The sequence below is a fragment of the Bacillus sp. NPDC077027 genome, from assembly GCF_050269555.1.
Taxonomy (GTDB): Bacteria; Bacillota; Bacilli; order Bacillales; family Bacillaceae; genus Bacillus.
The window spans coordinates 714,727-830,069 of the sequence record NZ_JBNNIO010000002.1 but is presented as its reverse complement, the minus strand read 5'-3'; the positions used below and the strand labels follow the sequence as shown (position 1 = coordinate 830,069).

At 39.3% G+C, this 115,343-nt stretch carries 108 protein-coding genes, 5 pseudogenes and 3 riboswitches (1 of these 116 running past the window's edge); of the genes and pseudogenes, 67 read left to right on the top strand and 46 right to left on the bottom strand.

The features are described 5' to 3' along the window. Positions 1 to 752 precede the first annotated feature (752 nt). A riboswitch (glycine riboswitch) is annotated at positions 753 to 832 on the top strand. A 152-nt stretch (positions 833 to 984) separates the two neighbouring features. Then, positions 985 to 2,331, top strand: coding sequence for an amino acid permease (locus ACQKEZ_RS09745; protein ID WP_427300262.1), 1,347 nt, complete (start codon positions 985 to 987; stop codon positions 2,329 to 2,331). A gap of 139 nt (positions 2,332 to 2,470) precedes the next feature. After that, entirely contained in the window at positions 2,471 to 4,297 is a 1,827-nt protein-coding gene (locus tag ACQKEZ_RS09740; RefSeq protein ID WP_427300260.1) for a hypothetical protein, read from the top strand. Positions 4,298 to 4,357: 60 nt separating this feature from the next. Here ACQKEZ_RS09740 and ACQKEZ_RS09735 read toward each other — a convergent pair whose 3' ends face one another. After that, complete coding sequence (locus tag ACQKEZ_RS09735; RefSeq protein WP_427300259.1) at positions 4,358 to 5,038, bottom strand: DUF3169 family protein; 681 nt, start codon at positions 5,036 to 5,038, stop codon at positions 4,358 to 4,360. After that, positions 5,035 to 5,241 carry a helix-turn-helix transcriptional regulator gene (locus tag ACQKEZ_RS09730; protein ID WP_427300257.1) on the bottom strand — a complete coding sequence of 69 codons (207 nt, stop codon included), beginning with the start codon at positions 5,239 to 5,241 and terminating at the stop codon, positions 5,035 to 5,037. Before ACQKEZ_RS09730 ends, ACQKEZ_RS09735 begins: the two co-directional genes overlap by 4 nt. Before the next feature lie 162 nt (positions 5,242 to 5,403). Here ACQKEZ_RS09730 and ACQKEZ_RS09725 point away from each other — a divergent pair, with 162 nt between their 5' ends. The 4 genes from ACQKEZ_RS09725 (at position 5,404) to ACQKEZ_RS09710 (ending at position 7,499) form a co-directional block, all read left to right on the top strand. Further along, the gene (locus tag ACQKEZ_RS09725) at positions 5,404 to 6,030 is read left to right on the top strand and encodes an NUDIX hydrolase (protein WP_427300255.1); all 627 of its coding nucleotides are present in this window, start codon (positions 5,404 to 5,406) and stop codon (positions 6,028 to 6,030) included. Positions 6,031 to 6,165: 135 nt separating this feature from the next. Continuing rightward, positions 6,166 to 6,723 (top strand): TetR/AcrR family transcriptional regulator, encoded by a 558-nt coding sequence (locus tag ACQKEZ_RS09720; protein WP_427300253.1) that lies wholly within the window; start codon positions 6,166 to 6,168, stop codon positions 6,721 to 6,723. Between the two features lie 13 nt (positions 6,724 to 6,736). Further along, complete coding sequence (locus tag ACQKEZ_RS09715) at positions 6,737 to 7,093, top strand: DMT family transporter (RefSeq protein WP_427300251.1); 357 nt, start codon at positions 6,737 to 6,739, stop codon at positions 7,091 to 7,093. Between the two features lie 19 nt (positions 7,094 to 7,112). Further along, a complete protein-coding gene (locus ACQKEZ_RS09710; RefSeq protein WP_427300249.1) occupies positions 7,113 to 7,499 on the top strand; it encodes a DUF5360 family protein in 387 nt (128 codons plus the stop codon). 80 nt (positions 7,500 to 7,579) lie between these two features. Here the strand turns inward: ACQKEZ_RS09710 and ACQKEZ_RS09705 are convergent, their stop codons facing one another. Continuing rightward, on the bottom strand, positions 7,580 to 8,050 hold the full coding sequence (locus ACQKEZ_RS09705) for a DUF4188 domain-containing protein (RefSeq protein WP_427300247.1): 471 nt from the start codon (positions 8,048 to 8,050) through the stop codon (positions 7,580 to 7,582). A 3-nt stretch (positions 8,051 to 8,053) separates the two neighbouring features. Then, positions 8,054 to 8,608 (bottom strand): PadR family transcriptional regulator, encoded by a 555-nt coding sequence (locus ACQKEZ_RS09700; RefSeq protein WP_427300245.1) that lies wholly within the window; start codon positions 8,606 to 8,608, stop codon positions 8,054 to 8,056. 526 nt (positions 8,609 to 9,134) lie between these two features. Between ACQKEZ_RS09700 and ACQKEZ_RS09695 the strand changes: the two genes are divergently transcribed. From ACQKEZ_RS09695 to ACQKEZ_RS09680, 4 genes are all read left to right on the top strand, one after another. After that, positions 9,135 to 10,025: a hypothetical protein gene (locus ACQKEZ_RS09695; RefSeq protein ID WP_427300243.1), complete on the top strand. Its 891-nt coding sequence runs from the start codon at positions 9,135 to 9,137 to the stop codon at positions 10,023 to 10,025. Positions 10,026 to 10,390: 365 nt separating this feature from the next. After that, positions 10,391 to 12,244 (top strand): beta-glucoside-specific PTS transporter subunit IIABC, encoded by a 1,854-nt coding sequence (locus ACQKEZ_RS09690; protein WP_427300241.1) that lies wholly within the window; start codon positions 10,391 to 10,393, stop codon positions 12,242 to 12,244. A gap of 2 nt (positions 12,245 to 12,246) precedes the next feature. Then, the gene (locus ACQKEZ_RS09685) at positions 12,247 to 13,713 is read left to right on the top strand and encodes a glycoside hydrolase family 1 protein (RefSeq protein ID WP_427300240.1); all 1,467 of its coding nucleotides are present in this window, start codon (positions 12,247 to 12,249) and stop codon (positions 13,711 to 13,713) included. 29 nt (positions 13,714 to 13,742) lie between these two features. After that, positions 13,743 to 14,591: a PRD domain-containing protein gene (locus ACQKEZ_RS09680; protein WP_427300238.1), complete on the top strand. Its 849-nt coding sequence runs from the start codon at positions 13,743 to 13,745 to the stop codon at positions 14,589 to 14,591. A gap of 107 nt (positions 14,592 to 14,698) precedes the next feature. Here ACQKEZ_RS09680 and ACQKEZ_RS09675 read toward each other — a convergent pair whose 3' ends face one another. Beyond that, positions 14,699 to 15,880, bottom strand: a complete 1,182-nt coding sequence (locus ACQKEZ_RS09675; RefSeq protein WP_427300236.1) for a tetratricopeptide repeat protein — start codon at positions 15,878 to 15,880, stop codon at positions 14,699 to 14,701. 430 nt (positions 15,881 to 16,310) lie between these two features. Between ACQKEZ_RS09675 and ACQKEZ_RS09670 the strand changes: the two genes are divergently transcribed. Then, positions 16,311 to 16,523, top strand: a complete 213-nt coding sequence (locus tag ACQKEZ_RS09670; RefSeq protein ID WP_427300234.1) for a hypothetical protein — start codon at positions 16,311 to 16,313, stop codon at positions 16,521 to 16,523. A 29-nt stretch (positions 16,524 to 16,552) separates the two neighbouring features. Here the strand turns inward: ACQKEZ_RS09670 and ACQKEZ_RS09665 are convergent, their stop codons facing one another. From ACQKEZ_RS09665 to ACQKEZ_RS09650, 4 genes are all read right to left on the bottom strand, one after another. Next, positions 16,553 to 17,314, bottom strand: a complete 762-nt coding sequence (locus tag ACQKEZ_RS09665; RefSeq protein ID WP_427300233.1) for an ABC transporter ATP-binding protein — start codon at positions 17,312 to 17,314, stop codon at positions 16,553 to 16,555. A 13-nt stretch (positions 17,315 to 17,327) separates the two neighbouring features. Further along, positions 17,328 to 19,655 (bottom strand): FtsX-like permease family protein, encoded by a 2,328-nt coding sequence (locus tag ACQKEZ_RS09660; protein ID WP_427300231.1) that lies wholly within the window; start codon positions 19,653 to 19,655, stop codon positions 17,328 to 17,330. Beyond that, entirely contained in the window at positions 19,656 to 20,903 is a 1,248-nt protein-coding gene (locus ACQKEZ_RS09655) for an MFS transporter (protein WP_427300229.1), read from the bottom strand. It abuts the gene before it with no gap. A 75-nt stretch (positions 20,904 to 20,978) separates the two neighbouring features. After that, the gene (locus tag ACQKEZ_RS09650; protein ID WP_427300227.1) at positions 20,979 to 21,629 is read right to left on the bottom strand and encodes a TetR/AcrR family transcriptional regulator; all 651 of its coding nucleotides are present in this window, start codon (positions 21,627 to 21,629) and stop codon (positions 20,979 to 20,981) included. A 158-nt stretch (positions 21,630 to 21,787) separates the two neighbouring features. Here ACQKEZ_RS09650 and ACQKEZ_RS09645 point away from each other — a divergent pair. From ACQKEZ_RS09645 to ACQKEZ_RS09630, 4 genes and pseudogenes are all read left to right on the top strand, one after another. Further along, positions 21,788 to 21,922 (top strand): annotated as a pseudogene (locus ACQKEZ_RS09645) (sugar diacid recognition domain-containing protein); the annotation flags it as partial. 130 nt (positions 21,923 to 22,052) lie between these two features. Further along, positions 22,053 to 23,186 carry a glycerate kinase gene (locus tag ACQKEZ_RS09640; RefSeq protein WP_427300225.1) on the top strand — a complete coding sequence of 378 codons (1,134 nt, stop codon included), beginning with the start codon at positions 22,053 to 22,055 and terminating at the stop codon, positions 23,184 to 23,186. Between the two features lie 189 nt (positions 23,187 to 23,375). Continuing rightward, positions 23,376 to 24,281, top strand: a complete 906-nt coding sequence (locus tag ACQKEZ_RS09635) for a M48 family metalloprotease (RefSeq protein ID WP_427300223.1) — start codon at positions 23,376 to 23,378, stop codon at positions 24,279 to 24,281. 69 nt (positions 24,282 to 24,350) lie between these two features. Further along, complete coding sequence (locus ACQKEZ_RS09630) at positions 24,351 to 24,692, top strand: zinc ribbon domain-containing protein YjdM (RefSeq protein WP_427300221.1); 342 nt, start codon at positions 24,351 to 24,353, stop codon at positions 24,690 to 24,692. A gap of 227 nt (positions 24,693 to 24,919) precedes the next feature. Here ACQKEZ_RS09630 and ACQKEZ_RS09625 read toward each other — a convergent pair whose 3' ends face one another. From ACQKEZ_RS09625 to ACQKEZ_RS09610, 4 genes are all read right to left on the bottom strand, one after another. Then, on the bottom strand, positions 24,920 to 25,969 hold the full coding sequence (locus tag ACQKEZ_RS09625) for an NAD(P)/FAD-dependent oxidoreductase (protein WP_427300219.1): 1,050 nt from the start codon (positions 25,967 to 25,969) through the stop codon (positions 24,920 to 24,922). A 34-nt stretch (positions 25,970 to 26,003) separates the two neighbouring features. Then, a complete protein-coding gene (locus ACQKEZ_RS09620) occupies positions 26,004 to 26,984 on the bottom strand; it encodes an ABC transporter substrate-binding protein (protein ID WP_427300217.1) in 981 nt (326 codons plus the stop codon). Positions 26,985 to 27,021: 37 nt separating this feature from the next. Then, the gene (locus tag ACQKEZ_RS09615; protein ID WP_427300215.1) at positions 27,022 to 28,326 is read right to left on the bottom strand and encodes an NtaA/DmoA family FMN-dependent monooxygenase; all 1,305 of its coding nucleotides are present in this window, start codon (positions 28,324 to 28,326) and stop codon (positions 27,022 to 27,024) included. A 273-nt stretch (positions 28,327 to 28,599) separates the two neighbouring features. Continuing rightward, positions 28,600 to 29,247 (bottom strand): helix-turn-helix transcriptional regulator, encoded by a 648-nt coding sequence (locus tag ACQKEZ_RS09610; RefSeq protein ID WP_427300213.1) that lies wholly within the window; start codon positions 29,245 to 29,247, stop codon positions 28,600 to 28,602. 709 nt (positions 29,248 to 29,956) lie between these two features. Here ACQKEZ_RS09610 and ACQKEZ_RS09605 point away from each other — a divergent pair. Genes ACQKEZ_RS09605 through ACQKEZ_RS09595 form a run of 3 tightly spaced genes read left to right on the top strand, consistent with a single transcriptional unit; the run spans position 29,957 to position 32,296 of the window. Next, the gene (locus ACQKEZ_RS09605) at positions 29,957 to 30,886 is read left to right on the top strand and encodes an ABC transporter ATP-binding protein (RefSeq protein ID WP_427300211.1); all 930 of its coding nucleotides are present in this window, start codon (positions 29,957 to 29,959) and stop codon (positions 30,884 to 30,886) included. Further along, on the top strand, positions 30,883 to 31,842 hold the full coding sequence (locus tag ACQKEZ_RS09600) for an ABC transporter permease (protein WP_427300209.1): 960 nt from the start codon (positions 30,883 to 30,885) through the stop codon (positions 31,840 to 31,842). The genes ACQKEZ_RS09605 and ACQKEZ_RS09600 overlap by 4 nt, the downstream gene beginning before the upstream one ends. A gap of 25 nt (positions 31,843 to 31,867) precedes the next feature. Then, positions 31,868 to 32,296 carry a DUF4064 domain-containing protein gene (locus tag ACQKEZ_RS09595; protein ID WP_427300207.1) on the top strand — a complete coding sequence of 143 codons (429 nt, stop codon included), beginning with the start codon at positions 31,868 to 31,870 and terminating at the stop codon, positions 32,294 to 32,296. Positions 32,297 to 32,357: 61 nt separating this feature from the next. Here the strand turns inward: ACQKEZ_RS09595 and ACQKEZ_RS09590 are convergent, their stop codons facing one another. The 13 genes from ACQKEZ_RS09590 to ACQKEZ_RS09530 form a co-directional block, all read right to left on the bottom strand. Further along, positions 32,358 to 33,686, bottom strand: a complete 1,329-nt coding sequence (locus ACQKEZ_RS09590; RefSeq protein WP_427300205.1) for a CitMHS family transporter — start codon at positions 33,684 to 33,686, stop codon at positions 32,358 to 32,360. Between the two features lie 353 nt (positions 33,687 to 34,039). Beyond that, positions 34,040 to 34,336 carry a methyltransferase gene (locus ACQKEZ_RS09585; protein WP_427300203.1) on the bottom strand — a complete coding sequence of 99 codons (297 nt, stop codon included), beginning with the start codon at positions 34,334 to 34,336 and terminating at the stop codon, positions 34,040 to 34,042. Beyond that, on the bottom strand, positions 34,326 to 34,877 hold the full coding sequence (locus ACQKEZ_RS09580; protein ID WP_427300201.1) for a stage II sporulation protein M: 552 nt from the start codon (positions 34,875 to 34,877) through the stop codon (positions 34,326 to 34,328). Before ACQKEZ_RS09580 ends, ACQKEZ_RS09585 begins: the two co-directional genes overlap by 11 nt. Then, positions 34,874 to 35,581 carry an ABC transporter ATP-binding protein gene (locus ACQKEZ_RS09575; RefSeq protein ID WP_427300199.1) on the bottom strand — a complete coding sequence of 236 codons (708 nt, stop codon included), beginning with the start codon at positions 35,579 to 35,581 and terminating at the stop codon, positions 34,874 to 34,876. The genes ACQKEZ_RS09580 and ACQKEZ_RS09575 overlap by 4 nt, the downstream gene beginning before the upstream one ends. Continuing rightward, entirely contained in the window at positions 35,578 to 36,702 is a 1,125-nt protein-coding gene (locus ACQKEZ_RS09570) for a hypothetical protein (RefSeq protein ID WP_427300197.1), read from the bottom strand. Before ACQKEZ_RS09570 ends, ACQKEZ_RS09575 begins: the two co-directional genes overlap by 4 nt. Positions 36,703 to 37,339: 637 nt before the next feature. Then, positions 37,340 to 37,693, bottom strand: coding sequence for an uberolysin/carnocyclin family circular bacteriocin (locus ACQKEZ_RS09565; RefSeq protein WP_427300195.1), 354 nt, complete (start codon positions 37,691 to 37,693; stop codon positions 37,340 to 37,342). A gap of 22 nt (positions 37,694 to 37,715) precedes the next feature. Then, on the bottom strand, positions 37,716 to 38,369 hold the full coding sequence (locus tag ACQKEZ_RS09560; RefSeq protein ID WP_427300193.1) for a YIP1 family protein: 654 nt from the start codon (positions 38,367 to 38,369) through the stop codon (positions 37,716 to 37,718). 177 nt (positions 38,370 to 38,546) lie between these two features. Next, complete coding sequence (locus tag ACQKEZ_RS09555) at positions 38,547 to 40,613, bottom strand: beta-galactosidase (RefSeq protein WP_427300191.1); 2,067 nt, start codon at positions 40,611 to 40,613, stop codon at positions 38,547 to 38,549. A gap of 34 nt (positions 40,614 to 40,647) precedes the next feature. Beyond that, entirely contained in the window at positions 40,648 to 41,859 is a 1,212-nt protein-coding gene (locus tag ACQKEZ_RS09550) for a glycoside hydrolase family 53 protein (protein ID WP_427300189.1), read from the bottom strand. A 10-nt stretch (positions 41,860 to 41,869) separates the two neighbouring features. Next, positions 41,870 to 42,712 carry a sugar ABC transporter permease gene (locus tag ACQKEZ_RS09545; RefSeq protein WP_427300187.1) on the bottom strand — a complete coding sequence of 281 codons (843 nt, stop codon included), beginning with the start codon at positions 42,710 to 42,712 and terminating at the stop codon, positions 41,870 to 41,872. 1 nt (position 42,713) lies between these two features. Continuing rightward, entirely contained in the window at positions 42,714 to 44,021 is a 1,308-nt protein-coding gene (locus tag ACQKEZ_RS09540) for a carbohydrate ABC transporter permease (RefSeq protein WP_427300185.1), read from the bottom strand. A gap of 82 nt (positions 44,022 to 44,103) precedes the next feature. Beyond that, positions 44,104 to 45,369, bottom strand: a complete 1,266-nt coding sequence (locus ACQKEZ_RS09535) for an extracellular solute-binding protein (RefSeq protein ID WP_427300183.1) — start codon at positions 45,367 to 45,369, stop codon at positions 44,104 to 44,106. Positions 45,370 to 45,541: 172 nt separating this feature from the next. Further along, entirely contained in the window at positions 45,542 to 46,537 is a 996-nt protein-coding gene (locus ACQKEZ_RS09530) for a LacI family DNA-binding transcriptional regulator (RefSeq protein ID WP_427300181.1), read from the bottom strand. 171 nt (positions 46,538 to 46,708) lie between these two features. On the opposite strand from ACQKEZ_RS09530, the gene ACQKEZ_RS09525 reads away from it, so the two are divergent. After that, entirely contained in the window at positions 46,709 to 47,596 is an 888-nt protein-coding gene (locus ACQKEZ_RS09525) for a LysR family transcriptional regulator (RefSeq protein ID WP_427300179.1), read from the top strand. 55 nt (positions 47,597 to 47,651) lie between these two features. Here the strand turns inward: ACQKEZ_RS09525 and ACQKEZ_RS09520 are convergent, their stop codons facing one another. The 3 genes and pseudogenes from ACQKEZ_RS09520 to ACQKEZ_RS09510 all read right to left on the bottom strand — a co-directional run. Continuing rightward, the gene (locus ACQKEZ_RS09520; RefSeq protein ID WP_427300177.1) at positions 47,652 to 49,328 is read right to left on the bottom strand and encodes a hypothetical protein; all 1,677 of its coding nucleotides are present in this window, start codon (positions 49,326 to 49,328) and stop codon (positions 47,652 to 47,654) included. Between the two features lie 112 nt (positions 49,329 to 49,440). Continuing rightward, a complete protein-coding gene (locus tag ACQKEZ_RS09515; RefSeq protein WP_427300175.1) occupies positions 49,441 to 49,851 on the bottom strand; it encodes a DUF4275 family protein in 411 nt (136 codons plus the stop codon). A 35-nt stretch (positions 49,852 to 49,886) separates the two neighbouring features. Further along, positions 49,887 to 49,997 (bottom strand): annotated as a pseudogene (locus ACQKEZ_RS09510) (IS1595-like element ISSpps1 family transposase); the annotation flags it as partial. A gap of 274 nt (positions 49,998 to 50,271) precedes the next feature. Between ACQKEZ_RS09510 and ACQKEZ_RS09505 the strand changes: the two are divergent. From ACQKEZ_RS09505 to ACQKEZ_RS09495, 3 genes are all read left to right on the top strand, one after another. Then, positions 50,272 to 51,207, top strand: coding sequence for a nucleoside hydrolase (locus ACQKEZ_RS09505; RefSeq protein ID WP_427300173.1), 936 nt, complete (start codon positions 50,272 to 50,274; stop codon positions 51,205 to 51,207). A 131-nt stretch (positions 51,208 to 51,338) separates the two neighbouring features. Next, entirely contained in the window at positions 51,339 to 52,883 is a 1,545-nt protein-coding gene (gene gntK / locus ACQKEZ_RS09500; protein ID WP_427300171.1) for a gluconokinase, read from the top strand. 186 nt (positions 52,884 to 53,069) lie between these two features. Then, on the top strand, positions 53,070 to 54,149 hold the full coding sequence (locus ACQKEZ_RS09495) for a DNA alkylation repair protein (protein ID WP_427300169.1): 1,080 nt from the start codon (positions 53,070 to 53,072) through the stop codon (positions 54,147 to 54,149). Positions 54,150 to 54,179: 30 nt separating this feature from the next. Here ACQKEZ_RS09495 and ACQKEZ_RS09490 read toward each other — a convergent pair whose 3' ends face one another. Next, complete coding sequence (locus ACQKEZ_RS09490) at positions 54,180 to 55,517, bottom strand: amino acid permease (protein ID WP_427300167.1); 1,338 nt, start codon at positions 55,515 to 55,517, stop codon at positions 54,180 to 54,182. Positions 55,518 to 55,866: 349 nt separating this feature from the next. On the opposite strand from ACQKEZ_RS09490, the pseudogene ACQKEZ_RS09485 reads away from it, so the two are divergent. Then, positions 55,867 to 56,874: pseudogene (locus tag ACQKEZ_RS09485) on the top strand (PAS domain-containing protein); the annotation flags it as partial. 201 nt (positions 56,875 to 57,075) lie between these two features. Next, positions 57,076 to 57,384: pseudogene (locus ACQKEZ_RS09480) on the top strand (methyl-accepting chemotaxis protein); the annotation flags it as partial. Between the two features lie 42 nt (positions 57,385 to 57,426). On the opposite strand, the gene ACQKEZ_RS09475 reads toward ACQKEZ_RS09480, so the two are convergent. Both ACQKEZ_RS09475 and ACQKEZ_RS09470 read right to left on the bottom strand, forming a co-directional pair. Next, the gene (locus ACQKEZ_RS09475) at positions 57,427 to 58,413 is read right to left on the bottom strand and encodes a Gfo/Idh/MocA family protein (RefSeq protein WP_427300165.1); all 987 of its coding nucleotides are present in this window, start codon (positions 58,411 to 58,413) and stop codon (positions 57,427 to 57,429) included. Positions 58,414 to 58,545: 132 nt separating this feature from the next. Continuing rightward, on the bottom strand, positions 58,546 to 58,923 hold the full coding sequence (locus ACQKEZ_RS09470) for a MerR family transcriptional regulator (RefSeq protein WP_427300163.1): 378 nt from the start codon (positions 58,921 to 58,923) through the stop codon (positions 58,546 to 58,548). Between the two features lie 348 nt (positions 58,924 to 59,271). Here ACQKEZ_RS09470 and yidA point away from each other — a divergent pair, with 348 nt between their 5' ends. After that, the gene (yidA, locus tag ACQKEZ_RS09465) at positions 59,272 to 60,084 is read left to right on the top strand and encodes a sugar-phosphatase (protein ID WP_427300161.1); all 813 of its coding nucleotides are present in this window, start codon (positions 59,272 to 59,274) and stop codon (positions 60,082 to 60,084) included. Positions 60,085 to 60,117: 33 nt separating this feature from the next. On the opposite strand, the gene ACQKEZ_RS09460 is transcribed toward yidA, so the two are convergent. Next, a complete protein-coding gene (locus ACQKEZ_RS09460) occupies positions 60,118 to 61,122 on the bottom strand; it encodes a response regulator transcription factor (protein WP_427300159.1) in 1,005 nt (334 codons plus the stop codon). Positions 61,123 to 61,263: 141 nt separating this feature from the next. Between ACQKEZ_RS09460 and ACQKEZ_RS09455 the strand changes: the two genes are divergently transcribed. The 7 genes from ACQKEZ_RS09455 to ACQKEZ_RS09425 all read left to right on the top strand — a co-directional run bounded on the left by ACQKEZ_RS09455 (position 61,264) and on the right by ACQKEZ_RS09425 (position 68,539). Then, the gene (locus tag ACQKEZ_RS09455; protein WP_427300157.1) at positions 61,264 to 61,965 is read left to right on the top strand and encodes a class I SAM-dependent methyltransferase; all 702 of its coding nucleotides are present in this window, start codon (positions 61,264 to 61,266) and stop codon (positions 61,963 to 61,965) included. Beyond that, the gene (locus ACQKEZ_RS09450; RefSeq protein ID WP_427300155.1) at positions 61,965 to 63,083 is read left to right on the top strand and encodes a saccharopine dehydrogenase family protein; all 1,119 of its coding nucleotides are present in this window, start codon (positions 61,965 to 61,967) and stop codon (positions 63,081 to 63,083) included. Before ACQKEZ_RS09455 ends, ACQKEZ_RS09450 begins: the two co-directional genes overlap by 1 nt. Positions 63,084 to 63,219: 136 nt before the next feature. After that, on the top strand, positions 63,220 to 64,095 hold the full coding sequence (locus ACQKEZ_RS09445; RefSeq protein WP_427300153.1) for an aldose 1-epimerase family protein: 876 nt from the start codon (positions 63,220 to 63,222) through the stop codon (positions 64,093 to 64,095). A 60-nt stretch (positions 64,096 to 64,155) separates the two neighbouring features. Beyond that, positions 64,156 to 65,100, top strand: coding sequence for a sugar-binding transcriptional regulator (locus ACQKEZ_RS09440; protein ID WP_427300151.1), 945 nt, complete (start codon positions 64,156 to 64,158; stop codon positions 65,098 to 65,100). 85 nt (positions 65,101 to 65,185) lie between these two features. After that, positions 65,186 to 65,857, top strand: a complete 672-nt coding sequence (gene deoC, locus ACQKEZ_RS09435; protein ID WP_427300149.1) for a deoxyribose-phosphate aldolase — start codon at positions 65,186 to 65,188, stop codon at positions 65,855 to 65,857. A gap of 173 nt (positions 65,858 to 66,030) precedes the next feature. Then, positions 66,031 to 67,212 (top strand): NupC/NupG family nucleoside CNT transporter, encoded by a 1,182-nt coding sequence (locus ACQKEZ_RS09430; RefSeq protein ID WP_427300147.1) that lies wholly within the window; start codon positions 66,031 to 66,033, stop codon positions 67,210 to 67,212. Positions 67,213 to 67,237: 25 nt separating this feature from the next. Continuing rightward, positions 67,238 to 68,539 carry a pyrimidine-nucleoside phosphorylase gene (locus tag ACQKEZ_RS09425; protein WP_427300145.1) on the top strand — a complete coding sequence of 434 codons (1,302 nt, stop codon included), beginning with the start codon at positions 67,238 to 67,240 and terminating at the stop codon, positions 68,537 to 68,539. A 23-nt stretch (positions 68,540 to 68,562) separates the two neighbouring features. On the opposite strand, the gene ACQKEZ_RS09420 is transcribed toward ACQKEZ_RS09425, so the two are convergent. Beyond that, positions 68,563 to 68,886 carry a hypothetical protein gene (locus tag ACQKEZ_RS09420; protein ID WP_427300143.1) on the bottom strand — a complete coding sequence of 108 codons (324 nt, stop codon included), beginning with the start codon at positions 68,884 to 68,886 and terminating at the stop codon, positions 68,563 to 68,565. Between the two features lie 328 nt (positions 68,887 to 69,214). Between ACQKEZ_RS09420 and ACQKEZ_RS09415 the strand changes: the two genes are divergently transcribed. From ACQKEZ_RS09415 to ACQKEZ_RS09390, 6 genes are all read left to right on the top strand, one after another. After that, a complete protein-coding gene (locus ACQKEZ_RS09415; protein ID WP_427300561.1) occupies positions 69,215 to 69,658 on the top strand; it encodes a MarR family transcriptional regulator in 444 nt (147 codons plus the stop codon). Between the two features lie 14 nt (positions 69,659 to 69,672). After that, entirely contained in the window at positions 69,673 to 70,311 is a 639-nt protein-coding gene (locus ACQKEZ_RS09410; RefSeq protein WP_427300141.1) for a nitroreductase family protein, read from the top strand. A gap of 30 nt (positions 70,312 to 70,341) precedes the next feature. Then, positions 70,342 to 70,632: a putative quinol monooxygenase gene (locus ACQKEZ_RS09405; protein ID WP_427300139.1), complete on the top strand. Its 291-nt coding sequence runs from the start codon at positions 70,342 to 70,344 to the stop codon at positions 70,630 to 70,632. A gap of 154 nt (positions 70,633 to 70,786) precedes the next feature. Then, positions 70,787 to 73,168, top strand: coding sequence for an immune inhibitor A domain-containing protein (locus ACQKEZ_RS09400; RefSeq protein WP_427300137.1), 2,382 nt, complete (start codon positions 70,787 to 70,789; stop codon positions 73,166 to 73,168). 221 nt (positions 73,169 to 73,389) lie between these two features. Further along, complete coding sequence (locus ACQKEZ_RS09395; protein ID WP_427300135.1) at positions 73,390 to 73,656, top strand: hypothetical protein; 267 nt, start codon at positions 73,390 to 73,392, stop codon at positions 73,654 to 73,656. Between the two features lie 11 nt (positions 73,657 to 73,667). Beyond that, positions 73,668 to 74,027, top strand: coding sequence for a DUF1304 domain-containing protein (locus tag ACQKEZ_RS09390; protein WP_427300559.1), 360 nt, complete (start codon positions 73,668 to 73,670; stop codon positions 74,025 to 74,027). Positions 74,028 to 74,185: 158 nt separating this feature from the next. Here ACQKEZ_RS09390 and ACQKEZ_RS09385 read toward each other — a convergent pair whose 3' ends face one another. Then, positions 74,186 to 74,350 carry a hypothetical protein gene (locus ACQKEZ_RS09385; protein WP_427300133.1) on the bottom strand — a complete coding sequence of 55 codons (165 nt, stop codon included), beginning with the start codon at positions 74,348 to 74,350 and terminating at the stop codon, positions 74,186 to 74,188. 315 nt (positions 74,351 to 74,665) lie between these two features. Here ACQKEZ_RS09385 and ACQKEZ_RS09380 point away from each other — a divergent pair, with 315 nt between their 5' ends. The 13 genes from ACQKEZ_RS09380 (at position 74,666) to ACQKEZ_RS09320 (ending at position 89,930) form a co-directional block, all read left to right on the top strand. After that, complete coding sequence (locus ACQKEZ_RS09380) at positions 74,666 to 75,319, top strand: type 1 glutamine amidotransferase domain-containing protein (protein ID WP_427300131.1); 654 nt, start codon at positions 74,666 to 74,668, stop codon at positions 75,317 to 75,319. A gap of 828 nt (positions 75,320 to 76,147) precedes the next feature. Then, on the top strand, positions 76,148 to 77,251 hold the full coding sequence (locus tag ACQKEZ_RS09375) for a hypothetical protein (RefSeq protein ID WP_427300557.1): 1,104 nt from the start codon (positions 76,148 to 76,150) through the stop codon (positions 77,249 to 77,251). 56 nt (positions 77,252 to 77,307) lie between these two features. Next, positions 77,308 to 77,412, top strand: a riboswitch (TPP riboswitch). A gap of 87 nt (positions 77,413 to 77,499) precedes the next feature. After that, positions 77,500 to 78,186, top strand: coding sequence for a thiaminase II (tenA, locus tag ACQKEZ_RS09370; protein ID WP_427300129.1), 687 nt, complete (start codon positions 77,500 to 77,502; stop codon positions 78,184 to 78,186). Next, a complete protein-coding gene (locus ACQKEZ_RS09365) occupies positions 78,183 to 78,782 on the top strand; it encodes an ECF transporter S component (RefSeq protein ID WP_427300127.1) in 600 nt (199 codons plus the stop codon). The genes tenA and ACQKEZ_RS09365 overlap by 4 nt, the downstream gene beginning before the upstream one ends. Continuing rightward, positions 78,757 to 80,355 (top strand): ABC transporter ATP-binding protein, encoded by a 1,599-nt coding sequence (locus ACQKEZ_RS09360; protein WP_427300125.1) that lies wholly within the window; start codon positions 78,757 to 78,759, stop codon positions 80,353 to 80,355. The genes ACQKEZ_RS09365 and ACQKEZ_RS09360 overlap by 26 nt, the downstream gene beginning before the upstream one ends. Then, positions 80,345 to 81,079, top strand: a complete 735-nt coding sequence (locus ACQKEZ_RS09355) for an energy-coupling factor transporter transmembrane component T family protein (protein WP_427300123.1) — start codon at positions 80,345 to 80,347, stop codon at positions 81,077 to 81,079. The genes ACQKEZ_RS09360 and ACQKEZ_RS09355 overlap by 11 nt, the downstream gene beginning before the upstream one ends. Positions 81,080 to 81,233: 154 nt before the next feature. After that, positions 81,234 to 82,073, top strand: a complete 840-nt coding sequence (locus tag ACQKEZ_RS09350; protein WP_427300121.1) for a methyl-accepting chemotaxis protein — start codon at positions 81,234 to 81,236, stop codon at positions 82,071 to 82,073. A 196-nt stretch (positions 82,074 to 82,269) separates the two neighbouring features. Further along, positions 82,270 to 83,082: a YwqG family protein gene (locus ACQKEZ_RS09345; RefSeq protein ID WP_427300120.1), complete on the top strand. Its 813-nt coding sequence runs from the start codon at positions 82,270 to 82,272 to the stop codon at positions 83,080 to 83,082. 223 nt (positions 83,083 to 83,305) lie between these two features. Next, a complete protein-coding gene (gene licT / locus ACQKEZ_RS09340; RefSeq protein WP_427300118.1) occupies positions 83,306 to 84,142 on the top strand; it encodes a BglG family transcription antiterminator LicT in 837 nt (278 codons plus the stop codon). Between the two features lie 313 nt (positions 84,143 to 84,455). After that, positions 84,456 to 86,315: a beta-glucoside-specific PTS transporter subunit IIABC gene (locus ACQKEZ_RS09335; protein ID WP_427300117.1), complete on the top strand. Its 1,860-nt coding sequence runs from the start codon at positions 84,456 to 84,458 to the stop codon at positions 86,313 to 86,315. A 22-nt stretch (positions 86,316 to 86,337) separates the two neighbouring features. After that, entirely contained in the window at positions 86,338 to 87,756 is a 1,419-nt protein-coding gene (locus ACQKEZ_RS09330; RefSeq protein WP_427300115.1) for a glycoside hydrolase family 1 protein, read from the top strand. A gap of 390 nt (positions 87,757 to 88,146) precedes the next feature. Beyond that, positions 88,147 to 88,818, top strand: coding sequence for an ATP-binding cassette domain-containing protein (locus ACQKEZ_RS09325; protein ID WP_427300113.1), 672 nt, complete (start codon positions 88,147 to 88,149; stop codon positions 88,816 to 88,818). Next, positions 88,815 to 89,930, top strand: a complete 1,116-nt coding sequence (locus ACQKEZ_RS09320) for a hypothetical protein (RefSeq protein WP_427300112.1) — start codon at positions 88,815 to 88,817, stop codon at positions 89,928 to 89,930. Before ACQKEZ_RS09325 ends, ACQKEZ_RS09320 begins: the two co-directional genes overlap by 4 nt. Before the next feature lie 75 nt (positions 89,931 to 90,005). On the opposite strand, the gene ACQKEZ_RS09315 is transcribed toward ACQKEZ_RS09320, so the two are convergent. From ACQKEZ_RS09315 to ACQKEZ_RS09295, 5 genes are all read right to left on the bottom strand, one after another. Beyond that, entirely contained in the window at positions 90,006 to 91,127 is a 1,122-nt protein-coding gene (locus ACQKEZ_RS09315; RefSeq protein WP_427300110.1) for a 5-methyltetrahydropteroyltriglutamate--homocysteine S-methyltransferase, read from the bottom strand. Between the two features lie 79 nt (positions 91,128 to 91,206). Continuing rightward, positions 91,207 to 91,321, bottom strand: a riboswitch (SAM riboswitch). 81 nt (positions 91,322 to 91,402) lie between these two features. Further along, a complete protein-coding gene (locus ACQKEZ_RS09310; protein ID WP_427300108.1) occupies positions 91,403 to 92,722 on the bottom strand; it encodes a gluconate:H+ symporter in 1,320 nt (439 codons plus the stop codon). 52 nt (positions 92,723 to 92,774) lie between these two features. Continuing rightward, positions 92,775 to 94,199, bottom strand: coding sequence for a four-carbon acid sugar kinase family protein (locus ACQKEZ_RS09305; RefSeq protein WP_427300106.1), 1,425 nt, complete (start codon positions 94,197 to 94,199; stop codon positions 92,775 to 92,777). Between the two features lie 3 nt (positions 94,200 to 94,202). Further along, the gene (garR, locus tag ACQKEZ_RS09300; protein ID WP_427300105.1) at positions 94,203 to 95,099 is read right to left on the bottom strand and encodes a 2-hydroxy-3-oxopropionate reductase; all 897 of its coding nucleotides are present in this window, start codon (positions 95,097 to 95,099) and stop codon (positions 94,203 to 94,205) included. Positions 95,100 to 95,297: 198 nt separating this feature from the next. After that, positions 95,298 to 96,155 carry a MurR/RpiR family transcriptional regulator gene (locus tag ACQKEZ_RS09295; RefSeq protein WP_427300555.1) on the bottom strand — a complete coding sequence of 286 codons (858 nt, stop codon included), beginning with the start codon at positions 96,153 to 96,155 and terminating at the stop codon, positions 95,298 to 95,300. A gap of 169 nt (positions 96,156 to 96,324) precedes the next feature. On the opposite strand from ACQKEZ_RS09295, the gene ACQKEZ_RS09290 reads away from it, so the two are divergent. Further along, entirely contained in the window at positions 96,325 to 97,002 is a 678-nt protein-coding gene (locus ACQKEZ_RS09290) for a DUF3298 domain-containing protein (protein ID WP_427300103.1), read from the top strand. A gap of 131 nt (positions 97,003 to 97,133) precedes the next feature. On the opposite strand, the gene ACQKEZ_RS09285 is transcribed toward ACQKEZ_RS09290, so the two are convergent. Both ACQKEZ_RS09285 and pepT read right to left on the bottom strand, forming a co-directional pair. Next, positions 97,134 to 97,310, bottom strand: coding sequence for a hypothetical protein (locus tag ACQKEZ_RS09285; RefSeq protein ID WP_427300573.1), 177 nt, complete (start codon positions 97,308 to 97,310; stop codon positions 97,134 to 97,136). A 288-nt stretch (positions 97,311 to 97,598) separates the two neighbouring features. After that, positions 97,599 to 98,831, bottom strand: coding sequence for a peptidase T (gene pepT, locus ACQKEZ_RS09280; protein ID WP_427300101.1), 1,233 nt, complete (start codon positions 98,829 to 98,831; stop codon positions 97,599 to 97,601). 252 nt (positions 98,832 to 99,083) lie between these two features. On the opposite strand from pepT, the gene ACQKEZ_RS09275 reads away from it, so the two are divergent. From ACQKEZ_RS09275 to ACQKEZ_RS09255, 5 genes are all read left to right on the top strand, one after another. Then, entirely contained in the window at positions 99,084 to 99,383 is a 300-nt protein-coding gene (locus ACQKEZ_RS09275; protein WP_427300554.1) for a WXG100 family type VII secretion target, read from the top strand. Between the two features lie 29 nt (positions 99,384 to 99,412). Then, positions 99,413 to 100,609 (top strand): DUF6861 domain-containing protein, encoded by a 1,197-nt coding sequence (locus tag ACQKEZ_RS09270; protein ID WP_427300099.1) that lies wholly within the window; start codon positions 99,413 to 99,415, stop codon positions 100,607 to 100,609. Between the two features lie 13 nt (positions 100,610 to 100,622). Then, positions 100,623 to 101,381 (top strand): hypothetical protein, encoded by a 759-nt coding sequence (locus ACQKEZ_RS09265; RefSeq protein WP_427300552.1) that lies wholly within the window; start codon positions 100,623 to 100,625, stop codon positions 101,379 to 101,381. Between the two features lie 24 nt (positions 101,382 to 101,405). Next, positions 101,406 to 101,927, top strand: coding sequence for a YfjD family protein (locus ACQKEZ_RS09260; protein ID WP_427300097.1), 522 nt, complete (start codon positions 101,406 to 101,408; stop codon positions 101,925 to 101,927). Between the two features lie 237 nt (positions 101,928 to 102,164). Continuing rightward, entirely contained in the window at positions 102,165 to 102,632 is a 468-nt protein-coding gene (locus ACQKEZ_RS09255; protein ID WP_427300095.1) for a helix-turn-helix transcriptional regulator, read from the top strand. A gap of 67 nt (positions 102,633 to 102,699) precedes the next feature. Here the strand turns inward: ACQKEZ_RS09255 and ACQKEZ_RS09250 are convergent, their stop codons facing one another. Next, the gene (locus ACQKEZ_RS09250) at positions 102,700 to 103,047 is read right to left on the bottom strand and encodes a helix-turn-helix domain-containing protein (RefSeq protein ID WP_427300093.1); all 348 of its coding nucleotides are present in this window, start codon (positions 103,045 to 103,047) and stop codon (positions 102,700 to 102,702) included. A gap of 205 nt (positions 103,048 to 103,252) precedes the next feature. Between ACQKEZ_RS09250 and ACQKEZ_RS09245 the strand changes: the two genes are divergently transcribed. The 9 genes and pseudogenes from ACQKEZ_RS09245 to ACQKEZ_RS09205 all read left to right on the top strand — a co-directional run bounded on the left by ACQKEZ_RS09245 (position 103,253) and on the right by ACQKEZ_RS09205 (position 111,884). Further along, positions 103,253 to 104,242 carry an asparaginase gene (locus ACQKEZ_RS09245; protein ID WP_427300091.1) on the top strand — a complete coding sequence of 330 codons (990 nt, stop codon included), beginning with the start codon at positions 103,253 to 103,255 and terminating at the stop codon, positions 104,240 to 104,242. 29 nt (positions 104,243 to 104,271) lie between these two features. Continuing rightward, the gene (gene aspA, locus ACQKEZ_RS09240; protein ID WP_427300550.1) at positions 104,272 to 105,693 is read left to right on the top strand and encodes an aspartate ammonia-lyase; all 1,422 of its coding nucleotides are present in this window, start codon (positions 104,272 to 104,274) and stop codon (positions 105,691 to 105,693) included. A gap of 140 nt (positions 105,694 to 105,833) precedes the next feature. Further along, entirely contained in the window at positions 105,834 to 107,240 is a 1,407-nt protein-coding gene (gene nhaC / locus ACQKEZ_RS09235) for a Na+/H+ antiporter NhaC (protein WP_427300089.1), read from the top strand. Between the two features lie 304 nt (positions 107,241 to 107,544). After that, positions 107,545 to 107,970: a YwqH-like family protein gene (locus tag ACQKEZ_RS09230; protein ID WP_427300088.1), complete on the top strand. Its 426-nt coding sequence runs from the start codon at positions 107,545 to 107,547 to the stop codon at positions 107,968 to 107,970. Positions 107,971 to 108,046: 76 nt separating this feature from the next. Further along, on the top strand, positions 108,047 to 108,310 hold the full coding sequence (locus ACQKEZ_RS09225) for a YwqI/YxiC family protein (protein WP_427300086.1): 264 nt from the start codon (positions 108,047 to 108,049) through the stop codon (positions 108,308 to 108,310). Positions 108,311 to 108,502: 192 nt separating this feature from the next. Beyond that, positions 108,503 to 108,691 (top strand): annotated as a pseudogene (locus ACQKEZ_RS09220) (hypothetical protein); the annotation flags it as partial. A 115-nt stretch (positions 108,692 to 108,806) separates the two neighbouring features. Continuing rightward, complete coding sequence (locus tag ACQKEZ_RS09215) at positions 108,807 to 109,658, top strand: pentapeptide repeat-containing protein (RefSeq protein ID WP_427300084.1); 852 nt, start codon at positions 108,807 to 108,809, stop codon at positions 109,656 to 109,658. Positions 109,659 to 110,072: 414 nt separating this feature from the next. Beyond that, on the top strand, positions 110,073 to 110,498 hold the full coding sequence (locus tag ACQKEZ_RS09210) for a YwqH-like family protein (protein WP_427300082.1): 426 nt from the start codon (positions 110,073 to 110,075) through the stop codon (positions 110,496 to 110,498). A 522-nt stretch (positions 110,499 to 111,020) separates the two neighbouring features. Then, positions 111,021 to 111,884 (top strand): polysaccharide deacetylase family protein, encoded by an 864-nt coding sequence (locus ACQKEZ_RS09205; protein WP_427300080.1) that lies wholly within the window; start codon positions 111,021 to 111,023, stop codon positions 111,882 to 111,884. A gap of 506 nt (positions 111,885 to 112,390) precedes the next feature. Here ACQKEZ_RS09205 and ribD read toward each other — a convergent pair. The 3 genes from ribD to ACQKEZ_RS09190 are packed head-to-tail and all read right to left on the bottom strand — an operon-like array spanning position 112,391 to position 115,104. Then, positions 112,391 to 113,482, bottom strand: a complete 1,092-nt coding sequence (gene ribD / locus ACQKEZ_RS09200) for a bifunctional diaminohydroxyphosphoribosylaminopyrimidine deaminase/5-amino-6-(5-phosphoribosylamino)uracil reductase RibD (RefSeq protein WP_427300078.1) — start codon at positions 113,480 to 113,482, stop codon at positions 112,391 to 112,393. Beyond that, the gene (locus tag ACQKEZ_RS09195) at positions 113,469 to 114,230 is read right to left on the bottom strand and encodes a GTP cyclohydrolase II (protein ID WP_427300076.1); all 762 of its coding nucleotides are present in this window, start codon (positions 114,228 to 114,230) and stop codon (positions 113,469 to 113,471) included. The genes ribD and ACQKEZ_RS09195 overlap by 14 nt, the downstream gene beginning before the upstream one ends. Continuing rightward, positions 114,208 to 115,104 carry a VOC family protein gene (locus tag ACQKEZ_RS09190; RefSeq protein WP_427300075.1) on the bottom strand — a complete coding sequence of 299 codons (897 nt, stop codon included), beginning with the start codon at positions 115,102 to 115,104 and terminating at the stop codon, positions 114,208 to 114,210. The genes ACQKEZ_RS09195 and ACQKEZ_RS09190 overlap by 23 nt, the downstream gene beginning before the upstream one ends. 171 nt (positions 115,105 to 115,275) lie before the next feature. Here ACQKEZ_RS09190 and ACQKEZ_RS09185 point away from each other — a divergent pair, with 171 nt between their 5' ends. Further along, positions 115,276 to 115,343 carry the 5' portion of a winged helix-turn-helix transcriptional regulator gene (locus ACQKEZ_RS09185; RefSeq protein WP_427300073.1) on the top strand. 253 nt of this gene lie beyond the right edge of the window, so only the first 68 of its 321 coding nucleotides appear in the window; the start codon lies at positions 115,276 to 115,278; its stop codon lies off the right edge, out of view.

The following is a 115,343-nucleotide window of genomic DNA, read 5'->3' as shown; positions in this document are numbered from 1 at the left end:
ATTTTATGAAAATTTTTATGAAATATGCTGTAATGATTCTGTTTGTAAGTGTATTTTTCTATTATTACAATATGTTTATGCCTAAAAATTTTCTGTATTTTATTGTTGCTTTTCCTATCGGTTTTTTTGCTATTACCATAATTGATAAGTTGTTTAGTGATAAGTGATTTTTGAAATAAGCAAGCTATATGGTTGCTTATTTTTTATGGGGTTAGAAGAAGATATTGTAAGTATTCAAGGTGCTTGTTCTTATATATGATTTTAGCACGCACACAGGGGTGTGTATAAGTGCACTATTGTCATGGGTGTTCTATTACCAAAATTGCCACCACTTTTTTTGTTGTTCTTCAAATTGTTCAAGTCGTTTTAGAATGGCACGATTGAACTCTTTTTTTTGAATGCGATCACGACATTGACATCTTGTAGCGGTATTCCATATGGACAGATTTGATTGATACAAGGTCGCTACAAGTTTGGCTACTTCTTCTAGTGATTTACCACTCAATTTAGAGTGTGTATATATACTCCATAGCGGATAAAATGGACTTATTAACCTATTATCTTTAGCAACCAAAGGTTACACATTGAGCAAAAGGAACGTGCCAATTTATGCCAATCAGTAACGTTCATGAACAATTTCCATTGACACCATCATCATCAAAGAGTAAAATATGAAATTATTCAGAAATAGCAACACCTCGTTCAATAATAAAATACGAAAAGCTATGATTGCTGTGGGTCACACTATAGCAGGAGCAGCTTCTGGAGAGACCGTGGGTATCTGCGGCGCCGAAGGGTTCACAATCTCAGGCAAAAGGACAGAAGAGTACGGAATAATGTATTTGTGATGCAGTAAAACCGCATTGCATATCTTTATTTTGCTATTCTTATGACCATGAGATTGGAGCGCATCCAATCTCTTTTTTTATGGGTTTTTTTTGATGCTCATTATTTCACTATCATGGTTTTTAGGAGGGCATAAGGTTGGCACAGCAAGAGTTAAAGCGAGATTTATCAAATCGGCACGTTCAATTAATTGCCATTGGGGGAACCATCGGCACTGGGTTATTTTTAGGCTCAGGTAAAGCCATTCAATTGGCAGGTCCCTCTATCATTTTGGCTTATCTCATCGTGGGGATGGCAATCTTTTTTGTGATGAGAGCACTTGGAGAATTATTGTTATCAAAAGCAGGCTATCAGTCTTTAACGGACATAGCTGAAGACTATCTTGGGCCTTGGGCATCATTTGTGACAGGGTGGACGTATTGGTTTTGCTGGATAATGACAGCGATGGCGGATGTGATTGCTGTCGGTGTTTATGTACAGTATTGGTTTGATATCCCGCAGTGGATTCCTGCTTTTATTTGTTTACTCATCTTATTAGGCTTTAATTTATTAACAGTCAAGCTTTTTGGGGAGCTTGAGTTTTGGTTCGCTTTGATTAAGGTCATAACAATTCTTTTATTAATTGGGATTGGGATCGTGCTATTAGTCATTGGGTTTAAAACAGATGCGGGCCCTGTGACTGTGACAAACCTGTGGGCACATGGCGGAATTTTTCCAAACGGCATGACTGGCTTCCTGCTGTCATTCCAGATGGTCGTCTTCGCATATGTTGGTGTGGAGTTAGTTGGTGTATCCGCAGCAGAAACGTCGAATCCGCAAAAAAATATTCCATCAGCGATTAATAAAATCCCGTTGAGAATTTTATTCTTCTATGTCGGAGCAATCTTTGTTTTATTATGTATCAATCCGTGGATGGATTTAAGCGCGTCAGAAAGTCCTTTTGTCAAAACGTTTAGCTTAATCGGTATTCCAGTAGCGGCAGGGATCATTAACTTTGTCGTCTTAACATCCGCCGCATCTGCGTGTAATAGTGGCATGTTCTCAACGAGTCGTATTCTCTATAACTTAAGCCATCAGAAGCAGGGACCGAAATCGTTTGGCAGGCTTAACAAACATGCCGTTCCAAGCAATGCTTTATTTGTTTCAACCATTGTCGTTTCTGTTGGGGCTCTTTTAAGCAAGCTAATCCCAGAGCAAGCCTTTGGTATAGTGACGACGATTAGCGCGATTTGTTTTATTTGGGTATGGAGTATTGTGTTGATTTGTCATCTCAAATATAAAAAAACGCGTCCACAGCTCCACGCGACGTCAACTTTTAAAGCGCCATTCACACCATTTGTGAATTATCTAGTCTTGCTGTTGTTCGCGACAATACTAGTGATAATGTTGTTTGCGGAGGCAACACGCCCTGCGTTATTATTGACGCCATTATGGTTTGGGCTGTTGTTTATTCTTTATAGCCGTAGGAGGAAAAGGGCTGTTTAAAGGAAGAGGGTGTCTTCTACCATGTTCATGTTTTCCTTGCTATCAAAACTTTTATTTAATAGAATACAAAAAGAAATTTCTTTATGAAATGAATAAATGTGGAATTTATATAAAAGTTAGATCCAGTGAGGAGGCTTTCATGGGTTTTAAGAATGAATTCAAACGAGAGATGCGTAATTTTAAGAAAGATCTAGAAAAAGAGATTCAAAAGACGTGTTCAGTAGAGTACAAAGGACATCGTATTGAAGTGATCAATGAATTAAAAGAAGAGCAGTTGTTCATTGATGGGGTACTAGTCGATCAGAAGAAACGGAAATCAGTATTCTTACAGCTTGTCCCCTTTTCTAAATTGTCAGGGACATTACATTCTAAAGACGGTGTGAAGCATAAGGTTTCTGTAAAAGTCGGTGGCTTGACACGCTTTACATGTGTGATAAAAGTCGACAATGTGGTTGTTTTAGATGATTCGTCTCATTTAGAATTTCTCCCTTGGGAACACAAAGAAAAAATCGTTCCTTTTATTGAACAGCAAGTTCAGCGTCAAAGTGTCATTGATGATCTACCAGATGATGAATATTTGTATGACGAAGATGATGTACGACTCGTGGCAGGGTTATCCGATCAATTGATGGATGAGGGAACAACACCATTTTATGTGGGTAAGCTGATTAAGTTATTTGAAGCACAGATGCAGAATCCTTCAACTAAAACTAGAAAAGCGACCTATGAGAAGATCATTTTTGACAATATGGCAAGCTATATGGAAGAGTTCATTGAACGCTTCCAGGAACTGAACTGGAATGAATCTCATGTGCAGAAAGAAGCGTTGTGGCTGCTTCATCATGCGGCACATCGCGAGGTTGTTAAGTTTGCGGTGACTGTTCTTGGTTGTACGAATTGCGAGGAGCATCAAGAGCTTTTAATGACAATTGGTCAGCATGATGAATTTACACCATATGTTGTATTTGCGCTAAAAAATGGAACAGAGTATGGAAACGATCATATTTATCAGCTTGCCAAGTCCGTTCATGGATGGGGGAAAATTGAAGCAGTCAGAGCCCTTGAGCCTACTTCACCAGACATTAAGCATTGGCTTCTCACAAATGGCTGTGAAAATTCAGTGATGAACCAATATCTCGCCTATACTTGCGCCATGAAAGGTGAATTAGATGTCGTTTTAGACAATGGTGACATAACAAAGGAGCTGTATGATGGTGCAGCGCTTATTATAGACGCTTTGCTTGATGATGAAGGACCCTGTGAAAATATGGATGATTACCCATATGCAGTCGACGTTCTGACTCGATTTGTGTTCCACGCAACGAAGCATTGTCATACGATTGAAGACGTGTATCCACTTGTGAAAATCCATGCATTTTTACATGAGAATGAGAATGTATGGGAAGAGCGGTTTTCTGATCTGTGGAAGCCATTTCAACGAACTGATTTACAGGAGCGAATTCAATCTATCTTGAAAGATTCCCATTGGGCGGAGCTCTCTTTGGAGACATTAAAAGAAGGGTTTCGGTTTCAAGCGCTTGAAGTTGCACGTTATTATGGGGTAGAAATCACATCGACATTATTTGATTTGTTTGAAAAGAATCCGACCCAAGGTGAAATTTACTTTGCGATCATGAAAGCAAACGAACCTACACATATCAAGCATCTTTGTGCGATTGCAGAGAAGCACCTTTCTTTGACGAATCTTTCAGAGGATGATCAATATTGTCTAGAAATGATTGTGCCAGAGTTGTGTCATGTTGAAGGAACGGGGCTGTCACTCATACAAGCAGCGCTAGCCTCTGGTCAAGGGATCTTACAATATCATGCTATGAACGCACTTGAAGGATGGTCGCCAGATTCGTGGAACAATGATTCAATACTTGCAAACATCAAGCACATAGCTGAGACGACCAAGGATAAGGAAGACCGTCAATTGGCGAAAAAGCTATTAAAACAGCAATAAATATCGCCTGACATTCAAGAAGCACAGTCCAAATAAAAATGGACTGTGCTTTTTCTGATGCTAACGATTCCTAATCCTCAAAATATATTTTGCATTCAATATCGTGAGAATCAAACCAATGATGATAATGGAGAATAGTTGTGAGTGGTTGGAGCCAATCGAATAAAGAGTTAAAATAAACATGGCGCCAATAAGCAGGATGTTCATGCTTTGAAACGTAAAATAAAGTCCCTCTAGCATGACGTGACGTTCTCCTTCATCAGATGTTTCCAGCAGTTTTTTTGAATAATTTACATCTGAAACTTTTGGTAAATGACGTTCAGGGTACACCAAAGTCAGCACTGACCCAGCTACATACGTGCAGATGGTGGCTGTAACAAATAGAATACCAGTGATGACAATCAGCCATATATGTTGCTGTGTGATGACAGCGATACTGATCGCAATGATTGAAAGGAACGTACTGCTATTATTCGCTAGCGTCACATCACTATATTTTTTGTACTGCCATTCATCAAGCGTATCTTCCTCTTCGCCTGATAAGGAGAGTGAAGCCTTTTTCTTCATTTGGGAGACACCAGCAAAGCTCCATATCGTTAAAATGAGGGAGATTCCGCCAATCAAGATGGTCGTTTCAAATGAGATGTGTAAAAATGTTGATTCAAATTCTGCTGCGAGTAAGGCGTAAGCACCCAAAAATCCGAGCGCTGGTCCAGCAAGCATCTTCCAAACCGTTTTCATGTGCATTCATCCTCCTCGAAAATAAAGATTTGTTCAATCGGTTCTTCGAATATGCGTGACAGCTTGACAGCGATAAGCAGTGAAGGCATTAGTTCGCCTCGTTCTATTAAACTAATGGTTTGACGCGAGACTTTTGCACGTTTTGCAAGCTCTGTTTGATTGATGCCGTCACGCGCGCGCAGTTCTTTTAGCCGTGTTTTCATATCATCACCTCGATCATATCTAATTCAATTGTAAAGTATGATATTCATTTTGACTAGTTTATTTGTCAAAATGAGCAGTTTTTTTATCAGAAATGTGATCTTTATGCATCGAGTGAACAGTGTTACGCTTAAACTAATAAAAAATGAGGTAGGAGGAGTATCGTGTTTTTAGATCAATTAAAGAAAGATTTACATAAACAACAGCCCCTTTTTATTGGGCAGGATACGGCATTTCAAGCCGCGGTGCTCGTGCCATTAGTGCAGGTGAAAGGCGAGTGGCACATTCTGTTTGAAGTACGGTCATTTACCATGAGAAAACAGCCCGGTGATATTAGTTTCCCAGGGGGACGAATTGATGGGAACGAAACGCCACTAGATGCGGCTTTAAGGGAAACGTATGAAGAGCTCGGGGTTGATCCAACAACGGTGGAGGTCATCGGACAATTAAGTCCGTACGTAGCATCACCTTCATTTGTCGTCTATCCATATGTAGGCATCATTGATTACGAACAAATCATTCAATCCTACAATAAGGAAGAAGTCGAAGAGCTATTCACCGTGCCATTGAAATGGCTACTAGATTATGAGCCTTATTTGCATGTGGTCTCAGTTCAACCAACACCCGCTGAAGACTTTCCATTTGAAAAAATTATGAACGGTGAGAAGTACAGCTGGGGTACGAGGTCGATAGAAGAATGGTTCTATGATTATCATGGTTACACAATCTGGGGGCTGACTGCACGGATTTTGAAATACTTTATCGGAATGATGAGATCAAAAAACGGATAGGTTGATGAGTGCATTTTCTTCTAAAGAAGAAGATGCTTTTTTATTGTAGAAAAAATATTGCTATTTTGTGAAAAGATTATTATGATACTCATGAAACCATCATAGTTTTTGTGGTACCGAAAAGGAGGTCTTTATTTGAAGACACGTGTGATGAAGGAAGCACTGCTGCTTATTCAACAAAAGGGTTTTACATTCACAATTAGTGAGTTAGCCAAAAATTTAGGGACGAGTAAAAGAACAATTTATGAGCATTTTACTTCAAAGGATCAAATAATTGAATTCATCATTGATCAACTCATTTCACAGATTCAAGAAAAAGAGAACGAAATAATCGAGAATACAGATATTGAGTTACTGGATAAAATGAAGCAAATTCTTTGCTGTACGCCTAATGAATTTAAAATGATGGATATGCGCCTTTTATCTGATCTGAAAAAACACCATTTTCATCAATGGGAAAAATTAGACAATTTCTTAAAAAATGAATGGACAGCTGTTCTAAAATTAATGGAACAAGGAATAAATGAAGGCATTATTCGTCAGGTCAATTTGGACTTATTTATTGAGTTATATTTAGGCGCAATCAATCAAATTTATGATCCAACGTTTTCATCTCAGAATCAATATACATTTGAGGAGAAATTACAAGCAGTGATGGACGTTCTTCTATTTGGAATTGCTCATCGAGAATAAAGGGGAGATGAAAGTGGCATGGGTCTATCTATGTTTGGCAATTTTACTTGAGGTAGCTGGTACAACAAGTATGAAGCTATCTAATGGCTTCACAAAGCTTGTGCCAAGTATTCTATTGATCATTTTTTATCTGGGCAGTCTTTTGTTTCTCACGTTAACGTTAAAAACAATTGAAGTATCAATTGCTTATGCAATTTGGTCAGGTATGGGCATTGTCATTATTGCATGTATTGGTGTTTTTTATTTTAATGAGAGTTTCCACTTACTTAAAATTATTTCTATTATTCTGATTGTGATTGGAGTAGCAACATTGAATTTCACCGTAGACCATGAAAAATCAGAGGATCAGTATATGATGAAAAATGATTGATTCATAGAGGGGGTAGACCATGAAATATTTAAAACCATTTTTCTTAGTAACAGATATCGGGTTTATTATTTATTGGTTGTTCACTTATTTTCATCTAATACCGAAAAGTTGGGCCTTCAAGGATTATGATAACCCGATGATCATAGCTTGGAATTGGTCCTTCTTTCCTTTAGATCTTTTTATTTCAATAACAGGACTTTATAGTCTGTATTTATATCAAAAAAGTAAGAAAGCGTGGAAGACATTTGCATTAATTTCCCTTGTGTTAACTTTCTGTTCTGGATTACAAGCAATTGCTTTCTGGTCTTTTCATATGGACTTTGATATGAGCTGGTGGGCGTTAAATTTGTATTTGCTCATTTACCCATTATTTTTCTTGAAGCTTTTTATACCAAAAGAGTCCTGAAGAAAACAGGAGCTGTGACAAAAGAAAACGGATTTTTGCTGACTTTTGGCACAGCTTTGCATTGCATAACGCTGTCTTCCCTAGCTGAGCCTTTCCCGCGCACTGTGCCTCCCCGCACCAACCACGATATGCTTCTGTGCTTTTCCGATCCCGTACAACGGCATGTTCGCATAAATGGATTCATATGAACCGGCTTTAATTTGATACGTTTCATGATAAATACCAACGGCATCGTTTTTCCCGACTTTTTGATTGAATTCTTTCCAAGCAGTAAGGTGCTTGTCCATTTTTGCATAGGCGAGCAGATCTTCTGTGGAGCGCCAATATTGAATCATGGTTGTGGTTCTTAAGCCAAAATAGTTTTCCATTGCGAGGAAACCGAGTTCCTCTTTGTTCATATAAAGTTCTTTGATCATAGCAGGCATTGCTTTCACAACAGGAAGCCATTTATGAACGGCAAGGCGTTTGTTTATTCGCATCCCAATAATAAAAACGACGATGTCCTCAGAATTGTCTGTCGTATAGCGACCTGGAAAAATGTCTTTTGCCATCTGTTATTCCTCCCTGTTTTTCAATGTGTGAATTGTAGCCTCACACCATTCAATTGCTGATTTTGTTACCCTTTTTCCATAATCTAATGTAAATAGCCAGTAAGTCGCATCATCGTCATTTGAATAAAGATTCATGATGTTTTGTTCAATCATGGTATACGTTTGAAACCGAATATCTAATCGCTGTTGATAATTTTGTAGGAGAGAGATTTTTTTTTCATCAGTCAGATATTGCCCAAAAAACAGTTTGAGCAACACTTCGTTCCGTTCTACTGGCAATTGATCAAGTGGTTGCTCTAGCCAATGCTTCAATGTGTCGATACCTTTTGAAGTGAGATGGTATTCATTTTTATCTGATCTGCCGGATGTCGCTGAAGATATGACTTCTGCTAACCCTTCTTGCACAATGAGCTTCAGCGTCGGATAAATCTGACCATAGCTGACTTTCCAGAAGTGATGAAAGCTCTTATCAATTAGTTGCTTAATGTCATAACCAGACTTACAATCTGTAGTTAAAATACCTAATATCGCATATGTCGTATCATTATATTTCTTCATAGTATCTACCTCCTATCTAAAAGATATATCAATTAGATATATAATACTTCATGACAGAGCAAAGACACAAGAATTTTCAGAAAAAAGATTCATCTACCTAAGATTGACTTTAAGGTGAATTTAAAACAAAATAATTACGATTTGTTAAATGAGGAGCATTTCATATCAAAATCAGATAGCGCTTGTATCAATTTGTCTTTGATCAACGGGCTCGTATATGAAAGCTCCTTTATCATATCTGAAATCATCGTTGCTTCGGATGGTAAAATTGAAATTCTGCTAAACATCTTCAACCAAATGGTTTTAAGTGAAGAGAATATACATAGGTATTTACAATACTTAGCGCCTCTTTATGTGAGAACGGGATAACCTCTAGAAGTTCTTAAAAAGAACTGTATTGTAAATGGACTTGAATCAAATTCCATATATTGATGATATAGGACATGAAAGAACATTATGGTAAACTGGTAATGAAGTACAAAAGATAGATGTTGATCTCTAACATTTTACATTGGAGGAGGTACGTATGAACAAATTAAAAGTTTGGATCGTGGCAATCATTGTGGTGCTACTTGTTGGTGCAGGTGGTTGGACAGCGTATCAAGCAACGGCGCAGAAGAATTCACTGAATCACTCTCATGCGTTTGCGTATAAAACAAAAGATCATCTTTCCTGGTTCAAGGTAACGGAAACGAAAGGAAAAGTAACCGGTCATTTGAATGAAAAGTTTGTGAAAGAAAGTTTTTTGGAACCAGAATTGTTTGAAGATCAATATGACTTATCGGGTAAAGTGATTGAGAGCGGTTACGAATTCCAGGTCAAGCAAGGTAAGGAAAATGTAACATACGAGGTCCGTTTCTCTGGAAAAGACCTATCTGTGAAAAAACAAGGTGAAAAGAAAAGTAAAATATATAAAGCGATTGATCAAAAAAAGCTGACTACTTATCAAAAGGCGATTCAAGATCGATACGATGAACTGGAGTATACAGCTGAGTTTAGACAGGATCAATATAGAAGAAACTTCACTGAGAAATTTAATGCCGCTTATGGCTATATTTATACAGCGCAGGACGGATCATATCAACTATTTTTAACAATTGATGAAGCATTACGTGAAGGTGAATGGTCAGGATCACTTCTGGTGACAACTGTTCCAGGAGTTGACTGTAAACCTTATAAAGAAACGACTTATGAAGCGTTTGGGCTTGCAAATGGCTACACTTTTCATATGTTTACAGATCCTTTAGTAAAAGACATGCAGAAAAGCATAAAAGGCACCGTCGATGCAGAGGCGAAAGTCATTGAAATCCCGTTTTGGAAGAAAGGTGGCATGTTGAAGTTAAAAGTTGTCACGGAAAAACAATATAAAAAGCAAGTTGAAGCATTTAAAAAGCAGGCAGAAGAAAAGAAAAAATAGATGATGAGCCAGGCAGGTGAATGAACTTGTCTGGTTTTTTTATTGATTGCTAGAAATGGTGAATGGCGTCTAATTGAAAGTGGAGACTATACGTTTTTAGTTCCTTTTGAGGAGGTTGACGACCGCTTCCGAAGTGTAATTTAGTTCTTTAGTCCTTTAATTTTCTATTAATTTCGAAAAAAATAAATGTTGACGCTTTCAATAATCCAATATATACTTAAAACAAATCCAATATTGATAAATTAGACATGTGACTGGTCATGCAGGCAGGATCTAAAACCGATAAATTTCTTTGATTTGTCGTTTTAGGTCCTTTTTTTATTGCTTAAATATAGGTCTCGTGTATTAGAAAAGGGGGAGAAACAATGAATTACAAACAAACAGCAAAAGATGTATTACAGCATGTAGGCGGTAAAGAAAATATTGCTCACTTGGAGCATTGCTCGACAAGACTTCGTTTTACATTGAATGATCAAAACAAAGCGAATGTACCGGCACTTGAGAAAACAGAGGGTGTCATCGCAGTACGTATGTCGGGGCAATGTCAGGTTGTCATTGGAAACGATGTCATCGAAGTCTATGAGAAATTGACCGATATTTTGGGAGGAGTACCTTCCGGACAAAATGGATCTTCCAATCAGCCGAAGGAAAAACAAAAAGTGGGGACTGTACTATTAGACTTCATTGTTGGTGTTTTCCAACCGCTTGTTCCAGCCATTGCGGGTGGAGGAATTTTAAAATCGTTTCTTCTCCTATTTTCGTTACTCGGACTAATTGATGCCAAAGGGCAAACGTATCAGATATTAAATATGGTGGGCGATGCGCCACTTTACTTCCTACCATTACTTGTTGCTGTAACAACAGCCAATAAATTAAAAGTAAATCCACTTGTTGCATTATCGGCAGTCGGCGCACTTCTTCTTCCGAATATGACGACTATGCTGACAGAAGGTGCTCAATTATTTTCATTCGATTTGAAAAATATTGCGTATGCTTATCAGGTATTCCCAGCGATTTTATCTGTCCTGTTGTATGCACAGATGGAAAAATTGTTTACCCGTATTTCGCCAAAACCAATTCGTATTTTCTTCGTACCTATGATGTCATTGGTCATTACAGTTCCAATCACATTACTATTACTTGGACCAATTGGTTTTACAGTTGGACAAGGGTTCTCAGCTATCATTCTTGCGATGTTTGATAAAGTGGGCTGGATTGCAGTGGCGATTCTGGCAGCAGTCCTTCCATTTATGGTTGCATCCGGAATGCACAAAGCGATGGTGCCATACGCTGTAACGACAATGGGGAATCTCGGAAAAGAAGCACTCTATTTGCCTGCATCACTAGCACATAACATCGCTGAAAGTGGCGCATGTTTTGCAGTTGCTCTTCGCACAAAAGATAAAGTTCTTCGTTCAACTGCCATTTCAGCGGGGATTTCAGCTTTCTTTGGAATTACCGAACCAGCATTGTACGGGGTGACGTTACAAAATAAACGTGTGCTTGGTAGTGTGATGATCGGTTCTTTCATCGGCGGGATCTTTATTGGACTTGTCGGCATTCAAGCCTTTGTTCTTGTTGGACCTGGTCTTGCAAGTATGTCGATGTTCGTATCTGACGACCTTCCACGTAACTTCATGTTTGCAGTCATTGGTTTTGTTATCTCCTTTGTTGTTGCATTTGTGGCTGCCTTTATTTTAGGAAAAGACCGAAAGAAAGAAGAAACAGAGCAAGGAGCGTTCGCTGAAAAGCTTGGCGGAGATGAGACATTCAAAAGCCCAGTTGTTGGTCAAATGATTTCACTATCTGATGTAGAAGATGAGATATTTTCTTCAAAGGTAATGGGAGAAGGAATTGCCATTATTCCTACAAAGGGTGAACTATATGCACCAGTAGATGGTGAGGTTTCCCTTCTTTTTGAAACAAACCATGCACTCGGTATGAAAACAGCAAACGGAGTAGAAATTCTTTTCCACATCGGTATTGATACCGTTCAGCTAGAGGGCAAGTTCTTTAAACCATTGGTCAAAGCAGGAGATCGAGTCAAAGCAGGAGATCTGCTCATACAATTTGATCTGGAAAAAATCGTCGAAGCAGGTTATGATCCAGTTACACTAGCAGTTATTACGAATACAGATAAATATGATATAAAAGTAACGCAATTAAATGAGGTCAATCGTCAAGATACGTTGATGGTTGTTACACAATTAGGAGGATAATCATGTCATCAACTAAAGGATTTCCAAAAGATTTTTTATGGGGCGGTGCAATTGCCGCAAACCAAGCAGAAGGAGCTTGGAATGTAGATGGAAAGGGCCCATCTGTTGCAGATGTTGCCATGTACCGTGCGAATTTAAGTGTAGAGGATTATGAAGGACACCTTGCTGTTTCTTCTGAAAACATAGATCGTGCAATAAAGGACCCAGACGAGAAAAAGTATCCGAAACGCCGAGGTATCGACTTTTATCATCACTATAAAGAAGATTTGGCTCTCTTTGCAGAAATGGGTTTTAAAACATTACGTGTATCGATTGCATGGAGCCGTATTTTCCCGACGGGAGAAGAAGCTGAGCCGAATGAGAAAGGTCTCCAGTTTTATGAACGCCTGTTTAAAGAAATGAGAAAGCAGAACATTGAACCGATCGTGACGCTATCACATTATGAAATGCCATTAGCACTTAGTGTGAAATACAACGGATGGGTTGAAAGAAAAGTCATTGACCTCTTTGTCAAGTTTGCCAATGTGTGTTTTGAACGCTATAAAGATGATGTGAAATATTGGCTTACCTTTAATGAAATTGACAGTATCCACCGCCATTCTTTCATTACAGCAGGTATTATTCCTGATCGCTGTCCAGAGGGAAAAATAGAAGAAACTGTTTATCAAGCTTTGCATCATCAATTTGTGGCATCTGCTCTTGTAACAGCAGATTGTCATCGCATCATTCCGGGCAGTCAGATGGGATGTATGCTAACGAAGTTGACAACATATCCGAATACTTGTCATCCGAATGATGTGGAACGAGCACTGAAACAAAACCTAGATAACTATTTCTATGCAGATGTTCAAGTGTTTGGGGAATATCCACCATTGACCATGCGCATGCTAGAAAGAAAAAATATCAATATTAAGATGGAAGCTGACGACCTTACCATTTTGAAAGAAAATACAGTAGATTTCATTTCATTTAGTTACTATATGTCCCTGACAGAATCCGCACAGGAAGGTCTAGAGAAAACAGATGGCAATACGATTCTAGGTGTGAAAAATCCATATTTACCTTCAACAGATTGGGGTTGGCAAATCGATCCGGTTGGCTTAAAGATTTCGCTTATTGAATTGTATGATCGCTATCAAAAACCTCTTATCATTGTGGAGAACGGCATGGGTGCGAAAGATGTTGTTGAAAGCGATGGATCTATCCATGACGATTACCGTATTAACTATTTCAAAGAGCATTTCCGTCAAATGAAAGAGGCAATTGAAGAAGGTGTTGACCTCTTTGGGTATGCAAGCTGGGGCTCCATTGATATTATTAGTGCAGGAACCTCTCAAATGTCTAAACGATATGGATTTATCTATGTTGATCAAGATGACGATGGCAACGGAACGTTGAAGCGCTCACGCAAAGATTCTTTCTACTGGTATAAGAAAGTAATTGAGACAAATGGAGAAGTCTTAGATTAAAATACCGCATTCATGAAAAGGTGATGGCGATGTTTAAAATAAAAAAAGTTTTAAACTCGAGTGTGGTACTGGCTGAAGATCAGAACCAACAGGAGATGGTTTTATTCGGCAGGGGCATTGGTTATGGCCAAAAATCTGGGAATATGATTGATGAAAAACAAGCGGATCAAGTGTTTATGTCAGTAGACAATATGAGAGCAAAAGAATTTCTTCAACTATTAGATTCAATGCCACAAGAATTTATTGAATTGACCCAGCAAATTGTTCAGTATGCAGAAGAAAAATTAAAAACAAAACTAAACTCTGGCGTATATTACACATTAATGGATCACTTGAATTTCGCAGTAGAGCGCTATAAAAAGAATATCAACATTACAAATCGAGTCTACTGGGAAATTAAAAACTACTATACGGAAGAGTTTGAGGTAGGGAATTATGCGCTTCAGCTTATCAATGCAACAATAGGAATTCAATTACCGAAAGAGGAAGCGGCAAATATTGCGTTCCACTTAATTAATGCATTAGGTGAAGAGACAGAGTCAAAAGATGGAATGAAATATGCGAAAATGATCGGGAGTATTGTGAACCTTGTCCGTTATACATTAAATATAAAATTGGATCAAGAAAATATCCATTACAGCAGATTTATTACACACGTAAAATTTTTCGTAGAAAGATTTTATGCTGATAAACTGCTAACAGATCAGGAGAATGAATTATTTGAGCAAATTGCTCATTTATATCCGCAAGCAATGGATGTTGCCTTCAAAATCAAGGATTATATCAAACAGATACATGGGACTATTATTCCGAATGATGAACTAACATACTTGGCTGTTCATATCCATCGATTGATTTCTTATCAACAATTAAAATAAATGATCATAAAACCACTTGCCTTTGTGAAAGGCGAGTGGTTTCTTGTTTTTGAAAAGAAGGAGTGTTTTCTATTTATGTTCCAATAGGACGTTCTGTAATGCCAGTGTCATGTTGGTTGAATGGTGTGTATCCCGTATTCCCTATGATGAATGCGACTGCAACAAAAAGACAAATCATCGTTTTTTTCATCAAAATCCCTCCAGTATTTTAAATTTTTTTCGATTTGATGTGCTTCTTTTAAGAATAGATAGGCACTTTTCAAAGATCCAAGTTCTTCGAAATGTTTTGCAGCGAATAGACTTAATTCACGTGCACCTTCTAAGTCTTTTAATTCTTTTAGCATATTAATTTGTTTGAAACAGGCATTTTCTGTCCCGGTTTGATCTTCAGTGAAATATAAGTGATAGAGCAGTTTCATTTTTGTTTCGTAGATGGGGTTATCGTCTGTTGCTTTTTTTCGTTTCATAAGCTCGTAGTAATAGAGAGCTTGCATACGTTCACCGATGGAGAGAAGTTCTTTTATCAGCATAAACATGGAATGAGGGTAATAGCTAGACTCCAAATAATCATCATCACGCAGCGCTTTTTCTAAAGCTTGTATACATTTTTGGGATTCGCCTGCATCTGCATACAGAATACTGATATTATGATAAAGCTGAGCCTTTAGGAAGCAATCGTCTAATGTATAGGCAATGTCTAGCGCTTGTTTATAGTAGCTTTCTGCTTTGTTGAAATCACCAATATCTGTATAATTCGCTCCAGCTATGACAAGAGCAACGGCGAGCCTTCTCTCATACCCGTCATGGCTTTTGAAAATATCAATTGCATTCTGAATATAGTGGAGTGAAATGAGACTCTGGCGTAGGAACATATACAAGTTTGCAATTTTTGTATGAAATTCAGCTACTTCCATCTCATCAGGGATATTTTGCAATTTCTTCTCAGCTACTTTGAACAAACCAATTGCCGCGGCATAATCTTTCGTGTAGGAGGCATAGAGGGCTTTATATAGATAGAAATAATACTCGATTAAGTCGTTTGTTTTTGATGGGTGATCTAACTCAGCTTTGTCATTCGGTGTTTGCCCTCTCGTATCATACAGCATAAGCTTGTATCTGCCTTCAAGTAATGCATAATAGATGAGTACCTCCTGATTTTCCTCCATTTTAGTTAACAAATCCTTCAGTTCTTGATACATCGTTTGCGCTGCACGAACATCATGTTTACGGATCGCAATTCTCCAATCATTTAAACGATTCCCCACCTGCTCGGATGATATGATAGTCATGAAATCTCACCTCTTTTTGGTCCATTCACCTGTTTCAACAAAACTTTAACACAAATTTTGGAAAAATATAATTGTTTCAGAAAGGTGATTGACTAGTGGTAATAAAAAGAGGCCTTAATATCTATCTGTCAGTCATGTCATTGTACAAGTAGGATGGTTGTTTATCAAAAGCAAAGAAGGTCATTTTAGGGGATCAAAAATGAGAATTGAATGTTGATTTTCTCTGTTTTGATGTAATCATAGCGAGTATTTTCTTGAGAAATGTTATTTTTACTTTTCAAAATGTTAGACACTATCAATTGATATATTATTTTCATCAAATCTTCCTTTTTTATAAAAATAAGGGTAAACTACTTCTAACAACTGGATTTTCACCATTTATATTATACTATTTATTGACATCTAATTGTTTTGAAGAAAGGATTTTCACATGAGAAAAAAGAATTATATCACAAAACTACAGTTGGCTATTGTGTTATCAATTGCCCTTGTAATTACAGCATCACTTGTCTTTACAAAGATTTATTTTAACAACAAAGAAATGCAATTTCTTGTTGAATCATGCTATCAAGTCGATGGTAGTCCTCAATTAGAAATAGGATCACTATCACTAGATTATTCATTTGAATGCAAAGCGCAATAAAAACAGGCTAACAAGAGCCTGTTTTTTTGTTAGAATCCTAGTTTTTTCAGCCAGTCGTTCAGCTTTATTTCACGTTCAGCCGCAATGGATGGGTCATTTCTTCCTAAAGATAAATCCTCGATTAGTTCACCATCTCTCATAAACAAAATCCGTTCGGATTGCAAAGCCACGTTAGGGTCATGGGTGACGAGCAAGAGGGTCGTTCCAGCCGAATGAATCTGTGAGAAAATGTTCATCACCTCAGATGTTGCGGATGAGTTGAGGGCGCCTGTTGGTTCATCACCAAAAAGTATCTCTGGTTGATTCATTAAGGCACGGCATATGGACGCCCGTTGGAGCTGTCCACCCGATACTTGTGTGATATAATGATCGGCTACATGCATGATATCTAGTTGTTCCATCAGCATTCTTGCCCGTTTGTTGATATTTTTTCTCGTGTCGCTTTTAGCTAAGTATGAAGCGGCAATAATGTTATCGAACAATGTGAGGTTTTTCAGTAAATGACTTTGCTGAAAGACAAATCCCATTTGTGTTAAGCGCAGAGCAGTCAATTGTTTATCATTTAGCGCTGATAACGATTGCCCTTTATAAGTGACATCACCTTTCGTACAGTTTTCAATGCCGCTTAATTGATAAAGTAAGGACGTCTTTCCGCAACCTGATGGCCCCATAATGGTGACGAATTCGCCTTTTTTAATGGATAGATGAATATTTTGTAGAATCGTCTGTTTGTGCCCTTTTGACGTTTCATATTGAAGGGAAAGCTGTTTTGTTTCTATTAGTTGAGTCATATAGGGTCTCCTTTTATGAAAGAATCTCTCGAATGCTTGATTTCGATGTAAATGTTCGCAAGATAAGCATGATCACGATCAAACTACCAATGAAAAATGACAGCGGATAGACAATTGGTACCCATTGAGGCGTGAGCCATTGAATCTTTGAAGCTCCTAAAGATGCGCCAGCTGTACTCATTAAGGTAGTGCCAACAGTTTCCGCAGCGATTGAGCCAAGAAAAATACCTATGAAAAGTACAAGAATTAAGCTAGTCATATATTGAGTGATTATGTCACGTTGAGAGAAACCTAGTGTTCTTAATAGGTTGATCCGACTGACATCTTTTGCTCTTAGCATGTGTAAAAACATCATCAAAATGAGGCTCGCTGTGCTGAAAGCGGCGATTGCTGAGCCGATAGCGATCTGCTTGACTTGATCAGCTGTACTACCAATGGTTTGATCAATATATGCGTTCATATCTGTTACTTTAATAGGTGATAAAGCTGCTTCATAGGTCAACTTCTTTTCTGATAAATGAACTGTTTGTTTGAACTCGATGTGAACTGTCAGCCAAATGGGATTCGCCTGAAATGGTGATGTCAAAGCCTTTGCCGTTTTCCCGCCATTGGTGACATCCTGATAGATGCCAGTGACCCGCAACTTTTTTTGTAGACCATTACTTGCCAGGACAAGCTCGTCGTTAATGGTTTTGTCGAGTGATGTTGCACTTAGGGCAGATAATGCAATTTCATTTGCCGATTTTGGTGCATTTCCTTGTAAATAAGTAAGGGGGAAGAGAGAGAAATTCCCTGTTTCCAAGTACAGTGTTTCTAAGGTTTTTTCCTTTGTTTGAGCCTGTATGGCTTGTGTCTGATAAACAGCAAATCGTTCCAGATCGCTGTCTTTTATGATGTATTTTTGAATCATTTTTGCTTGTTTCTCAAGACCTTCTGCTTGTCGTAAGTCAATGCGGAGATCGCTTTTCCCAGAACCTAGATATGTGATAAATTCAGGCGATTTTAACGTGTGCCATAGTTGAATCGGTACAAGCATTAAAAATGTACATAGTACCAAAATAAAGGTGGCGATAGCATACATTCGGAATCGAGTGAAAACATCTTTTATACCAAACCATGTGTTGATTGGCAGAATGACACTTCGATGAAGCTTGAACGGTATTTGTCTTTTTTGGTTCACGGAAAGGGCTCCAGCTCGAAGTGCGCCAGCGGCAGAAACTTTCCTAAATTGTCTTAGCATGAGATAACCAAACACAATAACGATGAGGGCAGTCATTAGCGCAATAAAAAATGGAATTAGGTGTTGGCTAATGGAAGGTGCCTTACCCATATATAAGTGGATATTGGCTAAAAAGCGTTCTCCTAATAGCAGTGATAGTAAATAACCCCCTATACAGCCAATGCAGGTGAGAACAGCATATTTACCGAGGTAGAGCTGTTTGATTTGTGACAATGGAATACCGAGCACCTTCAGAATGCCAATGTCTCGATAATCCTCTTCAACTGCTGCTGTGATCGCAAGGCGGAGGCAAAGTCCTGCAATGCTGATAAGGAGCAAGCAGACAAGCAGGAGAATTGCAATGACAATGCCATCTGTCAGGGCATTTAACATACTAAGCAGTGAAAAAGTGACAGCAGGTCCTTGCTGTGGCATTTGTGATGATTGATAGATGGTTTGAAAGGTATCTGCTTGATCAGGATGCTTTAATAAAAATTCAATCAAATACTCTCGTTGATCAAAGGCATTTCCAAGTGCCGCCCAATCCTCATCATGAAGAAGAAAACGTTTTGAGCTGACGAGACTTGGATTCATTTGGGCATCCCGCAAAAATGCCTTGATTTCATAAGAGAAAATCGTATTTCCGCTTTGGATGTCTACTTTTTCACCTACACGTAATCCATATTGCTGTTGAAAATAAATGGGTACAGCTATTTCTCCTTTTGCTAATGTCAGCTTTTTATTTTGATCGTTCAGCAAGAAATCAAAAAAGCGGTTTTGTTTCACAAATAAATGATCCATGACACCAGCCGTCACTTGCTGCTTTCCAAAGGTGAGATTGGTACTGTCTACTGGAATCATGGACACGATCTGATGCTTTTGCACCATCGGTTGTGAGTGTGCAAAGGTTTCAATTTGCTGTTCGTCTAATGTGCCATCATGCATTTGGACAAAATGAGGCGCTTTGGATGCTTGGAGGAGTTCGCTAATGGCACCTGTTAGCTGTGTTGTCATTTGTGCTGCACTTGTAGCTAAAAAAGTTGTGAGGACGATACTCAGTGTGAGTCCAAGTGAAATAAGTCGGTGTCGAGATAGATCGTTTTTGATAAACTGAATCCTCATTTAGACAGGTTCTCCTTCGTTATGCAGAATTTTTTTCGTCATGTATGTCAGGGCACACATCAATGCGCTGACAATGAGAACAGTGACATAAATCTGTGCTGAAAATGCTTCAAAAAGAAAACCGTACATCAATTGACCTAATGGTGCCGCACATTGAGAGACCATGGTCAGAATCGCCATTACTTTGCCAAGTTGTTCGTTTGGCGTTTTCTTTTGTACGTGTGAGACGACAAATATTGAAATCATTGTGAGCAGCATCGCAATCGGTATGCATCCTGTTAAAAACAGGAGGAAGGCAGGGTATGTGCCAAGCTGGAGCATCCAAGCAGATGTAGATAGGGCAACAGGTAAAAGAATAATCGCAATCAATAAAAGCCAGCGATAAAGCGTTCGAATTCGCATCCGTTTTGCCGTATAACCAACTGTGAGTGCACCTGCTATGACGGCAAATTCAATCATACCCATGCCAATGCCATACATCATGTCACTGCTTTTCATCGCCACTCTTAGAATGATTGGACCACCAACGATAAAGAAGGGGGTTAAAATGAAATTAAGCAACGCTGCAAGCAGCATCGCTTTTTTTAAAAATCGTTGCGATGCGACATAAACAAATCCGTTTTTCATATCAGAAACAATGGCACGAACCATTGAGGAATCAGTAGATATAGGTGTGAATGGGATGCGAATCCATAACAACATACATGCAGAGAGGAAAAACACAATAGCACTAGCCCCGATGATGAGGTGCCCGCCAATAACACCGTAAAGAACGCCACCAATGATGGGTGCTAATACGCCTGACAATGCTTGAACACCACTCACAATGCCATTTGCTTGTTCTAACTGATTGGTAGGAACAAGTTGTGGGATACTAGCCATGACAGCTGGTGAGTACATCGTGCCAATGATACCTAGTAAAACCATGACAGCACCAATGATCAAAAGTGAACTACCACCTGCAAATAGCCAAAAGGAAAAAGAAAGTACAATGATCCCACTGATGATGTCAAACACGATCATCAGATTCCGCCTGTTAAACCTGTCTGCCAGAGCACCGGCTAAAGGGGAAAGCAAAAGCGGTACATTTGATAAAGCAAATAGTAGTGCATATAAGTCCACACGTTGAGTCACATCTAACACATATAGAGATAATACAAAGCGAAGCAAAGATGTACCGAATACAGAAATGATTTGTCCAAGCACAAGCAATATAAAATGGGAAGAAAATCGCTTTGAAAAAGTCATGAAGAAAACCACCTTTTTATTTAGACTGACCGTCGGTCTAAAGTATATATGCAGGATCGGTAAAAAAGTGACCAATCACTGCTTATCTGAATCGGTTTGTCCTGTTAATCGTTCAAGCATAAATGAAAAGCTACCCTTTTCAGCATCGAGAGAGGATTCGATGATGTTTACAAAAGCAAGTGCACGTCTCATGCTCTCTTCAGGTGTCCATTGAAACAGACCTTCGTCAAAGATGACCTGTGCAGATGCGAGAAGGAATTCAACGGTTTCCTGAGGGTAATCAGTGTGAAAAATTTGTTCTTTTACGCCTTGGATAATAACATCTGCAAGGACAGGAGTTAGCTGTTGAACTGCTTGGATGAGGCTTTTTTGATGCATTTCTGCATTCGATGGCTGATGAAATTGTTCAATCATTTTTTCTTTGTTGCTACCTTGTTTAGGTGATTGTTCCATTAAAATCCGAAATAGCTTGTTGATGACAGGAATGTCAGGATCAGATGCAATGCGCTTTGCAATTACTACATCAGCTTTGATGATGCGATCAATGATCGCGTCCATGACTTCTTCTTTTGATTTAAAATAATAATAAAAGGTGCCTTTGGCAATCCCGACTTCTTTTAAAATATCGATAATTGTTGTTTGTTGGTATCCTTTTGTGGAAAACAGCGTTTCTGCAGCGTTTAAAATTTCGTTTCTGCGTTCCTCAGGATTTTTTATGGTTCTCATGATACACTCCTCTCCACTTTATAGACTGCCGGTCGGTCTGTATATATTTGATTAAACACCAACATGAACCTCTTTGTCAATGTCAGTTTGACTTGTTTTCAAATCATTTATTGTGCAATTACACTATGGTACATTTGGATAGAGTACTTGTAAGGAGAATGGAACGTGCAATTTTAACGGGTAAACTAGCGCAAGAGATTGTGGAAGGCACAATGAATATATTGAAACGAAACATCAATGTCATGAATGCGGAAGGTGTCATTATTGGTTCTGGTGAACGAGAAAGGGTCGGCCATGTCTTGCTAGAATTGGCAAACAGGAACGGAACCAGTACTATTTTTCTTTTTATCAACAGCTTTTAGATGAAGGAGAATTAGCACAAACATTGGCAGTGTACATAGAAGAAGGCGAGGGACATAATGGATGAAAATAGTCATAGCACCTGATTCATTTAAAGAAAGTCTGTCTGCATTGGAGGCGGCAACTGCGATAGAAGAAGGCTTTCGTTCCATATTCCCAGAAGCGGAATATGTGAAGCTGCCAATGGCAGATGGAGGGGAAGGAACCGTACAATCTCTTGTCGATGCGACAGGAGGTACCATCGTATATCGTTCTGTCACAGGCCCTCTCGGTGAACCAGTTCCAGCGTTTTTTGGAATGCTTGGAGATGGACGGACAGCCGTCATTGAGATGGCTGCTGCTTCGGGATTACACCTTGTTCCAAGAGAAAAGCGTAATCCGCTTCTCACCACGACACGCGGAACAGGAGAATTGATAGCAATGGCACTTGATGAAGGAGCACGTCACCTCATCGTTGGTCTTGGCGGGAGTGCTACAAATGATGGGGGCGTAGGCATGATGCAGGCATTAGGTGCTCGTTTTTTAGACAAAGAGGGGAATGAACTTGATCCAGGAGGCGGGGCTCTTGGCCAATTGGTATCAATTGATGTCTCAGGACTCGACCCAAGACTGAAAGAGATTGAACTGGAAGTGGCTTGTGATGTTGACAATCCATTAACAGGAGAACGAGGCGCATCAGCTATTTTTGGTCCCCAAAAAGGGGCTGATCCAGAAATGGTTCAAGTACTGGATCGACATTTATCCCATTTTGCATCGATTGCTGAAAACCAGCTTGATCTCGCGTTCAGAGATGCAAAAGGAGCTGGAGCTGCTGGAGGCTTGGGGGCAAGCTTACTTGCTTTTTTGAATGCAGATCTAAAAAGGGGAGTCGAGATCGTGCTCAAGGCGGTACAATTTGATCAAAACGTAAAAAATGCAGACCTAGTGATCACTGGAGAAGGACGAATTGACGGACAAACCATCTATGGAAAAACACCAATTGGCGTAGCAAAGGCAGCTAAACGTTATCATATTCCAGTGATTGGTTTAGCTGGATCACTCTCTTTTGACAGTCATGTTGTACACGAACATGGAATTGATGCCCTCTTTAGCATCGTACCAGGTGTGACCACATTACCAGAAGCGTTTGAACAGGCAAGGGACAATATGGAACGCACAGCGAGGAATGTTGCTGTTGCGATGAAAATGATGAATTAGGCAATTAGAAGCTGGTGTGACAGCTTCTTTTTTGTTATTTGAATCATCTGTATAATGACTGGTTTTCCTGAAGGACATTTGTATAAGAAATATTTTTAATAGAAGTTCAGTATTTAAAGTTCCTATATCACCTTTACAACCAGATGAATATGCCAGATAATGTTAATTAAAAGGGAAAGGATGGTAGATTTGGAGGTTAGAAAGTGCAAATTTAATTATGCTTATATCATCTGGTCTATGATAACAATAATCATTGCAATACTTATTTTAAGTAAGGTCATGTCATTACCTATCATGAAGGCAACATTGCTCATTTTCATGTTATTTGGCATCATTTTTCTTTTAAATTATGGTTTGGTAGGAGATTGGCGTAATAGAATTCGTTTAGGTCTTAGAAGGCCTGCGACGTTAGAAGAAAGAAAATATTTAGAGCAAATAAATGATGAAGTGTTTCAAAGAGTAAGAAGTCAATATCTCCACTTGAAAAAAGCCGATCTGTTTTTGATCAATGAAGAATATGTTAATGCTTATGCTTTAGGGTTTCGGACTATTGGTCTTACAATAGGTGCTGTCAGAAATTTATCAAATGAAGAAATCAAAGCTGTAATTGCCCATGAATATGCGCACTTAGCCAATAAAGATACATTACAACTCATTCTATTTAATACAAGTTTCACTATTTTAAGCATCGTTTTATGGCCTATCTACATTATAGCGATTGGGCTCGGTATTATTTTTGCTTTTTTAGAAGGAATGGTAGGTCAATCAAAAGGTTCAATCTCTGTTAGCTTGATGAATGCTTTTATCACCATTTTGAACTGGACGCATCAATCATACTGTCGTATTGGTATTTACTTTGTTAATTTTGGTAGTAGAGATTTTGAATATAGGGCTGATGAAGTCGCAGCAAAAGCAGGTTATGGGAAAGGTTTACTTTCATTTTTTTATAAATTAGAAAAAACGGATAACGATATCCGTAAAGGCTTTTTAACTTTATTGGCTTCTACTCATCCCTATACATCCTATCGAATTGAAAACATTGAGAAATTTTTAGATGTGACCGAAATTAATCATCGAACAATACACCCGTCTTAACAGTCATCATCCTATTCATTTATTATGTGTTATGATAAAGGCGATAATAATTTAACGGAGGAAATGTACATGTCAAACTTACCGAATTGCCCGTCGTGTAGCTCACCCTATACATATGAGGATGGTAGCTCACTCATCTGCCCAGAATGTGCTCATGAGTGGTCACTTGAGGAAGAAAATGCTACGGCGGAGGATCAATTAGTTGTTAAGGATGCGAACGGCAACCTACTAAGTGATGGAGACACTGTTTCTATCATTAAGGACTTAAAGGTAAAAGGTTCATCTTCAGTTTTAAAAATTGGCACAAAAGTAAAAGGAATTCGCCTGATAGAAGGCGATCATAATATTGATTGCAAAATCCCTGGATTTGGCGGAATGAAACTGAAATCTGAATTTGTAAAAAAGATATAGATGAAGAGGAAGAGGCTGTCTGAAAAACAGCCTCTTCTATTTGGCGTTAAGCTTTTATCTTTGATAAGACAAAAATCAGAACAAATCAAGTCTTAAAATCAAGATCAGCCAACAGTTATTTAAATGATAAAGGAATTACACCTGATATTTTCCATGGAGATATGGAAGATATAAAGGTTGGAACTTGCTATTAATTGTCTGAGCCCTGCTCAAATGCGCACTGCTAATTATTTCGTATACAAATGCTTCATTAGCTCCCTGTTTTTTTTAATAAACAAGTCATTGTGCGAAGAAACCATCCCATGCGCGCTGGCATCAGGCATCACATATTGTTTTGCTTGGTTCACCGCATTCGCGGCATCTTGGAACGCCCCCGCAATCAAATGCAATTTTCCTTCATGATGCAAAATATCGCCCGCTGCATAAATGCCCTGGATCGACGTTTCACTCATCGGAGTTCCGGAGATCCAGTAATCCTTCCGTTCCAGCTTAATAGCACTGTTCGCCAGCAATTCTTTGTCTCGTTCGTAGCCATGATTGATAATGACCTCATCTACGCCCAGCTCAAATATGGTCTCTTCCATATTATTTTTCAGCACGACCGTCTCGATCCTCTCATGATCGGCTGCTGCGATTAGCTTTTCAATCGATGTATTAAGCAGGCATTGGACAGAGCTGTTTCCAAGGCGCGATATTTCGGCTTCATGTCCTTTCAGAACATCCTTCCGATAAGTCAAATACACCTGCTTGGCAATCGGCTCCAGTTCATTCGCCCAGTCAATGGCTGAATTACCGCCACCTGAGATCAACACGATCTTCTCTTTAAAGCGTGCAAGAGATTTGACCGTATAATGCAAATTTTTGACCTCGAATCGTTCTGCACCCTCGATATCCAGTTTAATCGGTTTGAGGATTCCTCCTCCAACAGCCAAAATCACGGTCTTGGAGCAATGCGTCTGGTTGGAGGCTGTATGTAGAACATAGTTGCCTGCTTCATCATGGGAAATGGAGGTGACCTTTTCTCCAAGTACAACCTTCGGCTGGAATGTCATTGCTTGGGCGACTAATTGTTCGATCAGTTGCGAGCCTGGAACAGGCGTCAAGCCTCCTATATCCCAGATCATCTTTTCCGGATAAACATGGACCTTCCCGCCAAGGAAGGGCTGGAATTCAATCAGTTTCGTTTTCATTTCACGCAAGCCGCTATAAAAGGCGGCAAACAATCCAGCAGGGCCACCGCCAACAATCGTTACATCATATATTTCCTTGTCATTCATCGTACACTCGCCTCGCTTCTTTTGACTCCATCCATTACTTATCTAGGTGCTGCTGCAAGCTTTCCAAGAACTTGATTCGGCTGTAAGCAGGTCCACCTTCCAGAAGTGGATTAACCACATTGACAAAGACCTGCTTCTCTTTAAATGCTGTCATATTTTGGATAACAGGATTCTTTTTCAGGTCATCAAATGCATTTTGTGCCTCTTGATTTTCATTCGTAGAATATTGTACAAATAAATAATCTGGGTTCATTTCCCCCAACTGTTCGACAGAGATTGCTTCTTGCGTTTTTGCCAAGCTAATCTGTTTAGGGACCTCCAGACCCAACTCGTTATACAAAACCGGATTAAAGTAGACATCCTTCGGGTATACGAAGGCTTGTGCTCCCCGAATTCGGATTGCGGCTACTTTTTTACCTTTAAGCTTCTCTTTTAACGATGCCTTCACGGCTTTGATATCTGTTTTGTATTGCGCTAGAATTTTGTCTGATTCTGCCTTCTTCCCCGTTAATTCTGCCATTAGCTCCAAATTTGCCTCCCAATCGGTAGCAATATGGGATATCAGAATTGTCGGAGCAATTTTCTCTAATTTGTCCTGCACCACTTGTTGAAACTTGGTGGAGCCTAAAATAACGTCAGGCTTCAATTTCAATATTTTCTCAAAATTCGGTTGCTGTTTCTCACCGATTGATTCCGAATTGCTTGTTATCGAAGCAAAAATATCGGGAAACTTTCCTCCTATAGATATTGCCCCTGTTGGATGAACATCAAGGACAACCGCATCTTCCATCGCTTCCATCGCCCCGGTAATGACAATCTTTTCGACCTTTTGTGGGACGGTATACTTTTCTCCAAGATACTCTACTGTTCTCGTGTCAGCATTTCCTGTATCCTCAACTTTCGTATTGTTTCCAGAGGTTGTGCTTGATTGATTCGACTTGTTTCCTCCTCCGCATGCAGCCATAACAAGCATGAATAATGCAATCAAACTCATGAGCATTAACTTTCTATTCATCTTTCCAGAACTCCTCTCAAATCGTATATTGTAGTCGTTATTTCATCCCCATATGCTCACGCAAGGTGAAACCTGTATATTCGCTCCTAAACAAGCCATGTTGAGCCAGCATAGGTACTAATTCGTCAAAAAACAATTCCAGTGATTGTACCGAGCCCGGTAGAGCAATGAATCCGTCCAGGGCACCCGCTTCAAACCACGTAGTAATTTCTCTTTGTGCATCCTCAACCGTTCCCACGACCACCCAATGCGCCGATCCGATGACCTCGGGCCTAGATAACAGCTCTCTTACGGTAGGCTGATGTTGTACAATCAACCTGCGCAGCAAATCAGCATGTGTCTGACTACGTACCGGCTGATCGATCCCTTGCAGCAAATCGGCAGTAACGGGTTGATCCAAGGGCAGATGACGAATATCGAGACCCAGAATTGATTGAATCGCTGCATAGCGATGTGCAGTGCTCAGATGGGTATGCGCCTTCCGATGTAACTCACGCGCCTCGTCACGCGTCTTACCTAAGAAGAAATACAAACCGGGTAGAACACGAACCGCCTCCCGCTTGCGGCCATGCTCCCTTGCTCGATTCCTCAGATCTTGCCGTAATTCGATGCCTGAGGCGATGTCAGGGGTCGCTGCAAAAATAGCATCCGCGGTCGAAGCGGCAAAATTCCGCCCCGATCCCGAAGCACCGGCCTGAAACAAGGGGATCGATCCCGACTTATGGGTTGGCAAATTGAGCGGGCCTTTAATATTGAAGAAATCACCGTCATGATTAATGGGGGAAATCTTCTCCCTGTCAGCAAATTGTCCCGTTGCGCGGTCGGTGATCAGCGCCTCATTCGGATAACTCGCCCAGAGCTTGCGTACAACATTCGTAAATTCCATCGCTTTCGAATATCGTTCTTCTGAGGACGGCATGGGTGAATTGCTGAAATTATCTGCGCCGTCGATAGAAGTGACAATATTCCAGCCGGCACGTCCGTTGCTGATCCAATGCAAAGACTGAAGCTGTCTAGCCACCACATAGGGCGGGTTGAACGTAGTCGAGGCGGTTGTAACAAGTCCGATCCGATCCGTCTCACTAGCAATCGCGGCAAGCAGAACTGTTGGATCGAGGCCGCCAAAGCCAGGCGATCGGTCCAATGCCTCTGTGTTGAGAAGCAACGCATCAGGCTTAAAAAGAAAGTCAAGTCTGGCCTTCTCTGCTCTCTTCGCCAGCATGACATAAAAGTCGCTCGAGTATATGTGTTCTACCCTGCTGTCGGGATGCTGCCAACCCTTCCCTTTCATCCAGGTCGTTGACAAGGACAATCCGATACAAAGTTGTCTTTTTTCATTCAAGTCTACCACCTCCCTGCCGTTGCCAAGCACATTAACTGTTATATATCTCTGCAACAGTTAATAATGATAATCATTATCAGTTAATAGTATAGCAAGGACCTCATAAAATGCGAATACACAAATGACGAATGTAATATGCATTATTATCTAATCTGGGCTGACTGAATACTGGAGAAACTGACGAACTTCAATGGCTGCATGAAGGTTGCACTAATGAGTTAGGCTGCTTTGGTTGTAGAAGACATCGTTTTGAGGTGAAAAATAAGGCTACTACTACAGATGATGATCCAATTTAGAGATGTATGCGCTGGGAGACACACCGAATTTCCTTTTAAATACTCTGCTAAAATATAACGGATTGGGATAGCCGACAGTCACAGCAACATCACGGATCGGAATATTGCCTGCCTTAAGTATTTCACGCGCTCTTTCCATACGATACTGGATCACATAGTCAATCGGGTGAAGTCCGGTATATTTGTGAAAAAAGTATGAAAAGCTTTTGGGATTCATATCATACAGTTCTGCTAGATCTTGAAGTGTCAACGGATTCATATATTGCCCACTAATGTAAGCAACGGCTTCCTCAATGACTCTTTTGCTTGGAGAGCTATCTCTATCTCGCTGATTACAGCCCATCAGAACTTGATACATGATGCGTAGGAATAACTCTTTGACACGAAGTTTTCCCATCCCGCCTGGTGTACGAACATTCTGATGAAGCATGGTCAGTAATTCTATTACTCTCGGATTGGCTCCCGATTCCAACTTGAAAGGCGTATCACATTCAGATTCCTTATCAAGGTCCAAGCTATAGAAAAGCGAATGGTACTCGTACTCTGATTGTCCGATAACTTGCAGGCCAAGCTGACTGCCTGGCGTTACATGCAATACTGATCCTGGATGCAACTCGTAGGCCATTCCATTCACACTTATTCTAGCTTCCCCGCGAATGGTAAAAAGAAAGCCATGCTTTTCCATCTTAAACTCACGCAATGTACTATTAGGCTGGATGACTAAACGATAGACATCTTGTATGTCAAAAGAACCACTAGCAAATAAGTTGGCTAATTTATCTCCATCTGTCAATGTACTGCACCTGCTTCCTCTTCATGTATTTTAAATAGTAATTTACCCCTATTACTTTATCATACGCTTAGCACGCCCCAAGAGGTAGAAATAGTGAAAGTCGAAGCTTTTTTTTATATCAATAAAATTGGATAGTGAAACATCAAAAGCTTAATAAATATGCTATAGAATAAAACATAGCTCCCTTTGAGAAGAGTAATTTCATAGGTTTTATGAAGTGGAATATTCATATTTACCTGATCATAAGTTTTTTAATATCATTTCAACAGAATATCGATGGAGTACTTTTAAGTTCCTTGTTACCAGACCTTACAGTTAACATAAAATGATTCTATCTAGGTATTTAACGACTCTTCTTTTTCTATGCTCTAATTTCTTAACATAACCTTAAAAAATGCAAATGGTTTCTTAATTTCCGTTAATTCCCTTCACATCTACTGGGGATTGCTGTACCATATGGAAGTGATCTTCTGTTTTTTACGTATCATGGTATTCATTTTTCAATTAAATATAGAACAGACATTATATAAGGAGGGGTAGCGTGGGAAAAGTTTTAGAGCTAAACAATGTATCCAAGACTATCCGTGGGAAAAAGATTGTTCAGGATTTAAGTTTTTCTGTGCAAGCTGGTGAAGTGTTTGGATTCCTTGGACCAAATGGAGCAGGGAAAACGACAACCATTCGTATGATGGTTGGTCTTTCTCCTATCACATCTGGCGATATACTGATTAAGGGGCATAGCATTCAATCTTCTTATCAGCATGCCATTCGCGATGTGGGTGCCATTATTGAAAACCCAGAGATGTATAACCATTTAACGGCTAGACAGAACCTGGTTCACTTTGCGAGAATGAATGGAAAAGTGGATGAAGAGCGAATTGATGAACTCTTACAGCTTGTCAGTTTACAGCATGTCAAAAATAAACGGGTACGCACGTTTTCACTAGGGATGAAACAAAGACTTGGGATTGCACAAGCATTAATCCATAAGCCGAAGTTACTCATTTTAGATGAACCGACGAATGGACTTGATCCTGAAGGCATACGTATGATTAGAGATTACTTGAGAGAGCTGGCAAAAGAAGAAGGTTTGGCAGTGATCGTTTCAAGTCATCTCATGTCAGAAATGGAATTAATGTGTGATCGTTTTGCCATTATCCAATCTGGAAAATTGATTGCAATAGAGGATCAGCGTGTAACCGAAAAAGTGAATGCGTTGACCAATTATCGTCTGAAGGTTAGTCATGAACAATTAGAAGTAACAAAGCAACTGATCGAAGCATTTGAAGATGGAATTCATGTGAGGGAAGAAGGAGAGTATCTATTGTTTGCTTTACAGGAGGCAAACATGCCAAAACTGATTCGACATCTCAGTCATGAATCAGTTGATATTTATGAAGTGAAAGTCGAGAAGCAAACACTAGAAGACAAATTCTTGAGTTTAACAGGTAAAAAGGAGGCAACCGTATGATACGCCTCGTTCAAAACGAATGGATGAAGATTAGTTACAGAATTGGCACATGGATCATGGTCGCCCTTCTGCTTGTTGGTATGATTGGTACACTGATTTTTGCAATCAAAACAAAGCCATCGGATGAATCTTTATCAACAAAAGAGTGGAAAACGGAACTACAAATCCAGAATGAAGTAAATAAAAAAGAGTTAAAAGAAACTGAATTTACGTACCAAAAACGAAATTTAGAAAAGCAAATTGCTGCAAATGAATACCGTTTAAAGCATGATCTGCCGCCAAAGGATGCACTCGGAAGTGATGCATGGACGTATGTAAAGTCAAATGTAGGTCTGCTCCAACTGGTTGGTGTATTTGTCATTATCATTGCGGCAACGATTGTTTCTAGTGAATATAAAAATGGTACAATCAAATTACTATTAATTCGTCCGCCTTCAAGATTTAAGATACTGATGTCAAAATACATAACAGTTCAGCTATATTCTTTATTATTAGTCGCTGTATTGTTTATCATGTCATTTATCTTAGGTGCAATCTTTTTTGGTTTTAACAGTCAATTTGTGGATCTGGCTTATCATAACGGTGAGATTAGCGAGCGTTCACAGGTTGCGAGTATGCTGTATTACTATTTAGCAAGCTCAGCACAGTTCGTGGTACTCGGTACACTTTCTTTTGCGATTTCAACTGTTTTTAGAAGTGAAGCGATCTCAATTGCCATCAGTGTCCTTGCCTATATTGTTGGGGGAACGGTGACTAGCTTATTGCTGTTTTTCTTCGATTGGGGAAAATACTTGTTATTCGCAAACGATCCTGCTCAATACTTCATGGATGAAGTTCCGCTTGCAGAAGGCATGTCATTAGGTTTCTCATTAATTGTAATCAGCGTATACTGGCTTATTTTCTTGGGAATCGCAGTGTTTATTTTCCAGAAACGAGAAGTGAAAACTGGTAGTTAACTAAACTTATTTAGGAGGTTTTACTGTGATAAAACGTAAAGGCGAAAAAGTGATGGGGATTATCTCCATCGTTCTTAATTTGATTGGCATAGGTTTTGGAGTGATCCTGCTTTCATTGGATGCGTCCGTTTATGATCAAATCAATGAGGTTTTAAAAGAAGAAGGTGAAATGATTCCGATTGATACCTTGAATGCAGAAGTGATAGCATATGGTTATAAATACATGATAGCTTCTGGTATTGCAATGGCTTTAACATTGGGCGGAATCTTTTTCTTAAAGACAGATCGTCGTGCAACAATATCCGGCATTTTATTCTTAGTGGCTGCTGTTACCCTTGTCGTTGGTACTTTCATGATGGCTTTCGCTCCAATGGTGTTACTCTTCATCATAGGCTTGATGGCATTACTCAAAAAGCCAAAGACTGAAACACCTGTCAATGAATATCCATCTTAAGCAAATATCATTTAGAATCAAAAAGACATGCACCTGTTGATGCATGTCTTTTTGGTTTGTTTTAAATAATCCCCATCATGATGGCAATCGTCACTAACAGAATACTGAAGCCCCACATCCAGAAAAACGAATACCGAATGTGTTTCCCCATGTCTACGCCGGCTAGACCGACGGCGAGCCATACAGCAGGTGCAAGCGGGCTGACAAATGTACCGATGATGTTTCCGATCATCATGGCATATGCGGATGAAGTGCCAGATACGCCAACCTCTGCCGTAATAGATTTCACAATCGGAAGTAAAGCATAGTAATAAGCATCCGTACTTGTTAATATATCTAACGGTACTCCAAGAAATCCTACAATGATGTGCAAAAATGGTAGAAGAAAAGCAGGTAAAATATAAATACTATCTACAGCAATAGCTTTCAACATACCGGTTCCTTCGAGAATACCTAAAAACGATCCTGCTGAAAAGATAACAGCAGCCATCACCAAAGCACTGGGTGCATGTACTTTAATTCGATCCATTTGTAATTTTACATTCGGATAGTTGATGAGTAGTGCAAGAGATAGCCCAATCATGAAAGTATAGCTTGCAGGTATGTAATTCATCACTAGGATGGTAACAACAGCGATGAATAAAATTAAATTGACCCAAATCAGATGATAACGCTTTAAGGAGGCATCTCCAGTTTCGCTAATAGAATTAACGGCACGTTCCCAATCGTCTCCGTCTAATGAGACAGCCGCGACTTCTCTTGCGGCGACTTTCACTTGAATTCGTTTTTGCTCTCTTTTCCCAAGAATAAAGGCCATACCGAGTACGAGAACAACCCCAATGAGCTGTAGAGGGATTAATGGTACCCATAGTTCAGATGGGCTCATATTTAATACACTTGCCGCACGTCCAGTCGGACCACCCCATGGAATCATGTTCGTTAAGCCTGCGCTTGTACCGATTAATAGAAGCAACAAGTACGGACTCATATGTAATTTTTTATAAAGCGGAAGTAGTGCAGGAACCGTAAGTAGGAAAGTAGTAGCTCCTGCCCCGTCTAAATGGGCGATAATGCCGATAGCCGCTGTACCGACAGCAACTGTCACAACATTCCCTTTGGTCACCTTGATTAAAGCTTTGATTACAGGTTCAAAGAACCCTGTATCTTGTAAAATGCCAAAAAATAAAATGGCGAAGATAAACATGGTCGCCACTGGCAATACTTTTATAATCCCTTCTTCAAAAAACGTCTGTAATTCATTAAAATTGAAACCAGCAATTAAAGCCCCTATCAATGGCACCATCACCATTGCGACGATTGGACTGGCTTTCCCCCAAATAAGTAATACAACAATCGTTAAAATAATCAACAACCCAACAATCGTTAACATAAGCCCCTCCCCCTATAAATAAAACGTTTACATTTTTTTGTCTAAATCCAATAATAAACAATACAGTCAAAACTGTATGTGAAAAAATAGTATCAAAATTAGGAGGGACAGGCAACCGCTTTCATACCTATATAATGGTATATAAGGAATGGAAAACCAATGTTTATGCAGACTGAAAGAATTTTAAAAATTTATATAAAATAAAATGTATTATGAGAAAGACCTTTGATTGTCGATATAACATAAAAAAATAGAAAAATATTAATAAAAAGAAATATATCCCAAAATAAACTAATCTTTTTGGCTTGGTAATGAAAAAGGCGCCCATGTAGGACGCTCATCTCCAGAAGATGTTATTTTTGAACCCAAAAATAGGTGGCAGCCATTAAAAGGACTAAATATAGAGCAGCAAACAATCGATACAGTCCTTTTTGTTGTTGAAAAGGTGGATTTATCAAAGTAACTAAAACTGTCGGACCGAATAAAGTGATCAGAAAATATTTATAATCAAAGAAAAATGTACAGATTGATAAAAGAATTGAAAAATAGAATACGATCATGAATGATGTATCTATTTTATTCTTCAAATTTTCATTCTCTTCTTCGTTATGATCAAGTAACTTATCTATTTGTTTTTTATTAAAAAACATATGGACCCCCTACTAATAGTTTTTTTAGTAAAAATGGAGTTAATAATGCTTCAACGATAGCTGCAAGTATTGTAAGGAGAGATATCAACACTAAAAAGAATAGAGCATCTATCAAAAACCATTTTTCGGAAAAGTGTTTACCTCTAACCTTCATATAAACGAAGTCTAATAATTTAAAACCGAGTGCCCCAGATAAGACCATAGCAGGGATCTCAAATAACCCATGAGGTAACAAAGCAGTGAGAATAAATAAGGTGTCATTACCGTTCTCAATACTGTGAAAAGATGATAGGCTGACTAAAAATCCATTCATTAATAACAGGACAGATGTGAAAATGCCAAAAGTAAACATGGTGAAAATTAAGAACAAATTGGCTAAATAATTATGTTTGAAAAAATCTAAAACAGTCATGTTTTGAGTACTCTCCATACTGAAACCAGGAAGAATATCATTGAACAAACCACCAAGAATCAACCCTATAATGTAAAAAGAGCTTGCCATGGTGAGAATACGGACATTTCTTTTTGCTATCTGTTTCATCTGATTTGTGCATCCATATCATGAATAATGAGATCTTCAAAGTCAGCTATTTCTTTTAAATGAATATATTCTTTTAAAATATTCCCATTAATTAATATGCCAACTTTATCACAGAGTTGTTGCGCAATATTGACAAGGTGAGTAGACATGATCACAGATTTCCCCTGTGAAGCATATTGCTTTAGAAAACACTTCATCATTTTTGTCGTTGGAGGATCAAAAGCACCCAATGGCTCGTCTAAAATCAATATTTCTGGTTCGTGTATAATTGCTCCCGCAACAGATAATTTATGCTTCATCCCAAAGGAAAAAGTAGAGATCATGTCATTTTCCTGATCTCTTAGATTGAATTGAGTGAGTAAGGAATCGATTTTATGATCTTTTATTTCATAAGGGATCTCCTGAAGATCTGCAACAAATTCAAGGTACTCTCTAGGTGTTAAGTAATGATAAATAAAAGGTGCATCTGGAACATATCCTATATCTTTAAGGTAATCTGACCTTCCATTTTCCAAGGTCTTGCCTTTGACAGTAATTCTACCAGTATGAGGTTTTACGATACCTAGAATGCATTTCAAAAGAGTAGACTTTCCAGCTCCATTTGGACCTAATAATCCATATACTTGACCTTTTTCTATTTTTAAATGAATAGAATCAAGAACGAGTCTGTCTTTATATTTAAAAGAGACGTTATCTATATTCATGCTTTCATCTCCCAATTTTTAGTCCCAATCCTTTTAATCCAGAAGTAATAAAAGAACCCTATTGCAATCATAAATAAAGTTGTAGCAAGAAAAATGACGAAAAAGAAAATCTCTTTATTTATTATATGAAATGAAATGAGTACACCGGTTATGCCATATAATTGAAGGTTAAATGCCAAAAGGATACCTAAAATAGTATGTTCAAAAAAAGAAGCTTTGACAGATGAACCGATATCATCAACATTTTCCCAATCCAATCTTGGATATAAGAATGTTCCAATGATTTGTCCAACCCCAATGATAATACTTATAGAATTGATCATCACGAACAAGATGAACTTTGTCATGAAATCTAAATGGAATATCAACAATATACACAAAAATAGTGTATTCATTAAAATGAGAATGACAGATAAGTGCAATAAAGACTTACCTGCAATCAATTTAAAAATGGAAGCCCCAGAGTTTTTATAAATATATAAATTTTCACGTTCTGCGTCTGCGGAGGTGATTCCTAACAAACCATCTCCTAAAAGAGACACATTATATGTAACTGCAAATAATACAGGATAGATCACAAAAAGGTCTGAGAAATCAAACCATCTTTGGTTAAGACATAGTCCAACTAGCACGCCTATTTCTACTGCGATCATATTGCAAGCTAGCATTAGACGTTTTTTAATTGTGAAATTGGCACGCATTAAAGCGATAAAATCTTTTTTTAAAATAGCCAAGTTTTGTCTTGGTAGCAACTTTAGTAAAAATCTAAAAGAAATTTTCAATTGATGAACGCTAGGAATCGAGTTAACTGGTATCGTCTCTTTTACGTCAATCACACGGAAAATCAATTGATATGAGATGAAAAGGAAGACACCACCTAAAAGCACATAACTGAAAGAATAAAGAGCAAATGATTGTACATTGCTTAAGGACAGCTTCATCCAATTAGTTGGAAGCCATTGGACGGTAAAGAGCATATCTAAATTGAATTGGTTTGTAAGATTCATAATGGCTTCAAGCATGTCATGATGATAAAAATATGTAAGACCGAGCCATCCAAAAAAGGTAGCGGATATAGCTGATAAACAGACAACCAATAGAAACGAAGATAAACTTTTCATCCAAGAATTAATAACTGTATGCAAATATTTAGAGTAGATAATATATATAAGTGCTGAAAATAGACTTGTTAATCCGACTACGAAAATGAGAAATGAAGGAAAAAATAGTATTGAAAAGATTCGTTCATATGGATGTTCAGTTAGAAAAAAGAGAATAGGAAACAATAAAAAAGACATTTTAAAAAAGACATTTAAAAAAATTGTGGTGAAAAAACGAGCTATTAAAATTTTTTTAGGATTCGTTTTTAACGTATATAGAAGAAGGTAATCTTCAGGATACGCATATCGATGCATGATATCAGTAGATGATTTCAAAAGATTTAATACAAAAATGAACACAATAAAGTTAGTGCCTATGTGCAGTATGTAAGTTGGCACCTCTGTTAAAAAAAGCTCCGAGATTTGAAAAAGAATAAATAAATAGACTAAGAAGAATGGTAAAAACACAAATAGAATCTTATTTGATTTAAGAAGGTTTTCGCTTGAAGGGAAAAAATAAATGAATCTATTCAGTGTTCTTCTGTAAGTGAGTTTAAAATTAGCAATTAGTACCCTTTTATTAAGCATGGGTATAGTCCCCCTGAAAAATAGGGAATGAGGAGTATAAAACCCTCCTCAACCCTTAAGAATTATTAAATTACCATTCAGCTGCGTATTTTTTTCCGTATTTTTTAGCTAGGCTTTTCGCTGTAGCCACCATTGCAGCTGTCACTAGACCAGCCCCACCCAAAACAACAGCTAGTAGGCTAAGAATAGTCAGTACATCACCTGTTGTTAAAATAATGCCGATAGCCGCATAAGCCGTTTTTTTACTTATACCTAAGTTTGTAGCAAGATCTAAAGCAAATTGGTTACTTGCACTCAAATCAATAGAAGCTAAATTTGTGAAAACACCTTCAGAAGACCCCATAAAGAAAGTCGCAATTGTTAGAAGACACAAAACACCAGTTACACTTGCTATTTTGAAAATATTGCTGTTTTTTACTTTCATTATTGTATCACCTCCTTTTAGTTTAAAAAAATAAACTAGTTGTTAAAAGTGAAATAATACCTAACGATATTGTAATACTAATGATCGTCATACTTTTCTTAAGAGAAAGTTGGTGTATTTCTTTTAAAGCGACACAGCCTAGAATCGTAGACCACCAAAAAAAAGGATCATATATAATGTTCATGATGATATCAAGTGGCATTTGAGTTTTCGGATAAATAATAGAGAAAGCAAAATCACTATCCCAAAAAAAGGTGAATACAATTAAGATAGTGAATTTTAAACCTATGGGCATGATAGAATAAACAAAACTAGGGAAAAATGTCTTTGCAGTTGCAGTTCCGCCAAACAATATTCCGATTATATGTAAGATAAAAAAGCTAATAAGAACCATAGAGGTAAATTGGATAATTCCTAAAACGAATGTAATACTCAATATGAGATGACTGATATCACCTGTATACTCAATATCGTTTTCTCTAAAGGAATCATTAATTAGAGATGAGATTGTTGGGAATATCGCTAAATAAAACCCTAAAAATAGACATAATATGGAGAGAAAAACTAGCCAGGAATGACGATAGTTCTTTTTTCTAGAATTGGTATAGATAAAAAAATCAGTAGGAGAAAATATGAAATTATGAATAATGGTGATGAAATTGATTTTTGTTCCCATACACGCTCCTTATGTATATTAATGTTATTTTTGTATGTTAATGTAATTTAAAATACCATATTTTACAATGTTTGATCAAGGGGGCATTTTCAATATTCATGTTTTGATAGGTTTTATTGATCTGTAAAAAATGAATTCTAATAGGAAAGAGCACCTATTACAGGTGCTCTTTTTTTTCTATCTTTTTAATATAAAATAGTCATAGGTTCCGAGAAGTAGTTGATTTGATATGCTCTGTCCAGTCAACATATCTTTGTAAACATCACCCGTTGCTAGAGATACAGTTTGTTCTTCCTCTGTAAAGTTCATGATAAACAGATAATCATGTGTGCCATCTGTTCGTTTTTGAATGCTGACACCTTCTGGAATGGAAGAAGAGACAAGGGGTTTAAGGCCAATGTCTGCAATTAAACCCCCGTAAAATTCATCATAAAAGGCTTGCTCGTTTTCAGAAGCCATATAATAGGCTTTTCCTTTTCCGATCGCATTGACGGTTAGTGCCGGCTCACCGTCATAGCAGCCATTTTTATAATGTCCTAGAACAGAGGCTGTTTTTGGATGAATTCGTTCGCAATATTGTTCGATGTGATAGGTGCGGCCATTGTCAAGCGTCAGCATGTAATGTTCATCTGGCATTAATGTGTTGATTTCTTCTGCCCAAATGCCTAGTACATCTCGAAGTGGTCCTGGGAAGCCACCGAGGAAGCAGAGGTCGTGTTCATTGACAATTCCACTCCAATACGTTGCGATAAATGTACCGCCAGCTTTGACGAAAGCTTCAATTTTTTCTGCAACTCCTGGCTTCAGCATATAAAGCATAGGGCCTATTAGTACACGATAGGATGAGAAGTCTTTTTCCATCCCAATGACGTCCACTGGAATGCCCTTTTTCCAAAAGCTTCGATAGTGGGTCTGGCAGGCTTCAACATACCGCTTGTTTGTATTATTTAAGCATTGTGCATCGTCAATCGCCCAATGGTTTTCCCAATCATATAAAATGGCGACATCTGGTTGTACGGATGTACCAGCAATCGGCTGTAGCTGTTCTAGTTGCTTCCCAAGATCTGCGACCTCTTGGAAGATGCGTGTATGCTCATGCCCAGAATGATCAACGACTGCACTATGGAATTTTTCAGAGGCGCCACGCCCTTGTCTCCATTGGAAATAGAGAACTGAATCAGATCCATGTGCAATGGCTTGAATGGCAGATAGGTGTGCCATACCTTTATGTTTTACCTTATTGGTCTCATGCCAGTTGACCATACCCGGCGTGCTCTCCATCAAAAGGAAAGGCTGACCATCTTTGAGTGACCGATAGAGATCGTGGACAAAGGCTACATTGGAGGCAAGCTCTGCTGTTGTTTCTCTACCGCTATGCCACGCAGGATAGCTATCCCAAGAGATGACATCAACTTCTTTTGCAAATTGATGATAATCTAAACCAAGGAACGGCCGCATATGCGGGTAATTCCCCATGAAGTTTGTTGTAATCGGAATCTGCGGTGTTAATTCACGGATTGGTTCAATTTCATTTTGATAAAAATGAATGGTTTGTTCTGTCACAAATCGTTTCCAGTCTAGATTCATGCCGTGAACCATACTTTCTCCATGAGGAGCTGGCGATTCAATCTGTGACCAATCGCTGTACGTATGACTCCAGAATCCTGTCCACCAAGCTTCATTTAATGCTTTAAGGTCATGGTTGTATTGTTTTTTGAGATAAGCTCTAAATGCATCTTGGCACAAATCACAGTGACATTCACCGCCGTATTCATTGGATATATGCCACATAATCAGTGCTGGATGATCATGGTAGCGTTCAGCTAGCAGTCGGTTGATTTTTTTTACTTTTTCCCGATAAACGGGTGAGGTAAAGCAGTGGTTATGTCTCAAACCATGTAAATTGCGTTTTCGATTTGCTTCTACTCTCAGTACCTCTGGGTATTTTTGTGAGAGCCAAGCGGGTCTTGCACCGCTTGGCGTGGCAAGAATCGCATGAGCTCCTTGCTCTGCCAATCTGTCCATAATATCATCTAGCCATTCAAAATCGTACTCACCTTCTGTTGGCTCTAGCTTGCTCCAAGCAAATATGTTCACAGAAAATGTCTGACAGTGTGCGAGTTTCATGAGGCGAAAATCTTCATCTATGATTTCTGGCATATGGAGCCATTGATCTGGGTTATAGTCACCTCCATGTAAAAAGCCTTTTACGTTTGGATGCACGAGAGGATAGCGTTCTCCCATACTTATCACGTCCTTTTCTATTTCTCTATTTCATTCACGGTGTCATTTGTTTGAAAACATCAAGGGAAGGCAGGGCTTTTCCATTGAAATCAAACATGGCTTGGTTTTCCCATGCGTTTCCAATCGTGCCGGTTGTTTGAATGTAGGTCAGACCATATTGACTTGACCATGGTGCACCCTTTGCAGGAATCCAAAGCGGTTCCCAGTAAAAGAAGCCCTTACCCCGATTGTTTCTTACGTTAGATACTTGCTCTGCCATGTCTCGAATATAAGTGGCTTGACCTTGTGGTGAAGCTGGATAACCGACAGTTTTGACAGATTCCTCATTAAATGTATTAGCGAGATTGTCGCCATTTGCAGTTGTAAATCCATAGGCAGTTTCAACAACAATTACATCTTTGTTATAGCGGGCACTGATGTCGTTCATATTGGTCGACAATCCGCTGAATCCGCCATCCCAATATGGATAGTAAGATAAACCGATCGTATCGAATGCTACGTTGCGTTTTGTGATCTCATCAAACCACCAGCGGAAGGCTCCATTGTCACCACCATGTGCTAAATGAAGCATGATGTTGATCTTTGAATCTACGGATCGGACTGCATTTGTTCCAGCTCTTAATAAAGCGGCTAGGCGATCAAATTCTCCGCCACCTTCACCCCAGCTTTTCCCGTTTGGCCACAGCATGCCGGAATTCAATTCGTTCCCGACCTGTACCATATTTGGAAGTGCATTTTGTGCTTTAAGTGTATTCAGAACATCCTTTGTGTATGTCCCGACTACTTTTTCTAAATCACTTTGTGATAAGGATGCCCAAGCTTTTGGTTTAAATTGTTTGCCTGGATCTGTCCAAAAATCACTGTAATGGAAATCAAGGAGGATTTTTAAATTCAATGCTTTTGCTCGTTTGGATAATGCAATCGCCGTATTTAAGTCGTTCGTTCCTCCGTTATAAGCGCGTCCGCTGGTGTCGTAAGGGTTATGCCAAAGTCTGATTCGAACATAGTTGACCCCTTTGTCTTTTAATAGCTTGAGTGAATCGACTTGGTTTCCATTCTGATCATAGAATCGACCGCCGCTTTTTTCGACTTCGGCGAGCATGGAGATGTCAGCCCCTTTGATAAAATCACTTTTCAGTCCATTGATGGGTTTGACGGAGATGGTATCTGCCGCTTGCGCTTGCGGTGGCACTCCTAGTCCAATCATAAGCAGAACAACGACACACATAATCATCCATTTTTTCATCTTGTCTCTCCTATCCTTTTGTCCCGCCCTGCGTGAGACCGGAAACAAATTGTTTTTGTAGTACAAGAAACAACAAAGCGACTGGAATCGCAATGAGTAATGCCCCGGCTGCAAAGGTCGTGTAGCTGGCTCCCATTTTGTCTGAGACGAGATTGTATAGACCGATTGGGAGCGTATACATTTCGGGTGAGCGAACAATGACGCTTGATATGATGAAATCACCAAGAGGTCCGGTAAATGAGTTAATCGCAACAACAGCTAAAATGGGTTTGGCAAGCGGCATGATAATTTGTAGGAAAATCCTGAAGTGTCCTGCGCCATCTATTCTGGCGGATTCGTCAAGATCCTTAGGAATGGCATCAAGGTAACCTTTCATTAAATAGGTATTCATCGGAATTTGTCCACCTGCATAAATCAAAATCAATGCCAAATGGCTGTTAATGAGGCCAAGCATTTGTGCAAGCACAAAGATCGCAATAAGCGCTGAAAATTGTGGAATCATTTGCAAAAGTAAAAAGAGCATCAAACCATTCTTACGCCCTTTAAACCGAAAACGTGAAAAGACATAGCCAGTGAAACTAACGAGAATCAGCGTTAAAATCATTGTCGCTATACTAATTTTCATAGAGTTCATATACCACTTTGCATAAAGCGCCCCGTCACCAAAAAATAATTCAGTGAAATGGCTAAAGGTTGGATTCTTTGGGAACATGGTTGTACTCATTAGGCTATTCCCTGGGTTAAAGGATGCCCCAATTACCCAAAGCAGTGGATACACAATGCAGATGGAGGCGATCAAAAGAATGAGATAGGTGATACTAAGACGGACGAGTTTTTTCTGTTTTGATCCCATATCACATCATGTCCTCCTCTTTGAATGAACTGGTCTTTTTGAATTGCCATAACGCAATGGAAATAACAAATAAAGAAAGCAAAATGGTGACCGCCGCAGCAAGGGCATACTGAGAAGATTGCATCGTCAGCTTATAAATCCAGGAAACAAGAATATCCGTACCTCCTGCAGTTGAGCCGGCAACAGGTGGCCCTCCACCGTTAAATAAGTAAATGATGTTAAAGTTATTAAAATTAAATGTGTACTGCGTAATTAAAATCGGTGCGATGGAATAGAGCACCAGTGGCAATGTAATGGAGCGGAATTTATGAAAAAAGTTTGCACCATCAATAGTAGCCGCTTCATATAAATCCTCTGGAATCGCTTGCAAGACACCCGTGGTCATAATGAAAACAAACGGAAAACCAAGCCATGTTTGCATGACAATCAGTGCAATTTTGCTCCAGAAAGGATCTGTGAGCCAAGGTTTTGGATCAATACCAATAGAGGCTAGCAAAGTATGATTGATCGCACCAAACGTGTCATTAAACAATCCAGCGAATACTAAAATGGTGACAAATCCAGGTACTGCCCACGGTAAAATCAAAATCGTTCTAAAAAATCGTTTTCCTTTTAAATCCTTTTGATTGAGCAATACGGCAAGAAAAATGCCTAGAGTGCATTGGAGGGTGGTGGCGACTAACGTCCAAATAACCGTCCAGCCAAGCACGTCGATAAACGTATCCCGCCAAATGTCGATAGTGAACATGTTCTGAAAGTTCTTTAAGCCGACCCAATCAACAAGGTTGGCAGGCGGTGAATGGTATAAATCATAGTTTGTAAACGCTAGCGCAAAGCTAAACATGATAGGAAAGACAACAGAGAAAAGAAGTAAAAAGAATGCGGGAGAGCTCATTAAGTATGGAAAGCCTTGCCCGAGTAGTTGGTGATATTGCGCCCTGATGGAACCTAGAGCGATCCCTCGATCCCGTTTTACTCCGTTTACATAAGCATCACGTATCATGAATATGTAAAATCCAATGCCAAATCCTGCTGTGAGCAGTGCAATAATCCCTTTAGCTAAGAGAAAAATAGAGTTGTCACGCGGAAGCATCGTGCCAAGTGTAAAAAGTCCCCAAAATCCAATATTAAACAAATCATAAAACACGATGAGAAAAGAGACTCCGAATAAGAAAAAGAGCGCCCCTTTGCCGTACTGTTTAAGATATATTTGCCCCATACCGGGTATAACGGAGAACATTAGCGCCCGTCTCCGATGTGTTTTAGATTCGACTGTCTGTGTGCGGTCTAGTTCAAGGTTACCCGTCATGTCTAACACCTACTTCATGTATGAATTGTAATTAAGCACGGGCAGTCTGTATGATATGTCAAGATTGCCCGGCTATGTCACGTTATTTAGAATGATTTGCTTTAATTTGTGAATCAATGGTTTTGACAGCGTCATCCAGCGCTTTTTTCACATCTGTGCGATTCGTTGCGATAAGACGAAGGGCACTATCAATCGGTTTCCAAACTTCGTTCAATTCAGGATTGTTTGGTGTCAGCGTGGCGTATTTCGTTTGCTTTGATACCGCACTTGCATTTGTGTTTTCGGTGATGATCGGATCTTCCATCAATTTTTTCACTGGTGGGATTTCCTCTGTGATTTCAAAGCGTTTTTTCGAGTTATCATAGTTTGTTAAAAATTCGATAAACTGCTCAGCTAGTTCTTTGTTTTTAGAATAAGAGGAGATGTTATAGCTTTTAACACCTAAGAAAGAGCTCATATGCTTACCGTTCGGCAGTGTTGGCAATTCTGACACACCGTATTGAATGCCAGCTTCTTTATAAGGACCAAATGACCACGGACCAGAAATAACAGCTGCTGCCTTTTTCTCTGTAAATAAAGAGTTGAGCACGTTAATCCCTTGCTCGCCAATCATCCCTTTTGGAAAGAGCCCTTCCTTAAAGAATTTTTGAATGTACTTTCCACCTTCAATGGCCCCTTTGTTATTTAAACCGATGTCTTTTACATCATATGAGTTGTCTTTTCCTTGCTTGAAAATATAGCCTCCATAACCACCTAACACACTTTGTGCATAATAAATTTCATCCCATTTTGCGATGAATCCATATTTGTCGCCCTTTGTCATGCTTTTAGACAGATCGTACCAGCCATCAAGGGTGTCAGGTGCTTTTTTTACAAGGTCTTTATTGTAGAAAAGGACTGTGGTTTCAACTGATTTTGGTAAACCATACAGCTTTCCGTCCACAGTTTGTGATTGGATAGATTCTTTCGTGAATGTATCAGTGACTTTCTGAGCTGGCTTAAGTTCTTGCAACAGGCCTTCAGTCACAGCAGTGCCAATTTGATCGTGAGGAGTGGTGATGACATCAGGGCCTATACCTGCTGCACCATCAAGACGGAGAGCTTCAAGTTGATCAGCATATGCTTTTTCAACGACTTTAATTTTCACATCATGACTCTTTTCAAACTCTTTGACAGCGTCTTTAATGCCGTCTGACTTTTTCACGTCCTCCCAAACTAGCAAGGTCTTTGTACCTGTAGTGGTCGATTGTGTATTGCTCGTGTTGTCATTTCCTGGTCCGCATGCTGTTAACAAAAGTGTAGCAGTGGCAAAGACTGCCGCGATTTTCGACCATTTTGCTTGATTCATAGGTATTCCCCTCTCGTTCTATGTTCAAAGTATTTAAGAAAACGCTTTCTTAATGTGAGAATATCAAGTTGAGTAAAAAAAGTAAACACATTTTATTAAATTAATTAAGTAAAATATTTTACTGATTGTGGGTGAAAAGAAGCCCTCCTCGTGAAGGATGGGCTTCTTGTGTTTATTTTGTACTTTTTCGGAAAACAGGCTCTGAGGCAATAAGCACTGTTTTGGATAAAGTTCTACCATCCACAAGTCTTTCAAGTAACAGGTCGACCGCTGTCTCACAAAGCAGTGATGTATGGATGTGATAAGTCGTCAATGGCGGGGACACATATTGCGATACGTGAATGTCATTGATACTAAATAAACTCACGCGGTTTGGTAAAGAGTAGTCGCGCTCATTTAAAGCCTGTAAACAGCCAATGGCGAGAGGATCACTTGCAATGCAAAAGGCAGTTGGCAAATCATCTCCAAGATCATCAATGGCTTTCATCATTAAAGAGTAGCCTTCATTTACTGAAAATTGATTACCGATATAGATAAAGCGTTCATCAAACATGCCGAGAGATGCTGTGTATTGATGAAAGGTGGTTTCCCGAATGTCAGGAATACGTGTATTCGTATCAAGGTCAATATTGTTGCCGCCAATGAATCCAATAGCCTCATGGTTCTTCTCTCTAAAATGATCCACAATCTTTTCAACAATTCGTTTCAAGTTGGGCTTAACGGAGTCGAATCGTTCTTCATCTGGTGATGTATCAATAAAGACGACATGTTTTGTAATGGAATAAAGGTGGTCCAATTCTGATTTTCTAAAACGTCCGATTGCAATGATTCCCTCAGTCATAGGATCAATGGCTTTTACGCCATCCGCAGGTGTGTAAGCGGTAACATTTAAGCTGCGAATGTTGGTCTGTTCTTCAATACCAAGACGAATTGACTTAAAATAAATATCTTCAAGTTCTTCTTTTTCTGTCATCCAATAAAGAAAGGCGATTTTTTTTAAAGAATGCTTAAATGTTTTCTTTTGATAGGACAAAGCTTCAGCCGCTGCATAAACTTTCTCTCGTGTTTGATCCGTTACAGATAAAGTTGGATCTTGATTGAGCACCCGAGATACAGTGGCAATGGATAGCCCTGCTTTTTCAGCAATGTCCTTCATTTTTGCTGCCAAGTCAGCACCTCCTGTTGGAATATCTCTCTACAGTATAGGTGCTTTAAAAATATTAGTAAATATTTTTATTAAATACTGTAGTGAAGTTCTTTTCTTTACGAGGGAGAGAATCATTAGTAAAATATATGTAATGAAAGAGATGGATTAAGATTTCTGATAGGAGAGGGACAGATGTATTATGATGCATTGAAGACGTTTGTGACAGTGGTAGAGGAGAAGAACTTCACAAAAGCAGCGAAATCACTGCGTATTTCTCAGCCGAGCGTCAGTCTTCATATTAAAAACTTGGAGCAGGAATTTCAGACAGTTCTGCTTAATCGCTCACCGAAGCAATTAACGGTGACACCTACAGGGGATATGCTGTATCATCGTTCAAAGCAAATCATTCGTCTGTATGAACAAGCGAAGCAGGACATTTATGAGCATCATCATCTAGCAAGAGGGAAGTTAACCATAGGGGCGAGCTTTACGATAGGGGAGTACGTACTGCCGCACATATTATCAGAGTTTCATCAATTGTATCCAGACGTTGATATTGAAGTCGTGATTGATAATACTGAAGCCATTGCCAGACATGTTCGCCTGTTTCATGTAGACATTGGTTTAATTGAGGGACAGACCAATGACAAAGAGCTGTCCGTCGAAACCTTTCTAGAGGATGAATTGTACATCGTTGCACCTCTTGATCATCCGTTTGCTAAAAGAAAGGATGTGACCATCGACCAGCTCCAAAACGAAACGTGGATAACGAGAGAAAAGGGATCGGGTACAGGTGAATATTTACAGCATGTATTGAAATCAAACGGGTTAAAGGCAAGAACTTTCGTCACCTTTAGTAGCAATCAAGCCATCAAAGAAGCAGTGATTCATGGCATGGGCCTATCGGTTTTATCTAAGTACGTCCTGCAAAGAGGCAGTATTGGTGGAGAACTAACCGTTATTCGTGTCAGAGGGATGGATTTTAAACGGAAATTCTCGTATATTGAGTCACCAATGACGGGTGGGAATAAAAATAAAGAACTATTGGTTGAGCTGTTGAAAAAGGAAAATGCCCGCTGATCAATTAAGGCGATCAAAAAGACGTTCCTTACATCATGTAAGAAACGTCTTTTTTTTATAGTCCTTTGATTTTCAGTTCGTCCACTGGGAAGAAAATCTCACCTGTGTCTGTATATTTTATATTCACCTCATCGCCTTCTTTTAAATAGATGACGAGCGGCTCTTTTTCAGATGACATTGTGTAGTTTTTCCCATCATTTAATAGGAAGGAAACAACAGTGTAGTCACCAGTTTTTTCTTTATATACCCGTTTGATTTTACCAGTTGTTTCTTTCTTTTCTTGCTTAGACGTACCATTTACGGTACCCCCGCCTTTTTGTAGTGCGGTTTTATAAAGCTTCAATGCTTCATTTGGGGTAGATCCATAAGCCGTAATTTCGGGATTCGCCGCAGACACAATGAAATAGTTTTGTAGGAAGCCATTAGAATCCAGTACTGGTGTTAGCCAGCTTGCTTCACCATAGAAATTATAGAGAATTGGCATGCGACCCTTCCATTTTTTCTCGATAAAGCGTTTTTCAATAATTTGCAATGCTCCTTGGGAATCCATATAAGATTCTTCAAGATTACCTGTGTAGTAAGTTGCTTTTCCTGTTCGGGCATTTGTCAGAGAGTACCCGAGCATGGAATCAACGCCCTCTTTCGGGCTTGTGAAATCCGTAAAGTAGTACATATCTCCGCTTGCATCAAATACTGGACTCACATTTGCTTCTGTTCCTTCATCAGAAGGCAGCTTCACATCCGATTTTCCAAAAAGACTATTCCAAAAACCGTGTACATAGTTACCAAAGTAGCTGTTTTGCAAGCTGACAGACTCTGGTGAAACAGCTCCGTCAATAAAGGATGGTGTTTTGTCTAGGGAATAGTGCTTCGTTTCTCCACTTTTTGCATCGACAACCACAACGCCCGCTGCTTTAAAGCCATTCCGTGCAGAAATAAAGTCACCATACGTTTGCACGTAATAAGGTTTTCCTTCGTCATTAATTTCAAGCTGTGATTCACCATAAAAGATCAGATCAGGATATTGAAGGCGGATGTGCCGCTCAATTTCCTTGTTGAAATAAGAGGACGGTGTATAAACCATTTCTGTTTTAATAAACTTTGGATTAGCAGACGAATCTGTGGCACTTAATGTAAAGTAACCAGGTGTGCTGCCTGATCTTATCCATTTAAAGAAATCGGAAAATTCAACAGGGGCAATATAGACATACTCGCCATTGACCTTTTGAATTTGCAGACTGCCAAGCTCATAGTAGCTTGTGTTAGGCACTTGTCCAAATGATTTCTTCATTTTGTTCCGAGCGAATTGAGGTGGCACACTTGCAGGTGTTTCCGTTTCGTCAAAAGGTTTGATTTCGACTTTTTGTTCCATTTTAGACACGTCGAATTTTTCATTTGCATTAAAGAGAAAAGCACTTGCCATATAAATGCCAAGTAAAAGGAAAATGAGAAATAAAACACCTTTTACTTTTCGCTCCAATCCAGAAGCAAAAAAAGCACCAACGGCAGAAACGATTAAACCAATGAGCCAGAGTGATGAGAGATTACGATCTAAATTTGTGATGTAGTAAAACCCAAAAATAATGAGAGTGAAGACCGCAGCAAGTCCAACAACCCAACTAACAGGTACTTGGTTTCCTTCACCTTTTTTCTTTGTGACCAGCCTAAGTGGTGTAAGGATAAGGGTTAGAATAATACCGATGATCAACGAGAATAACAATATATAACCCACAACAAATCTCCTTTCAATGAAAGCTTCTTTTAGTATATACGAGCGAAACATGAAAAAGATTCACACGGTGATGATTGCCGAAGAAATCAGCGATGGGATGTGAAAAACTTGTTTAATCTAACTGAATAAAATATGGACCGCAATCGGTTTCGTGTGTCATAACAAATGTCCATTTGTAATTCCAATCCATTACATAAATATCACTATAATACATATGGTCTTCGATATATGGTAGTTTTTTGATTGGAAGTGTATTTGCGTTTTCAAAAAGATAAGCTTCGTCAATAAATTGATAAAATATTGTGCATTTATGCTTTGATTGATTAAGAAATGCTGTTATTGCTTCATCCTTCTCAAGGCATTTAACCTTTTCCCAGCTACATAAGTGCCACAGAAAATGATCCATCCAAATCTCTTTTTGTTCTTCTATTGAAAGATGACTTGCAAAACTTTCACGCCATTTCCCACGTAAATAGTTTCCCCATTTCGGTATTTCAATTTTATTTAATTGTTTATTTCTCATATTATTAAAATTCCCCTTTACCATTAGATGAACCGTTAAAAAACAATATCTTTTAGCCTCAAAGTTTTTGCGGTTTCCCAAGTACCGTGAACACTAGCTAAAATAAGCATTGATTTTTTCTTACTTAAATCGTTTTCGGTCCTTTTTATCATTATCACAATTATTCTTTATTTTAAAGGTTGAGTTTTTTTATGTTTTGTTCTGTTGTGTATTATTGATTTATTTACCATATACTTAAAAATAGTTTTTGGATTATGTTGTATGTCAATAAATTGATTTATAGAGTAAATACTATTACATATATCAATAAAGGATTAAAATGGAATTTTATGTTTTGAAAGAATGTTCACATATCTACTCATTTCTCAATTATGCTATGATTTAAAGCAGAATGATTGGGAAAAGGGAGAGATGCTGGAAATGGTCAATCAAAAGAAACTCATTCTTGATGTCGATACAGGGATAGATGATGCGATAGGAATCATTTTGGCTGTCAAAAGTCAGCAGTTTGACATTCTTGGCATCACGACAGTTTGTGGGAATGTATCTGTGGATGCGGCGACGCTGAATACGTGTAAGGTGCTCGAATTGATTGATGCAGGGAATATCCCTGTGGTGAAAGGAGCTAGTACACCTCTTTTGCGCGCACCACACTATGAACATCGTGTGCATGGTGAGGATGGGATTGGTGGTGCTTTGAAGGATGCCCAGCCTAAGAAACAAGCGGATGCTGGCTTTGCACCTGACTTTATCATTGATAGCGTTCTAGCGCATTCAAAAGAAGTGACCCTTGTGTTGACAGGACCTCTAACCAACCTTGCGCTGGCGATCAAGAAATGTCCAGAGCTGATTCATCATGTAAAGGAAGTTATTTTTATGGGGGGTGTTGTTGAGGGACAGGGCAATGTGACGCCGGTTGCTGAATTTAACACATATGCTGACCCTGAGGCAGCAAAGATTGTGCTGGAAGCGGGCTTTGAATCATTGACACAGGTCGGTCTAGATGTCACTAGACAGGTTTTATTAACAGATGAACGTATTGAAGCATTCACCAATCAAAAATTGGCTGATTACATACGAGAAAGTACGGACATTTATCGTCAACGTTACTTTGAGCGTCATGGTATGTGGGCTTGTGCTATGCATGATCCACTTGCTGTCAGCTTAGCGATAGATAAAGGTTTGGTAAAAACAGAGACATTTCATGTCAATGTTGAAACAAAAAGTGAGTTTTGTGACGGACAAATGATTTGCGATTTTCAGCATCAGTTGGGGGAACAAAAGAATGTTCACGTATGTCTTGAGGTAAATGCTGATTCATTTTTTGATCTGATGACACAAGTGATCAATTCCTAGAAACGAGGTCTGTCCAAACAGGCTCCTTTTTTAATGGTCGTTGAATGTAGAAAAAAATATTCCTATAATGAGTGGATAAGAAAGAGCCAAACTTTGAATCTATTTCAAATCAATGATGGGGCGTGATACATATGAATGAAGGACAGGCTGTAATTGGTTTGGATATTGGGACAACAAGTACAAAAGCGGTTCTGTTTGGACCGCAGGGGAAGATGATCGCGAAGCACTCGGTTTATTATGAGTTAATTCAGCCAAAGCCAGCATGGGCTGAGCAAGATCCTGAGCATATTTTAGAAGCTGTCATTGCTAGTGTCAGAGGGGTATTGACGAAGGCAAAATTTGATTCAAGACAACTCGTCGGTGTCGGGATTAGTACAGCCATGCATTCTTTAATTGCGATGGATCAGCAAGGGAAACCTCTGACAAACAGTATCATTTGGGCAGACAATCGAAGTGCTGAACAAGCGAAGCGTATTTTAACAAGTATGGATGGGTTTCACATTTATAAAAGAACAGGTACACCGATCCATCCAATGTCACCGCTCTCAAAGCTGCGTTGGATGAAAGAGGAGGCACCTGATATTTTCAATCAAACTGCTAAATTTATCTCTATCAAAGAATACATTCTTTATCATTTCTTTGATCAATATGTAGTGGATTACTCCATCGCTTCTGCAACAGGTCTTTTCCAATTGAAAGCGCTTAAATGGGATGAGGAAGCGCTTCGCATTGCTGGTATTCGGGCAGATCAATTATCTGACATCGTTCCAACAACGTATCAACTTAGAGGGCTTCAGCCAGAGATTGCGCTTCGGATGGGAATTCAAGAGAATACACCATTTGTTATTGGTGCAAATGATGGTGCTTTGGCAAATCTGGGCGTGGGAGCGATTGGCAAAGGTGAGGTAGCTGTGACAATTGGTACGAGTGGTGCTGTTCGAACAGTTGTCGATCAGCCAATGACGGATGAGCAATCGAGAACATTCTGCTATTCTTTGACGGACAAGCATTGGGTGGTAGGTGGGCCGACGAACAATGGAGGCATCATGCTTAGGTGGTTAAGAGATGAATTTGCTTCCTCAGAGGTAGAGGTGGCAAAGCGTCTAGGTGTTGATCCATACGATCTCATGATAGACATTGCTGAAAAGGTTCCTGCCGGTTCAGAAGGGCTACTATTCTTGCCATTTCTAACAGGGGAACGAGCGCCGTATTGGAATCCGAATGCAAGGGGAACCTTCTTTGGTGTCAACCTTCAGCATAAGCGAGAGCATTTTATTCGAGCGGTATTAGAAGGCGTGATTATGAGTGTCTTCTCCATCGGTGTAGCATTAAGAGATTTAACGGGGACAGCCAAAGATGTACGGGCATCAGGTGGATTTGCGAGATCTCCACTATGGAGACAAATTTTAGCAGACACGATGGGGAGAGAAGTCCTTGTGCCAGAAAGCTATGAAGCTTCTGCGCTTGGAGCAGCAGTTCTAGCGCTTCATAGTTTAGGAGAAATAGAACAAATTGAAGAGGTTCAGAATTGGATTCGAATATCTGCTCGTCACGAGCCGAACGTAAAAAATAATGAAACGTATATAGAACTATTTTATTTATATGAACGTTTATATGACAAGCTAAAAGATGAATTCGATGTCATCAGCGCATTTCAATTAAAGCAAAACCGTTAACGTCAGTGCTTTGGCATTTATTATGATCATGTTTTTATTTAAAAAGTAAAGTCTCGCTCTTTTGAGTCGGGGCTTTGCTTCTTTTTGTGTATCATGTCATTCACTGAATTCGCTATGAAGAGATAAAAAACCATTTGATAACAACTTCGTTTAAAATAGATGTAAACGAAACGATAGGGTGATCAAATGGAACAATTAAAAAATATTTATCATGAATCATTTATTGAACAGCTTTCGCATGCTCTTGAAAAGGAATACTCAAACTTTGATACGAATCGGTTTAAAGCACTCGTTTACCGAGAAGATTGGGCTCAGCTTGAATTAAAGCAACGGATGAGGAGAATAACGGAATCGATGCATGAATGTTTGCCCGAAAGATATGAGGAAGCCCTTGATGTGTTGCTTCGTACTGCACCATTATTTACGGGTTTAAGTGCCATCATTTTTCCTGATTATGTTGAGCAATATGGGCTGGAGTATTGGGATTTATCGTTGAAAGCACTTGAAACCTTTACGATCTATTCGACATCAGAGTTTGCTATACGGCCTTTTCTCATAAAGGATCAAGACAAGATGCTTTCACACATGTATGTTTGGTCACAAGATGCTAATGAACATGTCAGACGGCTTGCAAGCGAAGGGTGTAGACCCCGTTTGCCGTGGGGGATGACTGTGCCTGCACTTAAGAAAAATCCGGCACCAACCCTTCCGATTTTAGAAAACTTGAAAGCAGATCATGCTCGGTATGTTCAAAAAAGTGTGGCAAATCACTTAAATGACATATCGAAAACACACCCAGATTTAATGAAGGAAGTTGCGATGAAATGGTACGGCTCAAATGAAAACACAAATTGGATCATCAAACACGCATCACGAACGTTATTAAAGAAAGGTGATTCTGACGTCTTGGCGATTTTCGGCTATGGGGATGATGCTTCGATTGAAGTAACGGATTTAGAGCTGGACAAACACCGCATAATGATTGGTGATAAGCTAACTTTTCAATTTACCCTACATGCGAAAAAACAGTTAAAGCTTCGAGTGGAGTATGCCATTGATTATGTGAAGGCTAGAGGCACGCGAAATCAAAAAGTTTTCAAAATCACTGAGTTTGAAACAAATACTGATCTTCGAAGAGAATTTGTGAGATCACAATCTTTTCAAAATATGACGACTCGCACGCATTATGCTGGTACACATGCATTGACGATTATCATCAATGGAATTCCAAAAGCTTCTATTGATTTTGACGTGGCGTCCATATAAAAATGCCCGCCAATATGGCGGGCGGTATGGCTATTTCTTCTTTTTCATTAAAAATGATGCAATCACGCTAGCGACTAAGAAGCCAATACTGATAATGGAGCTTGGAAGATTTTCTTCTCTGAAGAGGAACATGACAAAGCTTGTACTTAAGACAAGTGCTGCAAAGAGCGTTAAATATGGGAATAACCAGATTTTAAAATATGGCTCTTTTGGATATCTTGGTCGAAGTCTTAGATGTGCAAGACAGATGCTAATCCAAATGAGCGATACAGCAAATCCCGGAATCGCTAAAATATAGCGGAAGATTTGGTCTGGGTACAAGTAAGCGAAAAACGTTCCGATTAAAAGAAAAATAATTGTCACAAGAAGACTAAACATCGGTACGCCTCTTTTATTGACAACAGCGAGTTTCTTAGGACCCCCTTCTGATTTAGATAAGGAGTGAATCATTCGGGTTGTACCGTAGATCCCAGAATTGGCAGCTGATAGGACTGCCGTAATTAAGATAAAGTTGATAAAGTGGGATGCGCCCTGCATTCCTGCTGACGAAAATACTTGTACAAATGGACTATTGTTTGGATCAATTTGATTCCAAGGAATAAGCCCACAGATGATGATGATCGGTAGCGTGTAAAATAAGATGATTCTCCACATCATGCTTTTGACAACACCAGGCAGTACTTTTTCAGCATCTTTCGTTTCTGTAATCGTCAGACCGATAAGTTCAGAGCCCCCGTAAGAGAAAATGACAACAAGGAGCGATGCAAATACGGCTCCCCACCCATTTGGTACAAAATCCTGATAGTTTGCGAAAACAGGCGTGCTTTGTTCGCTTGGGATGATACCGAATAATAATGCTGCACCAAGAATGATAAATGCAATAATGACAAAAATTTTAATCCCCGCGAACCAAAATTCAATTTCACCAAAATATTTGACGTTGTTCATGTTAATGCCAATCACTAATAACGAGCATAGTAAACATAATGACCACAGTGGTACATGGGGAAACCAATATTGTAATAGGCTACCAGCTGCAATAATTTCTATCACACATACTGTCAGCCACATAAAGCAATAAACCCACCCCACAACAAATGAAAAACGTTGACCAAGCGCAATTTGAATAAGATCTCGAAGGTTGTTTCCAGGATAGACGATGGCCATTTCTGCCAAAGCCCCCATGACTATAAGTAATAATAGGCCGGCAAATATATAAGAAAAAATAACACCGGGGCCCGCTAGACCGATAGTATCGGCACTTCCTTTAAAAATTCCTGTTCCAATGACACCGCCCAACGCTATCATGCGAATGTGACGAGGTGATAAAAGCTTTTTTAATTCGTGTTGTTCCTGATTAGCGCTCATGACGTTCTCCTCTTTTTTCGTTAACAAAATGCTTAACTTCCATTTTCTTTTTTAAGGTCGCTAGTGTCAATAAGAAATTAAGAGATTTTTCAGACAGAACAAATGGTAGAGATGGTTTATTTCACTTTTTATTCCAATTACCACCCTTTTAAACCACTTTTTTCATTTTTAGTGATATGAGATGGAAAATACCTGTTTATTGGTAAAAACTTTTTTAAAATTGACGCATTTGCTTCGTAAACAAATGATTTTTTCGGACGATATACATAATGTTATTACGAAAGTCCTAATTTGCATTTTTTATATTTGGTTAATTTACCCACTTTCATTTAAGGGGTATTAAAGGAGAATGAAAATGTTTAAAAAACAATCCAATGATCAGACACAAGAAAAACTGTTAGCAGAAAGTAGCCGATTGATTGAACGAATAGAGAAGGAGGATTTCTCAGCAAGATTAGACATCGCTGCATTTACTTCAGATCAGGCGGCAGAAGCGGTCGCACAGGTAAATGAAGTCTTGCAAAAGATGCAAGATGCTTATGACCACGTTTATATGAGAATGAACCTTGTGACAAAAGCGATTCAAGTAGGTCTGTGGGATATGGAGGTTGTGGCCGGCGATCCAGTCAATCCAAACAATGTTTTTACATGGACGAATGAGTTTCGCCAAATGCTTGGATTTCAAAATGAGCATGATTTCCCTAACGTATTAGATAGCTGGGCATCGCGTATTCACCCAGATGAAAATGAATATGTTCTTGATGCTTTTGCGACCCACTTACTCGATCGTTCTGGTCGTACACCGTATGATATCGAGTACCGATTAAAGTTGAAAAACGGTGATTATCACTGGTTTAAGGCAACTGGAACGACAGTCCGAGATCCAAGTGGCATTCCGCTTCGAGTCGCGGGTGCACTATTTGATATTCAAGATCAAAAGCTGAAAGAGCTAGAGCTTCAAGCATTTGTGGAACGGTATGATTTGATTAATCGTGCGCTTGTTGAAGCACCTTGGGATATGGTGGTGGATTCTGGAAATCCAGTAGATTCGAACAATGAATTCTGGTGGTCACCACAATTTAGGAAAACACTTGGGTTTACGGATGAACGCGACTTCCCAAACCTACTAAGCAGTTGGAGTGATCGATTGCATCCAGAGGAGAAAGAAATCGCACTTCAAGCCTTTGCAGATCACTTAAATGATCATTCTGGTCGCACACCATTTGATGTAGATTATCGATTACAGAGCAAAAATGGTGAGTATAAATGGTATCATGCAGGCGGCGAAACCATTCGTGATGAAAAGGGTGTCCCACTTCGTGTGGCTGGAACGATTCGTGATATTACGTTAGAAAAAAATAAAGAACGTACAGCAATTGAAATGACATCACAAATGGAACAACTCTCTAGCGCTATTAACGAAATGGTTGCGGGCATTAGCTCTGTGACGAATCAGGCGCAGGAGCTTGCTGTTGCACAAGAAAAATCTACTTCGGCTGCTAATTTAGCGAAAAACAGTGCGGACGAAACGAAAAATATTTCCGATCTAATTAAGGAAGTAGCCAATCAAACCAACCTTCTTGGTCTGAATGCAGCCATTGAAGCGGCAAGAGCAGGGGAGCAAGGGCGTGGCTTTTCAGTCGTAGCAGATGAAGTGCGAAAGCTAGCGCTTCATAGTGCAAGTGCAACAGAAAATATTGAATCAAGTCTGACCGAAATGAAAGCGCAGATTGATGAAATCCTTGAAAACATTTCAAGCATGACTGCTTTAACACAGACACAGGCTGCATTGACAGAACAAGTGAATGCTTCAGTAGATGAAGTGAATCACATGTCTCAGCGTCTCGTTGCTATTTCAAAGTTGTAAGTACAAAGACCGCCTTCCTGATGGAGGGCGGCTTATTTTTCATCATGATAGTTGATCAGCAGCAAACGTAATACCAGCATCTTTTCTCGCTGCTTCGAGCACTTTCATGACTGAAAGGCTATAGTCTAATAGCTGATGACATTGTTGGTAATCTTTTGATGCAAACATATCTTGAAACGTCGCCGCCTCATAGTATAACCGATTTGGATATGTTTGTGCATTGAGGATAAGCTCTTGCCCATCTATATGCAATCGAATTTCCTCACAGCCATTTGCACCGTTTTTGACATGAAGATAACCTTTCTCACCTTGAATCATCGCGAAATTCATACTGCCAGTATCCTTACATCCGACACTTGTGGCAATAAACTCAGGATACTTGAAGGTCAACACTCCTGATATGTCAATGCCGTTTGGATGCCGATTGGCTTGATAGCGAACGCTCTCTGGTGCTCCAAATAAGTTCATGATGAAGTGAACATTATAAATGTTGATGTCCATGAGTGCACCGCCTGAAAAGGCTGGATTGAATACGTTTGGTGTCTCCCCGGCGAGAAGTCGATCATATTTACTAGAATATTGACTATAATTACACTGAATCAATTTGATACTGCCTAAACGATGAAGATGTTTTTTGATTAAATGATAGTTTGGCATATGAATGGTTGTAATTGCTTCGAATAAAAAGAGCTGTTTTTCCTTTGCGAGAGCGATTAACGCTTCTAGCTCTGATACTGTCGATGTAAAAGGCTTTTCACAGATGACATGTTTGCCGTTTTTCAGCGCAGTCATCGCATGCTCAGCATGAAGGCTATTAGGTGAAGCGATATAGACAAAATCAATGTCAGGATCTTTGAGCATGGCAGTTAAGTCTGTGTATATTGTACGGATACCGAATTTGTCTGCCAGTTGTTTAGCTGTTTCCTCTTTTCTCGAATAGACAGCATGACATGAAGCTCCTTCCAATGACTCAATGGCCTGTAAGAATCCTTCAACAATCACACCTGTCCCAATCGTTGCGATCTTCATTATGGTGAAACCCCTTTCGTTTATGCTAGTGTGAAAAATGGTCTTTATTCTAGTATACCTTAAGATAAAGTTGTGTGAGTAGCCACGCGAGATTGTTGACTTTTCAGTAAGGCGTGCTCTTTTTTGGAAACCTTACAAATTTGTGGTAAATGTAAAATGATCATGTAAAGTGTGTTGTGAAAGTAATTGAATCGCTGCTTTCTTTTTTTTTAAGTCTTGGATGGCGTGATTAATTTCTTCTATTTTCTGATTTAGCAATGCCTCTGCTTCCGTCTTCGACTGTTTTTCGAACAGTAAAGATATAAAGTCTTTAATCTCTTTTAAAGAGAAATCTAGTTTTCTTGCTTCTGTGATGAAAGACAGCATAAGCACATATCTCTCGTCATAGAGACGATAGCCGTTTTCCGCTCTGGCAGGTGCAGGGAGAACTTTTTCATTTTCATAGAAACGAATGGTCTCAATATGTACACCCGATATTTTTGATAATTTCCCTCTAGTATAAGTAATCAAATTCTCCAACTCCTTTCTTTGCTTTTTTATCATACAGTCTGATGTACTGAAGTCAAAAAGCCTTTTCTTATCATAAATAGTTATTTTTTCTTATACTAGTATAAAAATTCCTCAATACCAGTCAGATCATTCATCGCTATGCTACTTGAATTTGCGACATGCGATATAATAGAGGTGAGTTCAATTTTCATAACAAATGAGACAACTAGACAGAGAAAGCGAAAAGCGATAGGCTGAATTAGGTACATAGTATGATTTCCCCTTTGAACCAAAAGTAATCATTTAAACACCTAATTAATCGTCGAAACGCAGTCAGCAAGTTTTCTGCTGTAAAAAGGAGAGTAGCCAATGTACAAATTAATTGCAATTGATATGGATGGAACCCTATTAAACGACCATCATGTTGTGCCAAGTGATGTATATGAAGCGATTCAGCAAGCAAAGGCAGAGGGTGTAAAAATTGTTTTATGTACAGGAAGACCGTTAGGCGGGGTAAGCAGGTACTTAAAAGAGCTTCAGCTTGATGAAAAGGATGACTATGTCATTGCATATAATGGGGCGCTTGTTCAAAACAGTCATACGAATGAAGTCGTATCAGAGCTTACGTTATCTTATGAAGACCTGATTTCGCTGTATGAGTTAAGCCGTGAGCTTGATACGCCAATGCACTATTTCGATTCATCGTATCTGTATTCACCAAATCGTGATATTAGTGAATACACGGTTCATGAATCCTACTTAACAAAATTACCGCTTAAATATTTACCTGTAGAAGAGGCGGACCCAGCGATGAAGCTTCCGAAGATGATGTATATTGACCAACCAGAACGTTTGGAAAAGACGATTCAGGCGATCCCATCTGAGGTGAAAGAAAAATATATGATGGTGAAAAGCACGGATTTCTTCCTTGAAATTTTGCATCCGAATGTGAGCAAAGGAAATGCGGTCAAGCTACTTGCAGAAACGCTTGGTATTCAGCGTGAGGAAGTCATGGCGATTGGAGATAATGGAAACGATGTATCTATGATCGAATTTGCCGGCTGTGGCGTTGCTATGGGGAATGCTATTGATGACGTAAAGAAAGTGGCAGACGTGGTAACGAAAACCAATAATGAGGCTGGCGTAGCACACGTGCTACGGGAGCTTGTGTTAAGAAAATAGAAAAGAGCGGCTTGCCTTAGGGCAGCCGCCTTTTTATATGTTGGAAAAGAAGTAAACAAGCATTCGTCGACTGTGTAAATTTGTCTTTTTAAGCATGGCTTTCACATGGTCATGAACGGTATGTGTTGAGATAAATAATGTTTCTGCCATTTCCTTTGTTGATTTCCCTTTCAATAAGCAGTCGAGTACGTCGATTTCCCTTTCGGTGAGTCCATATGTTTTTGCCGCATATGGAAGAATCTCACTCGTCTCAGCACGTCTCATTTGAATCATGACTGTTGGTTCTGCTCCATCGGGGCTTTTTAATTGAAACGCATGGAGCGACAAATATTGCCCAGATGGAATACGTAGCATGCTAGAGGCTGTATCTGCTTTGTTTTCGTATAAAAGTTTGGCACAGAGTGCTCTGAATGGGCGAGGCATGACTGTATGATCATGGATTTGTTCAAAGGCCTGGAAGGTTTCAAGCCAAAGGTACCCTGATTCGTTTCCATACAGAAGGGTGCTATCCTTTGAAAGCAGGAGTGTTCCTTGTTCTTCATGTACCGACTCTTCATTCGCTCGTTTCTGAAAAAGCTCTTTTTTGATGTGATCCGCCAGTTCTTGTGATTTTGCTGATACGGCGGCGATGTCTTGTTCAGAAAACGGTGACTTCTCTTTTGTTCGATAAAGACTAGCAATTCCCCAGCATTCTCCTTGGATGACAAGGGCTGCTCTCAGTTCATCCGACCAACCCGCAGGTAATAGAATGTGCTGATAACGGTCGCTTTTTTCATAATCGCCGCTTTGAATTAAACTAGCTACATGTATAGGTCCTTTTGCTAATGCTTGATGCTGATGGACATCCTGTGCCAAAAATTCATTTTGAAAAAGCTTGTCGTGAATGGCTTCGATTTCTTCGTCAGTGTAAGAGCCTGTGGAAAGTAGTGTTGCAGGGTCAATCGTTGTGATACATGCAGCATCAAATGCACAAATGGCTTGAAGTGTGTCGCGAATCGATTTCCGTAATGCCTGGAAACGTGCAGCTTGGTCTCTCACGTTTTCTTCCTCCTGAAAAAAATCCCTACTTTTAGGGATCGTTTTTACCATGTCTTCTTTTTACAATAAATAAGAAGCTATATCTATAGTGTACAGGAAACAAAGCAAGTGGAAAAGCATCGGAAAAGGAGAGGCATGATTATGAATAAAAACTGGAATGACCTTGTTGCTGAATCGTATATAGCGACGATCGAACATAAAGTCCCTGGTTATCAACTTTTACACGAATTGACAGTTGATGTTCTCACAGCCACTCTCCCAGCGGAACAACATCAGAACATTCTTGTTGTTGGTGCAGGAGGAGGAGAAGAAATGGTGCATGTTATGGAGAGAAACAAGCACTGGAGCATGACCGGAGTTGATCCGTCGAAGCCAATGCTCGATATGGCGAAAAGAAGAGTCGATTCTCTTCAGATGAGTCAGCAGGTGACATGGATGGAAACTACGATTGATCAAGTCCAGGAGGAACCAGTCTACGATGCTGCTATTAGTTTACTCGTGTTCCACTTTGTCAAAGACAAACAGCAGTTTTTACAAGAGATTGGGCGAAGGCTAAAGCCAGGAGCACCGCTTGTTATTGCGGCGATACAAGGAGGCATCGAGACAAAGGTATTTGAACAGGAGCTAAAGGCATTATCGGTTTTCATGAGAAGACAAGGGTTAGCGGAGACAGTTTTTTCCTCTTTTCAAGATAGGCTAGGTGAATCCACAATACCAATTCAAACAGGTGAACTATTAAATGGCTTGAAGCAGGCTGGATTTGAACGAGTGAATCCATTCTTTAAAGCCCTCATGATTGAAGGCTTTGTGTGTTATCGAAGTCATCAGGAGGTGAATGGCTAATGGCTTCACGTATTATGGTGATCGGCGGTTACGGCCATGTTGGCAAACAGATTTGTACACATTTAAGTAAGATGTACCCCGGTCAGGTGTTTGCCGCAGGGAGAAATCGACAAAAAGCAGAGCAGTTTTCGCTAAAAATGAAAGGTGCAGTACAGCCATTTCAAATAGATGTGATGCGTCCTAAGCATTGGGACTGGTTGAAGGAGACGAGACTTGTCATCATGTGTCTTGATCAAGAAGAGACTACTTTTGCTGAAAGGTGTTTACGTGCAGGCGTTGATTACATTGATATCTCAGCAAAAGGTACTTATTTGAAGAAGCTTGCAAGTATCAAAAGAGAAGCTGTAAAAGCGACTGCTATATTAAGTGTAGGACTGGCGCCTGGGATGACCAACTTGCTTGCCGCAAAGGCAGCGTCGGCATTAGATAAAGTAGAGGAAATTGATATTAGCGTCATGCTTGGAATAGGCGATCAACATGGTAGGGCAGCCGTTGAATGGACAATTGATCATCTTCACTATGCATATACACTGGTAGAAAATCATCAGTCTAAAAAAGTGGATAGTCTGACAGGAGGAAAACGGGTAAACTTTGGCGGGAGTCTTGGTAGTCGGCGTGTCTATCGATTTCCTTTCTCAGATCAACAAACGCTTCCAACCACACTACAAGTGCCAACTGTGACAACAAGGCTGTGTTTGGATTCAAGGGCATCTACTTTTCTATTGGTATGGGCGCGTCGCCTTGGCTTGACGAAGCTATTTGACATACCATTTATTTATGAGAAAGCCATTTCATCCATTCAATCCTCTCGAATGGGCACAGATCAATATGCGCTTAAGATTGATGCTGTAGGGTGGAAAGGACAACAACAAAGCAAAATTGAGCTTGGACTAGTGGGGCGCGATGAGTCTCAGGCAACAGCAAATATAGCAGCGGCTGTTGCGGCACATCTTTATAGCAAGCGATTCTCAAAAGGTATTTATCATATTGAACAGGCATTTGAGTTAGGTCAAACAGGTGAAACATTGATGCTAATCGAAAAAGAAACGAAACGAAGTCAGGTGATAGCTGGCTCAGTCAACATGAAATTGACCAAAAAATCACGATTAAAAGGCTAGCGGTGTGCTAGCCTTTTGTCAACAATCTGAGGGTTTCTCCTACCATGGAGAAGCCTCTTTTCATTGTGAGCAATTTTTTATACCCAAAATAAAAATCCCTGTCATAATAAGAAGAGATTTGAAAGGGGGATGTTTCATGATCATCATTGAAAACGATGTACTTGTTGTGAAAATGTCAAAGACCGGTGCAGAAGTCAGAGAAGTGAACCATAAACAAAAAGGACATCATTATATGTGGACAGGAGATGCCACCTATTGGGGAAGAGTGTCGCCGATCTTATTTCCCATAGTCGGAAGGCTCAAAGAGGATCAGTATCAAATAAACGACAAGACGTATCGCTTAACACAGCACGGATTTCTCCGTGATGTCGTGTTCGATATCAATGAAGAATCAAGAGATGCTGTCACATTTCAATATGTATCAAATGGTCGTCATCTGCACCAATATCCATACGAATTCACCGCCCGCATTCGTTATGAGCTCACACAAAATGGACTAACTGTCACTTGGATGATTCAAAACGATAATGAGGACACAATGTTTTTCTCTATTGGTGGACACCCTGCTTTTCGCGTACCGCTCTTAGCGCATGAAAGTGCAGAGAATTATACGCTCACACTGACACCTGCAAAGGGGATGGATGTCGTTGAATATGAGCTGAATCAAGGTCTTGTTGTGGAGAAAGAGAAATTACAACATGTAGAGCCGCTTCAACTACATGCTGGTCTTTTTCAGAACGATGCGATGATCTTTAGCCATGTCGATCGAGCTACTTTACAATCTCCATTAGGACATGGAATAGAAGTTAATTTGACGGGTTTTCCGTTTGTTGGTATCTGGTCTCCTTATGATGAAAAAAACGGATCGATAGCACCTTTTATTTGTATTGAGCCTTGGTACGGTGTAGCAGATACGCCTCACACAACAGGTCAGTATGCTGATAAATTCGGCATTCAAACGCTTGATGAAGGGGAGACTTTCCATACGTCTTACACGATTTCCTTTAAATGAACAATTGTGCGTTCGTAAGTGAACAAATTTGTTATGATGAAAGAAAAAAGGGGGCCGACAATGGATCGTGAAAAACAGCAGTTAAGTATAGAAGCAGCGAGGCTTTATTACTTATCTGATTACAGTCAGCAGGAAATTGCTAAACAGCTTGACGTGTCAAGACCTACAGTGTCACGCCTACTTCAATTTGCAAAGGAAAAGGGGTACGTGCAAATTACAGTCATGGACCCGTTCGAGGATTTAAATGAGCTGTCTACGATGCTCAAAGAAAAATATAACTTATTAGAAGCACATGTCGTGTTCTCTCCAAAGGATGATTATCCGACGATTACAAAATACTTGAGCCAATTTAGTGCGGAATATCTTCATGAAACAGTGAAGGACGGTGATGTCGTGGGGGTAAGCTGGGGAACCACGATGTATCAAATCGCTCAAAAGATGCAACCTAAACAAGTAAAGGGCGTCGAGGTTGTTCAATTAAAGGGTGGAATCAGTCATTCACATGTCAATACATACTCTGCTGAAACCATTCAGCTCTTTGCCGAAGCTTTTCAAACCGCTCCCCGTTATTTGCCATTGCCTGTTGTGTTTGACAGTGCGGCTGTCAAGGAAATGGTTGAAAAGGACAGACATATTCATCGCATTATTGAAATGGGTAAACAGGCTAATATCGCCGTATTTACAGTCGGTACGGTAAGAGACGAAGCACTCTTATTTAGACTCGGTTATTTCCAAGATGAAGAAAAGGCATTACTAAAGGAAAAGAGCGTTGGCGATATTTGCTCCCGTTTTTATGATCAAGATGGACGAATTTGCAGTCAGGCGATCAATGATCGGACCATTGGTGTCCAGCTTGATGAATTAAGAAAGAAGGAGCGATCCATTCTGGTTGCAGGCGGACATCGGAAAGTCGCCTCCATTCATGGGGCATTAAGAGGAAAATATGCCAATGTCATCGTTATTGATCAGCACACAGCGAAAGAACTGTTAACAGTCATAAAATGAGTTGAACAAAATTTCATAAGTGTATTTACATTTGTTCAGTTATGAATTAAGATGAAATTATCTTAAACAAAAGGAAGTGTGAAGCATGACGATAGCAAAGCTTATTGATCATACAGCACTAAAACCAGATACAACAAAAGCTGAGATCCAGCAGTTGCTTGAAGAAGCAAAAACCCATCAATTTGCCTCCGTTTGTGTAAATCCAACATGGGTATTCCTTGCTTCTAAAGAACTTGCAGGCACAGGCGTTGATGTGTGTACTGTCATCGGTTTTCCTCTAGGTGCCAATACAACAGCGGTCAAAGCGTTTGAAACAAAAGATGCCATTGAAAATGGGGCGACTGAAGTCGACATGGTCATTAATGTTGCGGCATTAAAAGATGGCGATGATCTCTTCGTTGAAAACGATATTCGTGCAGTTGTAGAAGCAGCGAAAGGCAAGGCGCTTGTCAAAGTTATTATTGAAACATGTTTGTTAACAGATGAAGAAAAGGAACGTGCATCTAAGCTGGCTGTCAAAGCAGGTGCTGACTTTGTCAAAACATCAACTGGGTTTAGCACTGGTGGTGCAACTGCTGAAGATATCGCACTAATGCGTAAAACAGTAGGACCTGATATTGGTGTGAAGGCATCTGGTGGGGTTCGTACAAAAGAAGACGTAGAACAGATGACTGCTGCAGGTGCGACTCGAATTGGTGCGAGTGCAGGTGTGTCCATCATCCAAGGTGATACAGCGTCTCCATCTAAAGACTATTAATTCATACAATCCTATGGTAGGATAACATTTGTGACTTTTAGTCGTTAGTAAGAAAATGATCAAGCGGAAGCACCGCCCTCTATAGGGATTTCCTTCCGCTTTTTGTTTACATGATTCGCTTTAGTCATGAGCAAACCCATTAATGTAAACGAATTCAATCGAGGAGGAAAAACATGAAATACGTAATTGGCATCATCGGTCTGCTGGTGGTTCTCGGGATTGCATGGTTGGCTAGTAACGGAAAAAAACGAGTAAAATTCCGTCCAGTCATTGTCATGGTTGTCCTGCAATTTATTTTAGGTTACATCCTGTTGAATACAGGTGTTGGGAACTTCTTAGTCGGTGGCTTTGCAAAAGGGTTCCAAATGTTGCTTGGCTATGCTGGCGAGGGGATTAACTTCGTATTTGGCGGTTTGGTGAATGATAAGGCTTCAACATTTTTTATGAACGTTCTTCTACCGATTGTCTTCATTTCTGCATTAATCGGTATTTTACAGCATTGGCGTATTCTCCCACTCGTTGTTCGTGGGATTGGATACTTGTTGAGCAAAGTGAATGGTATGGGGAAACTTGAATCATACAACGCAGTCGCATCTGCGATTTTAGGTCAATCAGAAGTATTTATTTCGATTAAAAAACAACTAGGCTTACTGCCGAAGCAACGTCTTTATACACTTTGTGCGTCTGCGATGTCAACTGTATCAATGTCGATTGTTGGTGCTTACATGCAGATGATTAAGCCTGAATATGTTGTAACAGCACTTGTGCTCAATTTATTTGGTGGGTTTATCATTGCTTCTATTATTAATCCATATGAGGTTTCAAAAGATGAAGATATGCTTGAAGTCGTTGAAGAAGAAAGACAATCTTTCTTTGAAATGCTTGGCGAATATATTATGGATGGGTTTAAAGTGGCAATTGTCGTTGCAGCAATGTTAATCGGGTTCGTCGCTTTAATTGCAATGATTAATGGTATTTTCACCGCAGTCATTGGTGTTTCCTTCCAGGATGTACTTGGTTATGTATTTGCTCCATTTGCTTTTCTTGTGGGTATTCCTTGGAACGAAGCGGTACAAGCAGGAAGCATCATGGCAACGAAGATGGTATCCAATGAGTTTGTAGCGATGCAAATACTTTCTGGTGATGCTCTTCATTTCACAGCACGTACAGAAGCAATCATTTCTGTATTCCTTGTCTCATTTGCAAACTTCTCATCTATCGGTATCATTGCCGGAGCTGTCAAAGGATTAAACGAAAAGCAAGGAAACGTAGTTGCTCGATTTGGCTTAAAGCTGTTATTTGGTGCTACCTTAGTTAGCTTCCTAACTGCAGGCATCGTCGGCTTGATTTACTAATTTAGAAAAAGGAATGGTGAAGACAATGAGAATGGTTGATATCATTGCGAAAAAACGTGACGGAAAAGAACTAACAACAGAAGAAATTTCTTTCTTTGTCAAAGGGTACACAGAGGGAACGATTCCTGATTATCAAGCAAGTGCTTTGGCAATGGCGATCTTCTTTCAGGATATGACGGATCAAGAACGTGCAAATCTCACGATGGCAATGGCGAACTCAGGTGATACAATTGACCTTTCTGCTATTGAGGGTATTAAAGTAGACAAGCACTCTACAGGTGGTGTAGGCGATACAACAACACTTGTTCTAGCTCCACTTGTGGCAGCTCTTGACGTTCCTGTTGCAAAAATGTCTGGTCGTGGACTTGGACATACTGGTGGAACAGTGGATAAACTTGAAGCGGTGAAAGGCTTCCACGTAGAGATCACAAAAGATGAATTTATCGAATTGGTAAACCGTCATAAAGTAGCGGTTATCGGACAATCAGGCAACTTAACGCCTGCTGATAAAAAGCTATATGCGCTTCGCGACGTAACTGGAACTGTCAATTCCATTCCACTGATTGCAAGCTCTATCATGAGTAAGAAAATTGCAGCTGGTGCTGATGCCATCGTACTTGATGTGAAAACAGGTGCAGGTGCATTCATGAAAACACCAGAAGACTCTGAGAAGCTTGCAAAAGCAATGGTTCGTATCGGAAATAACGTTGGCAGACAAACAATGGCTGTGATCTCTGACATGTCTCAACCACTTGGTTTAGCCATCGGGAACGCACTTGAGGTCAAAGAAGCCATTGATACACTTCGCGGGGAAGGACCTGAGGACTTAAATGAGCTAGTACTCACACTTGGAAGTCAGATGGTTGTGCTTGCGAAAAAGGCGGAAACGCTTGATGAAGCAAGAGAAAAACTGATCGAAGTAATGAAAAATGGCAAAGCGCTTGAGAAATTCAAAGCATTCTTGGAAAACCAAGGTGGCGACAGTTCAATTGTTGACCAACCTGAGAAATTGCCTCAAGCCCCATATCAAATTGAAGTTCCTGCAAAAGAATCTGGTGTTGTCGCTGAGATTGTTGCAGATGAGATCGGCGTTGCAGCGATGATTCTAGGAGCAGGCCGTGCGACAAAAGAAGATGATATTGATCTTTCCGTAGGGATCATGCTAAACAAAAAAGTAGGCGACCGTGTAGAAAAAGGTGAATCACTTGTCACGCTTCATGCAAATAGCGAGGATGTAGCGAAAGTCATGGAGAAAATCTATGAAAATATCCGTATTGCAGACAAAGCAGAAGCACCAATACTTATCCACACTGTCATCACAGAATAATATAGAAAGGGCAAAGTGATTTCTCACTTTTGCCCTTTTTCTTTTTCATATTGTTTCACAATATCAAAAGGATCTAATGCATTTTCTTCGCTCTGAGCATATTCGTCCCGATAAGGTAAACAAAGCGATTCAAATACTTCATCCTCATCAACAAGTGCAACATATGTTTCATAGCCTTCGTAATCAGCAGGGAAGAGATGTGCAACCCCTATCTTCTTCTGTAAAGCTACATCAATGGCATCGCGAAGCTCTAGTAGCCCTTCCTTATTTCCGATGATGCAAGCTTCCATATGCCAGCTATCTTGTGCATATAGTTGTCCTAACTTTAGTTTGTCAGATTCAGACATCTTTATCACCTCCTATTCATCCTTATTTTAAAGTACAATGAAAGTGAATGTGGGATTTTTTATAATAAATGAGAGGAATTAGCTGAAGAAGAATTTTTTCAAACTCGTCATTATATTTTTGTTCATTTTGATGGTGATTGGTGCTTTGAGCTTTTATATTGGACCTATAGGAAAGTAGAAGCGGGCGGAACGCCAGCTTTTTTCTTTTTATTTTAAAAAACTTCACTTTATGAAACAAAGGGCTTGCATAAATAAATCAAAGGGTGTATATTAGTTGATGAGTCAATGATTGATATATCAACTAATTGATCTGAATAGAAAAGAGGAGATGAGATTGACTGCATTTTGCTCTGAAGAATCAGAGATTTTATATCGTATGCAATGCGTTAACCGAATGATTGGTGTGAAGTTCGAAGCATGCACGGGCATTAGCCAATCAAGGTTGGAATTACTCTCACTGCTATTCCAAGCAGATGAGATTAGTCAGACGGATTTGCAAAAAAAGGTCAATATCGATAGCGCGGCTGTCACTCGTCATTTAAAACAGCTTGAAACCAAAGATATGGTGTCACGCAGAAGGAAACCAGAGGATAACCGAGTAACTCTAGTCAGTCTAACAGACGAAGGCAGAGTACGAATAGATTCCTCTAAAAAGGAAAAAGACCGATTCATCAAAGAAATGCTTGAAAACGTCAGCGAAGAAGAACGTAAGCTACTTACTGATGTGCTTAGACGTATTCAGCAAAACATTGCAAAGATCCAAACAACATAAAAGGAGTGCTTCACATGACAACAACATTAAAAACAAACGATTTTATGGAAATTATGAAAGGTCGTCGTTCCATCCGTAACTACGATACATCTGTTAAAATTAGCAAAGAAGAAATGACTGAGATTTTAGAAGAAGCAACAACTGCACCATCTTCTGTAAATGCACAACCATGGCGCTTCATGGTGATTGATAGTCCAGAAGGAAAAGAAAAACTTGCACCGCTTGCGAAATTCAATCAAACACAAGTGGCAACATCTTCAGCGGTCATTGCTGTATTTGCAGATATGAAAAATAACGAATACTTAGACGAAATTTACTCAAAAGCAGTAGAAGCTGGTTACATGCCACAAGAAGTAAAAGACAGACAAATTGCTGCTTTAACTGCACATTTTGACGTGCTTCCTGAGCAAATAAATCGCGAAACGATCTTAATTGATGGCGGACTTGTTTCCATGCAGTTAATGCTTGCTGCTCGTGCACATGGTTATGATACAAACCCAATTGGTGGCTATGATAAAGAAGTGATAGCAGAAACATTTGGATGGGACAAAGAGCGTTACGTTCCTGTTATGCTTCTATCTATCGGGAAAGCTTCAGATGAAGGATATCCTTCTTACCGTCTGCCAGTTGACCGTATCACAGAGTGGAAATAAGTTCATCTTATAAAAAAGGGAGTTGATCATATGATTATTATTCATGCGGGTATGACCATTCATCCAGCAAAAGAAGACGTATTCCTAGAGGAAATCCAACGTTTAGTCAAAGCATCACAAGCAGAGGAAGGGAACGTCTCTTATCACCTTTACAAAGATACTGAAAAAGACAATACCTTCTTAATGGTTGAAGTGTGGAAAGACGAAGCGGCTGTAAAAAGCCATAATGAGAGTACTCATTTCCAAGCTTTTGTTGCAAAAGCCAAAGATTTCTTAGCTGCTCCACTTGAAGTAGCTTCCTTTAAAGGCGAAGCATTATAAGATAGAGAGTAGAACCTCTAAGCCAAGACGGCTTAGGGGTTTTTTTGTGCACTTTTCACAAAGTTTCTGAAAATAAATTATTTTTCAACTTAACAATATTGGAATATGCTAGAATTAGATATTATTTATTACCATTTTATTAGGAGGAACTATTATGAAAAAAGGCAAATGGGCTCGCATTGCGTTGACAGCAGTCCTTGGTTTAGGTACATTGACAGCTTTCAGTACCCCTCTATTGGCTCACACCTCAGAAAAGTCAACATCCTCAGATGGTGGTCACTATTCAGGCTCACCATTCGATGCAAGTGTCGTGAACGAAGATCGCCTCATCAAATCCTTAAAAGAACGTGGGAAAATTAAAAAGAATGCAACTGAAGCTGAAGCACAAAAGGCACTAGCAAAGTATTTGAAGAAAAAGGAAGAGTCAGCCATTAAGCAAGAAGCAAGTAGTTTGACAGAAGAACCAAATTTTTTAAAAGAATACAAACAAAAAGTACATAACAAGCTTAAAAAAGAGAAAAAACTGAAAAAACATAAAGGGAAAAAAGGAAACAGTATTCAACCTGTGCAAAAGGAAACCTATTCAGGTGAAGTTCGCAATGATAAAGTCTTAGTTCTTCTTATTGATTTCAAAGATTACAAGCATAATAGTATTAAAAAAGAAGAAACGGATATGTACTATGATCAGTATAGTCAACAACACTATCAAGATATGATTTTTGGAAAAAACGGCTATATTGGTCCTGACGGTAAACGAAAGATTTCAATGAAGCAATACTATGAAAAACAATCTGGTGGAAGTTATACCGTCAGTGGCACAGTAGCTGGTTGGTATACAGCAAAGCATGATGCAGCTTACTATGGCGGAAATGAACCTGTTGAAGATGGCAATGATGTCAGACCGCGTGAATTAGTGCAAGAAGCACTTGAAGCAGCAGCAAATGACCCGAATATCGACTTAGGTGAATATGATCAGTGGGATCGTTACGATGTAGATGGTGATGGCGTTTATAATGAACCAGACGGTATCGTTGACCATCTAATGGTTGTACATGCAGGTGTTGGAGAAGAAGCAGGCGGTGGACAGCTTGGAGAAGATGCCATTTGGTCACATCGCTGGAATTTAGGAGAAGTATTTGAAATTCCGAACACCGAATCAGAAGTGGGAGAAGGTGGGGAGCTAGGTGCGTTAGATTATACAATTGAGCCAGAAGATGGCGCAGCAGGGGTCTTTACGCATGAATTCGGCCATGATCTAGGTCTTCCTGACGAATATGATACACAATATACAGGTAGAGGCGAACCTGTCTCGTATTGGTCAATTATGGCGAGTGGTAGCTGGGCAGGAAGTGTACCAGGAACTGAACCAACAGGCTTTAGCCCATATGCGAAAGAGATGCTTCAAAGCTTGCATGGCGGAAACTGGCTTACTGGTGAAACCATTCAGGCAAAAACTTTAAAGAAAAGCAAGACAGTGTTGATCGACGAAGCGGTCACAAAAGGTACGAACAATGATGCAGTAAGAGTCGATTTGCCAGATAAAGAAACAGCTATCACACAACCTGCTCAAGGGAAGTATGCTTATTTCAGTGGCAAAGGTGATAATCTCAATGCGACCATGACAACAAGCGGGATCGACTTGACCGAAGGATCGAAAGCTGAACTCACGTTTAAAGCATGGTACGACATTGAAGAAGATTACGATTATGCTTATGTCGAAGTACGTGAGGCAGGTACTGAAAAATGGACAACCATTGCTGGGAATATTACAAATAACCGAAACGATTCAGGTGCAAACGAAGGCAACGGCATTGATGGTACATCAGACGGTTGGACAGATGCTCACTTTGATTTATCAGCATATGCAGGTAAAAAAATTGATCTGCAAATCCGCTATACAACAGATGCAGGTTATGCAATGCAAGGTTTATTTGCAGATGATTTGAAAATAGAAGCAGATGGCAAAGAAGTTTGGGCTGATGATGCTGAAGGTGATTCGACATTTGCGTTAAATGGATTTTCTCAATCAAGTGGTAAGCTATACACAGCACAGTATTATCTACTTGAATGGCGCTCCTATGCAGGTGTAGATAAAGGACTCAAACATATTAAACGCGGTGCTAGTTTAATGAGCTATAATCATGGTTTAGTTGTTTGGTATGTTGATCAATCATACACAGATAACTGGGTAGGGAAGCATCCAGGGAATGGATTCCTCGGTGTCGTCGATGCAGATCAGGAAGTGTTGAAATGGAGCGATGGTTCTATAGCAGCAACAGGCTTTCAGGTGCATGATGCAGCCTTCTCATTAAACCCAAGTACAAATCTGAATATTGATTATACAACAATAACAGGTCTTACATTGGAGGATCATTATCTTCGTCCTTCACGCACGTTTAGTGATAAAAAGAATTATGTAAATCAGGATAATCCAGACGCTGGACGTGACGTGCCGACATATGGCTTATCTTTTAAAGTTATTGGACAAAGTAAAGATCGTTCTGTTGGGAAAGTGTTAATTTCAAAAGGTCATTAAAACAGATGCCGAATTCATATTGAATTCGGCTTTTTTATTTAGGCGAAAAAGTGTTTTTGGTGTATTGAAAAAAGGAAAGTCCCAATTATTTACCGAATGCTTGTTCTTTTTTTATTTTGATATCCGAAATGATCCGTTATATAATAGATTCTGGAAGGTTTTTCTTGAGGGTCTGGTTCAATTTCCGTTGTCAAAAAAACATGAAGGGATGAGTGTTTGCGATGAGTTGTGTCACTGCCGAGCAATTGAGGGAGATTCGAGGGAGGATGCAGTCTTTTTGTAGCCAATTAGAGTATGATGGCTATGGTAAGCTTCATATCAACACCATAATGGCTTTTATTAAAAAGGAATTCGGCGTTAAAAAGATGAGAGATATTCCGCAAAGTCGGTTTGTTGAAACCTTAGATTTGATACAGGATTTTGATTTGTATACAGACAAAATAAAGATAACCGATCGCTCATTAGAAGAAAGGAAGTTACAAAGTTGAATATACTTGCAATGGTTTTAGTTGGAATTGTCGCACTAGAACATGTGATGATCATGTTACTAGAGATGTTTTTTATACAGTCTAAGATGGGCAAAAAGGCATTTAATTTGCCGAAACATTTAGAAGGAGACCCGAATGTAAAAGTCATGTTTGCCAATCAAGGGCTATATAATGGCTTTTTGGCAGCTGGTCTGATTTGGGGACTCATACTTGGTTCAAATCCTGTAGGATACATGATCCAGTTGTTCTTTGTCATTTGCGTTGTAGTGGCAGCCATTTTTGGCGGGTTCACTTCAAATAAATCAATTATTGTGAAGCAAGGTGTGCCAGCTATCTTGGCATTAGTTGCTCTTTTATATGTCATCTCATAATTGTGTCTTCTTTTCAGCGTAATTGAAAACCCTTGAAGTCTAGGAAGGACGAGCACTGGAGCAGAGCGAATATGTGATTCGTGAGCACCAGCGCGCAGACCTGACAACGAATGCGAGGGTTTGTCTACACGCTGAGCCGTCCACTGGTTGGGCGGCTTTTATTGTTTTCGAAGACTGATTAATCGAATGATAGAAGTCAAACAGATGGCGACAGCAACTGCTAACATGATTTTGCCAAGCAGAACACTAGCTAAGTTCATGAAAAATACCGCCAATATGATACAAAGAGTGATGATGATCATAATAATTGAATAGGTTTTCATTTCATTTTCATCTCCTTTGGTTGTCTAATTCGAGTTGGTAAAATCGGTCACCTAATTCTTCTGATGACTTGTGAATAAAATGAATGGGAACGATGTATGACCCGAATGTGTAGAGTAAATCATTCTCTAAAAATATGATTTGGTCACAATTTTACATGAAATTCCCTGCTCGTAGATCAAAAAATGAAAAAAACCTAATTTTTTTCACAAAAACGGGAATAACAAAAATAACAATGCCCCCAAAAGCGGATTTCTTGCTATTAAATTGTGCAAAATGTAAAATGGAAATAGGTTTAAAATGAAAGGATGATCAAGATGAGTAAACAAGTATTATTGGTGTCGACGAGCAGTGCTGAAATGAATGGACATCCGACAGGATTATGGCTAGAAGAGCTTGCTGAGCCATATCGTATTTTTATAGATAATGGACTTCATGTTCAGATTGTATCAATCAAAGGCGGTGCAGTACCGATTGATCAAAACTCTATTCCAGATGGAGTGCCTGCCAAATATCAGGACGTTTACGAAAAGCTCCAAGCGACAAAAGCGCTGACGGATGTAAATCCTGCTGATTATGATGGTATCTTCTTTGCAGGTGGGCACGGACCAATGATTGATTTTGCATCGAATCCGCTTGTTGCTCAAGCAATTTTGGCTATATCTGCTAAAAATGGTGTAGTAGGTGCTGTTTGTCATGGTGTATCTGCTTTTGTTGATGTCAAAGGAGATGACGGCAAAGCGTTCATTTCTGGTAAGAAAATCACTGGCTTTACGAATGAAGAAGAAGATGCGGCTCAACTCACATCAAAGGTTCCATTTTTGCTTGAATCTAAACTTCGTGACCATGGGGCAGACTTTGAAAAAGGAGAGCCGTTTGCTCCATTTGCTATTGTAGATGGCAACATCATTACTGGACAAAACCCAGGCTCAAGTGAAGAAACAGCACATCTTTTTGTGAAAACAATATAAATCTTAAGAAAACAGTCGTGAGATCGGAGCACGGCTGTTTTTTCGTTTGAATTGATTTTGAATACTTATCCAATCGTAAAACTAACGCAACAATTCCATTAAAAAGGGAGTAGTAATTTGTGAAAAATGTATATGCATTTGTTTAGAGCCATCGCACTACATAATTTAGAAGAAATTAAGGTTACCTCAAATTGGTTCATCATTTCTAAAACCTATAACCCCCATTCATCATTACTGCATTTGCCTATTTAAGTATCCTAAAACAAGTATAATAAAATGGATATTTATTGGAGGAATTTTGTGAAAAGTATAGTGAAGTATTCTATTATTACAGTATGTTTATGCCTAGAAATTTTCTGTATATTATTATTGCTGTTCCTATCGGTTTTTTGCTATTAGCATAATTGATATATTGTTTACTAATAAGTGATCTTAAATAAGCAAGCATGGAATTTGCTTATTTTTTATGGGATTCAGGGAAGGTTTTCCTGATATATTAGGGTAGCGTTCAAGATGCTACCTATTCTTGTTACAGTTTTTATTAAACGTCTCTATTAATATTATAATTCTCTACAAATTACATAAGTTAAAACCAAGGAAAACATGCTCAATTCACTGTTGTTGTGGGAATTTTTTCATATTTACCATTTGAATGAATAAGTGTACGTGACTCTTGAATAGGTTCATTAACTTGAGAAAACCAATAATAAATTTAAAATATTCCCTTAAATGACAATATAATCATTGGTGAAATGATACAATTATTACAGGATATAAAATCCAAAATTAAAAAAAGGGGATGTTCCTGTGAAGGTATTTGGAATCAAAATGACAGCAGCGATTTTATCTATTTTACTTATTGCGACAGGCTTATTTTCGTCAGCTGTTCACGCAGAAGAAATAAAGAAGGAATCTAACAGTGTATCACCATTAACGAAGAAAGCGATTGAACGTCTACAGGAGTCGTTCTTGAATGAGAATGAATCACCTGCTATTCAAAAACAACTCAAAAAATCATTCAAAGTTGATCAGAAAAACGGAATTAATATTAAGCGTAAATCTGCAGCAAATGGCAAGTTGAGAACCTCAGCGGCTCATTCAATTGATGGTTTGTCTATCAATCAATCTGCTGTACTAACAGAAGAGAACCCAGTCGATTTATGGTTTCTCAGTACGTCCTCAGCACAAGCACTCATTAGTCGAATTACATCACCGAATCAAGATTACTTTGTGCAATTATTTGTCGTCGATTATGAGGAAGGACAAGCATATCCAACCGATTTAATTCAGCCAGCAGGCAATTTGCTTGCATTAACGAATCTGCCAGCGGGTGATTATGCCTTTGGTATTACAAGTGGTGGTGGTTTTGGAGATTCCTACACATTGCAGGTTAATGCGAAAAACCCAACCAATTTCACAGGAGTAGTGTCACTTTCTTCAACACTTCAATACTTTGTAGCAGAATATGCGAATGGCGATGTTTATGCAAATGGCACCCACATTTATAACAAGCAATCAAAATCAGCGGATTATGAATGGAAACGTGTCTTTTACTTCCCATGGGATGGAAATTTTGAACAAAGAACACATTCTATTTCAAGTGTAAAAGTAAAAGGTATTTCTTCACCGGTCTCTTATTCTGCACCTAATGCAAGCTCTTCGGAAGCCATTCTTGTCTATCTAGATGTAGGCACATTGTTTATGTATCATCAATCCTCGTATTCTAGTGGCCAATATTATCAAGATACATTTGTGGATATGATTGGAAAAACAACACCAAGATATTTAGAAGCAGATGATTTAGAGAATTACGGAGAACATATTTTAGTAGTTGATGTAAAAACAGGGAAACCAATTGATTTCTTTAGTGTACTCAACTTCTACTACGCATCGGGTGTTGAGAGACTCCCAACAATCCAAACATTAAATTAAGAATGACTGTTGACATCATTTCATCTCATGTGTAGAGTAAAGATAATTAAATGATGAAAGTCCACTAGGGGAGTCATGCTGTGACTGAGACAAGAGAAAATCTTGGACCCTTTGAACCTGATCTAGTTCGTACTAGCGGAGGGAAGTGGAGTTGGCACCTTGTCTCATTCATTCTTGAATTTACAAAGCCACTCCATTTTGGGGTGGCTTTTTCATTTATTCAAGATGAAGAAGAGGAGGTTTTTTTAATGCGTTTTTCAGCACAATTAAGACAAGAAGCAGAACCGATTTTTGAGGCTATTTACCATCATCCATTTGTGAAAGGGATAGCTGAAGGCAATCTAAAGAGAGAACAGCTGATCCATTATGTGAAGCAGGATTTTGAATATCTTAATGCTTTCATCAAGATTTATGCGGCAGCTATCAGTAAATGTACAGATCGCCAAGATATCGAATTTTTTCATAAACAAATCGCCTTTATACTAGATAGTGAGACACATCCTCATCAAAATTTATGTCGGGTGGCTCAAGTTCAATATGAAGACTTACAAGGATATTCCCTTGCGCCAAGCGCACATCATTATATACATCACATGCTTCAAGTAGCGAAAGAGGGCTCGCTTGGGGAAATTTTGGCTGTGCTTCTTCCTTGTCCTTGGACATACTGGGAAATTGGGCAAAGGCTCTTATCAGACGTTCAACCAGAGCCGTCTCACCCATTTTATGACTGGATCACTTTTTACGGTGGCATCACAGATTCCATTACAGTCGAGCTTTGTGAACGACTTGATCAATGGGCGCAAGAAGCTAGTGATAAGGAAAAAGAAAACATGAAACAACATTTCATGTTAAGTTGTCAGCTAGAGTATCGATTTTGGGAGATGGCATTCACCGTTGAAGAGTGGCCAGTTGCTATGAAGGTGCACTCATCATGACGTGGAAAATGAAAGAGGTTGTACTTGCCGTCATTTTATCTGTTGCGTGTGGTGTGATTTATTTAGGCTGGTCCACTCTTTATCTGCCGATTACTGCGCTTGTTGGTCCAGCAGGAGGCAACATCATGTTTGGTATTTGGGTGATTGCGAGCCCGATTGTAGCGTATATTATTCGTAAACCAGGAGCGGCACTCATTGCAGAGACAGCAGCGGCAGCGGTAGAACTGTTAACGGGTAGCCACTTCGGTTTATCTGCCTTGCTGATCGGAGTTTTTCAAGGGATCGGGGCAGAAATAGCTTTCGCGCTTTTCGGATATAAACGATATAACGTTTGGGTGTTGATGCTATCAGGCGGTTTGGCGGCAGTAGGCGCAATGACTTACAGTCTAATCGCTAAAGGGTTCAGCTACTATACACCTGAAGTCCTGCTGGCGACGCTCGGAACGCAGATCATAAGTGGAGTGATTCTCGGTGGTTTACTTGCGAAATTTGTAGTAGATGCATTGGCAAAAACAGGTGTGCTCAATCAATATGCCATCATGAGAGCGCAACGAAGCAAAGGTGAACAACATGGATTCATTTCTCACGTGCAATAACCTAACAGTCCGTTTTTTTCAGCAGTCACATCCTGTGTTGCAAGACATATCTCTTTCGATTCAGAAAGGGGAAAAAGTCTTAATTCTTGGTCCAAGCGGTAGCGGGAAATCGACGCTTATCTCTGTACTTGCTGGGATTATTCCTGAGCATGTAGAGGCAGAAGTACAAGGAGAAGCCACCTTAAAAAAGCATTCGGGTGTCATGTTTCAAGATCCTGATTCGCAATTTTGTATGCATCGGGTGAATGAAGAAATCGCATTCAGTTTGGAGAATCGTTCGATCCCTCGTGAGCACATGGATGGGATCATTCAACAGCTTATGTGGAAAGTTCGTCTCAATATTGATCCCAATACGGAAATTCAAACATTGTCTGGTGGGATGAAACAGAGGTTAGCCTTAGCATGTTTACTCGCGTTAGAGCCAGAAGTATTATTCTTTGATGAACCGACGGCACAGCTTGATCCTGCTGGAAGAAAAGAAGTATTTCAATTGCTCAAACAGCTTGCGGATGACACAGATCAAACGATGATTTTTGTGGAACATGTATTAGATGGTGTCATCGAATGGATGGATCGCGTTATTTTATTAGATCATGAAGGAAGAATTTTAGCAGATGGTCACCCAAAAGACATTGTATGTCAATTTGAATATGAGATGAAAGCTGCTGGTATTTGGCGACCTAGAATATTTCCCGAGAAATGGTCAAATATTATTGCTGACCGGTATCATCCGATGGGAGAAAAGTTTCATCGCATTTTAGAGATGAGAAGAGAGCGATGGTTAAACAGATATGATGAGGCTCGCGACACGATCCTTCAAACTGAAAAATTGAGTATCGGATATGGAAAGCAGGCAGTGATCGATCAATTACAAGTGGAGATCAAAAAAGGAGACTGGGTATCCATCATTGGTGAAAATGGGAGTGGAAAGAGTACATTCCTTAAGCATTTGATTCGTTTAGAGCCTGTGAAAAAAGGTCTGATTCTCTTTAAAAACAAAAACCTAAAAAAATGGTCTGATCGATTATTGTATGAAAAAGCGGGATTTGTCTTTCAAAATCCAGAGCTCCAATTTGTACAGGATACGGTTTTTGATGAAATCGCATTTGGGGGAAGACAGCGGAATTGGCCTGAAGAGGAAGTGTTGGAAAAGACAAACCAGCTTCTTGCTGAATTTGGTCTTTCCAGACATGCAGATGTTCACCCCTTCACTTTAAGTCTTGGGCAGAAAAGAAGACTAAGCGTTGCCACCATGCTTTTATTTGATCAAGATGTCCTTCTTCTTGATGAACCGACATTTGGTCAAGATGAAAAAACATCAAAGGAATTAGTACAGCGTCTAAAGGAACGACAACAGCAAGGAACAACGATCATTATGGTCACACATGATATGGAACTGGTTGATGAATGTTCAGATCAAGTGCTTCTCTTTCATAAAGGCAGGCATGTGTTCGACGGTCATCCATATGCTTTATTTTCAAATCGTGAGCTAGTTAAGTCATATCAGTTAATGGCTCCATTACACTATCAATATAAGTCGGAGCGAAAGGACGTGCTGACTGTTGCAAAGTAATCATTCCTTTTTATCAACGGTAAATCCTGCTGTGAAATTGTTTGCTCATTTGCTTGTGATGTGTTTTCTCATGGCGATAACAGATCCGGTAAAGACGTTGCTCATTTGTTTATTGGCGATTGGAATTGGTCTCGTTCTGGGAGGATGGAACTTTCGCTACTTGTTCACAAGATTTGTTCCATATCTCTTCTTTTTTATCCTTGTGTTTTGGATGATGGCGGCATTTGGTAAAGGTGATCATACCGTTTGGAAATGGGCGTGGTTCCATATAACAGGGGAAAGCCTGAAAAACGGGCTGACGATAGCGCTTCGAATGCTTGGTTTTGTCACCTTTGGCTTGCTCTTTACTTCAACGACAGATTTAACAGCTTTTATGATGAGTTTAATTCACCAATGCCGTCTTTCGCCTAAGTGGGCGTATGGTATGCTTGCTGGATTTCGGTTCATCCCATTGTTTCAAACTGAACTGAAACAAATGAAGGCAGCACACAAAATTAGAGGCTATAAGCAAAAGAACAGCTGGAAGGCGTTTGTTCGTTATGCTCTCCCTTTATTTACACAAGGTGTGCGGAAGTCAGAGCGTATTGCCATTGCAATGGAAGCACGAGGGTTTACAGGAACAAGACAGCGAACGTATTATCATGTGCTGACCACCTCTTTGAAAGACTATTTATATCTTTTTCTCTTATGTGGGTGTGTCATCCTTTTCATGTTTTCCATCTAAAAAAATACCCCGACATTCTCTTGATAGAATGCGGGTTTTTTTATATTTTGGATCTTTTGATGTAGAATCATAAACAATGAAAACTGGAATAGGTCATATAACGAACCGATATAAGATGTAATGATTTAAAAAAAGAGAGGATGAACAATAACTAATGACAAAGATAGACAACCTAATTGACACTTTACCAATTATCGGACTTGCAATGAGAGAACAACTTACCTTCACTGTAATGAATGCAAATAAAGTACTATATTATCATCAAAATGGTGACATCGACCTCGGGTTTAAAGCAGGAGATGCGCTAACTCCTCAGTTTGAAAACTTTGGTATATTGAAGAACGGAAGAGAACCGGCTTTTCTTCAAATTCCTGAAGAAGTATATGGTATCCCTATGGATGTCGTTGCGATACCAGTCACCGAGGACGACGGAAAAGTGGTCGCGGTTTTTTGCGTTTCATATGATCAAACAAACCAGGTACGTCTAGATAAAATTATGACGGAAAGCAACAACATTTCAGATAAGTTGGTCGCAATGGTACAGCAAGTTGCAGCACATTCCGAGGAACTACAGGCGACAAGTGAACAGATTCTTCATAACACAAGAACCACTGTCGAAAATTCCTCTAAAATTACTCAAGTCTCCAATCTTATCAAAGGTATTTCTGATCAGACAAACTTACTTGGATTGAATGCATCCATTGAAGCGGCAAGAGTTGGGGAAGCAGGTGCTGGTTTTGGTGTTGTTGCAACCGAAGTAAGAAAACTGTCAACACATGCGAAGCAAGCAACAACTGATATCGAAGTAGCATTAAAAGATGTGCAAAGCTCTATTAAAGGAATGGAAGAAGAGATTTCTCAAATTGTTGCCTCATCAGAGGAACAAGCAGAGCTAGTTGCGACTTTCACAAAAATCATCGAAGGATTGCATGAAACTGGTGAGACGATGAAAACTCTAGCTGAGAGCCTAGTCAACTATCAAGTTAAATCATAAAAAAATTTTGCGCCTCCATCCGATGATGGGGGTTTTTATGATTACAAATCGCGCGAGTAAACGCTCTTTTTTTACACATATTCACGTCCAAAATGAATAAGATGGCACTGACAGTTTCGTGAGACTTCTGTATGATAGAGAGAGGAAGCCTTACGATCCAGGCATCCACCAAAACAACAAGGAGGCGGACTCTCTCGTGAATCATTCAGCTAAACTGCAAGAAAAATTAGAGCCGTACCGTTCACTTTTAGAAAAAACAGAGAAGCCGATCATCAGTTTAAGCATGAAACAAGGGAAAACAGGTCGATATGACAGTAAGATCTTAGGTGATCCTTATTTTCCTAAAGAGGATACATACCCTGTTGATGGAGAAGGACATCCGATGAAGCTATTAGCTCAACTTAACTTCAGTCAGCTTCCAAAGCTCGAAGATTACCCTGAATCGGGTCTACTGCAAATTTTCATCTCCGTTCATGACGATTTATATGGAATGAATATTGATCAAAAAACAGAACAGAAGGATTTTCATATTAAGTTTATTGAAGAACCATTTTTAAAAGAGGAAGATTTGATGACAGACTTCTCATTTGTTAAAACACCGGAAGATTTTTATTTCCCTGCGACGAAGGAGGGGGCGATCACTGGAGAATTAGCGAGTGAGACGATCAGTGCGGATGATTTCCGTTTTGAAAAAGTAGTAGGGAAAAACAGTTGGGACTTATTCGAATCGATCAGTGATCATGAAGATGATACAGATGTGCTAATGGATGAATTTTATGAAACACATAGTGGATTTGGTCATAAAATCGGAGGCTACCCAGGCTTCACTCAGGAAGATCCGCGCGCTTATGAAGACAAGGAACACACAGTGCTACTCCTTCAAATTGACTCAGATGATGAGGTGGATTTAATGTGGGGGGACTGTGGAATTGCTAATTTTTTCATCAAGCCAGAGGACCTAAAACAGAAAAATTTTGAGAATATCGTTTATAACTGGGATTGTTCCTGAATTTGTAAAAAACACTCTGTTTTGAGTGTTTTTTTATATAGATTTAGACAGTTGTCCCTCTATTTCGTCATCTTTACGTGTGAAAATGTAATAATTTATAGTTGACCACATCGAAAAAAAATGTAAAATCATCTTAAAGTCCTCTTTTTTGAATATAATAAAACAATGGATGTTTTTTAATCATAAAAAGCTCGAAAAAGCGGAATGCATTGGGGGGAATCAATTGATCATTTCGAAAGTGATTAATAATAACGTTGTCAGTGCTTATGATAATGAGCATCATGAACTAGTCATTATGGGCAGAGGGATCGCGTTTCAGAAAAAAAGTGGTGATCCGATCGATGAAGAGCGGATCGAAAAGGTTTTCTCTATTCAAAATAAAGATATATCAGAAAAGTTCAAAACCCTTCTCTACGATATTCCAATCGAGTATATGCAAGTGTGTGAGGCGATCATAGATAAAGCGAGAACGAACTTGAACAAAAATTTAAATGATAGTATCTATGTGACACTGACAGATCACATCACTTTTGCAATAGAGCGTCACCAAAAAGGCATGGATATTAAGAATGCCTTGCTTTGGGAAATAAAACGTCTTTACAAAGACGAATTTACGTGCGGTTTAGAAGCACTTGCAATCATTCAGGACAAGCTGGACATTCATCTTCCAGAGGATGAGGCGGGCTTTATTGCGATGCACATTTTGAATGCAGAGCTAAATGAAGAGATGCCGAACGTGATTCAAATTACAAAACTGATTCAGGACATCTTAAATATTGTGAAGTATCATTTCCAAATTGATCTGGATGAAGAATCGTTGAATTATTTCCGTTTTGTCACTCATTTGAAGTTTTTCGGACAGCGACTTTTTAACGAAACCCAAATGGAGAACCAAAACGAGTTTTTGTATGAAGTGGTCAAAGAAAAAAACGTCGATGCCTTTCAATGTGCCGAGAAAATCAATGATTATGTGAAAAAAGAATATAACCGAGATCTCATAGAAGATGAAATGTTGTACTTAACACTTCACATAGACAGAGTCGTAAAAAGAAAGCGTTGACATTATAAAATTAATATGATAATTTGTAACTATAAATTAAATAAGCCACAATCTTTTAGGATTGTTACTGGTCAAGCAGGCAAAACCTAAATCATTGTCCCTATCTTTTGATAAGGCATGATTTAGGTTTTTTTGTATCTATAGGCTTATAAAAAATAAATAATAATCAATCGCTATGAAGGATTGTTACTGTTGAGGCAGGCAAAACCTAAATATCGATTAGTGTCTGAATACGTTATGTAATTTGGACATTAATGGATGTTTAGGTTTTTTCTATATCAACATTTAAACCATGATTGGGGAGGGTATTACAATGAACCACAAACAAACGGCAAAAGAAGTACTGGAGCTCGTCGGCGGTGAAAAAAATGTAAAGCAAGTCACGCACTGTATGACAAGACTTCGTTTCAACCTGTACGATGAAAGCAAAGCGGATAAAGCAAAGCTTCAATCAACAGATGGTGTCATGGGGGTAAACCAAAGTGGCGGTCAATATCATGTCATCATTGGAAATGAAGTATCAAATGTCTATAAGGAAATGATTGCCGAATCAGGCCTGTCAACAGATGTAAAAGTGGACAACTCAGTAGAAAAAACGAAACAAAATGTCATTTCGAAACTGTTCGACTTTATTTCCGGCGTGTTCACACCAATTTTACCAGCGATCGCTGGAGCCGGTATGATCAAAGGGATTTTAGCCCTATTACTTACATTAGAATGGATTTCAGATAAAAGTAGCACGTTTACAATCTTAACCGCTATCGGTGACGGGGCTTTTTACTTCCTACCGATTCTGCTTGCTGTCAGTGTAGCTAAAAAGGTCGGAAGCAATCAGTATATTGCGGCAGCCATTGCAGCAGCTGCATTACATCCACAACTGACAGCATTATTAGGTGCAGGAAATACAGAATTTATAGGACTTCCTGTCATCGCAACGGTATATTCTTCATCCGTTATACCGATTTTGCTCACGATCTGGCTTGGATCATATGTTGAAAAATTTGCAGAAAAATTCAGTCCGAAATCACTGAGAATCATCCTTGTTCCAACAGTTACACTTCTCGTTGTTGTTCCGGTTATGCTCATTGCAATTGGACCGATTGGATCAGTGATCGGGAATGGTCTTGCTGGTGGAATTGATTTATTGTTTAAGCATGCAGGTATTTTAGCAGGAGTGTTAATTGGGGGCTTCATGTCACCACTGATCATTACAGGAATGCATTACGCTTTATTGCCAATTATGATTAACAACATTACACTAAACGGATTTGATTACATTATGCCAATGATGTTTGTAGCGAACATGGCACAAGCAGGAGCGGCATTCGGTGTATTCTTAAAAACGAAAAACAAATCATTCAAATCTCTTGCAATGTCAACTAGTGTCACTGCATTAATGGGCATTACAGAACCGGCTATGTACGGGGTGAACATGAGATTGAAAAAACCGTTTATCGCAGCATTAATTGGTGCAGCATCTGGCGGTGTATTCATGTCCATCTTCAAAGCGAAATCATATGTAGTTGCAGGTTCAGCAGGTCTACCAGGGATTCCAACTTTTATTGGTCCAACATTTATTTACTCAATGATTGGTCTTGTCATTGGCTTCGCTGTCGCAACAATTATGACACTTGTTCTTGGATTTGAAGATGTGCCAGTAAAAGATGACACAAAAGCAGACAAGCCAGAACAAGAGAAAAAAGGCACAGTAGCTGTAAATAACGAAGTGGTAAACAGCCCACTAGAAGGCGAACTTAAGCCACTTAACCAAGTGAATGATGCAACATTTTCAAATGAAATTATGGGAAAAGGTACAGCGATTGTCCCGACTAAAGGTCGTGTAACAGCACCATTCAACGGAAAGGTAGAAACCATTTTCCAAACAAAACACGCAATTGGCCTTGTGAGTGATCAAGGTACAGAGCTTCTCATCCATGTTGGAATTGACACTGTGAAGCTTGGAGGTAAGTACTTTACAAGTCATGTGCAGTCTGGTGACATGGTCAAAGCAGGTGACTTGCTCGTTGAATTCGATATAGAAGCGATTCAAAAAGAGGGCTTTGACATCACAACACCAATTATTGTGACAAACTCTAATCAATTTGCAGGAATCACAGCCCAAACAACGGGCTCGATTAAAGAGACAGATTCATTGTTAACAGTAAGTGTATAAGAACAAGAGGAGGACATACAAAATGAGCAAATTAGAAAAAACATTTCCTAACGGATTCTTATGGGGCGGTGCTGTAGCCGCCAACCAAATTGAAGGTGCCTACAACAAAGATGGCAAAGGTTTATCAACAGCAGACATATCGCCAAACGGTATTATGCATCCTTTCGATGAGTCAATGAAAGAATTAAACCTCTATCATGATGCCATTGATTTCTATCATCGTTATAAAGAGGACATTGCACTCTTTGCTGAAATGGGCTTTAAATGCTTTAGATTATCACTTTCTTGGCCGCGTATCTTCCCTAATGGGGATGATGCTGAACCAAATGAAGCGGGGCTTGCATTCTACGACAAGGTATTTGATGAATTGCTCAAGTATGGTATTGAACCGGTTGTCACGATTTCACACTATGAAATGCCACTTGCTTTAGTGAAGAATTACGGTGGCTGGAGAAACCGTAAGCTTGTAGAACTTTATGAAAAATATGCCAAAACGGTTTTAACTAGATATCAAGATAAGGTGAAATATTGGATGACGTTTAATGAAATTAACGTCGTGCTCCATGCGCCATTCACAGGTGGTGGACTTGTAATTGAAGAAGGAGAAAATGCAAAAAACATTCAATATCAAGCGGCACACCATCAATTTGTTGCAAGTGCACTTGCAGTAAAAGCGTGTCATGAAATCATTCCAGGAGCCCAAATTGGCTGTATGATTGCAGCAATGACAACATATCCATTCAGCTCAAGACCTGAGGATATGTTTACGGCGATTGAACAGGATCGCAAAACATTGTTCTTCTCAGACGTCCAAGCGAGAGGTTATTACCCAGCGTACATGAAGCGCTATCTCCTTGAAAATGACATTACGATTGAATTTGCAGAAGGTGACGAGGAGATTTTGAAAAATCATACCGTCGACTACATTGGATTCAGCTACTACATGAGTTTTGTGGCGAGTACAGATCCAAAGGTACTAGAGCAAGCTGAAGGAGGAAACTTGTTTGCAGGTGTGAAAAACCCTTACTTGAAATCAAGTGAGTGGGGCTGGCAGATTGATCCGAAAGGACTTCGTATCACACTGAACCAACTATACGATCGTTATCAAAAACCATTGTTTATTGTAGAAAATGGATTAGGTGCTGTTGATAAGGTTGAAGAAGACGGATCTATTCAAGATGATTACCGCATCGACTATTTGAAAAATCACTTACTAGAAGCGAGAGAAGCTATTGCGGACGGTGTAGATCTTATTGGCTATACAAGCTGGGGTCCAATTGACCTTGTGAGTGCATCAACAGCTGAAATGAAAAAACGCTACGGTTTCATTTATGTCGATCGTGATAATGAAGGAAACGGTACATTAGATAGAAAGAAAAAGAAAAGCTTTGATTGGTATAAACAAGTGATTGCCACAAATGGTGACCATTTAGATGCATAAAAAAATTAAGATCGACAAAACCACTCAATCCCATGAGTGGTTTTGTTTTTTCACGTTTTAAAAAAATATATGAATTTATGAATATTCGTTTGAAGTAGGGACTCGAATAATTTATTAACAACACTTATGAAGTATGATATTGTAAACAGGAATCAAGAAGATAAGAATAAATTAGTAGATATGGTTCATAAAGTAATTACATTATTCTCAATGTATATACTGATCTTTTATTACGCTATAACCTTAATGTGCCAAAAGATCAAATGAAGAAAAAAATTAAAGCCTTTCAATGTGGCTTAGGTTACTGCACATCTAAAGGAAGTTACGATTTCGAATTAGGTGTTTATGGCAATCATACACTTAAGTTGTTAGAGGGGATTGAGATGGCTAGTGAACTTAGATAATAAAGGAGATGCGCTAAAGATCGACAACCTTAGCTTTCAATATGGGAATACAATCATATTAAAAGATTTGTCTTTACATATTCAAGGCCCTGGTCTTTATGCACTTCATGGGGAAAGTGGTAGTGGGAAGACGACATTTATTAACATTATTGCATTGATTCAAAAACCGAGTGCTGGGCAGATGACGTTGTTCAATCAGTCCATTGATTTTACAAATCAAGAACAGATTGATGAATACCGCAAGAAGATTGCTTATTTCTTTCAAGATTTGAACTTGATTGAGTCTTTGACTGTGAGGGAAAATTTGCAGGTCATCTCGTTAATTAATGAACAAGAAGTGGAAAATGAAAGATTAGCAGAACAGGCTAAGAAGCTCAAAATGAGCGAGAAACTTGATGTAACAGTTAGTAATCTATCAGGTGGAGAAAGGCAGCGTGCGGCTTTCTTGAAAATCATGCTGTTTGATTATTCACTTATTCTGTTAGACGAACCAACAAATAACCTTGATAAAGATAACATTCAGATGATGCTTGGTATGTTATCTGAATTGAAGAAAACGAAGGCGATTTTAGTCGTTACACACTCTGATACCGTTGTGCAACAAGCCGATGTCGTCCTTCGTTTTGACGACTTGAATAAAAGGAACCAATCCATATGAAAACATTATTCGTCTTTGACTATTTAAAAAAGAAACATCGATCGACCCTGAGAAAATTGGCTGTTTTGAATTTTGTTTTGCTGATGTTGATCTTTTTCTCTATATTTACTATCCTGATTTCTGCTGATAATATTTACAAAAACGTATTGACTAACGAGCGCCTTTCAATGGTTTTAATTAATGGGTATTCGAAAACTGGTGAGTACGAGTACGATACAGATAAAATGAAGCGTATGCCGAATGTCAAAGACATTGTCTACGAATATGACGTCTCGTTATCTATTGAAGCAGATGGAGAAACGGATATATTATCAGCTCTATCATTCAATCCGACAACAAAAGAGGCTGTGAGTTATGAGGGTGATCTAAAAGAAAACACCATCTTGCTTCCAGAAAGGTTCAAAGGTAAAAAAATCAAAGCATATGATGGTGAAGTGGAACCATTAGAAGCGAATATTGAGTACTACAAAGGTGAAGGGAACTATTTCTTAAAAGATTACAGTTACCTATCACCAGATCTGTACAAAAAAATGAGTAGTCAAATTAAGATTGGTGAGAACTACGATGGTGTTAGAACACTCATTGTTAATTTAAATAAAACAGAAGATATTTATGAGTTTGTGAACCAGTTTGATCGGATGTTTGATGAAGAGGATGTTTTTGTATACTACCAAGCGCAAGGGCTAGAGAAATTAGTCGCTAATTCAAAATTGTCATTTTTGTTGCTTGTCGTATTTCAGATCATTTTATTTGTGGTGATTGCTTTTATTTATCGAGGTCAGATGCATACACTGATTAGCATTTTGAACCGAGATTTGTTGTCCTTGTATTTAAATGGGATGTCACCAAAGGATATGATCAAGCAATTCTACCGTAGTATAGACCAGATGAATCTAAAAGTTTATGTTGTAGCGTTACTATTCATTGCCGTCTTGGTTGCTTTCTTGCTCGTGCAATTACCAGGAGAGGTCATTTTATGGATTGGCGGTACAGCAGTTGGACTCCTTCTCGTCTTGGTTCTACTGAATAAATGGTTTGTGCGCTACATTATCACGAAACGCATGAAGAAAGAACTGTCACAAGAGAATATCGTATCAAGATTGCGAAACTAAGAAAAGAACTGCCTAATGGCGGTTCTTTTTTGTATCAAAAAAGCCCTAAGCCATGACGGCTTAGGACCAGCTGTTTTATTTCCACACTTGATTTGCAATCTCGATCACATGACGCAGCTTTTCCCATTGCTGTTCTTCTGTTAACAGATTGCCTTCCTCCGTTGATGCGAATCCGCATTGTGGACTCAAACAAATCTGGTTGATATCCACATATTGCGCTGCTTCCTCAATGCGTTTTTTGATATTCTCTACAGGCTCAAGCTCACCATATTTTGATGTGACCAGTCCAAGAACGATCTGTAAATTTGGGTTCTTCACATAACGGAGTGGTTCAAAGCCACCAGAACGGTCATCATCAAATTCAAGGAACAGACCATCTAAATCTAAGCCGTCAAAAATCGTTTCTGCTGCTGCTTCATAGCCGCCTTCTGCTGCCCAAGTGGACTTGAAGTTGCCACGGCAAATGTGCATGGTCACAATTAAATCATCTGGGCGATCTGCAACAGCTTCGTTGATTGTTTTCGCAAAGGATTCACGAAGTTCGTCTGCTTCACGGCCAAATGCTTTTATTTGTTCATGTCCTTTTTCGGAGAAGAAAACGGCCCATGCTGTGTCATCCAACTGAATGTAACGACAACCCGCATCATAAAAGGCACGAATCGCTTTTTTATAAGCCTGGGCAACATCATGATGGAAGTCTTCGAGGTTATCATAGACATCGCCATCTAATTTTCCTCTGAAAAAGAGCATATTCGGACTTGGAATGGTCATTTTCGCTGTATGGTCACCAGCAATGCTGTGTAGGAAGCGATAATCCTCCAGCATTGGGTGATCTGTGAAGTCGATCTTACCAGAGACTTTAATACCCCTTGCTTTTGTTGTTGTATTGTGGAATTTTATGCCGTTTTCAGCTTCAAATCCTTCGACTCCATCCAGTCCTTCTAAGAAATCGAAGTGCCACCATGCACGTCTGAACTCACCATCTGTGACAACCTCTAATCCAATTTCCTTTTGCTTTTCGACAATACGGGTAATTTCTTCATTTTCGATTTGACGAAGCTGTTCTGCTGTAATGGCCCCTTCAGCCTTCTGTTGCCTTGCTTCTTTGATTCGTTCTGAACGGAGCAAGCTTCCCACCTGATCTGCTCGAAATGGTGGTTTCGTTGTTTTTTTACCTGTTGTTTGTACTTGTGTCATATGAAATCCCTTCTTTCGTTAAATTCAAATAAAAAAGCTCTCCCTCTGGATAAGGAAGAGCATATATTGCAATATCTCTGCCTTATCTTCAAACAAGTATGTACACTTGTTTTAGGAATTAGCACCATTCTGTTCCGAGGAACAGCGGTTGCCGGGCTTCATAGGGCCAGTCCCTCCACCACTCTTAATAAGGTTACCTTTGATTCAATTTTCTTAATAAACACAATTATTCATATTTTCTATGGAAAAGTCAATGGTTTTCATCATTTATTTTTTTATATCAACAAATCAGCAATTAAAACACCAGCTAGTCCAACAAGGGAAAGGATGGTGACCATCATTGTCCATGTCTTAAAGGTTTGTGCAATAGATAGATTGAAATATTCCTTGTAAATCCAGAAGCCTGCATCGTTTACATGAGAGAAAGTGATACTTCCTGCACCTGTTGCAATGACCATGAGCTCAGGGCTGACCCCCGTTAAGCTGATGAGTGGAGCGGAAATTCCAGCCGCAGTTAAGCCTGCAACCGTGGCAGATCCAAGAGATACCCGTAGAACTGCTGCAATCAACCACGTTAATAGTAGTGGTGATAATGTGCTCCCATTCATCATACTGGCAATATATTGGTCGACGCCGCTATCTATCAATACTTGTTTAAATGCGCCGCCTCCTGCGATAATTAATAAAATCATTGCAATCGATCCGATGGAATCTGTAATGGACTTCATGACTTCTTGCATCTTCTTACCTCGTCCAATTCCAAACGTATAGATGGCAAGAAGGACTGAAATCAGTAAAGCAATCGCTGGTTCGCCTAAAAATTCTGCCGTTGGCAAAAGCGGTGAAGAAGGGAAGAAAATTTCCAAAAATGCTTTACATGTCATCAGTAAAACAGGCAGAACAGCTGTAAATAGACTGATGCCAAAACTCGGCATTTCTTCCTCTGAGAATTCCATTGGGTTAAATAAATTTTTAGGGATGTGCGCATGTAGTTGATCTTTCTTAAACAGTTTTGTAAACAATAGTCCACCAATCAGAACGGCTGGAATGGCTAAAATAATACCAATTAATAAGGTTTGTCCCATATTTGCTTTGAACACGTTTGCGATGGCAGTCGGCCCTGGGTGAGGGGGGAGGAAGCCATGTGTCGTAATGAGTGCAGCGACAAGCGGCATGCCCACATATAGAACAGGAAGTCTTGCTGCTTGTGCGATTGTAAAGACAAGTGGAATTAAGATGATGAATCCGGTTTCATAAAAGAGAGCAATCCCAATCACAAATCCTGTTAGCATCGTTGCCCATTGAATTTTTCCGATTCCAAATTTATCAATTAAGGTCATGGCAATTCGCTGAGCACCGCCTGAGTCAGCCATTAACTTACCAAGCATTGCGCCAAAACCAAGCACAAGTGCTAAGTGGCCTAGTGTGCTACCTAGTCCGCTTTCGACGGAGGCAACGGCTTCGAGTGGTGACATGCCTTCAAGTACAGCAACAATAAGTGACACAATAATCAATGATATGAAAGCGTTTAACTTGAAGACAACCATCAACAATAGCAATAATAAAACGCCAAGTCCGATAAAGACAAGAGACATGATCTTTCCTCCTTTGTTTTGCAGAAGGGAAGCAGAAATGCTTCCCTATGTTTTATCCTTCAAGTATCTCTACTGCTTGTTTTAAAGTATCAATTGAACCAACATTTCCTGGGAAAATCACGTATGAGATAAATGGAAACTTACTTTCTTCACCAGTTTGCCAGACTGGGATTCCAGGTCTAATTTGTCCTGCAACGGTAGCACGTTTGACACGAAGTCCTCTTGTACCGATATCACTAGAAGTGATACCACCTTTAGCAATCAGGTATTTCGGGCGAATGCTTAATCGCTGGACAATACTTGTGACAGCATCACTAATTTGAATCGACAGTTTTAATTCTTCTTCTTTTTGATTGTCTCCGAGATCAAGACGCTCACGCTTTGTATAAACAGTGACAGTCTGGCCAGACTTTATCAGCTCTTCCGTTGTTTGAATGACGCGGTCAACTTCATGCTTGAATTGTTCTGGCTCTAGAACAAGATTTGAGTTGAATTCAATAAACGCGATCTCTTCATTTTTTTGCAGTTCCTTCAATTGCTCTGTTGTCTTTTTTACATGAGAGCCAACCATAATGAGTCCGCCGTTCGGGCTTTCCTCTGGAATAAGTTCATCTCTTGTTAATAATCCTTTATCACCGATTCCGCCAAGCACTTTAGTGAGTGCGGCTGCACTTCTAAATATAAAGTTTTTTCCAGACTGGAATGCTTCTAGGAGTGCAATCACAAACACTTTCACATCATCGTAGTCTATTGCATTTACAACGACTTTTTTAAAGTCTGAGACATTGATGAGTTGTTCTTTTATTTGTTCGATGTGAAGTGCACGTAAGTCATCAAGTGAAATATAGGTCGTATCATCTTTTGTGAAAGCACCATTTGACTTCTCTTCAATCCATTCTCCAAGGTGAGAGGATCGAAAGCCGAATGTACGATCAAGTGCAAACTCTGTTTCTCCAGCAGGAACTAGCTCATTTCCCTCTTGTACATAATGAACGTTGTCGATAGTAAAGCGTCCGCCTTCCAGAAAGAAAGGGATGATTATTTCACCATCAAAGATCCACTCACTTTGCTGTTCAATAGATGTTTTTATAACAATCGTTTCAAGTGGAAAATGTCCACGCAAGGTGGAATCTCCTCGGCTGACAATGACAAAATCTTTCTTGAGTCGTTTCGCTACTTTTACAATAGTTGAAGCGATTTGTTGATGAACATCGGTTGTTTCGTCTTCTGTCAGTCCTCTTGAATTCGTTAATATAAAGAACATGCGGTTGTCTTCAAGAAAACCTTGCTCAATGCTGTCTTCTGTCCAATCTGTAAATACAGAGACACCATGGACAGTCTGAATGCCAGTTGGATCATCGTCTAAAACAATGAGTTTTCTGTTAAAAGTAAGCAATGCTTGTTCATATTGTTTGTGAATTGTATGTGTATCTGCTTTTGGAATCGCATGTAAAAGGGCTGTGCTTTGTCTCGTCATGATTTATGATCCTTTCTTGACTTCCACATGAGCCATTTTTTCGTAGTATTGTACAATACCAGCGTGGTCAAGACCTGCTTTTCCATCTGCCTTTAATGCGTGAAAAATTTCAAGTAACTGGCTTGAAAGTGGTAGAGGAACACCGATGTCATGTGCTGTCTCCATCACATTTGTCAAATCCTTCAAGTTAATATCAATCCGACCACCAGGTTCAAAATGTCGCTCTAAAATAAGGGGAACTTTGGCATCAAGTACTGCACTGCCAGCAAGTCCACCTCTAATGGCTTCATACATTTTATCAATCGCGATACCAGATTTGGCTGCGAGTACAAGTGCTTCAGACATCGCTGCGATGTTTAAGTTAACAATGATTTGGTTCGCTAGCTTGGCTGTAGTCCCGCTGCCATTTGCACCGACAAGGACGACATCTGTTCCCATGCAGTGCAGAATATCTTGAACTTTCTCAAAGATAGCTTCATCACCACCAGCCATGATGGCTAAAGTCCCATCCACCGCTTTAGGCTCACCACCACTAACTGGGGCATCGATAAAGTCTACTTGATGTTGCTTGGATCGTGCCGCAAGTGATCTGGAGGTGACAGGAGAAATAGAGCTCATGTCAATGATGATAGATCCAGGTTTTGCAGTGCTTAAAATACCGTTTTCTCCTGCTACAACAGCTTCTACGTGTTCCCCTTTAGGTAACATTGTGATGATGACATCGCTTTCAGAAGCTACCTCTGCTGCTGAAATTGTGCTGATGGCACCTGCATCATGCAACGCAGATACAGCTTCTTGGTTAATATCAAAAACTGAAACAGCGTGACCAGCTTTTAATAGATTGAGTGCCATTGGTTTTCCCATAATGCCAAGTCCGATAAAGCCAATTTGTCGGTTCAATTCAGTTGCCCCCTCAATTGAAAACCCTTACGAAAAGCGCTTTCTTTTTTATGTTAGTATTTATACTATCTCATTTAATTAATAGTAGGAAATAAACTATCGTTCACTTAATGTACATGACGATTGCTAAACATGTCAACGAAAAATATGATGAAAGCCTCAAAAAAAAGACCGGAATATCACTCCGGTCTTTCAAAGTTAGGTTTTGTTTTTGGCAACAGCAAGTCGGGATCTCTTCACATTTTCAATGACATTTGATCCTATCTCTAGTACAGCAGCTACATAGAGAATATCAATAATGACAAGCTGATTGATCCGAGAGATCATTGAGTCAGATCGGTAGGCTGTTTCCCTTGATGAACTGAGAAGGTGAAAGTCAGATCGTTTAGCTAGCTCAGATTTTGGATAACTTGTAATTGAGGCGATAACCGCTCCTTTTTCCTTTGCAAACTGAACGGCATCTAATATTTCTTTGCTTTCTCCTGAATGAGAAATCGCAACAATGAAATCTTGTTCGGTAGCATGTGTTGAAATCATATTCATCATATGTGGATCACTGCACAGGCTCACTTCAAATCCAAGCTGGAGAAACTTGTGGTAGGCATCGCCTGCAATAAAGCTTGATGCACCTGCACCGAAGAATACTGTTTTACGAGCCTTCTTCACTTGTTCAATAAATTGCGTAACAGCTTGATCTTCAACGATCTGTTTCATATCTTGTATGGAGCTAGTTGTTAACTCTATCACTTTATGTTTAATATCAGCGATGCTGTCACCGGCTTCAATTTCTCCGTAAATCGATTTGGGTGTGTTGGTTGCTATATCCTGTGCGACATGGACACGGAAAACCTGATAGGATTCATAGCCGATTTTTCGTAAAAAACGGAAAATCGTCGTCTCACTTGTGTTGCATTCCGCAGCAAGTGCACTGATCGAATGAAGCACGACTTTCTGGGGGTTTTGTAAGATGTAATTGGCAATTTTTTTTTGTGTTGGCGACAAGCTATTAAACTTTGTTCGAATATGACTAAAAATGTTTTCTTCTATGATAAACACCACGCTTTATAAGACATTCTATTTCTACTTATAAGCATACAGGAACTTAAGAAAACGGTAAACAAACCCGCTGCTGGACAAGGAGAGAATATATTGGAAAAAATACTTCTTTTGGTTCTTTTGTCATGATATACTCATTTGGTAAAAGAAAAAAATGGGGGTTTTTACTGTGAATTTGAAAAAAGGTATGACGATTGGCTTACTTGTCTTTTCGCTCATCGTCTCGTTGTTTGCACCTGTAGCCTCAGTCGAAGCGAAGCAAGTGAAGAAAGCAAAAGTAAGTACACACTATTATAAAAAGAAAAAAGCATTTAAATATCCACAAGTAAAGAATTTGACGAAAGTACATCAAAAAAGAATAAACAGTGACCTGAAATTAAGAGTGCAATATTCGTATGAGATGTACCTTGATTTAAAGAAAGAGGCCAAGAAATATAACGGTGGGAAAGTCGATTATAAAACTTGGTATGAAACAAAGTTTAACAATGGAAAGAAACTTAGCTTCCTAACATATGATTATGCAAATGCTGGTGGAAATCATGGGGATACAATGATTATCGGTATGAACTATGACTTACAAAAGAAAAAAACGAGATTGCTTGATTTGACAGATGTTTTGACAACAAAAAAGAAGCGTAATAAAGTGAGAGATTACGTTTATAATTATACGAAGAAACACAAGAACAAATTTTATGTTGGATTGAAAAAAAGTGAAATTGAAATTAGTGAGAACACTCAATTCCATTTTACAAATAAAGGGATCTCTGTTGTTTTCCAGCCATATGAGATTGCACCTTATTCATCTGGTATTCCAATGATCAATGTACCAGCAAAGGTATACAAATAAGAGAAACAGAAGCGACCGAGACGATGGGTCGCTTTTGTTGTGACAGGTCTAGGAAAAGTGGACTACTTAGGGGAGAGTACAAGGGATTTTTAGCTGACAGCATCAAAAAAGAGCCACAAGGGCTCTTTTATTTATACTTGTTTAGGTGCACTTAATGGGTGGCGACTTTTGCCGTTATAATAGCGGCGCATACGGAATATTTCAAACTCTGATAGCTCTGCGCTTTTTCGTTTTTGGGTGCGGTTATCTTTTTTGAAAGAGAATAGTAAGTAACAACAAAGTGAAGCGATAATGAACAAGATCATCATGTGACATTCCTCCAATTCATCCTATTCTTAAAGTGTAGACAGGTTGAGTGATTTTTATAACTGAAAATAAGGAGCAGATGATGTATAGTTCTTGTGATTCATTCACCTGATTGAACTAGGTCTAAAATACTGGTTGTTTTTAACTATTATATTTCCAGTTATTTCACTCGTCAAGAAGAATTTTTATGGGGTTGTCTATATTAGTACGATTAAACTTTACTAAAGTTTCAGAAAATTAAAAACTTTTTATAAAAAACCGTTCCCGATTAGGAACGGCTTTAAACATGTTTATGCTTTTTCTTCAAACAGGCGTGCAATTTCAACGATGACTTGAGTGGCTTTTAACATATTTTCGACAGAGATAAATTCGAATTTGCCATGAAAGTTTTCTCCACCTGTAAAGATGTTTGGTGTTGGTAACCCTTTATATGAAAGCTGAGAGCCGTCTGTACCGCCACGGATTGGTTCAATAATCGGCGTGACTGAAAGGTTCTCCATTGCTTCATACGCAATATCAACAATATGTTTCACCGGTTCGATTTTTTCTCTCATATTAAAGTACTGATCATGAATGTCGACTGTGATGCTCTTATCTCCATAAATGTCTCTCAGTTCGCCTGCAATACGCTCAAACAGTGCTTTACGATTGTTGAATTTTACTTTATCAAAGTCACGAATAATGTATTGAAGTTCCGCTTCCTCAACATCTCCGACGAATTTAGATAGATGGAAAAATCCTTCGTATCCTTCTGTATGCTCTGGTGCTTCCTCTGAAGGAAGTTTGTTGTGAAACAGCATACCAATTTTTGCTGCGCTGACCATCTTGTTTTTGGCAGTTCCTGGATGAACACTATTTCCTTTGATCGAGACTTTTGCACCGGCTGCGTTAAAGCTTTCATATTGCAATTCGCCAAGTGGCCCGCCATCAATCGTATACGCATAAGAAGCGCCGAACGCCTCTACATCAAATTTGTGTGGGCCTCTGCCGATTTCTTCATCGGGTGTAAAGGCGACACGTATTTTTCCATGTTTAATGTCAGGATGTTGAATCAAATAATCCATAGCTGTCATAATTTCAGCGATACCAGCTTTATTGTCAGCACCTAAAAGTGTTGTGCCATCAGTTGTAATGAGTGTATGTCCTTGATACTGAGTTAAGTTTGGAAACTGTTTTGGAGATAAAACAATATGTAGGTCTTTGTTTAAAACAATGTCGCCGCCTTGATAGTTCTCGTGAAGCTGAGGTTTGACATTTTTTCCGGTGAAATCAGTAGCAGTATCCACATGGGCAAGGAAGCCGATAGTTGGTACATCTTTGTCTGTATTGGCTGGAATTGTCCCCATTACATAACCATTTTCATCAATTGTGACATCTTCAATGCCGATAGCTTTCATCTCATCCACAAGCATTCTTGAAAGGTTTAACTGTTTAGAGGTGGACGGGCATGTCTCACTATCTGCATCTGATTGTGTATCCACTTGTACATAGTTTGTGAAACGGTGAATCATCTCTTCTTTCATGCATACATCTCTCCTTTATCTAGTATAAGTTCATTTTATCATGACTTGAATACGCTTCATAACGAGAAGAAGTTTTCTTTTAGGGGTAGGGAGAGAAAGGGCCTATTTAACAAGCGTTTTAGAAGGATTATCAGTCATTCGATGTGCTGAATGGTTCTTTAGGTTGATTTTTTTAGGTGCCTTTTTATTTATAATAAAAATCATATAAAATCATCCATTTGTACGCTAATTTAGGAGAAAGAGGTGCGAAAGTTGGATTCTAGTCAAACGGTGGCTCTCGCTCAAAAATATCAAGAAGCAGCTGAAGAGGTGAGGCAGTCTAAACAGCTTTTGTCGGATCGGCTTCATGCACTTGGCGCTAATTGGCAAGGAGAAGCGAGAGATAAATTTGATCAGAGCTTTGAAGAGACGAAATCACGCTATGATCAGTTTGAGAAGGATTTGCTAGAGACGGGTCAGGAGCTACGAGAGGCTGCTGTGAAAATTGAAGAACGAAAAGCAGAAATCGCAAGAATGGAAGAGCTGGAACGAAAGAGACAAGAAGAACAATAAGAAAGAAGTAGAAAGGGGAGATAGGATATATGGCAGGAAAAATCTCAGTCGATCCAGATCAATTAGAAGGACTTGCCAATGATTTTGTTTCAGAGCTAACGTCCATTGAAACGAAACATCAGCGATTAAACAGAGAGTTAGATCAAATGATTTTAGGCTGCGATCCTCGATACGCAAGCTGTTTTTCAGGTGTAGGAGATGCATGGAGTGCAGGAACTTCGTTAATGAATAAATTAAGCAACGATGATATTTCCATTCGTAAAACCGCAGACAAATTTGTAGAAGATGACGCTATTTTAAGAAAAATGTACAACTTATATGATCAATATGGTACGTTGACGAGCCTAACTGGAATTGTCATGATGCAAGCGAAATACTATGGACTAGGCTTGACTTCCTTTGTTAAACAGAATGGAAATTATGCTGTCCAGCATTCTAAACTATTGTTGGACATCACTAGTCGGGTGGAAGGAACGAGATTTGACCGTGTTGCAAGGATTTTACTAAGAAAGAAGGAATTATTAAAACGATCCAATAGGTCGATGGCGGATTTGGTGCATAAGAAGTTTACAAAGTTCTATCCATCTGACACAGTCGCTTTTACTAACAGTGTTCGAAATTATACAAAAGGTAGCATCAACCTGAAGGATATAGATGGGCTGAAGTCCGTTTTGAAAAATGGTGCTAGATTTGCAAAAGGGAATGCGATTATTGCGACTGTGGTGACAGGTGCCACAGAATCAGTCGGGTGTGGCATCAAAATTGCGGAGAATTATGCGAAATTCGGAGACAAACCTGAGGTGCTCAAGCGAGAAAATGCGAAAGCTGTAGGGAATGCGGTGAACAATACTGCTTTTATTACTGGTGGGTCTGTTGCTGGAGCTGTCGTTGGCGGAGCGATCGGAAGTTTTGCGGGGCCCATTGGAACGGTTGTAGGTGGAGCAATTGGCTCAGCTGTTGGTGGATTCATTGGAGAAAAAGTGGCTAAGTTGACTTCTGGCTTCGCTGAGCAGTTAGCAGTCAAAATGAAAGATCCGATCCATGCTGTGGTTGATAAAGGGAAAAAGGCATTTGAATTGGCTGGTAAAGGTGTAAAAGCGGTGAACGATACAATCGACTATGCGAATAAGGCCATTCACCAAGGAATCGAAAAAACGAAGGAAACAGCAAATTCATTGATAAATGGAGCAGGTAACTTCTTGAAAGGAGCTTTTTCTTTTGGATAAGGGAGAGGTCAAATTGAATCAACTGAATTTAAGTATAGAAGAACTCATATTTAGTTTATATAGTGAAGGTTATTTTGAGCAGGGAATGTCATTAAAAGAAGCTTACTTTCCTGATTTGGAGGATGAAAAGCTCGGATTTCTCTTTGAAATCGCCTGTCGTTCGTTATTAGCGAAAGAAGTTCTAGAATTTAGGGATCGGCAATATCGGTACAAGCCAACATTTCGACATTTTATACAGGCAATGAATGATGCGGAATATACGGTGAAAGCATCCAAGTTTGGATCTGAGGGAGAAGAAGAAGCCGTCTCTTTTCATGTAACACGCGCCAATGTTTACTGCCATGAGATGTTATATGATAAACAAGTGCATCGCATACAAAAGATTCAAGGCATTAACACCATTTATAACAAAGTACATGCATTTTTACACATGCATGTAAGTACAAAACGTTCGGTCATCTTATCACTAAATGCTGATGAATTTGAAGCACTACTGGAAGGGGCAAGCGAGAAGCCAGAAGCCCTCCATTCCTTTTTAGAAAAGCATAAAGATCAGGAAAAAGTGAAGCAATTCGCTCGAGATTTATGGAAAAGGAAGGGGAAAATGGACAGCTTGATGAAAGTGATTTACGACAAAGAGAATATGCCAGATGTGCAGGGAATGGTCTTCATCATTCCGGGCAAGGAGCATTCTTGGGTGGTGTCAGGGATGAATCGGAACGAGTTTCATATTGAGACTGCACATGCAGATGGGCTGCAATCTATATTTTAGTTGGCGGGAAAAAGGAGAATGACGTTGAATCAAAGTGAAGTAATCGAAATGAAAAGCAGGTTGTTCCTAAGAGTATGGGCATTTCTAGCCACTGGTGGTTTTGGCATTGTGGGGATTTGGCTGATCTCAGAAGCGTTAAAGTTTGAATCGAACTATATCCTTTTTTTATTTGTGGGGGGATTGTTGGGTATTCTATATGGATTTATCTCTTTTTTCATGATTTTGCCCGCGTTCACTGCCAAGGGAAATGTGATTTTTCGCATTCAAACAGGTGAGCGCGGTTCGATACAAACTACGCATCAAACGGTTCCTTTTCATGACATACAATCTATTGAAATGCGGCGTCACAAATATCACGTGAGAGGGTTCCTCTTTATGGATGTGCTGGTGCGGAAAGTGGACGGGGGATTAATAAAAATTCCAGCGTACAGTATTTTAGATGAGCAATTGTTTGAGGAGGCCATTGAGCAATATGTCTTCTCTCACTTAAATGAAGTAGCAAAAGGGCACTGGCGTCAGCAACATATTGATCCAGAAAATGACTAATCAACAAACAAAATGTGTGCGTGATCGAGAGACTATTCTAAAGAAAATAGAAAGAAAACTACATTCGTCGGGTTCTTTTTAAGAGCGATAAACAACTTTTATCATCAAATGGAGGAAAGTCCACTGTATTAGGTGGGCTTTTTCATTACAATATGCGGTAATCTTTTTTCACGCCACTTTTTTTCAAAAATCATGTATGATGGCAGTAATCATTTAGCAATCAAAAGGTGATGAGAGATGGAGAAGGAACTAGTGATTGACCTTGTCACAGAACAGATGCCACTTATCCGAAAAGAAAAGAACTATACACAAGATCGAATGGCAGAGGTACTCGGTTTATCTAAAAGACACGTGCAGCAAGTCGAAAAAAACAGGCTTAGGCTTAACTGGACACAAGCAGCGGCGGTGTGTGCTTTATTCAGAGATAGTGACGTCTTAAAAAACACTCTTGGTGATGATCCACTTGAAATCTTGGAAGTGGTGGCACATGATGAACTCCATTTGTCAGTTGAACGAACGATTGGTGAAAAGGTGTGGTGGAGAACATTTATGAAAAAAGGAGCTTTTAGGCTCCAACAAAATGTGTTAAGTCAGCATTATCGGATTTTGGATGATGAGAATTATCGCTATTATAGTTCTTTTAATAAGGAAGAAGCCAAGCGGCGTTTAGAGGAGCTTAGTCAATTATCTCCATCATCCCCATGAAGTTATTTGAAATGAAGAACAAAAAGAGAGGACCCGATTGAAAACGGGCTCCTCTCTTTTCTCATTTTTATACTTCAAGGGTGTTTTTTGCCCTAACAAAGGCGACAAGTTGTTTGGTTTCTTCTTCAGTTAGCGGTATACCGTCTACCAATATGGTTCCTGCAGCCGCTTCCGTCAGTTCAATTTTGATTTCAGAGATTCCACGATGTATCTCTGGCTCGTCCGTTCTACCTAGTAAATAATCAATGGACGTATCATACAAATCAGCCAACAATTTAACTGCTTCAAGAGATGGCCGGCGGTATCCAGATTCGTATCCGGCATAGGTGCTTTTGGCGATACCAAGGCGGTCAGCCGTATGCTGGAGGGACCATTTTTTCTTTTTTCTAAGAGTGGTTAAACGATCGAGTATCATACATGAACGCTCCTTTATATACAAAATCAGTATATCATATTCTGATAAAAAGTGTACGCGTAGTGCGTAATAATTTCTTGATTAATTCGCGTTATGTGACTATAATGGCATTGAAGGTACGCGTAAAGCGTATATTATAGAATAGCACAAGCTGGCTTATAATATGTGTGACAAACGAAGTAATTTATCGAAAGAGGTGGAACTGTTGAAAAAACTATTGCTTTTAACGACTGGTGGAACCATCGCGTCTGTAGAAAGTGAAAATGGCTTAGCGCCTGGTGTTAAAGCTGAGGACCTTTTGAGCTATTTAAACGAGATTAACGAAGACTACACAATGGACACAAAGTCCCTAATGAGTATAGATAGTACAAATATGCAACCGGAATATTGGGTGGATATCGCAACGGCAATTCATGAGCACTATGACAAGTACGACGGATTTGTTGTAACACATGGTACTGATACAATGGCCTATACATCAGCGGCCCTTTCATATATGTTGCAAAATCCAGATAAGCCAATTGTCGTTACAGGTTCGCAAATTCCAATCACATTTAAGAAAACGGATGCAAAGAAAAATATTACAGATGCTATTCGCTTCGCATGTGACGGAGTAGGTGGAGTGTATGTGGTCTTTGACGGGCGAGTCATTCAAGGTACGCGTGCGATTAAATTAAGAACAAAAAGCTATGATGCATTTGAAAGTATCAATTACCCATATATTGCATCAATTGAAAACCATCAAATTGAGTACAATAGCAAAGTAAAAAGATCTCCATTGAAACCGCTTAAATTAGATGCATCTCTTAATACGGATGTATGTCTGTTAAAACTTCATCCAGGATTAAAACCAGAATTTTTAGATTCGATTAAGGGTGTTTATAAAGGTCTTGTCATTGAAAGCTACGGTAGCGGAGGCATCCCGTTTGAAGGACGGAACATTCTCGAAAAATTAAACGAGCTGATTGAAGAAGGGGTTTCTGTCGTCATTACAACACAATGTCTCGAAGAAGGAGAAGACATGAGTGTGTATGAAGTAGGACGCAAAATCAATCAAGAGCTTGTGGCTCGTTCAAGAAATATGAACACAGAGGCAATTGTACCAAAGCTGATGTGGGCGCTTGGCAAAACAACAGATCCAAAAGAAGTGAAAATAATCATGGAAACACCAATTGCTGAAGACTTAGTGATTTAACTTATTCTATAGAAAGCAGGTAATGTATGATGGTTCAAGCAACTTATCGCTACGAGAAAGATTTCCTCGGTGAAAAAGAAATTCCTGCAAATGTGTATTATGGTGTGCAAACATTGCGTGCAAAAGAGAATTTCCCTATTACAGGTTATCGAATACACGAAGAGCTCATCAGAGCGTTTGCAATCGTCAAAAAAGCAGCAGCCCTTGCCAATATGGAAGTTGGTCGCTTATATGAAGGCATTGGAACTGCAATCGTAAAAGCGGCTGATGAAGTCATTGAAGGGAAATTGCATGAGTATTTTATTGTCGATCCGATTCAAGGTGGCGCAGGAACTTCAATAAATATGAATGCCAACGAAGTCATCGGAAACAGAGCATTGGAACTGATGGGACATCAAAAAGGCGAGTACATCCACTTAAGCCCAAATACACACGTCAATATGTCTCAATCAACGAACGACTCGTTTCCAACAGCTATCCATATCGCTGTTTTGAAGCAGTTGGACATTCTTCTTGAGACGATGCAAGCGATGCATGATGTATTCAAAAAGAAAGCACAAGAATTCGATCATGTGATCAAAATGGGTCGTACACACTTGCAAGATGCTGTACCGATTCGTTTGGGACAAGAATTCGAAGCTTATAGCCGTGTGCTAAGCCGTGATATTAAACGTATTAACCAATCAAAACAGCATTTATATGAAGTCAACATGGGTGCAACAGCTGTTGGAACAGGCCTAAACGCTGATCCTCGCTATATTGAAATCGTTGTGAAAAAGCTTGCTGACATTTCAGGGCTACCACTAGTCGGTGCTGAGCACCTAGTCGATGCAACGCAAAACACAGATGCATACACAGAAGTATCGGCTTCCCTGAAAGTATGTATGATGAACATGTCCAAAATTGCGAACGATCTTCGCTTAATGGCATCAGGTCCACGAGCGGGTCTTGCTGAAATTTCTCTTCCAGCACGCCAGCCGGGATCGTCCATCATGCCAGGTAAAGTTAATCCGGTTATGGCTGAGCTGATTAACCAGATTGCATTCCAGGTAATTGGAAATGATCACACGATTTGCCTTGCATCTGAAGCGGGCCAGCTTGAATTAAATGTCATGGAGCCTGTTTTGGTTTTTAATCTACTTCAATCTATTAGTATAATGAATAACGGTTTCCGTTCATTCACAGATCATTGCTTAGCTGACATTGAAGCGAATGAAAAAAGGTTAAAAGAATACGTTGAAAAAAGTGCAGGTGTTATTACAGCAGTCAACCCTCACCTAGGTTATGAAGCAGCAGCAAGAATTGCAAGGGAAGCAATTCTAACAGGTCAATCAATTAGAGATCTCTGCTTGCAAAATGACGTTCTAACAGAAGAAGAACTCGATATTATTTTAAATCCTTTTGAAATGACGAAACCTGGTATTGCAGGACAAGAATTATTAGAGCGATAATAATATCACTAAAATTACTTTTTTAATATGATGAATTGCCTGTGAAAAAGAGAGAAACAGGCAATTCAGGTTCTTTAAAATTGACACACTTTTTTTCGTCTTATTTTGAAAACGCTTAAACGACAAAGGGAGGAAACAAAATGAAAACACCGCGCCTGCCATCTATGATGGAAGTAGTCTCTATTCTTGGCTTGTTTTTAGCAATCGTTTTATCGTTCACACTTTATTTTAAATTGGATATCCAGTTAGCACTCTTTATCTCATGGTTTATGGCCATTACACTTGGTATTAGATTAGGACATTCTTATAAAGATTTGCAGAATGCCATTACAAAAGGGATTTCGAATGGGTTAGAAGCGATATTAATCTTAATTGCAGTCGGTGCTCTTGTTGGAACATGGATTGCTGGTGGCGTCGTGCCAACATTAATTTATTATGGCTTAGAATTCATTCACCCTAATATTTTCTTATTAGCAACTCTTGTGATCTGTGCCATTATGTCAGTTGCAACAGGTACATCATGGGGTACAGTCGGTACGGCAGGTATTGCGATGATTGCGATTGGAGAGGGTTTAGGTATTCCGCTTCCGATTGTAGCAGGTGCAGTTCTTTCTGGTGCTTATTTTGGAGACAAGCTTTCTCCACTATCAGATAGTACGGTTTTGGCTTCATCTCTCTCAAAGGTGGACGTGCTCGCACACGTGAGGGCGATGATGGTATTATCTATTCCGGCTTTTATCATTACAGCCATTATGTTCACAGTAACAGGATTTATGTATGGTGGCCGCAATATTGACCAAGAGAAGATCGAGTTCTTGAAAAATGCGCTCCATGATACATTTACAATTAATATTTGGATGATTATTCCCGCTATCATTGTTATTTTACTTCTAGTATTTAAAAAGCCATCCCTTCCGGTTATTGCAATTGGTTCACTTCTAGGTGCTATTTGGGCAATAGCATTTCAAGGTATGAACCCTGGTGATGCACTTGGTACTGCGTACAATGGTTTTGCGATTAATTCAGATGTTGAATTCTTAAATACGTTATTAAACCGCGGTGGAATTGTGAATATGCTTGGTTCATTAGTTGTCATCATTCTTGGTCTTGGTTTTGGTGGCGTGCTTGAATATTTAGGTGTGTTAAAAGTTATCGTAGCTTCTTTCGAGAAGAAATTGCACAACGCTGGAAATGTCACATTATCAACATTAATTGTTGCATTCTTTGCAAACATTTTTGGCTGTGCGATGTATGTATCACTTATTCTAACTCCAAAAATCATGGAGGACAGCTATGACAAATTAAAACTGGACAGACGAATCTTGTCAAGGAACTCCGAGGTTGGAGGAACACTAACATCTGGTATGGTTCCATGGTCAGATAATGGAATTTATATGGCTGGTATTTTAGGCGTTTCTACTTTCTCTTACTTGCCATATATGTGGCTGAGCTTCGTAGCCATCGGTCTTGCTATCATCTATGGATACACAGGTAAATTCATTTGGTATGTGAAGGATCAAAAAAATTCAGAAGAATCGGCTTCTTAGAGTCGATGAAAAAGGCCGCTCGATAGACAGAGTGGCCTTTCATTGTCCTAGGACCAAAAGACTGATTGATGTTTGATGAATGTTATCATGACAAACAGCCCTCCCTATAGCATGAAGAAAGATATAGTGATTTCAAAAGAGAGAGCATATATATGGCAGAAAAAGAGTGTAAATACCTATTCAAACGTGAGTCTTTACACCTTATAATAACAATATTGGAAATGTATCTGACAATTAAGTGCGCTCGTTTAGATTGATCTCTAAGCAGCGTTTTTTATTTTTTTTACAGGTAGGGGGGACCAGTGTGAGCTTATCAGATATGCTTTCTGCCCTGAACGGTGGAATCTCAAGTAAAAAGGCAGAAATTGAAGAAAAAATCTCTCGATTAAAAAAAGCTAAAAGTAAGATTGAGCGCGAACAAGATGCGGCAGCAACGGATGTAAAGCAAATAAAACAGCCGAATCTGGGCTCCTCTTGGAAAGGTGAGAGAAGCAAGGACTTCAAGTCAGATCGAAGTGAAGCACATGGAGCATTGCAAACAATCATTAATGAAAAATATCCGAGTTATATCAGCAAAATTGAATTTAAGATCGGGACATTGGAAGCCCAACAAACGGGTTTGTCTTTTGCGAGCTCGTTAGCAAGTGATGCATCGCGGCTCGCTGAAAAAGGGGAAGATGCCATTGAAGATGCAAAGCGTCTTATTTCTAAAGCGTGGAAAAGTTTATAGAAGAGGTGCTACGTATTTTCAGGCACATCACATCTCTACATAGTGAGACACATTGAATAAGCTGGAGGACTTGATTATGGGACAAATTAAATTAAATTATCAGGTAGTCATGGATAAACTTGATGTAGTTTCTCAAGCGGTGGAGACATTAGCGATGAAAAAAGCAGCAGAAAAAGTAGGCGAAAATCAATTGAAGTTTGTCTCGAAATGGGTTGAACGAGAAGCAGAAATTGCTGAAATGGTGTCAGATTTTAGACAGGCATTAACAAAAAACATCAAAGATACACGTTCTAATGTGAAGACATTGAAAGAACAAGATGAGGCAATCGCAGCAAAATAAAGGAAATGCACATGCTAGGGGAAAAGATTAATAGAATTTTTGATTTCGATCACTTTCTTACGATAAAAAAAGGATAGATGAACTTGTATTAAATAGACTAAACTAATAAGAGGATATAATGTTCAATATATGAGCATATATTCTCTTTTTTCATACAAATTAGATTTATTAATTAGATATTGAAAATATAGTCTAAATGGAAATTATCCTCTTATGGAAGTACCGCCTTGTCTAACTTGTGGTGATAATTAAACCCCTGAAAAGACTTGGCAGTAGGTTTTTTAGAGTTAGATAATCAAAAGTATGAACTTCACATAAAAACAACGGAAGAGAAGAGATATTGTAGAGAAAAACGCTAAGAATCTACAACATTACCAGAACAGCAATCACATGTACCTACACCCAAATTGAATTTTGTTTAGCAAACAGGAAGGATTCTTTAAGTCTTGTATAATAAATTCAAAATCTTTTTAACTAAAGGATAGAAGGTAGAAAAATGGATAATAAAACAGCCAAAAATATGAGAGAAAGTTTAACAGCTGATTGTACGAAGTGCTTTGGACTTTGCTGCACAGCACTTAATATTGTAGCATCAAGTGATTTTCCAATTAACAAACCGGCAGGTACTCCTTGTATGAATTTGCAGTCTGATTATAGTTGCCAAATTCATAGTCAGTTGAGGGAGAAAGGATTCAAAGGCTGTACAGTATTTGATTGTTTGGGTGCTGGGCAAGTCGTTTCTCAAGTTACTTTTAACGGTCAGAGTTGGCGAGAAAATCCTGACATTGGGAAGAAAATGTTTCAAGTGTTTCCCATCATGGAGCAAATACATGAAATGATAGCGTACGTGGCAGAAGCTTTGTCTTACGATATACCAGATGATTTAGCTGATAAATTGAGAAAACAGTTAAAGGAATTGCAGGATTTAACGAAATTGGACGCAGATCATTTATTGTCACTTGATTTGGTGATGTATCGATTTTCTTTAAATGAGCTGCTTACTTCAGCGAGTGATTTTGTCAGAAGAAATACAATCGATAAAATGCCTAGTCTTCGAAAAAGTAAAGAGTTTAACCATGCGAGAGCTGATTGGATGGGAAAACAGTTAAAGGGAAAAGATTTAAGAGCAACTGATTTTAGGGGAGCCTATTTGATTGCAGCCGATATGAGAAATACGGATTTAAGGGCAGTCAATTTTATTGGTGCGGATTTGCGAGATGTTAATTTCAGTGGCGCTGATCTGTCCACCAGTATGTTTTTGACCCAAATGCAAATTAATTCGGCTAAAGGTGATGTCAAGACAACATTACCCTCTCATATACATCGACCTTCTCATTGGATTAACTAATTTATATATATTTGCGTATTGAAAAGGACTTTTGAAGATGGTTTTACTATCAGTCTTATTCAAGAAAAGGACGCAATTATGAAGTAAGAATGGACATAACAAATTAGCCATATAAAATATGTTATATCCTATAATTTATCTACATTTTTTAATTTAGGATTTGATAATTAAATGAAGATAGTTCTTTGTAACTGTATATAAACCAGTCTTTATGACCTTTAATTATCCTGTTTCATTTCCGATCGTTTCTTTAAAAGGGCGCTTTTTCCCTATTTAAGCATAAGTCTTTTCGCCTTATACTAGAAATAATGGAAAGTGAATGATAGAAATAATAAGTGCTATGGTAGGCGCTTGTTTAGACTGAAAAATGCTCTAAACGACGCTTTCGTATTTTGTCTGATAGAGGTGGATGACATGAGTTTATCCGAGATGCTACACCATCTGCATATAGGAATTGAAAGCAAACGTGCAGAATTTGACGAAATGATCTCTCGGTTAAAGACGGCGAAAATGAGTATTCAAAATGAGCAGGATCTTGCACAGACAGACAATAAGCAAATAAAGCAGCCTGCACTTGATATGTCTTGGAAAGGTGAGAAGGCAACAGCCTTTCATGAAACTCGTCAAGAAGCCTATACTGCCATGCAAAACATCCTGAATGAAGAATATGAACAATATATTAATGAAATTGATCATCGAATTTTACACTTTGAACTGAAGAAAATGGAGCTTGCGGTTGCCAGTAATTTTGCTGGTAGGGCACAGGATGTCATGGAAAAGGGTGAGGAATTCGTTGAGGATGTAAAGCACTTGATTGAACGGGGCTGGAAGGCTCTTTAATCTGTTCCTGCTACGTATTGTCAAACACATTCATATTGATATACATACAGCCATCTTCTTGAAAAGAATGGCTGTTTCTTTATGTGAGGTGAATATCAATCACTCCCTCCATCCCCGGAATCACCGCTATCGCATGTGTCATCGTAAGAACCCGAATCCCCGTTTTGATATGTATTCTTTTGTTGTTTGCGTGTACTTTTCCGCTTCTTTTTTCTTTTTCGATGCTTCTGTTTTCTATGATGATGTTGTCGCTTGTTCGTAGGCTTTCTTTTCTTTTTTGGATTCAATGTTGAAAAAAATAAATGCAATGAAAATAAAACGATGATAGCTAAAAACAAATTCACTACGTTTTCCAATAGGTACTCCTCCTCTTCTTCATATTGATACGGGTCATCGTAGCAGAAGTTCCATGAGTTGATAGACATGTGTAAAAAATGAACACAGTGACCAAATGATTGTAAGATGTTCAGCCAATTTCTGTTATAATCATTCGATAGATATAGAGAGAAAGCGGGATTGGTAATGAAGAGAATATATAATCTTCTAACTGCTGTCTTTATCCTTCTGCTTGTTTTGGGTTGTACAGGAACAAAGGATGAGAAGGAGAACGTGAAGCAGGTAGGTCAAGAGGAAAAGGGTCAAGTACAAGCCGTAGAAACGGCGCAGGAGCCGGAGGAAAAGGAAAAGACTTCAGAAGAGCCAAATGTACAACAGTGGATAAAACAGAATGATCCAGTCGAACTGCCTATTTTAATGTATCATAGCATCTCAAGCGGGAATCTTCTGCGTGTCCCACAGAAAGAATTTAAAGGACATATGAAATGGCTGAAAGACAATGGGTATGTGACCTTATCGCCAGCCGAAGCATATGTAGTATTAACGACAGGGAAGAAGCCGAGTGAGAAATGTGTGCTTATCACATTTGACGACGGATATACGGATAATTACACAAAGGCATTTCCGATATTAAAAAAGTACGAAATGAAAGCGACTATTTTTATGATACAACAATCAATTGGTCAACCGCATCATTTAACAGACGCACAGATGGATGAGATGGTGACTTCCGGTATTTCGATCGAAAGTCATACTGTTCATCACTTGGAGCTCAATCGTTTGTCGATAGCGCAACAGGAAGACGAACTAAAAGCATCAAAGGATTTCTTTGATCGACGATTTTCCCAAAATACACGAATGGTCAGCTATCCAGTCGGTCGTTACAACGAAGATACCTTAAGAATTGCTGAAGAAGCAGGTTACCAAATGGCTGTCACAACAGAACCAGGACGTGCGAAAAAAGAACAAGGCATGATGTCATTACATCGTCTTCGTATATCCCCAGGGCTTTCTCCTGAAAGCTTCGGAAGATTGATTGAAGCGAAATGAATCACTGTATTCACATTCAAAGCCGGCATATCAGTCTATTTTATTGATTTGTCCTTTTGTTTCTTTTTATCCATGCTAGAAATGTTGTGATCATCAGGCCTATGAATGAAATGATGCCAATATATAAAAATCCAGTCAATTCAATTTTGAGATATTGATAACGAAAATAGTTCCGGTCAAGAAAAAGTGAACACAACTTTATGCTTCTTAATTATGCAATCAAATCCTCCATAGGTTGAGATGTATAGATTTGGAATCATGATTTCCTATTGATATTTCATATGATTCAAGAAGCTGTTGATCAAACGGATCGTGTAGTTGTGGATAGTATGTTTCACATGGAACATTAAACGACATTGTTTTACAATGAGTGAACATATTTCGTCATAAAATTTGGGGAATTTCGTCTTGAGTGGTTTCGTGCTCCTTTTTTATTACGCATGGATGTTGAAAAAGATTCATACAACAAAAAAACAGCCCGCAGGCTGTTTTATTTATATCATCTCTTATTGATAAGTCGGGTAGCCAGTGATTTTGAAGTCTTTCCCTAGCTGTTCGATTGTTAATGGGTTAAGCTCAATGGCGTTACTCATCAGGCTGATGCCTTCGCCACCAAAAAATGAGGGGGATTTACTGCCGCCAATTAGTTTTGGTGCCATATAAATCACCATTTTTTCAACAAGTGCCTGCTCTAAAAATGATGCATTCACTTGTCCACCACCTTCAATCATGAGTGATGAGACTTGATTTTCTCCAAGTAATTGAAGGACTTCGGTTATTTCAACTCGATCTTCTCCTCCTGTGACAAATACTTTCACACCAGCTTCTTCAAGAGCTGAAATCTTGTGCCGATCCGCTTTTTTCGTTGTAAACACCCAGGTAGGAGCCAGATCGTCAGTAATTACTTTTGCTGTGAGTGGAATAGAAAGGCGTGAGTCTAAAATCACGCGAATCGGATTGCGACCATCTGGAATACGAGATGTTAATGACGGGTCATCCAGAATCACTGTATTTGCACCAACCAAAATGGCATCATTCATGCTGCGAATATGATGTGCATCATAACGGGATTCCTCAGATGTAATCCATTTGCTATCAGAGGTTGAAGATGCAATTTTTCCATCAAGGGTAATACCAGTTTTAAGCGTGACAAAAGGTGTTTTTTTCGTAATAAAGTGGTTGAACACTTCGTTCATTTGAATGGAATCTTCTTCGCATACACCCGTGATGACATGGATGTCGGCATGATTTAAAATGTCAATGCCTCTCCCAGCTACAAGTGGATTTGGATCAAGGGCAGCAACAACTACTGTCTTGACACCTGCTTTTACAAGTGCTTCAGCGCAAGGACCTGTTCTTCCGTGGTGAGAGCAAGGCTCAAGGGTGACATATATTGTCGCATCTTTTGCCTTTTCTCCTGCCATACGGAGTGCCTGAATTTCGGCGTGCGGTTCGCCTGCCTTCATATGAGCACCGACGCCTACGATCTCATTATCTCGCACAATCACAGCCCCGACGAGCGGGTTCGGTGATGTCTGTCCTTTCATTGCCTTTGCATTTTCAAGGGCAAGTTTCATATATCGTTCATGATGTGGCAATCGTATGCACCTCTTGATCCGCTTTCATATGACCTGAGCGTGAGATTTTTGTTTGCAAATATTTCTCATTAAATTCAGAAACATCTCCCCATAGCGGTACTCGACCAGATAAGGAAAGGCCAGCATCGCTAATGGCATCTGTTTTTTTCGGATTGTTTGTAATGAGTCGTACCGGTTTTGTTCGTAATGTTTGGAGAACAGCAATTGCTTCCCCATAATTGCGTGTATCGTCGTCAAAGCCAAGAGCTTCATTGGCTTCTACTGTATCATAGCCATTTTCTTGAAGAATGTACGCCATTGCTTTGCTAAATAGACCAATACCTCGGCCTTCATGGTTAGCAAGATAGAAAAGAGCGCCTGCACCATTTTCTTCAATCATTTTCATGGATTGCTTCAATTGAAAGCCACAATCACAGCGTTTGCTACCAAATATATCGCCAGTATGGCAGATCGAGTGCATGCGAATTAATGCTTCGTCAGCGTGCTGGAAGTCTCCATAGACGAGCACACTGGATTGCTGATGATCAGCAAGATCCCGTGATGAGAGACTGCTGATTAATTCCTCATCAGATAATGCTTCTTGACCATCGTCCTTTAACCAAGAATACCAGTTAAAGGTCACCGTTCTGCCGTCTAAGTTGACTGGTAGCCTGATAGGACCTGTAATATATAAATAACTATCTTCATGTTTCACTCGTTTGATTTTATCTTTTAAAATGGCTGTTTTATTTTTTGAACGTTTGTCCATGTTCTGCACCTTCTTCTTTATCTGCTTCTTCAATTTGTAAACGAATGCGAACGCCAAAGGGATCAATAAAAGAGCTAATTGTTCTTGAAGTGTCAACGTCAATTCCTGCTTGTGAGAGACTGTTTAACACAGACTGTCTGTCTTTTTCCTCTGGGAAAACGAGTGTATAGCTTCTAATTCCCGAGAAGCTTGTATCGATGGCGCCTTTTCTGCCCCGTCCCCAGGCATTAAATGCTAGGTGATGGTGGTAGAGACCAGCAGCAATGAACAGGCTGGCTGGTGGAGCCATTCGGATTTGAAAACCGAGCGTCTCGACATAAAATTTGTTTGCTTCATCTGGATTCAAGTGGAAGTGAAGATGCCCCATCACGGTACCGGCGGGAAGACCTTCCCAAACCGAATCTGCCGCTTCTTGCAAGAGCCCATCTCCATCAAGTGGTGCATTTCCACCACCTTTTAGTCCACCTTGATCATCTACCCAAATGTCCTGCGGGCGATCTGCGTACACTTCGACACCGATGCCGTCAGGATCACTTAAATATATTGCTTCACTAAAAAAGTGATCACTCGCTCCAATTAAAGGATAGCCTTTTTTGACAACATGCGCTAGCCATGTGCCTAGATTTTTTCTGGTAGGAAGTAAAATGGCAAAATGGTAAAGACCCGGTTCATGATCAGGCTTTTGTGCTAAAGATGTATCTTCTTTTAATAAAAGAATCGGTTCCTTTGCATTGTTTCCTAATGTGACAGTCGAACCTGTCTGATCTAACACCGTAAATCCTAAAATGTCTGTATAAAAAGGAAGGGAGCGTTGAAAATCTGATATGTGTAATTCTGTTAATCCTAATTTGGTGTTTGGTTGAATTGTATTCAAGCCTGGTCATCTCCTTAAGTTATCTTCATTTATCCATCAAAGGGTTTATCTTAGAATCGAAAATACCTTGTTACTTTTAGTAACTAAACTATATAATAGTTAGTAGCTTATTTCAAGTAATTAATTGTGTTATAATGAAAAAAAGTGAAAAAATGCAGGAGGTAGCAGGTCATGGTTCAAGTAGACAGTTGCCCAATTACAGATGCGATGGAGATTCTAGGGAAGAAATGGGTTGTCCT

Bases quoted from the DNA above. Each gene is read 5' to 3' on its own strand.
- ACQKEZ_RS09740 (WP_427300260.1), top strand. From the start codon at position 2,471: ATGGGTTTTAAGAATGAATTCAAACGAGAGATGCGTAATTTTAAGAAA.
- ACQKEZ_RS09735 (WP_427300259.1), bottom strand. From the start codon at position 5,038: ATGAAAACGGTTTGGAAGATGCTTGCTGGACCAGCGCTCGGATTTTTG.
- ACQKEZ_RS09730 (WP_427300257.1), bottom strand. From the start codon at position 5,241: ATGAAAACACGGCTAAAAGAACTGCGCGCGCGTGACGGCATCAATCAA.
- ACQKEZ_RS09710 (WP_427300249.1), top strand. From the start codon at position 7,113: ATGAAATATTTAAAACCATTTTTCTTAGTAACAGATATCGGGTTTATT.
- ACQKEZ_RS09705 (WP_427300247.1), bottom strand. From the start codon at position 8,050: ATGGCAAAAGACATTTTTCCAGGTCGCTATACGACAGACAATTCTGAG.
- ACQKEZ_RS09700 (WP_427300245.1), bottom strand. From the start codon at position 8,608: ATGAAGAAATATAATGATACGACATATGCGATATTAGGTATTTTAACT.
- ACQKEZ_RS09695 (WP_427300243.1), top strand. From the start codon at position 9,135: ATGAACAAATTAAAAGTTTGGATCGTGGCAATCATTGTGGTGCTACTT.
- ACQKEZ_RS09690 (WP_427300241.1), top strand. From the start codon at position 10,391: ATGAATTACAAACAAACAGCAAAAGATGTATTACAGCATGTAGGCGGT.
- ACQKEZ_RS09685 (WP_427300240.1), top strand. From the start codon at position 12,247: ATGTCATCAACTAAAGGATTTCCAAAAGATTTTTTATGGGGCGGTGCA.
- ACQKEZ_RS09680 (WP_427300238.1), top strand. From the start codon at position 13,743: ATGTTTAAAATAAAAAAAGTTTTAAACTCGAGTGTGGTACTGGCTGAA.
- ACQKEZ_RS09675 (WP_427300236.1), bottom strand. From the start codon at position 15,880: ATGACTATCATATCATCCGAGCAGGTGGGGAATCGTTTAAATGATTGG.
- ACQKEZ_RS09670 (WP_427300234.1), top strand. From the start codon at position 16,311: ATGAGAAAAAAGAATTATATCACAAAACTACAGTTGGCTATTGTGTTA.
- ACQKEZ_RS09665 (WP_427300233.1), bottom strand. From the start codon at position 17,314: ATGACTCAACTAATAGAAACAAAACAGCTTTCCCTTCAATATGAAACG.
- ACQKEZ_RS09660 (WP_427300231.1), bottom strand. From the start codon at position 19,655: ATGAGGATTCAGTTTATCAAAAACGATCTATCTCGACACCGACTTATT.
- ACQKEZ_RS09655 (WP_427300229.1), bottom strand. From the start codon at position 20,903: ATGACTTTTTCAAAGCGATTTTCTTCCCATTTTATATTGCTTGTGCTT.
- ACQKEZ_RS09650 (WP_427300227.1), bottom strand. From the start codon at position 21,629: ATGAGAACCATAAAAAATCCTGAGGAACGCAGAAACGAAATTTTAAAC.
- ACQKEZ_RS09640 (WP_427300225.1), top strand. From the start codon at position 22,053: ATGAAAATAGTCATAGCACCTGATTCATTTAAAGAAAGTCTGTCTGCA.
- ACQKEZ_RS09630 (WP_427300221.1), top strand. From the start codon at position 24,351: ATGTCAAACTTACCGAATTGCCCGTCGTGTAGCTCACCCTATACATAT.
- ACQKEZ_RS09625 (WP_427300219.1), bottom strand. From the start codon at position 25,969: ATGAATGACAAGGAAATATATGATGTAACGATTGTTGGCGGTGGCCCT.
- ACQKEZ_RS09620 (WP_427300217.1), bottom strand. From the start codon at position 26,984: ATGAATAGAAAGTTAATGCTCATGAGTTTGATTGCATTATTCATGCTT.
- ACQKEZ_RS09610 (WP_427300213.1), bottom strand. From the start codon at position 29,247: ATGGCCTACGAGTTGCATCCAGGATCAGTATTGCATGTAACGCCAGGC.
- ACQKEZ_RS09600 (WP_427300209.1), top strand. From the start codon at position 30,883: ATGATACGCCTCGTTCAAAACGAATGGATGAAGATTAGTTACAGAATT.
- ACQKEZ_RS09590 (WP_427300205.1), bottom strand. From the start codon at position 33,686: ATGTTAACGATTGTTGGGTTGTTGATTATTTTAACGATTGTTGTATTA.
- ACQKEZ_RS09585 (WP_427300203.1), bottom strand. From the start codon at position 34,336: ATGTTTTTTAATAAAAAACAAATAGATAAGTTACTTGATCATAACGAA.
- ACQKEZ_RS09580 (WP_427300201.1), bottom strand. From the start codon at position 34,877: ATGAAACAGATAGCAAAAAGAAATGTCCGTATTCTCACCATGGCAAGC.
- ACQKEZ_RS09575 (WP_427300199.1), bottom strand. From the start codon at position 35,581: ATGAATATAGATAACGTCTCTTTTAAATATAAAGACAGACTCGTTCTT.
- ACQKEZ_RS09570 (WP_427300197.1), bottom strand. From the start codon at position 36,702: ATGAAAAGTTTATCTTCGTTTCTATTGGTTGTCTGTTTATCAGCTATA.
- ACQKEZ_RS09565 (WP_427300195.1), bottom strand. From the start codon at position 37,693: ATGAAAGTAAAAAACAGCAATATTTTCAAAATAGCAAGTGTAACTGGT.
- ACQKEZ_RS09560 (WP_427300193.1), bottom strand. From the start codon at position 38,369: ATGGGAACAAAAATCAATTTCATCACCATTATTCATAATTTCATATTT.
- ACQKEZ_RS09555 (WP_427300191.1), bottom strand. From the start codon at position 40,613: ATGGGAGAACGCTATCCTCTCGTGCATCCAAACGTAAAAGGCTTTTTA.
- ACQKEZ_RS09550 (WP_427300189.1), bottom strand. From the start codon at position 41,859: ATGAAAAAATGGATGATTATGTGTGTCGTTGTTCTGCTTATGATTGGA.
- ACQKEZ_RS09545 (WP_427300187.1), bottom strand. From the start codon at position 42,712: ATGGGATCAAAACAGAAAAAACTCGTCCGTCTTAGTATCACCTATCTC.
- ACQKEZ_RS09540 (WP_427300185.1), bottom strand. From the start codon at position 44,021: ATGACGGGTAACCTTGAACTAGACCGCACACAGACAGTCGAATCTAAA.
- ACQKEZ_RS09535 (WP_427300183.1), bottom strand. From the start codon at position 45,369: ATGAATCAAGCAAAATGGTCGAAAATCGCGGCAGTCTTTGCCACTGCT.
- ACQKEZ_RS09525 (WP_427300179.1), top strand. From the start codon at position 46,709: ATGTATTATGATGCATTGAAGACGTTTGTGACAGTGGTAGAGGAGAAG.
- ACQKEZ_RS09515 (WP_427300175.1), bottom strand. From the start codon at position 49,851: ATGAGAAATAAACAATTAAATAAAATTGAAATACCGAAATGGGGAAAC.
- ACQKEZ_RS09505 (WP_427300173.1), top strand. From the start codon at position 50,272: ATGGTCAATCAAAAGAAACTCATTCTTGATGTCGATACAGGGATAGAT.
- gntK (WP_427300171.1), top strand. From the start codon at position 51,339: ATGAATGAAGGACAGGCTGTAATTGGTTTGGATATTGGGACAACAAGT.
- ACQKEZ_RS09495 (WP_427300169.1), top strand. From the start codon at position 53,070: ATGGAACAATTAAAAAATATTTATCATGAATCATTTATTGAACAGCTT.
- ACQKEZ_RS09490 (WP_427300167.1), bottom strand. From the start codon at position 55,517: ATGAGCGCTAATCAGGAACAACACGAATTAAAAAAGCTTTTATCACCT.
- ACQKEZ_RS09475 (WP_427300165.1), bottom strand. From the start codon at position 58,413: ATGAAGATCGCAACGATTGGGACAGGTGTGATTGTTGAAGGATTCTTA.
- yidA (WP_427300161.1), top strand. From the start codon at position 59,272: ATGTACAAATTAATTGCAATTGATATGGATGGAACCCTATTAAACGAC.
- ACQKEZ_RS09455 (WP_427300157.1), top strand. From the start codon at position 61,264: ATGAATAAAAACTGGAATGACCTTGTTGCTGAATCGTATATAGCGACG.
- ACQKEZ_RS09450 (WP_427300155.1), top strand. From the start codon at position 61,965: ATGGCTTCACGTATTATGGTGATCGGCGGTTACGGCCATGTTGGCAAA.
- ACQKEZ_RS09445 (WP_427300153.1), top strand. From the start codon at position 63,220: ATGATCATCATTGAAAACGATGTACTTGTTGTGAAAATGTCAAAGACC.
- ACQKEZ_RS09440 (WP_427300151.1), top strand. From the start codon at position 64,156: ATGGATCGTGAAAAACAGCAGTTAAGTATAGAAGCAGCGAGGCTTTAT.
- deoC (WP_427300149.1), top strand. From the start codon at position 65,186: ATGACGATAGCAAAGCTTATTGATCATACAGCACTAAAACCAGATACA.
- ACQKEZ_RS09430 (WP_427300147.1), top strand. From the start codon at position 66,031: ATGAAATACGTAATTGGCATCATCGGTCTGCTGGTGGTTCTCGGGATT.
- ACQKEZ_RS09425 (WP_427300145.1), top strand. From the start codon at position 67,238: ATGAGAATGGTTGATATCATTGCGAAAAAACGTGACGGAAAAGAACTA.
- ACQKEZ_RS09420 (WP_427300143.1), bottom strand. From the start codon at position 68,886: ATGTCTGAATCTGACAAACTAAAGTTAGGACAACTATATGCACAAGAT.
- ACQKEZ_RS09415 (WP_427300561.1), top strand. From the start codon at position 69,215: ATGAGATTGACTGCATTTTGCTCTGAAGAATCAGAGATTTTATATCGT.
- ACQKEZ_RS09410 (WP_427300141.1), top strand. From the start codon at position 69,673: ATGACAACAACATTAAAAACAAACGATTTTATGGAAATTATGAAAGGT.
- ACQKEZ_RS09405 (WP_427300139.1), top strand. From the start codon at position 70,342: ATGATTATTATTCATGCGGGTATGACCATTCATCCAGCAAAAGAAGAC.
- ACQKEZ_RS09400 (WP_427300137.1), top strand. From the start codon at position 70,787: ATGAAAAAAGGCAAATGGGCTCGCATTGCGTTGACAGCAGTCCTTGGT.
- ACQKEZ_RS09395 (WP_427300135.1), top strand. From the start codon at position 73,390: ATGAGTTGTGTCACTGCCGAGCAATTGAGGGAGATTCGAGGGAGGATG.
- ACQKEZ_RS09390 (WP_427300559.1), top strand. From the start codon at position 73,668: ATGGTTTTAGTTGGAATTGTCGCACTAGAACATGTGATGATCATGTTA.
- ACQKEZ_RS09385 (WP_427300133.1), bottom strand. From the start codon at position 74,350: ATGAAAACCTATTCAATTATTATGATCATCATCACTCTTTGTATCATA.
- ACQKEZ_RS09380 (WP_427300131.1), top strand. From the start codon at position 74,666: ATGAGTAAACAAGTATTATTGGTGTCGACGAGCAGTGCTGAAATGAAT.
- ACQKEZ_RS09375 (WP_427300557.1), top strand. From the start codon at position 76,148: ATGACAGCAGCGATTTTATCTATTTTACTTATTGCGACAGGCTTATTT.
- tenA (WP_427300129.1), top strand. From the start codon at position 77,500: ATGCGTTTTTCAGCACAATTAAGACAAGAAGCAGAACCGATTTTTGAG.
- ACQKEZ_RS09365 (WP_427300127.1), top strand. From the start codon at position 78,183: ATGACGTGGAAAATGAAAGAGGTTGTACTTGCCGTCATTTTATCTGTT.
- ACQKEZ_RS09360 (WP_427300125.1), top strand. From the start codon at position 78,757: ATGGATTCATTTCTCACGTGCAATAACCTAACAGTCCGTTTTTTTCAG.
- ACQKEZ_RS09350 (WP_427300121.1), top strand. From the start codon at position 81,234: ATGACAAAGATAGACAACCTAATTGACACTTTACCAATTATCGGACTT.
- ACQKEZ_RS09335 (WP_427300117.1), top strand. From the start codon at position 84,456: ATGAACCACAAACAAACGGCAAAAGAAGTACTGGAGCTCGTCGGCGGT.
- ACQKEZ_RS09330 (WP_427300115.1), top strand. From the start codon at position 86,338: ATGAGCAAATTAGAAAAAACATTTCCTAACGGATTCTTATGGGGCGGT.
- ACQKEZ_RS09320 (WP_427300112.1), top strand. From the start codon at position 88,815: ATGAAAACATTATTCGTCTTTGACTATTTAAAAAAGAAACATCGATCG.
- ACQKEZ_RS09315 (WP_427300110.1), bottom strand. From the start codon at position 91,127: ATGACACAAGTACAAACAACAGGTAAAAAAACAACGAAACCACCATTT.
- ACQKEZ_RS09310 (WP_427300108.1), bottom strand. From the start codon at position 92,722: ATGTCTCTTGTCTTTATCGGACTTGGCGTTTTATTATTGCTATTGTTG.
- ACQKEZ_RS09305 (WP_427300106.1), bottom strand. From the start codon at position 94,199: ATGACGAGACAAAGCACAGCCCTTTTACATGCGATTCCAAAAGCAGAT.
- ACQKEZ_RS09285 (WP_427300573.1), bottom strand. From the start codon at position 97,310: ATGATGATCTTGTTCATTATCGCTTCACTTTGTTGTTACTTACTATTC.
- pepT (WP_427300101.1), bottom strand. From the start codon at position 98,831: ATGAAAGAAGAGATGATTCACCGTTTCACAAACTATGTACAAGTGGAT.
- ACQKEZ_RS09270 (WP_427300099.1), top strand. From the start codon at position 99,413: ATGGCAGGAAAAATCTCAGTCGATCCAGATCAATTAGAAGGACTTGCC.
- ACQKEZ_RS09255 (WP_427300095.1), top strand. From the start codon at position 102,165: ATGGAGAAGGAACTAGTGATTGACCTTGTCACAGAACAGATGCCACTT.
- ACQKEZ_RS09250 (WP_427300093.1), bottom strand. From the start codon at position 103,047: ATGATACTCGATCGTTTAACCACTCTTAGAAAAAAGAAAAAATGGTCC.
- aspA (WP_427300550.1), top strand. From the start codon at position 104,272: ATGGTTCAAGCAACTTATCGCTACGAGAAAGATTTCCTCGGTGAAAAA.
- nhaC (WP_427300089.1), top strand. From the start codon at position 105,834: ATGAAAACACCGCGCCTGCCATCTATGATGGAAGTAGTCTCTATTCTT.
- ACQKEZ_RS09225 (WP_427300086.1), top strand. From the start codon at position 108,047: ATGGGACAAATTAAATTAAATTATCAGGTAGTCATGGATAAACTTGAT.
- ACQKEZ_RS09215 (WP_427300084.1), top strand. From the start codon at position 108,807: ATGGATAATAAAACAGCCAAAAATATGAGAGAAAGTTTAACAGCTGAT.
- ACQKEZ_RS09210 (WP_427300082.1), top strand. From the start codon at position 110,073: ATGAGTTTATCCGAGATGCTACACCATCTGCATATAGGAATTGAAAGC.
- ACQKEZ_RS09205 (WP_427300080.1), top strand. From the start codon at position 111,021: ATGAAGAGAATATATAATCTTCTAACTGCTGTCTTTATCCTTCTGCTT.
- ACQKEZ_RS09195 (WP_427300076.1), bottom strand. From the start codon at position 114,230: ATGGACAAACGTTCAAAAAATAAAACAGCCATTTTAAAAGATAAAATC.